The organism is Bordetella bronchialis (assembly GCF_001676705.1).
Classification (GTDB): Bacteria; Pseudomonadota; Gammaproteobacteria; order Burkholderiales; family Burkholderiaceae_B; genus Bordetella_C; species Bordetella_C bronchialis.
The window spans coordinates 341676-457018 of sequence record NZ_CP016170.1 but is presented as its reverse complement, the minus strand read 5'-3'; the positions used below and the strand labels follow the sequence as shown (position 1 = coordinate 457018).

98 protein-coding genes, 1 tRNA gene and 2 pseudogenes (2 of these 101 cut by a window edge) are annotated in these 115343 nt (G+C 67.9%); 63 read left to right on the top strand and 38 right to left on the bottom strand.

Annotated elements, in window-relative coordinates:
- Both BAU06_RS02010 and BAU06_RS02005 read left to right on the top strand, forming a co-directional pair.
- Window positions 1-778 carry the end of a cbb3-type cytochrome c oxidase subunit I gene (locus tag BAU06_RS02010; RefSeq protein WP_066343753.1) on the top strand. Its footprint begins 1763 nt before the window's first position, so only the last 778 of its 2541 coding nucleotides appear in the window; its start codon lies beyond the left edge, outside the window; its stop codon occupies window positions 776-778.
- Between the two features lies 1 nt (window position 779).
- Window positions 780-1133 (top strand): hypothetical protein, encoded by a 354-nt coding sequence (locus BAU06_RS02005; RefSeq protein ID WP_066343752.1) that lies wholly within the window; start codon window positions 780-782, stop codon window positions 1131-1133.
- Here the strand turns inward: BAU06_RS02005 and BAU06_RS02000 are convergent.
- From BAU06_RS02000 to BAU06_RS01970, 7 genes are all read right to left on the bottom strand, one after another.
- Window positions 1130-1864 (bottom strand): trimeric intracellular cation channel family protein, encoded by a 735-nt coding sequence (locus tag BAU06_RS02000; RefSeq protein ID WP_231933971.1) that lies wholly within the window; start codon window positions 1862-1864, stop codon window positions 1130-1132. The two genes, BAU06_RS02005 and BAU06_RS02000, sit on opposite strands and share 4 nt — an antisense overlap.
- A 51-nt stretch (window positions 1865-1915) precedes the next feature.
- Window positions 1916-2407, bottom strand: coding sequence for a hypothetical protein (locus BAU06_RS01995; RefSeq protein WP_066343748.1), 492 nt, complete (start codon window positions 2405-2407; stop codon window positions 1916-1918).
- 67 nt (window positions 2408-2474) lie between these two features.
- On the bottom strand, window positions 2475-3347 hold the full coding sequence (locus BAU06_RS01990) for a phosphonopyruvate hydrolase (RefSeq protein ID WP_066343745.1): 873 nt from the start codon (window positions 3345-3347) through the stop codon (window positions 2475-2477).
- Between the two features lie 43 nt (window positions 3348-3390).
- On the bottom strand, window positions 3391-4617 hold the full coding sequence (locus tag BAU06_RS01985; protein WP_066343743.1) for a pyridoxal phosphate-dependent aminotransferase: 1227 nt from the start codon (window positions 4615-4617) through the stop codon (window positions 3391-3393).
- Complete coding sequence (locus BAU06_RS01980) at window positions 4614-6275, bottom strand: ABC transporter permease (protein ID WP_066343741.1); 1662 nt, start codon at window positions 6273-6275, stop codon at window positions 4614-4616. The genes BAU06_RS01985 and BAU06_RS01980 overlap by 4 nt, the downstream gene beginning before the upstream one ends.
- Window positions 6263-7333 (bottom strand): ABC transporter ATP-binding protein, encoded by a 1071-nt coding sequence (locus BAU06_RS01975; protein ID WP_066343739.1) that lies wholly within the window; start codon window positions 7331-7333, stop codon window positions 6263-6265. The genes BAU06_RS01980 and BAU06_RS01975 overlap by 13 nt, the downstream gene beginning before the upstream one ends.
- A gap of 26 nt (window positions 7334-7359) precedes the next feature.
- A complete protein-coding gene (locus BAU06_RS01970) occupies window positions 7360-8307 on the bottom strand; it encodes an ABC transporter substrate-binding protein (protein ID WP_231933970.1) in 948 nt (315 codons plus the stop codon).
- A gap of 163 nt (window positions 8308-8470) precedes the next feature.
- Between BAU06_RS01970 and BAU06_RS01965 the strand changes: the two genes are divergently transcribed.
- Complete coding sequence (locus tag BAU06_RS01965) at window positions 8471-9370, top strand: LysR family transcriptional regulator (protein ID WP_066343737.1); 900 nt, start codon at window positions 8471-8473, stop codon at window positions 9368-9370.
- 170 nt (window positions 9371-9540) lie between these two features.
- Entirely contained in the window at window positions 9541-10479 is a 939-nt protein-coding gene (locus BAU06_RS01960; RefSeq protein WP_066343734.1) for a ketopantoate reductase family protein, read from the top strand.
- A gap of 76 nt (window positions 10480-10555) precedes the next feature.
- On the opposite strand, the gene BAU06_RS01955 is transcribed toward BAU06_RS01960, so the two are convergent.
- The gene (locus tag BAU06_RS01955; protein WP_066343732.1) at window positions 10556-11695 is read right to left on the bottom strand and encodes an alpha-hydroxy acid oxidase; all 1140 of its coding nucleotides are present in this window, start codon (window positions 11693-11695) and stop codon (window positions 10556-10558) included.
- Window positions 11696-11988: 293 nt separating this feature from the next.
- Between BAU06_RS01955 and BAU06_RS01950 the strand changes: the two genes are divergently transcribed.
- Window positions 11989-12915, top strand: a complete 927-nt coding sequence (locus tag BAU06_RS01950) for a LysR family transcriptional regulator (RefSeq protein WP_066343730.1) — start codon at window positions 11989-11991, stop codon at window positions 12913-12915.
- Between the two features lie 41 nt (window positions 12916-12956).
- Here BAU06_RS01950 and BAU06_RS01945 read toward each other — a convergent pair whose 3' ends face one another.
- The 7 genes from BAU06_RS01945 to BAU06_RS01915 form a co-directional block, all read right to left on the bottom strand.
- Window positions 12957-14003, bottom strand: coding sequence for a hypothetical protein (locus BAU06_RS01945; RefSeq protein WP_066343727.1), 1047 nt, complete (start codon window positions 14001-14003; stop codon window positions 12957-12959).
- Between the two features lie 187 nt (window positions 14004-14190).
- On the bottom strand, window positions 14191-15486 hold the full coding sequence (locus BAU06_RS01940) for an O-antigen ligase family protein (RefSeq protein WP_066343724.1): 1296 nt from the start codon (window positions 15484-15486) through the stop codon (window positions 14191-14193).
- Between the two features lie 125 nt (window positions 15487-15611).
- Window positions 15612-16589, bottom strand: coding sequence for a glycosyltransferase family 9 protein (locus BAU06_RS01935; RefSeq protein ID WP_066343723.1), 978 nt, complete (start codon window positions 16587-16589; stop codon window positions 15612-15614).
- Between the two features lie 354 nt (window positions 16590-16943).
- Window positions 16944-19589, bottom strand: coding sequence for an ATP-binding protein (locus BAU06_RS01930; protein ID WP_066343722.1), 2646 nt, complete (start codon window positions 19587-19589; stop codon window positions 16944-16946).
- Window positions 19586-20725 (bottom strand): metallophosphoesterase family protein, encoded by a 1140-nt coding sequence (locus tag BAU06_RS01925; RefSeq protein WP_066343721.1) that lies wholly within the window; start codon window positions 20723-20725, stop codon window positions 19586-19588. Before BAU06_RS01925 ends, BAU06_RS01930 begins: the two co-directional genes overlap by 4 nt.
- Before the next feature lie 60 nt (window positions 20726-20785).
- Window positions 20786-21982: a hypothetical protein gene (locus BAU06_RS01920; protein WP_156770126.1), complete on the bottom strand. Its 1197-nt coding sequence runs from the start codon at window positions 21980-21982 to the stop codon at window positions 20786-20788.
- A 162-nt stretch (window positions 21983-22144) separates the two neighbouring features.
- Complete coding sequence (locus BAU06_RS01915) at window positions 22145-25144, bottom strand: hypothetical protein (protein WP_066343718.1); 3000 nt, start codon at window positions 25142-25144, stop codon at window positions 22145-22147.
- Between the two features lie 312 nt (window positions 25145-25456).
- Between BAU06_RS01915 and BAU06_RS01910 the strand changes: the two genes are divergently transcribed.
- Both BAU06_RS01910 and BAU06_RS01905 read left to right on the top strand, forming a co-directional pair.
- A complete protein-coding gene (locus BAU06_RS01910) occupies window positions 25457-27943 on the top strand; it encodes a glycogen/starch/alpha-glucan phosphorylase (protein WP_066343717.1) in 2487 nt (828 codons plus the stop codon).
- Between the two features lie 146 nt (window positions 27944-28089).
- Window positions 28090-28665, top strand: a complete 576-nt coding sequence (locus BAU06_RS01905; protein ID WP_156770125.1) for a BPSL1445 family SYLF domain-containing lipoprotein — start codon at window positions 28090-28092, stop codon at window positions 28663-28665.
- Window positions 28666-29151: 486 nt separating this feature from the next.
- Here the strand turns inward: BAU06_RS01905 and BAU06_RS01895 are convergent, their stop codons facing one another.
- The 4 genes from BAU06_RS01895 to BAU06_RS01880 form a co-directional block, all read right to left on the bottom strand.
- Window positions 29152-30426 (bottom strand): M28 family peptidase, encoded by a 1275-nt coding sequence (locus tag BAU06_RS01895; protein ID WP_066343713.1) that lies wholly within the window; start codon window positions 30424-30426, stop codon window positions 29152-29154.
- A 12-nt stretch (window positions 30427-30438) separates the two neighbouring features.
- Window positions 30439-31407 carry a Bug family tripartite tricarboxylate transporter substrate binding protein gene (locus BAU06_RS01890; protein WP_066343711.1) on the bottom strand — a complete coding sequence of 323 codons (969 nt, stop codon included), beginning with the start codon at window positions 31405-31407 and terminating at the stop codon, window positions 30439-30441.
- Window positions 31408-31540: 133 nt separating this feature from the next.
- On the bottom strand, window positions 31541-32455 hold the full coding sequence (locus BAU06_RS01885) for a LysR substrate-binding domain-containing protein (RefSeq protein WP_066343709.1): 915 nt from the start codon (window positions 32453-32455) through the stop codon (window positions 31541-31543).
- A 70-nt stretch (window positions 32456-32525) separates the two neighbouring features.
- Window positions 32526-33575: a LysR family transcriptional regulator gene (locus tag BAU06_RS01880; protein WP_066343708.1), complete on the bottom strand. Its 1050-nt coding sequence runs from the start codon at window positions 33573-33575 to the stop codon at window positions 32526-32528.
- Window positions 33576-33975: 400 nt separating this feature from the next.
- Between BAU06_RS01880 and BAU06_RS01875 the strand changes: the two genes are divergently transcribed.
- The 7 genes from BAU06_RS01875 (at window position 33976) to BAU06_RS01845 (ending at window position 44020) form a co-directional block, all read left to right on the top strand.
- Entirely contained in the window at window positions 33976-35181 is a 1206-nt protein-coding gene (locus BAU06_RS01875; RefSeq protein WP_066343706.1) for an efflux RND transporter periplasmic adaptor subunit, read from the top strand.
- A gap of 23 nt (window positions 35182-35204) precedes the next feature.
- On the top strand, window positions 35205-38423 hold the full coding sequence (locus tag BAU06_RS01870) for an efflux RND transporter permease subunit (RefSeq protein WP_066343697.1): 3219 nt from the start codon (window positions 35205-35207) through the stop codon (window positions 38421-38423).
- A 19-nt stretch (window positions 38424-38442) separates the two neighbouring features.
- A complete protein-coding gene (locus BAU06_RS01865) occupies window positions 38443-39990 on the top strand; it encodes an efflux transporter outer membrane subunit (protein WP_156770124.1) in 1548 nt (515 codons plus the stop codon).
- Between the two features lie 83 nt (window positions 39991-40073).
- On the top strand, window positions 40074-40655 hold the full coding sequence (gene thpR / locus BAU06_RS01860; RefSeq protein WP_066343695.1) for an RNA 2',3'-cyclic phosphodiesterase: 582 nt from the start codon (window positions 40074-40076) through the stop codon (window positions 40653-40655).
- A 45-nt stretch (window positions 40656-40700) separates the two neighbouring features.
- Entirely contained in the window at window positions 40701-41261 is a 561-nt protein-coding gene (locus tag BAU06_RS01855; protein WP_066357678.1) for a 5'-3'-deoxyribonucleotidase, read from the top strand.
- 119 nt (window positions 41262-41380) lie between these two features.
- Window positions 41381-42718: an NAD(P)H-dependent oxidoreductase gene (locus BAU06_RS01850; protein ID WP_066343693.1), complete on the top strand. Its 1338-nt coding sequence runs from the start codon at window positions 41381-41383 to the stop codon at window positions 42716-42718.
- A 117-nt stretch (window positions 42719-42835) separates the two neighbouring features.
- Window positions 42836-44020: an MFS transporter gene (locus tag BAU06_RS01845; protein ID WP_066343691.1), complete on the top strand. Its 1185-nt coding sequence runs from the start codon at window positions 42836-42838 to the stop codon at window positions 44018-44020.
- A 3-nt stretch (window positions 44021-44023) separates the two neighbouring features.
- Here the strand turns inward: BAU06_RS01845 and ilvD are convergent, their stop codons facing one another.
- Entirely contained in the window at window positions 44024-45886 is a 1863-nt protein-coding gene (ilvD, locus tag BAU06_RS01840; protein ID WP_066343688.1) for a dihydroxy-acid dehydratase, read from the bottom strand.
- 296 nt (window positions 45887-46182) lie between these two features.
- Here ilvD and BAU06_RS01835 point away from each other — a divergent pair, with 296 nt between their 5' ends.
- Window positions 46183-46737: a GNAT family N-acetyltransferase gene (locus BAU06_RS01835; RefSeq protein WP_066343685.1), complete on the top strand. Its 555-nt coding sequence runs from the start codon at window positions 46183-46185 to the stop codon at window positions 46735-46737.
- Window positions 46738-46789: 52 nt separating this feature from the next.
- Here BAU06_RS01835 and queC read toward each other — a convergent pair whose 3' ends face one another.
- Complete coding sequence (gene queC / locus BAU06_RS01830; protein WP_066343682.1) at window positions 46790-47518, bottom strand: 7-cyano-7-deazaguanine synthase QueC; 729 nt, start codon at window positions 47516-47518, stop codon at window positions 46790-46792.
- Window positions 47519-47821: 303 nt separating this feature from the next.
- Between queC and BAU06_RS01825 the strand changes: the two genes are divergently transcribed.
- From BAU06_RS01825 to BAU06_RS01815, 3 genes are read left to right on the top strand one after another with little or no spacing between them, the layout of a single operon-like run.
- Complete coding sequence (locus BAU06_RS01825) at window positions 47822-48508, top strand: 3-oxoacid CoA-transferase subunit A (RefSeq protein ID WP_066343679.1); 687 nt, start codon at window positions 47822-47824, stop codon at window positions 48506-48508.
- Window positions 48505-49161 (top strand): 3-oxoacid CoA-transferase subunit B, encoded by a 657-nt coding sequence (locus BAU06_RS01820; RefSeq protein WP_066343676.1) that lies wholly within the window; start codon window positions 48505-48507, stop codon window positions 49159-49161. The genes BAU06_RS01825 and BAU06_RS01820 overlap by 4 nt, the downstream gene beginning before the upstream one ends.
- A 36-nt stretch (window positions 49162-49197) precedes the next feature.
- Window positions 49198-49530 carry an FxLYD domain-containing protein gene (locus BAU06_RS01815; protein ID WP_066343673.1) on the top strand — a complete coding sequence of 111 codons (333 nt, stop codon included), beginning with the start codon at window positions 49198-49200 and terminating at the stop codon, window positions 49528-49530.
- Between the two features lie 66 nt (window positions 49531-49596).
- On the opposite strand, the gene BAU06_RS01810 is transcribed toward BAU06_RS01815, so the two are convergent.
- Complete coding sequence (locus BAU06_RS01810) at window positions 49597-52074, bottom strand: penicillin acylase family protein (protein WP_066343671.1); 2478 nt, start codon at window positions 52072-52074, stop codon at window positions 49597-49599.
- Window position 52075: 1 nt separating this feature from the next.
- Window positions 52076-52951, bottom strand: a complete 876-nt coding sequence (locus BAU06_RS01805) for an endonuclease/exonuclease/phosphatase family protein (protein ID WP_066343668.1) — start codon at window positions 52949-52951, stop codon at window positions 52076-52078.
- Between the two features lie 278 nt (window positions 52952-53229).
- On the opposite strand from BAU06_RS01805, the gene BAU06_RS01800 reads away from it, so the two are divergent.
- Window positions 53230-55644 carry an NEL-type E3 ubiquitin ligase domain-containing protein gene (locus tag BAU06_RS01800; protein WP_066343667.1) on the top strand — a complete coding sequence of 805 codons (2415 nt, stop codon included), beginning with the start codon at window positions 53230-53232 and terminating at the stop codon, window positions 55642-55644.
- Here the strand turns inward: BAU06_RS01800 and BAU06_RS01795 are convergent.
- On the bottom strand, window positions 55564-56526 hold the full coding sequence (locus tag BAU06_RS01795) for a GlxA family transcriptional regulator (RefSeq protein ID WP_066343665.1): 963 nt from the start codon (window positions 56524-56526) through the stop codon (window positions 55564-55566). The two genes, BAU06_RS01800 and BAU06_RS01795, sit on opposite strands and share 81 nt — an antisense overlap.
- A gap of 302 nt (window positions 56527-56828) precedes the next feature.
- Here BAU06_RS01795 and BAU06_RS01790 point away from each other — a divergent pair, with 302 nt between their 5' ends.
- From BAU06_RS01790 to BAU06_RS01775, 4 genes are all read left to right on the top strand, one after another.
- Entirely contained in the window at window positions 56829-57455 is a 627-nt protein-coding gene (locus tag BAU06_RS01790) for a hypothetical protein (RefSeq protein ID WP_082987917.1), read from the top strand.
- Window positions 57452-58747, top strand: a complete 1296-nt coding sequence (locus tag BAU06_RS01785; protein ID WP_066343661.1) for an MFS transporter — start codon at window positions 57452-57454, stop codon at window positions 58745-58747. Before BAU06_RS01790 ends, BAU06_RS01785 begins: the two co-directional genes overlap by 4 nt.
- A 91-nt stretch (window positions 58748-58838) precedes the next feature.
- Window positions 58839-59573, top strand: coding sequence for a YqcI/YcgG family protein (locus BAU06_RS01780; protein ID WP_066343659.1), 735 nt, complete (start codon window positions 58839-58841; stop codon window positions 59571-59573).
- A gap of 17 nt (window positions 59574-59590) precedes the next feature.
- A complete protein-coding gene (locus BAU06_RS01775) occupies window positions 59591-59935 on the top strand; it encodes a cupin domain-containing protein (protein ID WP_066357676.1) in 345 nt (114 codons plus the stop codon).
- 99 nt (window positions 59936-60034) lie between these two features.
- Here BAU06_RS01775 and tam read toward each other — a convergent pair whose 3' ends face one another.
- Complete coding sequence (gene tam / locus BAU06_RS01770; protein WP_066343657.1) at window positions 60035-60814, bottom strand: trans-aconitate 2-methyltransferase; 780 nt, start codon at window positions 60812-60814, stop codon at window positions 60035-60037.
- Between the two features lie 203 nt (window positions 60815-61017).
- Here tam and BAU06_RS01765 point away from each other — a divergent pair, with 203 nt between their 5' ends.
- On the top strand, window positions 61018-62523 hold the full coding sequence (locus BAU06_RS01765) for an MmgE/PrpD family protein (protein ID WP_156770123.1): 1506 nt from the start codon (window positions 61018-61020) through the stop codon (window positions 62521-62523).
- A 10-nt stretch (window positions 62524-62533) separates the two neighbouring features.
- Here BAU06_RS01765 and BAU06_RS01760 read toward each other — a convergent pair whose 3' ends face one another.
- A complete protein-coding gene (locus BAU06_RS01760; protein ID WP_231933969.1) occupies window positions 62534-63280 on the bottom strand; it encodes an IclR family transcriptional regulator in 747 nt (248 codons plus the stop codon).
- Window positions 63281-63491: 211 nt separating this feature from the next.
- On the opposite strand from BAU06_RS01760, the gene BAU06_RS01755 reads away from it, so the two are divergent.
- The 9 genes and pseudogenes from BAU06_RS01755 to BAU06_RS27250 all read left to right on the top strand — a co-directional run bounded on the left by BAU06_RS01755 (window position 63492) and on the right by BAU06_RS27250 (window position 73848).
- Complete coding sequence (locus BAU06_RS01755) at window positions 63492-64925, top strand: FAD-binding oxidoreductase (protein WP_066343646.1); 1434 nt, start codon at window positions 63492-63494, stop codon at window positions 64923-64925.
- A gap of 44 nt (window positions 64926-64969) precedes the next feature.
- Window positions 64970-66337, top strand: coding sequence for an adenylosuccinate lyase (purB, locus tag BAU06_RS01750; protein WP_066343644.1), 1368 nt, complete (start codon window positions 64970-64972; stop codon window positions 66335-66337).
- A 104-nt stretch (window positions 66338-66441) separates the two neighbouring features.
- Window positions 66442-67464: a Bug family tripartite tricarboxylate transporter substrate binding protein gene (locus tag BAU06_RS01745; protein WP_066343642.1), complete on the top strand. Its 1023-nt coding sequence runs from the start codon at window positions 66442-66444 to the stop codon at window positions 67462-67464.
- A 20-nt stretch (window positions 67465-67484) separates the two neighbouring features.
- Window positions 67485-67826 (top strand): carboxymuconolactone decarboxylase family protein, encoded by a 342-nt coding sequence (locus tag BAU06_RS01740; protein ID WP_066343639.1) that lies wholly within the window; start codon window positions 67485-67487, stop codon window positions 67824-67826.
- Between the two features lie 4 nt (window positions 67827-67830).
- A complete protein-coding gene (locus BAU06_RS01735) occupies window positions 67831-68691 on the top strand; it encodes a sulfurtransferase (RefSeq protein ID WP_066343636.1) in 861 nt (286 codons plus the stop codon).
- A gap of 120 nt (window positions 68692-68811) precedes the next feature.
- Window positions 68812-71130, top strand: a complete 2319-nt coding sequence (locus BAU06_RS01730; protein WP_066343633.1) for a molybdopterin guanine dinucleotide-containing S/N-oxide reductase — start codon at window positions 68812-68814, stop codon at window positions 71128-71130.
- A gap of 268 nt (window positions 71131-71398) precedes the next feature.
- Complete coding sequence (locus tag BAU06_RS01725; protein ID WP_066343628.1) at window positions 71399-71995, top strand: TetR/AcrR family transcriptional regulator; 597 nt, start codon at window positions 71399-71401, stop codon at window positions 71993-71995.
- 53 nt (window positions 71996-72048) lie between these two features.
- A pseudogene (locus tag BAU06_RS01720) lies at window positions 72049-73512 on the top strand (MFS transporter); the annotation flags it as partial.
- A 21-nt stretch (window positions 73513-73533) separates the two neighbouring features.
- Entirely contained in the window at window positions 73534-73848 is a 315-nt protein-coding gene (locus BAU06_RS27250; protein ID WP_335617501.1) for an EthD family reductase, read from the top strand.
- 177 nt (window positions 73849-74025) lie between these two features.
- Here the strand turns inward: BAU06_RS27250 and BAU06_RS01715 are convergent.
- A tRNA-Pro gene (locus BAU06_RS01715) sits at window positions 74026-74102 on the bottom strand.
- A 70-nt stretch (window positions 74103-74172) separates the two neighbouring features.
- Window positions 74173-75138 (bottom strand): octaprenyl diphosphate synthase, encoded by a 966-nt coding sequence (gene ispB, locus BAU06_RS01710; protein WP_066343624.1) that lies wholly within the window; start codon window positions 75136-75138, stop codon window positions 74173-74175.
- Window positions 75139-75642: 504 nt separating this feature from the next.
- Here ispB and rplU point away from each other — a divergent pair.
- The 4 genes from rplU to proB all read left to right on the top strand — a co-directional run bounded on the left by rplU (window position 75643) and on the right by proB (window position 78775).
- Window positions 75643-75954 (top strand): 50S ribosomal protein L21, encoded by a 312-nt coding sequence (gene rplU / locus BAU06_RS01705; protein WP_066343621.1) that lies wholly within the window; start codon window positions 75643-75645, stop codon window positions 75952-75954.
- A gap of 33 nt (window positions 75955-75987) precedes the next feature.
- Window positions 75988-76248: a 50S ribosomal protein L27 gene (gene rpmA, locus BAU06_RS01700; protein ID WP_066343613.1), complete on the top strand. Its 261-nt coding sequence runs from the start codon at window positions 75988-75990 to the stop codon at window positions 76246-76248.
- Between the two features lie 120 nt (window positions 76249-76368).
- Window positions 76369-77559, top strand: a complete 1191-nt coding sequence (gene obgE / locus BAU06_RS01695) for a GTPase ObgE (RefSeq protein ID WP_066343611.1) — start codon at window positions 76369-76371, stop codon at window positions 77557-77559.
- Window positions 77560-77638: 79 nt separating this feature from the next.
- Window positions 77639-78775: a glutamate 5-kinase gene (gene proB, locus BAU06_RS01690; RefSeq protein ID WP_066343609.1), complete on the top strand. Its 1137-nt coding sequence runs from the start codon at window positions 77639-77641 to the stop codon at window positions 78773-78775.
- Between the two features lie 143 nt (window positions 78776-78918).
- On the opposite strand, the gene BAU06_RS01685 is transcribed toward proB, so the two are convergent.
- Entirely contained in the window at window positions 78919-80436 is a 1518-nt protein-coding gene (locus tag BAU06_RS01685) for a 3-hydroxyacyl-CoA dehydrogenase (protein ID WP_066343606.1), read from the bottom strand.
- A gap of 140 nt (window positions 80437-80576) precedes the next feature.
- On the bottom strand, window positions 80577-81806 hold the full coding sequence (locus BAU06_RS01680) for a CaiB/BaiF CoA transferase family protein (protein WP_066343604.1): 1230 nt from the start codon (window positions 81804-81806) through the stop codon (window positions 80577-80579).
- Between the two features lie 441 nt (window positions 81807-82247).
- Here BAU06_RS01680 and BAU06_RS01675 point away from each other — a divergent pair, with 441 nt between their 5' ends.
- Together BAU06_RS01675 and BAU06_RS01670 are read left to right on the top strand one after the other, a co-directional pair.
- Window positions 82248-82481, top strand: coding sequence for a hypothetical protein (locus BAU06_RS01675; RefSeq protein ID WP_066343602.1), 234 nt, complete (start codon window positions 82248-82250; stop codon window positions 82479-82481).
- Between the two features lie 961 nt (window positions 82482-83442).
- Window positions 83443-85068: an ABC transporter substrate-binding protein gene (locus BAU06_RS01670; protein WP_066343593.1), complete on the top strand. Its 1626-nt coding sequence runs from the start codon at window positions 83443-83445 to the stop codon at window positions 85066-85068.
- 72 nt (window positions 85069-85140) lie between these two features.
- Here BAU06_RS01670 and purT read toward each other — a convergent pair whose 3' ends face one another.
- Window positions 85141-86367 (bottom strand): formate-dependent phosphoribosylglycinamide formyltransferase, encoded by a 1227-nt coding sequence (gene purT, locus BAU06_RS01665; protein ID WP_066343586.1) that lies wholly within the window; start codon window positions 86365-86367, stop codon window positions 85141-85143.
- Window positions 86368-86527: 160 nt separating this feature from the next.
- On the opposite strand from purT, the gene BAU06_RS01660 reads away from it, so the two are divergent.
- From BAU06_RS01660 to hprK, 8 genes and pseudogenes are all read left to right on the top strand, one after another.
- Window positions 86528-87517 carry a KpsF/GutQ family sugar-phosphate isomerase gene (locus tag BAU06_RS01660; protein ID WP_066343579.1) on the top strand — a complete coding sequence of 330 codons (990 nt, stop codon included), beginning with the start codon at window positions 86528-86530 and terminating at the stop codon, window positions 87515-87517.
- 2 nt (window positions 87518-87519) lie between these two features.
- Entirely contained in the window at window positions 87520-88125 is a 606-nt protein-coding gene (locus tag BAU06_RS01655) for a KdsC family phosphatase (protein ID WP_415834887.1), read from the top strand.
- 76 nt (window positions 88126-88201) lie between these two features.
- Window positions 88202-88828: pseudogene (gene lptC, locus BAU06_RS01650) on the top strand (LPS export ABC transporter periplasmic protein LptC); the annotation flags it as partial.
- Window positions 88829-88941: 113 nt separating this feature from the next.
- On the top strand, window positions 88942-89742 hold the full coding sequence (gene lptA, locus BAU06_RS25915; protein ID WP_082993472.1) for a lipopolysaccharide transport periplasmic protein LptA: 801 nt from the start codon (window positions 88942-88944) through the stop codon (window positions 89740-89742).
- An 80-nt stretch (window positions 89743-89822) separates the two neighbouring features.
- Window positions 89823-90605 (top strand): LPS export ABC transporter ATP-binding protein, encoded by a 783-nt coding sequence (gene lptB / locus BAU06_RS01640; protein ID WP_066343573.1) that lies wholly within the window; start codon window positions 89823-89825, stop codon window positions 90603-90605.
- 247 nt (window positions 90606-90852) lie between these two features.
- Window positions 90853-91176 carry a ribosome hibernation-promoting factor, HPF/YfiA family gene (gene hpf, locus BAU06_RS01635; RefSeq protein WP_066343570.1) on the top strand — a complete coding sequence of 108 codons (324 nt, stop codon included), beginning with the start codon at window positions 90853-90855 and terminating at the stop codon, window positions 91174-91176.
- 272 nt (window positions 91177-91448) lie between these two features.
- Window positions 91449-91904, top strand: coding sequence for a PTS sugar transporter subunit IIA (locus BAU06_RS01630; protein WP_066343564.1), 456 nt, complete (start codon window positions 91449-91451; stop codon window positions 91902-91904).
- A gap of 13 nt (window positions 91905-91917) precedes the next feature.
- Window positions 91918-92844 (top strand): HPr(Ser) kinase/phosphatase, encoded by a 927-nt coding sequence (gene hprK / locus BAU06_RS01625; protein WP_066343558.1) that lies wholly within the window; start codon window positions 91918-91920, stop codon window positions 92842-92844.
- A gap of 151 nt (window positions 92845-92995) precedes the next feature.
- Here the strand turns inward: hprK and BAU06_RS01620 are convergent, their stop codons facing one another.
- Both BAU06_RS01620 and BAU06_RS01615 read right to left on the bottom strand, forming a co-directional pair.
- The gene (locus BAU06_RS01620; protein ID WP_066357674.1) at window positions 92996-94261 is read right to left on the bottom strand and encodes a c-type cytochrome; all 1266 of its coding nucleotides are present in this window, start codon (window positions 94259-94261) and stop codon (window positions 92996-92998) included.
- A gap of 223 nt (window positions 94262-94484) precedes the next feature.
- Entirely contained in the window at window positions 94485-95159 is a 675-nt protein-coding gene (locus BAU06_RS01615; RefSeq protein ID WP_156770350.1) for a c-type cytochrome, read from the bottom strand.
- Window positions 95160-95536: 377 nt separating this feature from the next.
- On the opposite strand from BAU06_RS01615, the gene rapZ reads away from it, so the two are divergent.
- Both rapZ and BAU06_RS01605 read left to right on the top strand, forming a co-directional pair.
- Complete coding sequence (gene rapZ / locus BAU06_RS01610) at window positions 95537-96409, top strand: RNase adapter RapZ (RefSeq protein WP_066357672.1); 873 nt, start codon at window positions 95537-95539, stop codon at window positions 96407-96409.
- Window positions 96406-97491, top strand: a complete 1086-nt coding sequence (locus BAU06_RS01605; protein WP_066343555.1) for a septal ring lytic transglycosylase RlpA family protein — start codon at window positions 96406-96408, stop codon at window positions 97489-97491. Before rapZ ends, BAU06_RS01605 begins: the two co-directional genes overlap by 4 nt.
- 135 nt (window positions 97492-97626) lie before the next feature.
- Here BAU06_RS01605 and BAU06_RS26810 read toward each other — a convergent pair whose 3' ends face one another.
- Together BAU06_RS26810 and rsmI are read right to left on the bottom strand one after the other, a co-directional pair.
- Window positions 97627-98388 (bottom strand): methylated-DNA--[protein]-cysteine S-methyltransferase, encoded by a 762-nt coding sequence (locus BAU06_RS26810; protein ID WP_066667797.1) that lies wholly within the window; start codon window positions 98386-98388, stop codon window positions 97627-97629.
- Window positions 98385-99401, bottom strand: coding sequence for a 16S rRNA (cytidine(1402)-2'-O)-methyltransferase (rsmI, locus tag BAU06_RS01595; RefSeq protein WP_082987909.1), 1017 nt, complete (start codon window positions 99399-99401; stop codon window positions 98385-98387). Before rsmI ends, BAU06_RS26810 begins: the two co-directional genes overlap by 4 nt.
- A gap of 42 nt (window positions 99402-99443) precedes the next feature.
- Here rsmI and BAU06_RS01590 point away from each other — a divergent pair, with 42 nt between their 5' ends.
- The 8 genes from BAU06_RS01590 to cysW all read left to right on the top strand — a co-directional run bounded on the left by BAU06_RS01590 (window position 99444) and on the right by cysW (window position 105996).
- A complete protein-coding gene (locus tag BAU06_RS01590) occupies window positions 99444-99941 on the top strand; it encodes a YraN family protein (protein WP_082987908.1) in 498 nt (165 codons plus the stop codon).
- An 11-nt stretch (window positions 99942-99952) separates the two neighbouring features.
- On the top strand, window positions 99953-100546 hold the full coding sequence (locus tag BAU06_RS01585) for a phosphoheptose isomerase (protein ID WP_066357668.1): 594 nt from the start codon (window positions 99953-99955) through the stop codon (window positions 100544-100546).
- On the top strand, window positions 100543-101301 hold the full coding sequence (locus BAU06_RS01580) for a BON domain-containing protein (protein ID WP_066343547.1): 759 nt from the start codon (window positions 100543-100545) through the stop codon (window positions 101299-101301). Before BAU06_RS01585 ends, BAU06_RS01580 begins: the two co-directional genes overlap by 4 nt.
- Before the next feature lie 65 nt (window positions 101302-101366).
- Window positions 101367-101861 carry a peroxiredoxin family protein gene (locus tag BAU06_RS01575; RefSeq protein WP_066343542.1) on the top strand — a complete coding sequence of 165 codons (495 nt, stop codon included), beginning with the start codon at window positions 101367-101369 and terminating at the stop codon, window positions 101859-101861.
- A gap of 49 nt (window positions 101862-101910) precedes the next feature.
- The gene (nudC, locus tag BAU06_RS01570) at window positions 101911-102750 is read left to right on the top strand and encodes an NAD(+) diphosphatase (protein WP_082993830.1); all 840 of its coding nucleotides are present in this window, start codon (window positions 101911-101913) and stop codon (window positions 102748-102750) included.
- 108 nt (window positions 102751-102858) lie between these two features.
- On the top strand, window positions 102859-103866 hold the full coding sequence (gene cysP, locus BAU06_RS01565) for a thiosulfate ABC transporter substrate-binding protein CysP (protein WP_066343538.1): 1008 nt from the start codon (window positions 102859-102861) through the stop codon (window positions 103864-103866).
- A gap of 416 nt (window positions 103867-104282) precedes the next feature.
- The gene (cysT, locus tag BAU06_RS01560) at window positions 104283-105122 is read left to right on the top strand and encodes a sulfate ABC transporter permease subunit CysT (protein WP_066343533.1); all 840 of its coding nucleotides are present in this window, start codon (window positions 104283-104285) and stop codon (window positions 105120-105122) included.
- A gap of 43 nt (window positions 105123-105165) precedes the next feature.
- Window positions 105166-105996 (top strand): sulfate ABC transporter permease subunit CysW, encoded by an 831-nt coding sequence (gene cysW, locus BAU06_RS01555; RefSeq protein WP_066343520.1) that lies wholly within the window; start codon window positions 105166-105168, stop codon window positions 105994-105996.
- A 132-nt stretch (window positions 105997-106128) separates the two neighbouring features.
- On the opposite strand, the gene BAU06_RS01550 is transcribed toward cysW, so the two are convergent.
- Both BAU06_RS01550 and BAU06_RS01545 read right to left on the bottom strand, forming a co-directional pair.
- Entirely contained in the window at window positions 106129-106653 is a 525-nt protein-coding gene (locus tag BAU06_RS01550) for a DUF2127 domain-containing protein (protein ID WP_082993471.1), read from the bottom strand.
- Window positions 106654-106738: 85 nt separating this feature from the next.
- The gene (locus BAU06_RS01545; RefSeq protein ID WP_066343518.1) at window positions 106739-107443 is read right to left on the bottom strand and encodes a glutathione S-transferase family protein; all 705 of its coding nucleotides are present in this window, start codon (window positions 107441-107443) and stop codon (window positions 106739-106741) included.
- Between the two features lie 209 nt (window positions 107444-107652).
- Between BAU06_RS01545 and BAU06_RS01540 the strand changes: the two genes are divergently transcribed.
- From BAU06_RS01540 to BAU06_RS01515, 6 genes are all read left to right on the top strand, one after another.
- A complete protein-coding gene (locus tag BAU06_RS01540) occupies window positions 107653-108135 on the top strand; it encodes a YajQ family cyclic di-GMP-binding protein (protein ID WP_066343515.1) in 483 nt (160 codons plus the stop codon).
- A 204-nt stretch (window positions 108136-108339) separates the two neighbouring features.
- Window positions 108340-108948 (top strand): winged helix-turn-helix transcriptional regulator, encoded by a 609-nt coding sequence (locus tag BAU06_RS01535; protein ID WP_066343511.1) that lies wholly within the window; start codon window positions 108340-108342, stop codon window positions 108946-108948.
- 49 nt (window positions 108949-108997) lie between these two features.
- Window positions 108998-110098, top strand: coding sequence for an HlyD family secretion protein (locus BAU06_RS01530; protein ID WP_066343505.1), 1101 nt, complete (start codon window positions 108998-109000; stop codon window positions 110096-110098).
- Window positions 110099-110127: 29 nt separating this feature from the next.
- Window positions 110128-111702: a DHA2 family efflux MFS transporter permease subunit gene (locus tag BAU06_RS01525; protein ID WP_066343502.1), complete on the top strand. Its 1575-nt coding sequence runs from the start codon at window positions 110128-110130 to the stop codon at window positions 111700-111702.
- 195 nt (window positions 111703-111897) lie between these two features.
- Entirely contained in the window at window positions 111898-114807 is a 2910-nt protein-coding gene (locus tag BAU06_RS01520) for a hypothetical protein (RefSeq protein WP_066343498.1), read from the top strand.
- Window positions 114808-114842: 35 nt separating this feature from the next.
- Window positions 114843-115172, top strand: a complete 330-nt coding sequence (locus BAU06_RS01515) for a DHCW motif cupin fold protein (RefSeq protein WP_066357664.1) — start codon at window positions 114843-114845, stop codon at window positions 115170-115172.
- 110 nt (window positions 115173-115282) lie between these two features.
- Here BAU06_RS01515 and BAU06_RS01510 read toward each other — a convergent pair whose 3' ends face one another.
- Window positions 115283-115343, bottom strand: the final stretch of a protein-coding gene (locus BAU06_RS01510; RefSeq protein ID WP_066343492.1) for an oxidoreductase. 791 nt of this gene lie beyond the right edge of the window; only the last 61 of its 852 coding nucleotides appear in the window; its start codon lies off the right edge, out of view; its stop codon occupies window positions 115283-115285.

Below are 115343 nucleotides of genomic sequence, written 5' to 3'. Positions count from 1 at the left end.
GCTGGAGCTGCCCGGGCCCGGCTGGTCGCCGCTGATCGCGGCGCTGGGTACGGCGGGATTCTTTCTGCTGCTTACCGCCAAGATGACGCTGCTGGCCTCGGCCTGCGGCATCCTGGCGATAGGCATGATCCTGCGCTGGCTGTGGGACAGCGAAGCGCCGGGGGCGCCCGACGTGGCGGATGTCGGAGGCGGTTTGCGGCTGCCCACGTATTGCAACGGACCGCGGTCGCACTCGTGGTGGGCGATGGCGATACTGGTGTTGGTCTGCGCGAGCATTTTCGGCGCGCTGGTGTTCGCCTACCTGTTTCTTTGGACCACCTCGCCGGAAGGCTGGCGGCCGGCACAGGGGCTGCCGGCCTGGGGATGGCCGCTGGCCTCGGCCACGCTTCTGGTCGGCAGCAGCGCCCTTGTCTGGCATGCCGGCCGCCAGTTGCGGCGCGAGCGCCATGGCCCGCTACGATGGGCGCTACCCGCGGGACTCCTGATGCTGGTTGGGGCCATCGCGCTGGAAGGCCTGGCCCATTGGCAGACCGGCCTGCGCCCGCGGCACAGCGGCTATGCCGCCGCGGTATACGGCTTGGCGGGATACCAGGCTCTGCTGACGGTGATCCTGTGCTTCATGGGCGCGTTCACCCTGGCGCGATCGCTGGCCGGGCGCCTCGGGCCGCGCCAGCTTGGCAGCTTCAACAATACATCGCTGCTGTGGCACTACGCCGTGGGCCAGGGCCTGGCGGCGCTTTTGGTCCTGCACGGCCTGGCCCGAGAGGCGGGAGGCTAGCGTGGCCACCCGCTTTTTCTCCGCGTTCTTCGCCACGCTGGCCGGTCCGCTCTTCTGGTCGGCGCATTTCCTGCTGGCATACGGCTACAACGGCGTCGTCTGCGCGCGGCCCGCGTTGCAAGCCGAGTGGCTGGGCGTGCCGGCATCGTCCTGGGTCGTCTGCGCCAGCGGCTGCCTGGCGCTGGCGGGCATGGCGCTGGTCTACCGGCGCATCCGCAAGCGCCTGCCTTCCCTGGGCGACCCGCGCTTCCTGCCCGGCCTGGCCGCCGCCCTGACGCTATTGTCGGCATTGGCCGTCATCTGGCAGACCCTGCCGGCGCTGATGCTGGCGCCCTGCGGCCAGGGCGCGCCCTAACGCCCTTCCCCCGGCTTCCTTGCCCGCGTTCTTTTATGCGCCGAGAGGTTCGCCACCGGCAGGCGCCAGCCATAGCCGATCGCCATGAAGCGAAGGAAAAGGCATAACGCGCCGCCCACAAGTGCCGAGGCTTCATAAGGAAAGCCGAGCGTATGCCCGATGACCACGGAACAGGAAGCCGCCAAAGCGGCGACGGCATACAAGTCGGATCGAAGCACTTGGGGGATGTCATTGAGCAGCACATCGCGGACCATGCCGCCGCCGATGCCCGTCAGCATGCCCAGCAGCGCCGACATCACAGGGCTCATCCCGAACTGGATCGCTTTCTGCGCCCCGGCGACCGCGAAGAATGCCAGCCCCACCGCATCGAAAATAAGAACCGGGATGCGCAGCCTTTCGATGCCGGCATACAGGAAGAAGGTGGTCAATCCGGCCACGATGGAAACCAGCAGATAGCGCCAATCGCTCATGGCCGCCGGCGGCACGGCCCCGATGACCAGATCCCGGCTGATGCCGCCGAAATTGCCGGCGACGAAGGCCAGCACCAATATCCCGAACAGATCCGCCCTGCGGTTTACCGCCGCGACGGCCCCGCTGATTGCAAAGACAAAGGTGCCGCCCAGGTCCAGGGCGCGCAGGAGCGCTTCTAGCGTGATCATCGCGATGGGGTTTCGGATTCTGGAGGCCGCTCTATCGGACGCCGATACTGCAAAGCCGCGGCGCGAAGGCATATTAACCCGTCGTCCGGCCCCATGTAGCGAGCGGCTACTGTCCGCGCGCCGCTATATGGCGTAGCGCCGCAGCAGTTGCCCTATGCGGTCCGATATGGCCTTCTGTTCATCCTGGGATAATGGCGAAAACCGCTGGGCCCATGCCTTCTTGTGCGCGAACGCGGGGAACCCGGGCGCCTCGCCCCACCGCCAGTCCGGGTCCCGGGCATGGCGGCTCCGGCCAAAGATATGATGGTGCACGCGCCGGCACTCCTGCACGTTCTTCGGCCCCGGCGGCAGGGCGTCATCGTTCAACGACCAGTTCCCGGCCTCCCAGTAATTGACGCACCCGCCTTCCAGCTGGGGCAGTACGTCCAGCATCGCGCGGCCGGTCGCGGCCACCAGATACGACCAGTGGATAAGCTCCAGCGGCGAAAGCTCGCTGCGCTCCCAGACGGGACGAGCGGGATAGACGATAAGGTGGCCGCCATCCGCGCGATCGCACAGCGTCGTGGTCGGACTGCTGACGCTGCCGCCATGGAATGAGAACACTTCGACTGCCATTGTGGCTCCTCGACCAGGTAAATGCCGGGACGCCGGTCCCTGTGCGGGCCGGGGTCCCGGGCGGGTTTCAGCGCAGGTAGGCCGCTTCGACGCGGCGCATATGGTCGTCGCCTTGCAGGCGGATGATCTCCTTGACCGTCGGCAGCGCCTTGTCCACCCCGCGGATGCCGCCCTCTTTGCGGATCTGCGCGAACACGGCGCGCATGGCGCCGACGGCCGCCCGGATGGCATGGTTGCCGTATATCACCAGGCCGACCTTGCCGAGCTGCTGTATGTCCGCCTCGGTAAGTTCCGGGTACGCGGTGGGCACCAGGACCAGCGGTGCGCTGCCTGCCCAGGCCTGGATGAAAGAGAGCACTTCAGCCGGCGTGGTCTGTTTGGAATGGATGAGAATGGCGTCGGCGCCGGCTTCTTCATAGGCCCGCGCGCGCTTCAAGGCCTCGTCCTGGCCCAGTCCCGCGATCAGGGCTTCCGTGCGGGCGATCACAAGAAAGTCCTTATCCCGCCGGGCCGCGGCCGCCGCGGCGATCTTCCCCTGGAATTCCTCCACGCGCACGAGCTCCTGGCGGCCATCCGCGCGCAGGCTGGTGTCCTTGGGGAAAGTCTTGTCTTCCATGACGACCGCCGAAGCGCCAGCCGCCTCATACTGCGGCACGACATAGCTGACGTTGACCGCATTGCCAAAGCCCGTGTCGATGTCGGCGATAAGAGGAATGGACACCGCCGACGCAATGGCGCGCATCATGTCCAGATGCGTGCCCGCCGACAGGATATTGGCGTCCGGCACGGCATGGCTGGCGGAAAGCTCGAAGCCGCTTCCCCATATCGCGCCGAAACCGGCCTCCTCGGCCAGCTTGGCCGACAGGGGATTGTGCGCCGACATGGCGGTAAGAAGCTTGCCTGACGCGATGGCCTGGCGCAGCACCTGGTTTTTACTCATGGGTATCTCCGGTTCGGATCGATGGGATGGGGTGGGCGGCCGCTCAACGCAGTTTTGCGCAGGCCGCGGCGATGCGCGCCATCGCCAGGCCGAGTTCCTCGTCGGAAGCGGCATAGGAGACGCGAAAGTGCCCCGGTAGTTCGAAGGCGGTACCTGGAACGACCGCCACGCCCGCGTGGCGCAACAGATACATGGCAAGGTCGACATCCGACGCGATCAGGCCGCCCGAGGGGTCGCGCCGCCCGAGCAAGCCTTGGCACCCGGGGAAGGCATAGAAGGCGCCTGGGGGCAAATCGCAATCCACCCCTTCGATCGCCCGCAAGGCCGCGACGACGCTGTCGCGACGCCGGCGAAAGCTTTCCAGAAACCCTTGCAGGAAGTCCATGGGACCGTCCAGCGCCGCGATGGAAGCGGCCTGGCTGATGGAACTGGTGTGCGAGGTCGACTGCGACTGGACCAGATTCATTGCCTTGATCAAGGCCGCCGGCCCGGCCGCGAAGCCGACTCTCCATCCCGTCATCGCATAGGCCTTGGACACGCCATTAACGGTCAGCGTGCGACGGGCCAATTCCGGCTCGACGGCGGCGGGCGTGGCGAACGGCGTGTCGTCATAGCGGATTTTTTCGTAGATATCGTCCGCCATCACCCATACATGCGGATGCCGCAGCAGCACCTCCGCCAGCGCGGCAAGTTCATCGCCGGTGTAGACAGCGCCGCTAGGATTGGAAGGCGAGTTGAGCATCAGCCATTTTGTCCTGGGCGTGATCGCGTCCTCCAGCTGCGCGGGCGTGAGCTTGAAGCCGGAGGACGCACCGCAACGCACGATGACCGGTTTGCCGCCCGCCAGCAGCACCATGTCCGGATAGGAAACCCAGGCCGGCGTCGGGATCACCACTTCGTCCCCCGCATCGATGGTGGCTTGAAGCGCGTTGTAAAGCAGTTGCTTGGCGCCGCATCCCACCTGCACCTGGTCGGGCGTGAACCGCAGTCCGTTATCGCGGTGGAATTTCCGCGTGACCGCTTCGCGCAAGGCGAGCGTACCGGCCACCTCGGTATAGCGCGACTCGTTGCGGTCGATGGCGGCTTTGGCCGCGACGCGTATGTGCTCCGGCGTGGGAAAGTCGGGCTCACCCTGGCTCAGGGCGATGATGTCCTGCCCTTCGCGTTTCAGTTCGTTGGCGAGGCGGGTCATCTCCTTGGTGGCGGAAGGTTTCGCACCCAGGACGCGATTCGCGAGGAAGCCATCGCCGAGGCCTGTATTGCTCTTCATTCAATTGCTCCTACCTTGAGACCCATCTTCCATCTGGCCAGGGCCAGCGGGATGAAGATGGTGAGAATCAGCAGCACGCTGTAGGCGCATGCCAACGCCAGCCGGTCGCTGTCGACCTGCTGGAAAATCTCGATCGGCATGGTGCTCATACCGCCGAAATAGAGCACCACGGTCGCCGAAAGCTCGGACAGCGTCGTGACCCACATCAGCACGGCGGCCGCGGCGGCCGCAGGCCAGATGGTGGGCAGCACGACCTTGAAGAAACTCCGGATCGGGTTCACACCCAGGCTCATGGACGCTTCCTCGAGCGAGTCCTTGAGGTTGTGCAGCGGCCCGATCGCCGCACGCACGCTGGTGGGCACGCGCCGCAGGAAGTAAGCCAGCGCCATGATGGTCCAGTTGCCTGTCAAGATCAGCCAGCCGCTGCCGAAGGTATTGATCAATGCGATGCCCAGCACCGTTCCGGCGATAGTCAAGGGCAAGGCGACCAGGATATCCAGCACATGCGTCAGACCGGAGCGCCGTTTGACTATCAGGTATGCGGTGACGATGGCGAACAGGGATCCCGCCAGCGTTGCCACCGTAGCCAGGAACAGCGAGTGGTACAAGGGATCCGGCGCCCGCAGCGCGGCATGCAGCAGATGGTCCAGCGTGAACCCGCCATAGCGAAGCACGGGGCCGACGGCGGGCGTGAAGGCGGTTATCACGGCCACGACGGCGGGCGCCAGCGACAGGGCGACAATGCCCAGCACGCCCGCGGTGGCGGCGCCGGCGCGCCAACCCGTCAAGGTAACGGCCAGCGGCGCGCGTCCGGCTTCCATCTGGTACTGCCGGCGCTCCACCACCAGCTTCTGGAACAAAAGGGCGGCGGCACCCAGCAGAACCAGCATGGATGCCATGGTGGTTTGCATCTGGGCGCTGCCGCCCATCTCATTGACGAACTCGTGATAAGCCTTCACGGCCAGTACCGGCGTGCGGGCCCCGATGATGGCTGGCACGCCGAAGCTGCCGATGACGTGGGTGAACACAATCATCGCGCCCCCGAAGATGGACGGCAGCAGCATGGGCAGCGTCACGCCGAATACCACGGGCCCGGGCGGCCGTCCCAGGCTTTGCGCGGCCTCTTCCAGGTTGCGGTCCATCGATCTCAAGCCGACCAGCACGGCCACGAAGGCGTACACGTAGTTGTTCAGCGTCATCACCAGCACCAGCCCCCACCAGGAATAGAGGGATGGCAGTTCGATGCCCAGCGGCCGGAGGAAGGAATTGACCAGGCCCTGCTTGCCCAGCAACACCACCCAGGAGGCCGCGACAACGACGTCCGGAATGACCAGCGTGACCAGCGGCAGAATGGCCACAAGGGTGGCAAGCGGAAACTTGCACCGGGCCACCGCCACGGCCAGGCCGCCTCCAACGGCGAGCGAACATAGCGTGACCGCCGCTCCCAATATGAGGGTGTTGAAGAAGGCCTGCCGGTACGATCGTTCCGCGAAGAAGCGCCCGTAGCCACCGAAGTCGATGCCGCCATCGCCGCTGGCCAGCGACTTCCCGAACATCGTCGCGAGCGGCCACAGCAGGAACAGGCCGAGCGATACGAGCGAGACGGCGGCCAGCGCCAGCCAGACGGGATCCCTGCGCAGTGTGCCTAACACGACCATCCCTCCACGACGCGCGCCGACCTTGGTATCTTCAGCACCACCGCATCGCCGGGATGGCGCATGGCATCGTCGTGCGCCTGCGCGGCCTGTACCTTGATCGGGCCCGCCTGGGTTTCGACGATGTAGGCCGTTGTGCTGCCGCAGTATTCGACATGGCGAATCTCGCCACGAAGCTGGCCTTCGCGGACGTCGTGTCCGGCATCCATGGATATCGCGGTGCTCCGTACCGCCAGCAGGGCGCCCGGGGCCAGCGGCCGGTCGCAGGACGTCAGCAAGGTACCGGCGGGCGTTTCCATGCGCCGTACGCCGGGCTCCTGGCCGGGCAGCTCGCCCACGATGGGAATCAGGTTGGCGCTGCCGACGAAATCCGCGACGAAAGCGGTGCGCGGCTGGCCATAGATCTGTTGCGGCGAGCCTGTCTGGACAATGCGTCCGCGATCCATGACCGCGATCAGGTCGGACAAGGCCAGGGCCTCTTCCTGGTCATGCGTGACGAACACCGCGGTGATACCGGCCTCGCGCTGCAACGCCCTGACCATCTCGCGCAGTTCGAGACGCAATTTGGCATCGAGCGCCGAAAGGGGCTCGTCCAGCAGCAACAGCCTGGGCTCGATCACCAATGCGCGCGCCATGGCGACACGTTGGCGCTGCCCGCCCGACAGGGCTGGCGGCGGCCGGTCCAGGAAGCCGCCCAGGCCCACGCGCTCGAGCATCGCCGCCGCACGGCCGTATGCGTCTTTTTTCGGCACTTTTCGCGCGAGCAGGCCGTATGCCACGTTGGCCAGCGCCGACCGGTCGGGAAACAGCGCATAGTCCTGGAACACCACCCCGACGCCGCGGCGATGCACGGGCACCCCGGTGACGTCGCTGTCGCCGAACAGTACACGTCCTTTATCCGGACGGATGAAACCGGCTAGCATGCGCAGCAGCGTGGTTTTGCCACATCCCGAGGGCCCCAGCAAGGTAAAGAACCTGCCCGAGGGGATGACCAGATCGAGCTGTTGGAACAGGGCCTGCCCACCATAGCCTTGGGCGATACCTTCGAACGAAACCTGCATATTGGCGTCCCTCCGTCGCGTCCGGATCAGTTCGAGGACACCAACTGGCGCCATTGCGCCAGAAACTGCGCGCGGTCGGCCTCCATCCGGCTGTCGTCGAGATCGATGGTCTTTATCCCAGCCAGAGGCGGCAGGGCCGATAAGGCGGCCACGTCGATGTCGGGGCGCAGGGGACGGCGGAAAGCGCGTTCGAAGATCAGCGCCTGCGTGGGCTTGGAAGCCAGGAAGTCATACAGCCGGCGTGCCTCGGCGGGATGCTTGGCGTTCTTGATCAATGCCATGCCCTCCGGGGAGAGGAAGGTCCCCTCGGCGGGATACACCACCTTGATTTCCTTGAGGCCGCCGGCAACGTATTGGTAGGCGGCATATTCCATGGTCACCGCCGCCGCGAACTCGCCATTGGCCACGCCCTGGTAGGCGGCGGACGTCGTACCGACGACCACGGCATTGCGCACGATGCGCGCATAGATGGATTCGCCCAGCAAACTCCTGATGCCGTATAGCGCCACATAAGAGGCACTGCTGAACTGCGGATCCGGAATGGCAATCTTGCCTTTCCACCGCGGATCGGCAAGATCGGCCCAGGTGCTCGGCGGCGTTCCGTTCGGCACTTGGCGAACGTTGACCATCAGCACGCTCACATGCGTATTGGTTCCCAGCCAAAGGCCGTCCGGACCCCGATAACGGGCGGCGACGGCATCCGCCTGCGGGGAACGATAGGCTTCGAATACTTCCTGGAACGCGCCTATGGTGGATAGGCCGCCCGACCAGAAAATGTCGCCCAGCGGATTGGCCGCCTCGGCCTTGATGCGTTGCATCAGCGCGCCCGTCCCGGCCCGAACGACGGCGACCTTCACGTCCGGGTTCTGCCGTTCGAACTGCTCCACCACGCTGCTGACGGTCTGGACATCGTTGGACGAATAGAGCACGACCTGTCCCGCCTGCGCGTCGGCGCCGATCGAGGCACCGAGCATTGTCTGTATGATTAATACGCATGATGCCAAACGCATTCTGAACATTGGATTTTCCCCTTGATGACGGCAACGAGGTCTCCAATCTATGCGTCCTGTGCCGTTGCGAACAGAGGGGACCGGCGGGCGGCATCGGTTTTACGCGTGGCTTTCATGAGTATTTGTTATGGATAAAAAACCGCATATCCCGCTGGTCGCCGTCCGCGCCTTCACCGCCGTCGGGCGCTATGGGAGCTTCACGCGGGCGGCCGCCGCACTGGGGATTACGCAAAGCGCGGTGAGCCGGCATATCTCGACGCTGGAGACCCTGGCGGCCGAGCCCCTGTTCACCCGCCGCGGCCCGCAAATCGCAATGACGCCCGCCGGCTCGCAGTTCTACGATGCGGTGTGCGATGCAATGTCCACCATAGAGCTCGCAACGATCCAGCTGGCGCAAGGCCAGCGCGCGCACGGCCGGCTGGTCGTGCGTACGTCGATGCCGAGTTTCGCGATGACAGTGGTGATCCCGGCCCTGGGCGACTTCACCGCGCGGCACGCTATGGAGGTGGACCTCGTCACCTCGCTTTCCTCTCCGCAGCCCAGGGACGAGTTCGACGTACTGATTACCCGTGACCTCAGCCTGCCCGGCGCGGAAAGCTGGGAGCTGTTCCAGGAGGAGCTGGTATGCGTGGGGGCGCCAGCCATGGCGCAAAAATACCGCACGGATTCGCCCGCGCAGTGGCCGCTGATCGCTTCACGTTCCAGGCCGGACGCCATCCCGATCTGGGCGGTCGCGAAGGGACTCTCCGTGGATGCCCTGCACGTGTGCGCGGTGTACGACCATCTTTTCCTGGCGGTGGCCGCGGCGATAGGGGGCACCGGCCTGCTGGTCGTCCCGCGCATCGTGATACAGGATCAACTCGACAGCGGCACGCTCGTGATGGCCGACGAGGAAGCCGTCGCATCGGGCGCGACCTACGTGGCTTATGTCAGCGCGTACAGCCGCCATGTGCAAATGGGACGTGAGTTTTGCCGCTGGCTGAAGCGGATGCTGCGCGATCGCGGGCGCGCGCGCACGGCCCCATAGCCCGGCACCCAGCCGCCCCGGGGCATGTTGACGAATACTGGCATATTCAAGTAGATTGAACCAACTGCTTGCATATGCCATCAAATCCGGCGGGCTTAGGCACCGCGTATCCGCCGTCATGGCGGGCTTTCGGGCATCGTCCCACACCACCTTCGAACTGGGAAACGGTCATGAAGATTCTGATTCTAGGGGCCGGCGCGATCGGCGGCTACTACGGGGCCCGGCTGCTGCAGGCCGGTGCCGACGTGACTTTCCTGGTCCGGCCCAGGCGCGCCGCGGCCCTGGCGTCGCAAGGCCTGCGTATCCGCAGCGAATCGGGCGACTTCGACGCGCCGGTGCGAACCGTGACGAGCGCAAACTTGCGGCCGGAGTACGACCTGATCCTGCTCAGCTGCAAGGCCTACGATCTGCAGGGCGCGCTGGATGACATCGCGCCGGCCGTGGGCTCGGCCACCGGCATCCTGCCCCTGCTCAATGGCCTGTCGGTCTATGACGAATTGGACGCCCGCTTCGGCCGCGACAAGGTACTCGGCGGCGTGGCGTATATCGCCACCATGCTGGATGGCGATGGGACCATTCTTCATTTCGGCACGCTGGACAATCTGATCGTCGGGCCGCGATCCGAAGCCACGGCCCCTCTGGCCCGCGACTTCCATGCGCTGATCGCCGGCACGCCTGGCAATCGGGTCCTGTCCCCGGCCATTACGCAAGCGCTCTGGAACAAGTGGGTCTCGCTGGCGGCCGGCGCCATGATGAACTGCCTTATGCGCGGTACGGTCGGCGACATCCTGGCGACACGCGACGGCCGGCGCCTGATGGAACAAGCCATGGCGGAATGCCGATCGGTCGCGGCGGCCGCCGGATACCCGATGCCCAGCGAGGACATCCAACGGCTGGAATCGCGCTTGCTGGACGTGAACTCGACGTGGGCCGCGTCCATGGCGCGAGACATCTCGCAGGGCGCGCAGCGCCTGGAAGCGGACGCGATCGTCGGCGACATGCTCGCCCGGGGCGAATCGTACGGGCTCGACCTGCCGTTGGCGCGCGCCGCCTATTGCCACCTGCAAGTCTACGAACACCAGCACGCCGCGCCCGCGAGCGCCCGGTAGTGTGCCCGCCCGGTAGTGTGCCCGCGCGGCGGTGTACTCGCGCCGTGGCGGCCCGACACGCCACGATCGCATGGGGTCAACGCTTGCGCAGCAACGCTTTCGGTCCCAGTTCGGCCCACTCCTTGACCCCGAGCATGACCATGTTGCGGTCGACCTCGGCCTGCAGCAAGGCGATGGCATGGCGCACCCCGGCCTCGCCAGCCACGGCGGCGGCGTAGTTGAAGGGCCTGCCCACGAACACCATGCGCGCACCCAGGGCCAGCGCCTTGAGCACGTCCGATCCGCGGCGAAAGCCGCCATCGATCATGACGGGATAGTCCGGTCCCAGAGCATCCACGACGGGACGCAGGACACGCATCGGCGAGGCCGCGCCGTCCAACTGGCGGCCACCGTGATTGGACAGGATCACGCCGTCGGCCCCGATGTCGCGCGCGATGCGCGCGTCCTCCACGCTGAGGATGCCCTTGATGACCAGCGGCCCTTTCCAGCGGCGGCGGATCGCCGCCATATGTTCCCAGCTCAGGTTGTCCCGCGCTGAGAAGTCACGCAGTACGGTGGACGACATGATGGGCGCCCCCCGCGTGGCGAAAGAGTTTTCGAAATGCGGCATGCCATGCCGCAGCAAGGTCCGGAGAAAGGTCTGCAGTACCCAGCGCGGACGCACCATGCCGTCCCACGCCAGCCTCGGGCCGGGCCGCAAGGGGGTGGAAAAGCCGGTTCGCACGTTGTTCTCGCGGTTGGCGGAAATCGGGATATCGACCGTCACCACCAAGGTGCGGAAGCCCGCGCGCGCAACCCGGTCGACCAGCGCGTCGATGCGCGCCTGGTCACCCGGCAGGTAGGCCTGGAACCAGGTTCCGGGACAGGCCCGCGCGACGTCCTCCATGGGAATGAGCGACGTGGCGCTCATGATCGCCGGGACGCCCGTGCCCTGCGCGGCGCGCGCCAGGGCCAGGTCGCCTCGATACGTGGAAAGCGCCGCGATACCCATAGGCGCGATGCCGAAAGGCGACGCGTAGCGTTCGCCGAAGAGCGTCACGGCCTGGGATCGCTTCGACACGTCGCGCAGTACGCGCGTGACGAAGGCATACTCGTCGAATACCGCCCGATTGTCGGCGAGCGCGGCGTTCTCCTCTGCAGCGCCGGCGATGTAGCCGAATATGGGGCGAGGCAAGCGTCGCCGCGCGGCATGCTCGAAGTCGTGCAGCGATAGCATCCGCGCCAGGATGCCCCGCTTGGCCGGCGCGGGACGGGAGACACCGGCTGATTCATGGTCGGCGGGGCCATGGCGAGGACTGGAACTACCCGTCCGGGTGTCCGGGGAAGCGTCAACGTTATGCGGAGACATGGCGACAAGGATGGAGCGGTTTCAAGAGCGGGCGGCGAAACGGGCGATTTCCGGGGGCAGTCCGATGCAGACGTCCCCGTCAGCGCCACTGTAGGCGCGTTTTATCTTCCCAAAAAGCGATATATTTCGAAGCTGTTATTTCGCTTTTTTCGAAATCGATCGTGGCGCTGCCTTCTGTCAAGCAGCTCGAAGCGTTCTGGTGGGCGGCGCATTGCGCCAACTTCTCGACCGCGGCCGAGCGCATTCATCTGTCCGTTTCCGCGCTGTCCAAGCGGCTGAGTGAACTGGAAGCGGCCATCGGCCAGCCCTTGTTCGACCGCAGCGGGCAGAAAGCGGTGCTGACCGAGACCGGCCGGCGTCTACTCCCCGCGGCCTTGCAGGTGCTGGACGCCGCGGCCGAGTTCGAGCGCAGCACCGCGGACGCCCCCGCCTTGCGTGGTCATTGCCGCTTCGGCGTGGGGGATCTCTCCGCGCTGACGTGGCTGCCGGCCCTGGTATCCCGGGTGCGGAAGACCCATCCGGAATTGACTCTGGAGCCCTACGTCAACGTCGGCGGCGTGCTGGAGCAGCGCCTGGCCGACGGCGAGCTGGACTTCGCGGTGATCGCGGGCCTGTCGCCCCGCAGCGAGCTGGTGTCGCGCTCGGTCGGCAGCGCGCGCTTCGAATGGGCCGCCGCAGCGGAATTGGCACCGCCGTCGCGCAAGACCGGGATCCCGGAATTGCTGCGCCGCCATCCCCTGGTCACGCTTCCGCCGGATGCCGGCACCACCCGCTTGCTGGACGACTGGCTGCTTGCGCATCAAGCGCCGATCACGCAACGCATTTTCTGCAACAGCTGGGTGGCGGTGGCCGGCATGATAGGCGCCGGCGTGGGCGTGGGGTTCCTGCCTGCCTGCTGGCCGGCGCGCTTGAAACTGCGCCGTGTCGGAGAACGGTCCCCGCTCCGGCCGCTGCAGTACGCGTTCCAGTGGCGGCGTGGCGACGCGCGCGGCCTGGTGGCGAGCATGCAGGCGCTGGTTGCCTCGGTTATCGATTTCACATATGCGCCGTGCATCGGCGCGGCCGCCACGGACGAGGAGCGGCCATAGCCTTGGCGGCGCGGCATCCGTGCCGCGCGCCAGGCACGACATCACTGCACGCGCACGGCATCCCCGTAGCGTTCCAGCCATTCCCGCATCATGATGTCATTCATGCCGTATACCTTGCGGTGGTAGACGGCCTCCCATTCGGGGCAGGCATGAGGCTGCCGTGCCAGCTGGATTTCCAGGGCCGCGCAGGCCGCTTCGCGGCAGGCGTGCCCGCTGACCCGGCTTAGCGGGTTGACAGCCGCCGCGATCACGTCATCGACGAAATCCAGGCAGCCGATGACGAAACGGCGGCTTTCTTCGTCGCAGGACGACTCGCGGTCCACCATGATGCGCACCAGCTTTGCGACCAGCGATTCCGGCACGCCGCGATGCCGCGCGTAGGGCAGGATCCATACCGGGTGATAGTGCGTATTGCCGAGCAGATGCGTGTAGGCCTGGAAATGCGCGACCGCGATTTCGTGCGCCATCGCGGCACACTGCCGCCAGGCGCCCTGGCTCCAGGCATGCAGCAGGTTGCCCAGCAAGGACTGGCTGCAGGCCTTGCGGCGGTACAGCAGGTAGAGGAAGCGGTAGAGGCCGATTTCCTGCCGTATCCGGACGAGGCGATCCGTACCCTGGATATCGTGCGAGGTATAAAGGCGGTGCAGGAAAAGCAGGTCGCGCAGCGGGAGCGGCTCGGCCAGCGCCAGGGGGTTGCGATGGCCGGCCTCGTGAAGCAGGTGTATGGCGATGGTCAGGCCGTTCATCTCGTCCCAGGTACGGTAATGCACGTCCATCTTGATGGAGGTACCGGGTACCAGGGTGTGGATGCGGCAGATTTCGGCCTCGCGATCCCGCGCGGTGAGCCGCACGCCGCCCCGGCCGACGACCCGCTCATAGCGGCTCGCATCGATCTGCGCCATTGTCAGGTGGGACTCCCGGATGGCGTAGATGTCCACGTCGGCGTCGTCGCTTCCCAGCCCTTCGACGAAACCGCCGCCCGCGAAGGCGGCGTCCTTGTCCGTAAGGTAAGTGTTTCCAAGCACGAAACTGCGCTCCAAGGCGAGCGAACTTGCGAGCTGCAGCTGTTGTTCAGTGAACTTGCCCATAGCGTCTCCGACAGGTAAGGCGCGCGGGACGCGCGCCTATCGGGTACCGAGGCATAGCGCGGACATGCGTACCAGCCATGCGGCCACGATCGCCTACGGAAAACCTGCGGCAAGTTTGCAGAAACGTTACGCCATTGTTCCGGGTTCCAAGCAGAATCAGACCAGACCGGAAGGCATGCGGCGAGACCTAGGACGCGCTCTCGAGCGTTGCGGTTCGCGGGGGCACCATGGCGGGCCGCGCCTGGCGCATCGAGGTCAGCGCGAACAGGACGACCACCGTCACGGAGTAGATCGGCACGCTGCGCATATTGCGGAACATCATTTCGGTCAGGCTGAAGGCGGTATAGCCCAGGCAGAAGAGCAGGCCGATCTGCGCGCCCACCTGGACGACCGGATCCGGGGAAAACAGCCGCCGATAGAAAACGACCGCCGGTATCAGGTACAGGCTCAGCATGGCCAGCAGGCCTATCGCGCCGTAGCCGGCCATGGCGGCGATCAGGTCGTTGTGGGGCTCGCCATAATCGCGAGCCACCAGCGGCGTGACGACGCCACGGTCGCGCAATTCGGCCAGGTTGGCGCGGAAATGGCGTGCTCCGGTGCCGATGACGGGATGGTCCAGGAACATCAGCCATGAGGCATGCCAGAGCTGCATCCGTATGCCGACCGAGGTATCGCGATCGGCATCCTGCACGTAGGCTTCGACATCCGATGCCACCTGCCGCATGCGGCTGCCATGCGATTCCCAGAGCGCGAAAGAGCCGGCCGCCAGGACGACCGCCAGGCCGCAGACGAACAGGCCCTTGGTCCGGCGCGACCAGTGGGCGCGCGACAACAGCACGACCAGGCCAAAGACGGGCAGCAGCATCCAGCTGCTGCGCGTCTGCGAGAGCCAGGTGGCATACAGCGCCAACACGACGGCCAGGATTTTCAGCGCGCGCTCCAGGCGCGGCCATGGGCTGAGCGTCCAGGGCAGCGTCAGCAAGGATGCGAAGCCGAAGAACAAGGTCAGGTCGGCGAAGGCCACGGCGTTGTACCGCCCACCGAAATCGCTGACCGTGCCGCGCCCCAGGTCCGCGCTATGCATGACGACGATCAGCATGATGGAGCCGGCGAAGGCGCTGAACAGCAGGCTCCATTGCACCTGCTGCAGCCAGCGCGGGGGCGCCCGCAACAGCAGCCAACAGATCGGACAGGCCAGCGCGAAGCGCAAGAACTTCTCGAACTCCGAGGCGCTCCAGGCGTCGTCGACCAGGGCCGCGGTCAGCAATACGGACGCCAGGGGCGCGCACAAGGCCACGATGATGGGCCGCAAGTCGCGCCAGTGGGCGGGCTCGTTGCCGCGCATGCCGTGGTGGACCACCGCGACGATGGAGAGCAAGCCGGAGACATACAGCAGGGCTGGACCCGCGCTGGCGCTGGTCAGGGCGCAAGCGGGCACAAGAAGGGCGAATATCGCCGCCAGGCGAGGATATAGCGAAGGCATGGACTCAAATCAGGGCTGGGGCATGTACCGATACACACGCCCGTGCATGGTTTGGGCTGCTTCGATAGCGCGGCGCGAGCTGGCCGCTTGCCGATGGAGAGGGGGCCCACCGTAGGGCGGGAGCGTCACGCGGCGGTCCACGGTGGCGCGACGGGATTGCGGCGGTCGTCCTGCTGCAGACGCCGGAAGGCCCACATGACGCTGCGCGGCAACAGCCAATGGCGCCAGAGCCGATCGCGCCAGCGCCCGCCGGGAATGTAGGCCGGGTAGACGATGCGGGACGTCGCCCAGGCCGGCCGCCAGGCCTTGGTCCGGGTGGGGCGGCCGGTAACGGAAAGGGTGGGCACGCCCAGGTTGGAGGCCAGGTGACCCAGGCCCGACTCGTTGCCGATGAACCATCCGGACGCATGGATCAGGGAGGCGACTTCCGAAAGCGAGCTCAACTCGGGCACCTTCAGGCCGGCTTCCCGCAGGAACGCCCAGTCCGCGCGTTCGTGCGGCGCCACGACGAAATTGGGTTCGTAGCCGTCCTTCAGCAGGCGCACGCCCAGGGCTTCGAAGTGATGCGGCGCCCAACAGCGCAATGCTTCTGTCGAAGTGGGGTGCAGGACAATGCGTCCGGGCCGCGAGCGATGCTCCTGCCGGTTGAGCGGTTGCAGGGCGTTGTCGATCGTCGCCCCCGGCATGCCGAGCTCATCCCTACAGAAATCGCGGATCTGGAACAGCTTGACGAAGCCGCGGCCGGTGACGACCACATGGGCGTCGTAATAGAAATAGTGTTCGTGGCAATCGTGCAGGGTGTACGGCCAGCCGATGTGCATCTGGCCGACACAGTCGTAGTCGGCCAGGGTGGCCCGGGCTTCCGCCTGGGGCAGCGAGGGGCGCACATCCATGGTGGGAAACCATTCCCGCAGGGCATGGACGTAGTCGCCGAACACGGTGACCTGGCGGCCATGCAGGGCCAGGTTCTGCGCCAGCGTCATCATGAGCAGCGTATCGCCGAGCCGGGGCGCCATGAGCAGCGCGACGCGGCCGGCGTTGCGCAAGCCGCTCAGCGCTCGGGCCTTGTCGTACGGGGGCATGTCGCCGGAGGGTTTGGCCATAGTCCTACTATTCCAAAGGGAGCCGCAGTTCCATGATGAACGATTATAGGAGTTTGCCAGGAAAACTGTATCTAACTGTGACGGATTAAATCGCTTTCTGTCGCCATACAGCGACACTCACGACATTACACGACCGCGCCGCCGCCAGCATGGGGAAGAAATGAGGGGAAACCCGGATGCCGACCGAACGGCTCAGGCGACCCTAATATACGAAGCCGCAAGAAGTTTACCGCGAACGCGTACGCCTTCCGGTAACGCCAACGCGTAGATAAGTAACTTCATACAAGACAGTTCCACAGCGCCCAAGCGGTCCTCCACCGCTCGCCGATGTTGGCGCTTTCAAAGCGTCACGCGTCAGCCGGGAGACGGGGCGAGCGCACGCGGCGCGACGCCCAGGTCGCGCCAATCGGAGGGGTGGCAGGTGAAGAGCAGGATCTGGTGGCGCGTTCCCGCGTCGAACAGCACCCGCTTCATTTGCGCGAGCCGCTCGTCATCGCTGTGAACCAGCACGTCGTCCAGGATGATGAGGGTGGGCCGGCCCGCTTCCCGCAGCAGATCCGCATACGCCAGGCGGGCGATGACGCCCAATTGCTCGCGCGCGCCGAAGCTCAGGGCTTCGAAGGCGCTGCGCTCCGGCCCTTGCTGGCCGCCACGGGTAAGCGATCCCAGCATCAGGTCCTCGTCGATATCGATGCGGGCCTGGGGGAAAAGCAGGTCGACATAATGCTGCAGGCGCAGGCGCAGCGGCGCCTGCAAACGCCGCGTGAGGGTATCGCGCTTGTCGCGCAGCAGGGCGAGCAGGTAATCCAGCGCCCGCGCCTGCTTCGCCAGTTCGGCCGCCTGCCGCCGCGCCTGCGCCAGGTCGCGCGCGATTTCAGCCTGCCTTTCGTCCAGGCCCTGCGCACCGGCCACATGCAGTTCGGCCTCCAGCCTGAAGATGGCATCGCGGCGCTCGGCGTGCCGCTTTTCATGCTGCTCCGCGCTGCGGCGCAAACGCTCGATGTCCTGGCGCAGGATATCGGGCCGCGATTGCGCCACCTGGCGTTCCAGCGCTTCGGCGCGCGCCAGCGCGGCGTGCCGCTGTTCGCCGGCGTGCGCCAGTTCACGTTCGGCGTCCGCCCGCTTGTCCGCCCGGCCCTCGGCCTGCAAGGTGGCTCGCGCGGCATCGCACTCGCGCCGGGCGGCCTCTGCCCGCGCCCTGGCATGGCTCTCGGCCAATTGCGCCGCATGCCGCCCTTCGGTGGCCTGCCGCAGGGCGTCTTCGGCGGCGGCGGCCTGGGCTTCCGCGTCCCGCACGGACACATCGGCCATGGCGGCCTCGTCGGGCGGGGCCGCGGCGCCCGCCGCATCGACATCCTGGATACGTTGGCGGACATCCGCCAGCTGGGCCCGCAGGGCCTCGATGCCAGCGGGCGCAAGGCCTTTCAAGGTGGCCTCCGCGTTGCGGGCTTCGGCCTCGTGCGCCGCCTGGTCGCGGCGCCGGGCCTCCGCTTCCTCCAGGCTACTTACCCCGGCGGCCTCCAGCGCCGCCTGCCGCCGCGCCATCCAGTCGTCCTGCTCGCGCCGCAAGGCCGCCAGGTCCGCGCCGCCCGGGACGATTTCCAGCTCTCCCAGGCCGGGCAGCCGCAGCGTGGTGGGGGCGATCAGCTGGCGTTCGCCCTCGCCCCGCAGCATCTCGCCGCCGGCCTCGATACCCGCGGCATCCTGCAGGCGATAGCGCAGGCGGGTGGCCACGCCGGCGCGGCGCAGTTCCAGTTCGCGCAGGGCGAGTTCCGCCTCGCGCAGGCGCTTGACGATTCCTTCATCGATCCGGCTGGCCGAAGCCTGGCGCCGGTGCTCGATCAGGCGGGCTTGTTCCGCCTGGGCCTGCGCCAGGGCTTGCGCGATCGCATCGGCCCTGGCCTGTGCGGTGGCACGTTCGCGCGCCAGTTGCTGGCGGGCCTCTACCTGCCGGGCAAGGTGGAGCCGCCGCCGCGCGTCGGCCAGCGCCTGCTCCGCCTGTTCCAATCTGCCGAGCCACGGCTGCATCGCCGCGGAAGCCGCCGCGTGGGCCTCCGTGGCGCGGTCCAGCGCTTCCTGCCGGGCCGCTACGGCCCGCTCCTCGGCGGCGTAGGCGTCCAGCCTGCTGCGCGCCAGCTCCGCCCTGCTCTCCCAGCGCCCCGCCTGCGTCCTTTCCATGGACAGCGCATCCTGCAGGCCCTGGATTTCGACCAGCCGCTCGGCAGCCGCCTTCTCCTGCGCGCGAAACGCCGCCCACGGCTGTTCCGCCGCGTCGTCGTGGTGCTCCCGCCGCAGCGCGGCCAGTCGATCGACCTTGTGGCGGTACTCGCCGATCTCGGCCTGCAGCCCGGCCAGGGCCGCCTCCAGTTCGGCCGCCTTTTCCAAGGCGGCGGCATAGGCGCCCTTGGGCTTGCCGGCCGATGGCGTCAGCAAGGCGTCCCGGGCGGACTGGACCTCGGCGATGACATCGTCGCCCTGGGAACTGGCGACTTCTCCCAGCGAAACATCCAGCGCGGTCCGCAAGTGCCCGGTTGCGTGCGAGACCGGATCGCGTATGTCCTGCCCGCTGCCTTGCTGTATCCACAGCAGGCCCGGGATGCCCCAGTGTTCCGCCTTGCTGGCGCCCTTGCCGGCGTGCTGGAAGCCCATCAGCGCGGCGAGTTCGTCCTCGGCCTCGGCGCCGTCCAGCATGCGTTCGCCGATGCGCAGCTCGCAGCGCTTGCGCCCGAGAAAGCGCTTGGTCAGCTGATAGTGCTGTCCATCGTGATCGAAGGCCAGGGTGACGGCGGGCGATGCCGATGGATCGTCCCAGGGACGGAAGTCTTCCGCGGCGCTGGAGCGGAAACGCTCGAAAAAGGCGGCGCGGATGGCCGCGACGACCGTGCTTTTGCCGGCCTCGTTGGGACCGGCGAACAGGTTGATGCCGTCCTCCAGGCCCTCGATTTCAAGCGCCGTGCGAAATTGCCTGAATTGCTCGATGCGTACGCGGGTAAGCTTCAAGGCGCGTCCCCGCCCGGCGCGGCGGCCGGCGCCGCGCGCCGGTCCAGTATGCCGGCCAGCACGGCCAGGGCATCGCGCGCGATCTCTCCGTCCGGACCGTCCTGAGCGCCTCGCAGGGCCGCGATGACCTCGCCCACATAGCCGTCGGCGCGCAGGTTTTCCATATCGTGCTCGGTCGGCTGCAAGGTCAATGCGGACAGATCGGCGAGCAATGCACGGGTCACGCCGCGCGCCTGCCCGATTGCCTGCTCCAGCCGCCGGTAGCCTTCCAGGTCGACCTGGCCGGCGCAGGCAAGCTGCATGACATCCTTGGCGCCCAGCGCCGCCAGGTGCTGCAGGGCATGGTCGACATCGCTGGCGACCCGGAACTGGAGCGTTTCATCGCGCCAGCGGTAGGCGCCGCAGGCGAACGGCGTGACGACGGGCGCCGCGCCCGGGCCGTCCAACTGCACCCGCAGCGCCTGGCCCGAGGTATTGCCTCGGAACCGGTCGGTTTCCGGCGTGCCGCTATACCAGGTTCTATCGTCGATCCGCCGGCATCCGTGCCAATCCCCCAGCGCCAGGTAATCCAGGCGCGCCCGCGCGGCGCGGTCGGCGGCGATGGGATTGGGCGAGTCGATGTCCTCCGCCAGGATGCCCTGCACGCTGCCATGGGCCATGCCGATGCGCAGCAGGCCTGGAGCGGTCTGCGCGTCCGCGAACCACTCGGTGAGGTCGATGTAGGTGTTGCGCTGGGTCAGCGGCGCCGGCAGGATGGCCACGCCCTGCTCGCGAAGTTCCAGGGGCTCGGGCGACAGGCAGACATGCACGTGCGGGGGAATCGCCCCCAGCCGCGCGGCGCGGGTCCAGACCGACTCGCTGAGCGCGGCGTCGTGATTGCCCGGTATGAGCACCCAGGGCCCGCGGTAGGCGCCCATTGCGTTGAAGAGCCGATGCACGGTGCGGTCGCTGACGGTCTGCGCGTCGAAGACGTCGCCCGCGACCAGGACCATATCCATGCGGTGCGCGTTGGCCGCATCGGCAAGCCGCTCCACAACCTGGAAACGCGCATCCGCCAGGATGGCGGCGTCGTCCGGGTCGAACTGGCCGAACAGCTTGCCGATCTGCCAATCGGAGGTGTGAAGGAATCGAACCAAGGCGCGCTCGCTGAAAACTGCGGGGAGTTTAGCAGCCGCCTTGGACGGGACCAGGGGGGGTCAGGACTCTTGCATGCCGATCCCGGCAGCCTGCGCGGGGGACCCCGTCGCCCCCGGCTCACGCTGCCGGCGCCGATATTCGGCACGGCAGTCGGCCAGGTCCAGTCCCTGCAGGAACCCGGCCAGGTCCGGCATGCATTTTTGCAGGCGCAGCACGTCGTCGCGCAGTTGCCTGCCGGTAATGGGATAGGGATTCCCGGGGTTGAGGATGTTGTCCTGGATGTAGGCATCGGCGTCGAACACATCCCCGTTGGCCTCGCTGGCGGCGCGCCGGGACTCCACCAGGGCTTTCATTTCCTCCAGCGGCCGCAAATCGGAAAACTGCTGCATGCGGCGGTGGATGGCGTCGAAGTCCGGATAGTGCGCGTCCCGATAGGCAAGATACCGTTCCCGGGCGATGGCAAGCTCGGGGCAGGTATCTTGAAGCCCGGCGTGCCCGCGCAGGATACGCCACGGGTCATCGCTGTTTTGCAGGCTGGATACCAGGCGCCGCGTCAGCGAATCGCTGGTCGTCCCCAAGGGGGCGTCGAAACCGCGTCCGGCGGCGTCCTCCGCGATGCGGAAACCGCGTTGCTCGGCCATGTAGCGCAGCTTCTGGTACGTCATCCCGGGCTGCGCGATGCGGCCCAGCGCATCCAGGACTTCCTGGTTGCGCATCAGGCGCGCGACGTCGGCGATCAGCAGCGCGACCGGCGTGTCGGACGACTTGCGTCCCACGGACGTGCACTTGTCGTGGATGAACCGATAGACATCCCTGCATTTTCGTCCCGCGGCGTTGACACCTTGGTAGACCGCGTCGCACGCCAGCCCGATCGCGCCGACCAGGCTGGCAACGCCGCGCCGCAACGGCGCCGCGCAGCCGCCCGTATCCGGGACCGGCGCCGGCATCGGCGCCATGTCGTCCTGGCGGACGGCGCGTTCCGGAAGCGTGCCGGGCCGGATATCGCCGACGGCGGATTCCAGCAAAGCCGGCGCGGACTGGGGACGCGGATGCACGACATCGACGCCGGGGCGCAGGGCGACGGGCGCCCCGAGCGCGGGCGCCGGCGGATGCATCGGTTTCAGGCCCTGGAGAAGGTCCCGCATCGGACGCGTCAGCATGGCGCCGTTGGCCGCGGCATGGCGCAGGCCCGCGCCGGCGTTGCCATCCATGACCTGCCGGGCCGCGCCGCCCCTGCGCGCGGGAGCGAACCGCAACGTCGCTTTGCGGTCGCCAGCCTGTATCCCATATTGGCGCGGCGGCACCGATGGAAGCAGACCGGTGGTTATCGGTTCTGGATGGGGGGCGATAAAGGTTGGAGCAAGGTCCGGCGGCTGCACATTCATGGGTCGATTCCGCGACAGGATGAAAACAGTCCATCAGGCGCCAGCGGCCGCGGGCAGCGGACTCACGCGCGATGGGGCGATACGGGCATATTCCGTCGCGGCCGTAGTAACCGGCCGGACCGTACCGTTGCCGGACAGCGGCGTACCGGCGGGCAACACGCGCGCCTGCGGAGCGACTATCAGACCCGTTACGCGACCCGCGCTGGCATTCACCCGGACCGAGAATGCCAACTGGACCTCCATATCGGGACGAGCGGTTTCCAGGCAGGCCGACACATCCACCCGATAGCCGCCCAGCGGCAACTCGCCGATCTCGAAGTGCACATGCCGCACGGACTCGGGCTCCGGAATGTGCGACCAGCGCCACATTTCCGGCATGTCGCGCGCGGCAAGCACGAAGTCGGCCACCCCCTGCGACATGGCCGACATCAACCGTGTCCAGGCGACGTCCATGCGGTCGCCGCGCGCCGCCAGCAGGGCCACCATGCGGTTCAGCGCGACGTCGGACTGCCGCGTCAGGTCGCCGCCGGCCGCCACGGCCCTGGCGGCGCTTGCAGGGGGCGCGGCCACCGCATCCACGGAGAGCGATAACTCGCCACGTCGATACGCCGCGTCATGGAAGTGCTTGTCGACCTGCAGCGTGCGCGGCCCACCCATACCCCAGACAGGACCCGCGGCAGCCTGGGCGTCGGAAGCCACGATGCCGGAAGCCCCGACGCCGGGCGCCCCGATGCCGGGCGCCGCGATGCTGCATGGCTGGGACCGCTCCGGTTGGGCCATCCGCAGGCCGAGCGCCGCCAGCAGGCGGGCCTGGTGCATGGCCCCGCACAAGGGCAAGGCCATGCGCAGGCCGGCCTCGTAGCGCAAGCCGAAGAACGGCGCGATCTCGGCAAGGCTGGCTTCGTTCCAGTAGGGGTCGGTGCCGCCGGATGCCGCATGCGGGCGTTGAGGGGCGGTGGTCCCGTCCGCGTGAACGCCGAAATGCCGGCCCAAGGCATCGAGCAGGGCTATCGCCGCATCCACGGTTGCAAGCCTGGCCGCGGGACCCTGGGCGTCGTACGGACGGGCATGTCCGGCTGCCATGCGCAGGCGCGCAAGCACGCCCGACAGGCCCGCGATATGGCGCCGTGCCTCCATCCACTGGACCGGCATCGCGCCATCCTTGCGATAGAGCATCATGGCGACTTCCCGGTTGAAGGACGACGCCGACGTATCCGCGGCCGGACCCGCCGGGCCGCCGCGAAACGCCGAGCGGGTTTCGCGCCGCCACACATCGGCCAGGGCGATGGATGCCACGATACCCATGAAGGAGCGCGGCGACAGCGCGGGATTGCGCAGCACGTCGGACAACCGCGCCAGCCGATCGGCGACGAGGGCCTCGTGCTTCGCGGTCCGGCGCGCGATTTCCGCGGCCACGGCCTCCGGATCCAGGGCCACGCCGCGGGCGACCTGGACGTCGTCGCACTGGCGAAGAGCCGCGAAGCCACCGTCGGCCAGTTCGCGCAAGGAGCCGGCACCCAGCACATGGCCGGGCTCGCCGGGCATGCGCAGGGTCTCGGCGGCACGCCGGATGGCGGCGTCCACCAGCGGATCATCGCGCCAGTTGGCGGGCCCCGCCGCTCGCGACGCGAATCTTTCGCAGGCCGACAGTGCGTCGCTCAAGGCCAGCAGGCCGCGCGCGGTGGCGATCCGCCGGTCTTGTCGCAGGATCGTGTCGAGCTCCGCGCGCGCCGCCTGCACGGCGCCAAGCAGGCCGGCGAACCGCGCGTCGCACGCGGCACCGACCAGTCCGGCCAGGTGGGCATATTCCTGACCATCCCACTGTGGCAGGTGCGCGTGCATGGTGAGCAGGCGCTCCGTGTCCACGCGGTCCAGGCAGGCCGCGGCCGTCCGTGGATGCATGTGCAGGACCGCGCGGGCGAATTGCCGTTCTGTCTCCGCGTCGATGGCGGCCTTCTCCTGCCAGGCGTGGTCCAGCCCGGTTTCCAGGTAGACCCATCCCAGGCTCTCCAGGGTGTATCGGATGTCGTGCCAAAGGCGGTTGGCGACTTCCGCCGTCCGCACGCCCGGCCGGGCGGCGTTTTCGAGGCGGGGCGCGGTATCGGCCACCCTGGCATCGACGCGGGCCAGGACGTGCGAGCGTACGGCCTCGTGCATCATGTAGATATCGAGCGCATCCAGCCCGCCTTCCAGCGGAACGTCACGCAGGGTGTCATGCAGCACGGTATCCAACAGGTATCGCGCCATGCGGGCGTGGCCGGGGACGTGCGGCGCCAGCACGGCCGCCAGGATCCGCGTCGATCCGGCAGGCAGGCGTTCCAACCCCGCTTGAAGGTATTCCAGGGGCGGCAGGCCTTCCTTGCATGCCTGGCCCAGGCCTTGCTCGATCGCGAACCAGGCCTTGCCGATCCGGCGGGCGTCGGGCTCGGCTGCGCTCAGCGAACCGGCCAGCATGCCCAAATGCACGCCTATGCCGCGCTCCGCCAGTTCCTGCATGGCGGAGCGCTTCAGCACCGCCATCACACCTTGCACGTCCTGCCGGTTGGTATCGTTCATCGCGGCGAACAGCGAGACCGCGCCGGCCAGCTCGTTCAGGCGGTTGTGGACCCACAGGAGTTCTTCGCGCGTGGCATTGCGCATGTACGCGTCGACGAAGGGCTGCGCCAGGCGCTCCCACGACGTGTCGAACTTCATGACCGCGACGATGCCCAGGAACACGTGGAAGGCGCGCTGCAATTGCGGCAGATCGTGATCGCGGCCGGCCGCCAGCTTGTCGAGCAGCGAATCGACGATCTTGCGCAGCTTGTAGGCCATCTTGCGCGTGTCGGACCCGGCACGCGGCGCACTCTGGTCGGGCACGCCATGGAAGGACATGGCGATGCTTTCCAGCGCCGCCGCGATGACCGTGCCCAGGCGTTTGCGCGTGCGGGCACGAATCGTGAACGGTCGCTTCACGCCCGCATCGCGCGGGCGCTCGGTGGCGCTGTCGCCCTGGATGGATATGGAGACGGAGGGGCCTTGTATGGCAGCCATCGCTGATCACCCTGTAAATACACCGCCACACGGGCGGAAACAAACATAAGAAAGCGGCATGCTTGCCGCCGGGCCGGCGGGATGCCAGCCTGTCGGAACCCAGGGTCGGCGCGTTGGTGACGAGGCAAGACCGGACGGACGCGAGCCGCCCGGCGGGAACGCAATCAAGTTAGAAACTTGTTGCCGATTGTTCAGCCGGTAACCTTCAAAAGCCAATTCTTTTGGATTAGGATTTTTGTTGCCCCTAGCGACGCCAAGGACGCCATCTTGAACGATCACGCTAACGCCACCATAGCCGCCGGCGAGGACGCGATGCACGCAGTGCGGGTTCGCCCGGACGACGACCGCTCCGCACTGTCGCGGGAATCCCTGAAACGCGCTTTTTTGGACCATCTTCTGTATACGCAAGGCAAGTCGCTGGATATCGCGTCGAAGAACGACCTGTATCAGTCGCTTGCCCATACCGTACGGGACCGCCTGGTGCCGTCATGGTTCGATACCGCCGCTACCTATCAGAAAAGAAACGCTCGTACAGTGGCGTATCTCTCGGCGGAGTTCCTGATGGGGCCCTACCTGGGCCATAACCTGTTGAGCCTGGGCATTTCCCACGAAATCCGCCTGGCCATGAGCGAACTGGGCCTGGACCTGGACGAATTGCTGCGCCAGGAAGAAGAACCGGGCCTGGGCAACGGCGGCCTGGGACGCCTGGCCGCCTGTTTCATCGAATCGCTTGCCACGCTGGAAGTGCCGGCGATCGGCTACGGCATCCGGTACGAGTACGGCATCTTCTACCAGACCATCATGGACGGCTGGCAGGTGGAGAACACCGACGCCTGGCTGCGCTACGGCAACCCCTGGGAGATCCAGCACGCCGAATGGGCCGTCCAGGTCAAACTGGGCGGACACACCGAACAGTACACCGACGACCACGGGCGTTTCCGCGTGCGCTGGGTGCCGGAGAAAACCGTCGCCGGCGTACCCTTCGACACGCCCATCCCCGGATACCGCGTGGGCACCACCAACACCCTGCGCCTTTGGCGCGCGGAAGCCACCGAGGCCTTCGACTTCCACGTTTTCAACCGCGGCGATTACCTGGGCGCGGTCAGCAAAAAGGTCACGTCGGAAAACCTGACCAAGGTGCTCTATCCGAATGACGAAAGCCGCCAGGGCAAGGAATTGCGCCTGGAACAACAATATTTCTTTGTGTCCTGCTCGCTGCAGGACATGTTGCGGCTGCAGCGGCAGCGCGGCCAGTCGGTGACGTCCTTCCACAAGTCTTTCGCCATCCAGCTCAACGACACGCACCCCGCCATCGGCGTCGCCGAGCTGATGCGCCTGTTGGTGGACGAACACCTGGTGCCCTGGGAGCGGGCGTGGGACATCACCCGCCAGACCTTCGCCTATACGAACCACACCCTGCTGCCGGAGGCGCTGGAGCGCTGGCCCCTGGAACTGTTCCGCCGCGTCCTGCCGCGGCACCTGGAAATCATCTACGAAATCAACGCGCGGTTCCTGAACGAGGCGCGCATCCACTTCTTCGGCGACGAAACCCGCATCGCGCGCTTGTCGCTGATCGACGAATCGGGCGAGCGATATGTCCGCATGGCGCACCTGGCCTGCGTCGGCAGCCATGCGATCAATGGCGTGGCCAACCTGCACTCCGAACTGCTGAAACGGGACTTGCTGAAGGATTTCTACGCCATGTGGCCGGAAAAATTCGACAGCATGACCAACGGCGTAACGCCGCGGCGCTGGGTGGCCTTGAGCAACCCCCGCCTGTCCAAACTGGTGACGCGCTGCATCGGCGACGACTGGGTCAAGGACTGGTCGCGCATCGCGCAGATCGAGCCCTACGCCGATGACGCGGCCTTCGGCAGCGAATGGCGCGCCATCAAGCGCGCCAACAAGGTCGACCTGGCGGCGGTCATCCTGCGCAAGACCGGCATCCGCGTCGATCCCGATTCGATGTTCGACGTCCAGGTCAAGCGGATACACGAATACAAGCGGCAGCATTTGTCCGCGATCCATATCGCCGCTCTGTACCACCGGCTGAAATCGCAGCGCAACCTGGACATTACCCCGCGCACCTTTATCTTCGGGGGCAAGGCCGCGCCCGGCTACGCCCGCGCCAAGCTGATGATCAAGCTGATCACCGCGATCGGCGACGTCATCAACAACGATCCCGACGTGCGCGACCGCCTGAAGGTGGTTTTCCTGCCGAATTACAGCGTGTCGCTGGGCCAGTGGGTGTATCCCGCGGCCGAATTGTCGGAACAGATCTCGCTGGCCGGCAAAGAGGCATCGGGCACCGGCAATATGAAATTCGCGATGAACGGCGCCCTGACCATCGGAACCATGGACGGGGCGAATATCGAAATCCGCGAGGAGGTGGGCGAAGACCAGTTCTTCCTGTTCGGCTTGACGGCGGAAGAGGTTTACGCCTTGCGGCGGGAAGGCTACCGGCCCCAGGATTACCTGGCGCGCGACCCGGAACTCGGATCCGTGCTGGATCTCATCCGTTCGGGCTTCTTCTCGCGGGGCGATACGGAGCTGTTCAAGCCCCTGCTGGACGATCTGGTCAACAACGACCCGTACATGCTGCTGGCCGACTACAGCTCTTATGCGGCCTGCCAGGCAGGCGTGGACGAGGCCTATCGGGATACCGAGTCCTGGACCCGCATGTCCATATTGAACACGGCGCGCACCGGCAAGTTTTCCTCGGACCGGGCGATCCGCGAGTACTGCGAGCGCATCTGGAAGGCGCATGCGGTCCCGGTGGAAAAGCTCTACGCGCGCTGAGTTGCAATCGGTAGGCGAATGTCGCCGTTGTTTGGATTGTTGTGGCGAATAATGGGTTCGCAGTGTGCGGTAGAGCTGCCGCGCCGCCGCTACGCACCCATCGCGGGCCAGGCCCGTGGATCCATACAACGCTGGGAGAACAAGCAATGAAACGTCGAAACTTCGTCACCCTGCCCGCCGCCCTGATGCTGGCCACGGCACTGGCCGCATGCAGCACCACCGGCCCCGGATCCTCGGGTTCCTCCACCACCAAGCGCCAGGAAATCAATAGCGCCGTCGACTCCACGCTGAGCCGCCTGTACAGCACGGTCAAGGGCTCCCGCGAGATGGCCAACAATGCCAGGGGCATTCTGGTCTTCCCGAACGTGCTGCAGGCCGGCTTCGTGGTGGGCGGGCAGTACGGCGAAGGCGCGCTGCGCGTGGGCAATGCCACCGATGGGTACTACAGCATGACCTCCGGCTCGATCGGCTGGCAGGCCGGCGCGCAATCGCGGGCCATCGTCATCATGTTCATGACGCAGGAAGAGCTGAACAAATTCCGCAACAGCAAGGGCTGGAGTGCGGGCGCCGACGCGTCGGTGGCCGTGGCCAAGATCGGCGCGAACGGCGCGGTGGATACCAACACCGCCAAGCAGTCCGTCGTGGCCTTCTTCCTGACGAACGCCGGCTTGATGGCGGATCTGTCCATCCAGGGCACGAAGGTTACCAAGCTGGACCTTTGAACCGGTGGCATCGCGACCGCCGCGGCTAGCGGGCAGCCACCAGGCTGTTCCTCGCCGCGGTTCGGAAGACCATGGTAGCGGGCTCGGTCTCGGTCCTCCCGGGATCGACGCATTCGACGCTATCGACCGGCAACGCATCGCCTTCCGGCACTTCCGTTCCAGCCGTCCCGCGCTTGCGCCGCGGACCTTGCGCGCTTTCGAAGGCGGCGATGGAAGCTTCGCATGCGCAGGACACGCCGGACGCGCCTGCCGATCCGCCGCCCGGCCGGGTGCGGGCCGACGGATCCCCGCCCCGTCCTTCAGCGAACGAAGACATCGGGGCGTATCCGCGGGATGCGGCGGTAGGCGGCACATTCATTTCGACTTCCCTCCTGGTTGCCGCCGGGCGGCAAAAAAGGCGGGAGTCTAGCGATCGCGGCCGACGTTACCGGGAATCCGACTGGATATCAGCCGGATTCCCATGCCTTTATCGGCGGATTCCTGGGATCAGCGCCGCGCCAGCGCGTTGAGCGCGTCGGACGGCAGGGTCAGGCCGCGCCAGGCCATCGCGCACGTCGCGCGCAGGGCGGTCCGCAGCTCGCTTTCCTGTACCACGGCCTGGGTGTCCCCGGGCGACAGGATATTGTTGACCGCGGACTCGGGCCGGTCGAAGCCCGCCACCAGCCGCAGCGCCGGGATGCCGTGCGCCGCGAAGTTGGCATGATCGGAATTGGACATGAAGGGCAGATAGGTCGACAGCGGCACGCCGGCGTCGGCACCGGCATCGGAGACGAAACCGGTCAAAGCGGGAAAGTCGCTGATCAGGGCCGTCAGATGGGTGTCGCCCGCGACCGTATCCAGGTTGATGTTCAGCTTCAACGATTGGCGCTCGGCATCGTCCATATCGGCCAGGTAGCGGCGCGAGCCGGCCAGGGCCCATTCCTCCGCGGTGAACAGGCAGACGCGCAGCCCATGCGTATTCAGGGATATGCGCGGCGCGAGCGCGCGGGCGGCGGCCAGCGCCACGGCGACGCCGCTGGCGTTGTCCAGGGCGCTGGTGCCCAGGTCGTGCCCATCCATATGGGCGCTGATAACGATGCGGTTTCCGGTGCCCCCGGGGATATCCAGGATGGCCAGGTCGGCCATCGCGCCCTCGTCCTCCTGGCCTTCCACGTGCAGGCGCACCCGCGCGCCGCCCGCGGCGGCGGCCCGCGCCAGCGCCTGTCCGGTGGCATGGTCCACATAGGCGGCCGGAATACCCGCCGCGCCCCGCGGCCGGCCGGAAGAACCGGACAGCAGGCCGCCGCCCGGCCGGGGATTGGCGATCAGGAAAGCCACGGCGCCCCGTTCGACGGCCAGGTCGTATTTGCGCCGGCGGTGCATATGGCGGGGCGAGAAGGGATATTCATGCTGGACCAGGACGATCCGGCCGCGCACGGCATCGCCGGCGCGGTCGAAGTCCTCCGTGCGGCCTTCCCCGAGGTCCAGCAGCTCGCCTTCCAGGCCGCCCGCCGGCGTCGAAGCCGACCGCAGCAGCGCGCGGCACGCCAAGGCTTGCGTATCGCCGGCCAGGGCCAGGCTGGCGGGCCCGGCGCGCCAGCCGTCGTACGGCACCTGTAGCCGCTGCGCGTCGCCGCCGACCTGGCGCATGCGGCTCAGGGCCCAGGCGATGGCGGCGCTGTCCTGTCCGCTACCGGACAGACGGCCGCCAAAGGCGCAGATCGCGTGGAAATCGTTCATCAGGGCGGCGTCGGCCGCCACGTCATCCAGCCAGGAACTCATGGCAGCGCGTCCTTATTCGAACGTGATGTTCGCGCGCTTGATGACGTCCTGCCAACGCGCGAAGTCCGCGTTCAGCAGGGTTTGCAAGGCAGCGGCGCTGGTGTCCGGCGGCAGGTTCACCCCCACGCTGTTCAGGCGCTGCTGCACCTTGGACGACTGCATTACCTTGGTCATGGCGGCGCCCAGCTTTTCCAGTACGGGCGCCGGCGTGCGGGCCGGCGCTACTAGGCCCCACCAGCTTTGCACGCCCATATTGGGCACGCCCGCTTCGTCGAAGGTCGGAACGTCGGGCGTCTCTTTTTGCCGCTGCGGGGCGGAGACCGCGATGGGGCGGATCTTGCCGGCCTGGAACAGCGCGGTCGCCGTGGGCATGGTCGTGAAGCTGGCATCGATCTGGCCGCCGGCCAGGTCGTTCACCGACGCCGATGCGCCCTTGTAGGGAATGTGCACCAGCTTGGTATCGGTGTTCAGCATCAGGAGCGCGGCCATCAGATGGGTCAGCGAGCCGTTGCCGCCGGAACCGATGGATATCGTGCCCGGCTTGGCGCGCGCGGCTTCCACCAGTTCCTTCACCGTCTTGGCCGGGAAGGAAGGATTGACGAACAGGTACATGGGCGACAGCCCCAGCAGCGACACCGGTGCGAAGTCGGTCTTGGCGTCGTACTTGATGCGATCCCCGTACAGGGCCGGGACAATGGTGAAGGGCACGTCGGCCAGCAGCAGGGTGTAGCCGTCGGGTTTCTCGTTGGCGACGTAGGCGGTTCCTATCATCGAGCCGGCCCCGGCCCTATTCTCGACGATCACGGATTGGCCCAGCTCGGCGCTGAGTTCGTCACTGATGGCGCGCGCGATGACGTCGGAGCTGCCGCCGGCCGTATAGGGCACGACGACCTTGATCGGCTGCTCGGGATAGGCGGCATGGGCCGGCGACGTGGCGGCGGCCAGCGCGGCGGCCGCCAGGAATGCGTTCCAATATTTCATTTTGATGCCCCGCGGCAAAGAAAAGTTACTTGCCGATTTTGGCGTCGGCCGGCCGGGACGGCAAAGGAAGTATGGGCATGCGGTATTCCATATTGGAATATCTCTCGACTGCGCCGGAGCGGTGCGAAGGGCGTCAGTCCAGCTTGCCGACGGTCTCGTTCAGGGCGGCCGCCCGGCCGGCGATCCATTCGCACCAGGCATCCAGGTACGGCCCGCCCACATCGGGGCGCGGGCGCATGAGGTAATAGGCATAGCGACCCTCGACGGACTCGCCGAAGGGCCGCTGCAGCTGGCCGGACCGCAGCGCATCGGCCACCATGCACAGCGGCACGATCGCCACGCCCAAGCCGTTCAGCACCGCCGGCATCAGGACGGAAAAGCCCTCGTATTCCGGGGCCGTGGCGGCCGGGCCCGGCCAGGAGGGCGCCATATCGGCCTTCCATTCGTCCCAGCCATAGCCGCGCTGGGCGCGTTTCAGCAGGGGAACCTGGGCCAGGTCTTCCAGGCTGCGCACGGGGCTGCGCGCGAACAGCGAGGGCGCGCCGACCAGGGCCATTTCGCGGCCGCACAGGTACTGCGTGGTCATGCCGGTCATGTGGCCCGTGTGCAGCTGGATTTCGGCGTCGAAGCGTTCGGCCTTGTCGCGCCCGTAAAGCAGGCGCGGCCGCAGATTGATACGGATTTCGGGGTGGGCGTCGAAGAACTCGCGCAGGCCGGGAATCAGGCAGAACTGCGCGAAGGAAGGCGATACGGCGATGTTCAGGGCGACGCGCGCGTCGGGTCGCGCGACGACCGCATCGGCCTCGTCCAGCAGGCGCATGGCGGCGCTGACCCGTTCCAGGTACAGCGCCCCGGCATGCGTCAGCCGCAGGCCGGTGGCGGTACGCTTGAAGAGGCTGGCGCCCAGGCGGGTTTCCAGCGCCTGGATATGCTTGCTGACGGCGCTTTGCGTCAGGTGCAGCTGTTCGGCCGCGCGGCTGAAGTTGAGATGGCGCGCGGCGGCCAGGAAGATCCGCAGCGAGGTCAGGGAAAGACGCGAGCCTTTCACTTCTTGAACGGCGACCGGTGCATCGCGGCGGCCCCGGGGCTGCGGGCGGCGGCGTGCCGGTGGGCCGCGGTCACGACGCCACCGGCGCCGGCAGGGGCGCGGGAACCGACAGGCCGCGTGCCGGGGCGGCGCGCTCGGCCGGGCTCGCGGCGGCATGCCCGCCCGCGGGATTCTGCCCTGCCCAGGTGCACTCGCTGTCCACGGCGTCGGCCCGGCCGCTGAGCAGCGGGCAGCGGCTGAATATTTCGGCAGCCCAGTCGGTGAAGGCGCGGACCTTGGGCGACAAGTGCCTATTGTGCGGATACACGACCGAAATCGGCATGGGCTTGGGCTTCCAGGCCGGCAGGACTTCCTTCAGGGCGCCGCTTTGCAGATAAGGCAAGGCCATGTAGCGGGGCGGCTGGATCAGCCCGAAACCCTGCAGGCCGCAGGCCATATAGGCATCCGCGTCGTTGACGGAAACAACGCCGCGCATTTTGACCTCCACGGCCTCGCCGTCCACCATGAAGTCCCAGTCGATGACGCGGCCGGTACGGCTGGAGAAATAATGCACGGCGACATGGTCGGCCAGGTCTTCCAGCGTTTGCGGTTCGCCGTGGGATTCGATATAGTCCGGCGCCCCGCAGGTAATGCCTTCGAACATGCCGATACGGCGGGCCACCATGCTGGAATCCTTGAGTTCGCCCACCCGGATCACGCAGTCGACCGCTTCCTGCACCAGGTCCACCGGACGGTCGCCCATGCCGATGACCAGCTCGATGTCGGGGTAGCGCTGGTGGAATTCGCAGAGCGATGGAATCAGGATCAGCCGGCCGATGGCCGCGGGCGTGTCGATGCGCAGCTTGCCGCGGGGGCGCCGCGAGGCGTCCATGAACGCGGCCTCGGCTTCCTCCACGTCGGCCAGGATCCGTACGCAGCGCTCGTAGTAGGCGGCGCCGTCCGGCGTCAGGCTGAGCCGCCGCGTGGTGCGGTTCAACAGGCGCACATTGAGCAGCTTTTCCAGGTTCTGGATGATGGTGGTGACGGTGGTACGGGGCAGCGCCAGGTGATCCGCGGCGCGGGTGAAGCTGTTCGCGTCGACGACCCTGACGAATACCTGCATGGCTTGAAAACGATCCATGGGGACCTCGCGGGGATTTTGTGTGACGGCATTATGAACAAATAATTGTTCGAGCTCGCCGAATAGAGTTGTTCGAGTATAGATATTTATTCGGTCAGGCAAAACAGCCAGAATGCCGCCATTCCGATTAATTCGGTGGAAATGGACTGGCCGGCCGCCCGTACGCGGGATGCCTGCTCCCCTCAGCCCTCCGTCACGGACGCGCGCCGCGCCACGCCGGTTTTCGCCAAGGACCGGCCGGCCGGCAACCCACGCCAGGCGTGGATAACCATAAGACCCAGCGCCAAGGCGGCCCAGCCGCCACCGGGCGTCCCCGTCCGGTATCCGTGACCCGCGCCGCCGTTGCGCGCCGGGGGATTGTTCGCCACGACCGCCGTTATCCCTAAGAAAGAGGATCCACATGTCTGTGTTGCGCAGTCGCTACGCATTGGCGGCCACGTTTGCCGTCGCCCTCGCCGTCGCCGGCGGCATCATCCTGGTCCGCGGCCAAGGCCCCAGCACCGCCACGGCGGCCGGGGCGCCCCCCGCCGCCCCGGTCGACGTCGCTGAAGTCGTGGAACGCTCCATCACGGATTGGCAAAGCTATTCCGGCCGCCTGGAAGCCGTGGATCGCGTGGAAATCCGTCCGCGCGTGTCCGGCACCCTGGTGGCGGTCCATTTCAAGGACGGCAGCCTGGTCCGCAAGGGCGACGAGCTGTTCACCATCGACCCCCTGCCCTACCAGGCCGAAGTCGACCGGGCCGAAGCCAACCTGGCCGGCGCCAAGGCCCGCGTGGCCTACACGGCGTCCGAACTGGCCCGGGCGCAGCGGCTGATCACCGACAACGCCATCGCCCGGCGCGATTTCGAGCAAAAGCAGAACGATGCGCGGGAAGCCGCCGCCAGCCTGAAGGCGGCCCAGGCCGCACTGGAAATCGCCCGGCTGAACCTGGGCTACACGCATATCGTCGCGCCCGTGTCGGGCCGCGTGTCGCGCGCCGAAGTGACCGTGGGCAACCTGGTTGCCGCCGGCGCGGCCTCCACGCCGCTGACCACCCTGGTTTCCGTGGATCCGATGTACGCGTCCTTCGACGTCGACGAACAGAGCTTCCTGAAATACGTCAATCCCGCGCGCACCGGCAAGGGCGCCCAGGTGCCCGTCTACATGGGCCTGGCCAACGAGGACGGCTATTCACGCGAAGGCAAGGTGCAGTACGTGGACAACCGGCTGGATACCAGCTCGGGCACGATCCGCGTGCGGGCCACGTTCGACAACCCCGACGGCACGCTGGTGCCGGGCCTGTACGCCCGCATCCGGCTGGGCGGCGGCAACCCGCACAACGCCATCCTGATCGATGAACGCGCCCTGGGCACCGACCAGAACAAGCGCTTCGTGATGGTGGTGGACAGCCAGAACCACGCCCAGTACCGCGAAGTGCAGCTGGGCTCGGCCCAGGACGGCCTGCGCGTCATCACGGCCGGCCTGAAACCGGGCGAACGCATCGTCGTCAACGGTTTGCAGCGCGTGCGTCCGGGCGACGCGGTGGCGCCGACCGTGGTGCCGATGGCCGAGCTGCAATCGCCGATACGCACCGGCCAGGCAAAGACGCCCGCCGACCCCGCCTGACCTGATTCGCCTTCGAGAGCGTCATGAACATATCCAAATTCTTCATCGACCGCCCGATTTTCGCGGGCGTATTGTCGGTGCTAATACTGCTGGCCGGGATACTGGCCATGTTCCAGCTGCCGATTTCGGAGTATCCCGAAGTCGTGCCGCCCTCCGTCGTGGTGCACGCCCAATATCCGGGCGCGAACCCGAAGGTGATCGCCGAGACCGTCGCCGCGCCGCTGGAAGAACAGATCAACGGCGTCGAGAACATGCTGTACATGCAGGCGCAGGCCAACAGCGACGGCAACATGACGCTGACGGTCTACTTCAAGCTGGGCGTGGATCCGGACAAGGCGCAGCAGCTGGTGCAGAACCGCGTCTCGCAGGCCCTGCCCCGCCTGCCCGATGACGTGCAGCGCCTGGGCGTGACCACCGCCAAGAGCTCTCCCACGCTGACGCTGGTGGTGCACCTGATCTCGCCCGACAACCGGTACGACATGACGTACCTGCGCAACTACGCGGTGCTCAACGTCAAGGACCGGCTGGCCCGTATCAACGGCGTGGGCGACGTGCAGCTGTGGGGCTCCGGCGACTATTCCATGCGCATCTGGCTGGACCCGCAGAAGGTCTCGCAGCTGGGCATGACGGCCACCGATGTCGTCACGGCGATCCGCGAGCAGAACGTACAGGTGGCGGCCGGCGTGATCGGCCAGTCGCCGACGCTGTCCAACGTGCCGCTGCAACTGAACGTCAACACGCAAGGCCGCCTGGCCAGCGAAGACGAATTCCGCAACATCATCCTGAAGACTTCGCCGGACGGCGGCGTGGTGCGCCTGGCGGACGTGGCCCGCGTGGAACTGGACGCGGCCGAATACGGCCTGCGCTCGCTGCTGGACAACAAGCCCGCCGTCGCGCTGGGCATCATGCAGGCCCCGGGCGCCAATGCCCTGGACGTCTCCAAGCAGGTGCGCGAGGCGATGAAGGAGCTGTCGGCGGATTTCCCGCCGTCGGTCAAGTACGACGTGGTGTACGACCCCACGCAATTCGTCCGCGCCAGTATCGAGGCGGTCGTGCACACCCTGCTGGAAGCCATCGCGCTGGTCGTGATCGTGGTGATCGTCTTCCTGCAGACCTGGCGCGCCTCGCTGATCCCGCTGCTGGCGGTGCCGGTGTCCATCATCGGTACGTTTTCCCTGCTGCTGGCGTTCGGCTACTCCATCAATGCCTTGTCGCTGTTCGGCATGGTGCTGGCCATCGGTATCGTGGTGGACGACGCCATCGTGGTGGTGGAAAACGTCGAGCGGAATATCTCCGCCGGCCTGACGCCGCGGGAAGCGACCTATCGCGCCATGCGCGAAGTCAGCGGCCCCATCATCGCCATCGCGGCGACGCTGGCGGCGGTGTTCGTTCCCCTGGCCTTCATGACGGGCCTGACGGGCCAGTTCTACAAGCAGTTCGCCATGACGATCACGATCTCCACCGTGATCTCGGCCTTCAACTCGCTGACGCTGTCGCCCGCGCTCGCCGCCTTGCTGCTGAAGAGCCATGACGCCGAGCCCGACCGCCTGACGCGCATCATGAACCGCGTGCTGGGCCGGTTCTTCGCCTGGTTCAACCGCGTCTTCAACCGCGCGTCGGAAAGCTATTCGACCAACGTCGGCGGCGTGATCAGGCGCAAGTCCGCCAGCCTGCTGGTGTACGCGCTGCTGCTGGCGGCCACCGTGGGCATTTCCTACATCGTGCCCGGCGGCTTCGTGCCGGCGCAGGACAAGCAGTACCTGGTGGGCTTCGCGCAGCTGCCCAATGGCGCCTCGCTGGACCGCACGGAGGACGTGATCCGCCGCATGGGCGACATCGCCATGAAGGAACCCGGCGTGGACCATGCGGTGTCCTTTCCCGGACTGTCCATCAACGGCTTCACCAATAGCTCCAGCGCGGGCATCGTGTTCGTGACCCTCAAGCCCTTCGACGAACGCGTCCGCGACGGCCTGCCGGCCGACAAGATCGCCGCGTCGCTGAACCAGAAGTTCGGCGCCGTCAAGGACGCCTTCATCGCGGTGTTCCCGCCGCCGCCGGTGATGGGCCTGGGCACGCTGGGCGGCTTCAAGCTGCAGATCGAGGACCGCGCGGCGCTGGGCTACGAGGCCCTGGACCGCGCCACCAAGGCCTTCGTCACGGCGGCCGCCAAGGCGCCCGAACTGGGTCCGTCGTTCTCCAACTACCAGATCAACGTACCGCAGCTGGACGTGGACCTGGATCGCGTCAAGGCCAAGCAGCTGGGCGTGAAGGTCACCGACGTCTTCGACACCATGCAGATCTACCTGGGGTCGCTGTACGTGAACGACTTCAACCGCTTCGGCCGCGTGTTCCAGGTGCGCGCGCAGGCGGATGCGCCCTTCCGCGCCCGGGCCGAGGACATCGGCCTGCTGAAGACGCGCAACGCCGCGGGCGAGATGGTGCCGCTGTCCTCGCTGGTGCGGGTGTCGCAGACCTACGGCCCCGAGATGGTCGTCCGCTATAACGGCTATACGGCCGCCGACATCAATGGCGGACCGGCGCCGGGCTATTCGTCCGACCAGGCCAAGGAAGCCGCGGAACGCATCGCGGCGGAAACCCTGCCGCGCGGCATCAAGTTCGAATGGACGGACCTGACCTACCAGCAGATCCTGGCGGGCAACGCGGGCATCTGGGTGTTCCCCATCAGCGTGCTGCTGGTGTTCCTGGTGCTGGCCGCCATGTACGAAAGCCTGACCCTGCCGCTGGCGGTCATTCTGATCGTACCCATGAGCATCCTGGCGGCGTTGGCCGGGGTGTGGCTGACACGCGGCGATAACAACATCTTCACGCAGATCGGCTTGATGGTGCTGGTGGGGCTGGCGTGCAAGAACGCCATCCTGATCGTCGAGTTCGCCCGCGAGCTGGAAATGCAAGGCCGCAGCGCCTTCGATGCCGCGGTGGAGGCCTGCCGCCTGCGCCTGCGTCCCATCCTGATGACGTCCATCGCCTTCATCATGGGCGTGGTGCCGCTGGTGTACTCCACGGGCGCCGGCTCCGAAATGCGCCACGCCATGGGCATCGCGGTGTTCTTCGGCATGCTGGGCGTGACGCTGTTCGGCCTGTTCCTGACGCCGGTGTTCTACGTGACGCTGCGCACGCTCTTCCCGGGCAAGCTGCACTCCGCGGGCAAGCATGAAGCGCCGACCCCCGCGCCGCATGCCCCGGTCGCGTCCCATGGCCAGCCCGCGCACGGCGCCGAATAATTCGAACTGGATAACAGACATGAAGTCCCGCATGAAAACCCTGAATCGCTTCGCGCTGTCGGCACTGCTGGCCACGATCCTGGCGGGCTGCTCGCTGACACCGGACTATCAGCGGCCGGCCACGCCGATGACGGCGGCCTTCAAGGAAGCGCTGCCGCCGGAGCAGGCCGGCCAATGGAAGGCCGCCCAGCCGTCCGAGGCCGTGCTGCGCGGCGAATGGTGGAAGGTGTTCGGCGATGACACGCTGAACGCCCTGGAAAGCCAGGCCGCCGACGCCAACCAGAACCTGAAGGCCGCCGCCGCGCGGCTGGCCCAGGCCCGCGCGCTGCAACGCCAGACCCGCTCCGGCCTGTTCCCGGAAGTCACGGGCAGCTTCGGCCCCACCCGCCAGCGCGCGTCGCCGGCCTCGCAAGGCTTTGCCGACGACGGCCCCGCCACCACCGGCACGCTGTGGCGCGCCCAGCTGGGCGTGTCGTACGAGGCGGACCTGTTCGGCCGCGTGTCGGCCACTGTCGACGCGGCCACCGCCGACGCCCAGCAAAGCGAGGCGCTGCTGCGCTCCGTGCAGCTGGCCCTGCAGGCCGACGTGGCGGAAAACTATTTCATCGTCCGCGAACTGGACGCCGAACGGCGCATCTACGACCGTACGCTGGAACTGCGCAAGCAGACCCTGGACCTGGTGGAACGCCGCTACAACGCGGGCGACATCAGCGAACTGGACGTCGCCCGTGCCCGGTCCGAACTGGCGTCCGCCCAGTCCGAGGCCCTGGGCATCGATCGCCGCCGCGCGCAGTCGGAACACGCGCTGGCCGTGCTGCTGGGCAAGGCGCCGGCGGAATTCTCGCTGCCGCCCAACCCGCTGGCCCGCATCGCCATCAACGTGCCGGCCGGGCTGCCGTCTTCGCTGCTGGAGCGCCGGCCCGACATCGCCGCGGCCGAGCGCGCCATGGCGGCGGCCAACGACCGCATCGGCGCGGCGCGCGCGGCCTTCTTCCCGCAGCTGAACATCACCGGCTATGCGGGCTACGAGTCCTCGGAACTGGGCAACCTGTTCGAGTGGTCCAGCCGTACCTTCCTGCTGGGGCCCCTGACCGGCGCCATGCTGAGCCTGCCGATCTTCGATGCGGGACGCCGGCAGGCCGGGCTGGACCGGGCCCGCGCGGTCTACGAGGAAGACGTGGCCAATTACCGGCAGACGGTGCTGGGCGCCTTCCGCGAGGTCGAGGACAACCTGGCCAACCTGCGCATCCTGGACGAACAGACGCAGGCCCAGGACCGGGCCGTGCAGTCTTCCGCCCGCGCCGCGCAGCTGTCGCATACCCAGTACAAGGAAGGTTCGATCAGCTACCTGGACGTGATCGACTCGGATCGCACCGTGCTGACGCAGCAGCGGGTGTCGGTGCAGCTGGACGGCGAGCGCGCGCGCTCCACCGTCAACCTGATCCGCGCGCTGGGTGGCGGCTGGGGGCCCGACAGCCAGCAGGCGCAACAGGTGGCGGCGCAGCAGACGCCGCAAGGGCAGCAGGCCGCCGCCGCCCCGGCCGCCCAGCCCGTGGCGCAGCGCTGAACCGCCCGGGGCTGGGGGGCCGCCTGGCCTCCCGGCGTCCGGTGTACGCTCATGCCACCTGACGCCATTCCTTACGCCGCCCCATGCCAGACACCCCACCCGCATCCCAGCCTGTTCCCGCCGAAGGGCCGATACGGCTCTTCTTCGCGCTGTGGCCCGACGCCGCGACAGTACGGGCCCTGGGAGACTGGGCCGAACGCGCCCGCGCCGTATGCGGCGGGCGCATCATGCGGCCCGATACGCTGCATCTGACGCTGGGTTTCCTGGGCGATACGGCGCCCCATCTGCTGCCCGCGCTGGCGAAAGAGACCGCGGCCCGGCGCATCGAACCGGGCACAGTCATCTTGAGCCGCTATGGCGCGTTCCCGCGGCCGCGCATCGTATGGGCGGGTCCCGCCGACGATGGCGAGGGCCAGCCCGACGAAGGCACCGCGCGCCTGGCCGCGGAACACCGCGGGCTGTGGGATTGGGTGCGCGGCTTGCACCCGGCCCGCCCGGAAGCGCGCTTCCGCCCGCACGTCACGCTATTGCGCAACGCGGACACGCGGGTGTTGCCGGAGCAGGTCCCGCCCGCTATCGCATGGCGGTACGACCGCTACGTGCTGGTGGCGTCCATGCAGGACGGATCGGCGCGCTATCGTATCGTCGCTTCCACCCAGGCGTAGATGCCGCCTGGCCGCGGCCATCCCATCCTTCGCTCCGCTTCCGACATGCTCATCCTGATAGACCAAGACGGCGTGCTCGCCGACTTCGAAAATGCCTTCATCGAGGCCTGGCGCACCGCCCATCCCGGCATCCCGCCGGTGGAATTCGCGGACCGAAAATCCTTCCACATCCTGGAGGACTATCCCGCCGATCTGCGCGGGCGGGCGGAAGCGCTGTACACCGCCCCGGGCTTCATCCGGGACCTGCCGCCGGTGCCCGGCGCGCTGGATGCCGTGCGCGAGCTGGTGGAACTGGGCATGGACGTGCGCATCTGCAGCTCGCCCTTGCGCCAGTACGAGAACTGCGTCGCCGAGAAATACCGGTGGGTGGAAAAGCACCTGGGCCGGGCCTGGACCGAGCGCCTGATCCTGACACGCGACAAGACGCTGGTGCAGGGGGACATCCTGATCGACGACCGGCCCGCCATCGACGGCGCGGCCCGCCCGCGCTGGCGGCATATCGTGTACGACGCCCCCTATAACCGGCATGTGGCCGACAAGCCGCGCCTGTCATGGTCCAACTGGCGCAACGTGCTGGGCGGCGAGCTTTATCGCGCGGACGGCTAACGGCGTAACAAATCGGCCAAACGCCGTAACCCCGGTACATGCGTGGCACGGACATGCCGTCACCGCGCCAGCCTGCGGTAAGCTGGCCCCAGCGCCGACGGGGGCGCCAGGAGACAGGGATGAATCTCTACCGCATGCTCAAGCAACGGGATGCCGACGGCAAGCCCATACGCATCGCGCTGATCGGCGCGGGCAAGTTCGGCTCCATGTTTCTCAGCCAGGTACACCGCACCCCCGGCATGCGGCTGGTGGCGGTGGCGGACCTGAAGCCCGCGTCGGCCCGGGCCGCGCTGACCAAGGTCGGCTGGCCCGCGGCGGCCCTGCAGGCGGCTTCCATCGGCGATGCCTGCCGCAGCGGCGGCGTGTATTGCGCGGAAGACGCCAAGGCCATCATCGCCCACCCGGAAATCGACGTGGTCATCGACGCCTGCGGCAACGCCGCCGCCGGCATCCGCCACGCACTGGCCTGCTGCGAGCACGGCAAGCACATCGTGATGGTCAATGTAGAGGCCGATGCGCTGGCCGGTCCGCTACTGGCCCGCCGCGCGCGCGAGGCAGGCATCGTGTATTCGCTCGCCTACGGCGACCAGCCCGCGCTGATCTGCGAAATGGTGGACTGGGCGCGCGCCAGCGGCTTCGAGGTCATCGCCGCCGGCAAGGGCACGAAGTACCTGCCCGCCTTCCACACGTCCACGCCGGATACCGTATGGCCCTACTACGGTTTCACGCCGGAGATGGTGGCGGCCGGCGACTTCAATGCCCAGATGTTCAACAGCTTCCTGGACGGCACCAAAAGCGCCATCGAAATGGCGGCCGTGTCCAATTCCACCGGCCTGCTGCCCGCGCCGTCCGGGCTGCACTTTCCGCCATGCGGCGTGGACGACCTGGCCCGGGTGCTAAGGCCGCGCGACGATGGCGGCACGCTGCACCACCGCGGGCAGGTCGAGGTCGTGTCCTCGCTGGAGCGCGACGGCCGCCCGGTGTATCGGGACCTGCGCTGGGGCGTGTACGTCGTCATCGCGGCGGACAGCGATTATGTGCGCCGCTGCTTCAAGGAATACGGCGTGGTCACCGATCCCACCGGCAACTATTCCGCCATGTACAAGCCCTACCACCTGATGGGCATGGAGCTGGGCATCAGCGTGGCGAATGTCGCGCTGCGCCGCGAGCCCACGGGCGCCCCGACGGGCTGGCACGGCGACGTAGTGGCCACGGCCAAGCGCGACATGCAGCCGGGCCAGGTGCTGGATGGCGAGGGCGGCTATACCGTCTATGGCCGGCTGATGCCGGCGCGCGATTCCGTCGAAGGCGGCTACCTGCCCCTGGGACTGGCGCACGACGTCAAGCTGAAGAACCCGGTACGCGCCACCCAGGCCCTGAAGTGGTCGGACGTCGACTATGACGACGGCAACGATGCCCTGCAATTCCGCCGCGAAATGGAACAAGGCTATCTGTAATCCCGGCGGCGCCGGATTTTTGCGCCACGCGTACAAGTCCTTTGCCGTGGACGGGCTGTTTCCCCGCGAGGGCGGCGCGCAGAATACGCGCTTCCAACCTTTATCGCGGGTAAACAAATGCCTATCGCTTTATGGGCGCTCGCCGCGGGCGCCTTCGGTATCGGGACCACCGAGTTCGTCATCATGGGCCTGCTGCCCGAGTTGTCGGCCGACCTGGGTGTCGGCCTGTCCACCGCGGGGCTGCTGGTCACCGGCTATGCCCTGGGCGTCTTCGTCGGCGCGCCCATCGTCACGCCGATGATGTCCCGGCTGCAGCGCAAGACCGTGCTGCTCGGGCTGATGCTGCTCTTCACCGTGGGCAACCTGGCGTGCGCGCTGGCTCCCAGCTACGGCATGCTGATGGCGGCGCGGGTGCTGACGTCCTTCGCGCACGGCGCGTTCTTCGGCATCGGCTCCGTGGTCGCCACGGGCCTGGTGGCCGCGGACAAGAAGGCCTCGGCCATCGCCCTGATGTTCACGGGCCTGACGCTGGCCAATGTCATGGGCGTGCCGCTGGGCACCTGGCTGGGCCAGCACTTCGGCTGGCGCAGCACGTTCTGGGCCGTGACCGCTGTCGGTATCGTGGCCATGGCGGCCATCGCGCTGCTGGTGCCGCGCAGCCGCGACGACCAGCAGGCGCGGTTCGGCCAGGAGCTGCGCACGCTGGTGCGGCCGCAAGTGCTGCTGGGCTTCCTGATGACCGTGCTGGGTTTCGGCGGCGTGTTCGCGGCCTTTACGTATATCGCGCCCATCCTGACGCAGCTGGCCGGTTTTTCGGATGCGGCCGTGTCGCCCATCCTGCTGTTGTTCGGCGTCGGCCTGGTCATCGGCAACACGCTGGGCGGCAAGTTCGCCGACCGCCGGCTCATGCCCACGCTGGTCGCGACGCTGGTGATCCTGGCGCTGCTGCAGGCGGTGTTCACCTTTACCGTCCATGCGCAGATCGCCGCCGCCATCACGGTAGGCCTGCTGGGCGCGGCAGGGTTCGCCACCGTGCCGCCCTTGCAAATGCGCGTCCTGGAAAAGGCGTCCGCGGCGCCGAACCTGGCCTCGGCCTTCAATATCGCCGCGTTCAACCTGGGCAATGCGGCGGGCGCCTGGGTGGGCGGCATCACGATCGACCATGGCCCCGGCCTGGCGGCCCTGCCCTGGGTGGCCAGCCTGATGACGGCGGCCGGCCTGCTGGTGGCCTTGTACAGCTGGCGCCTGGACCGGCGCGAACGGCCGGCCATGGCGCCCAGGACGGCAACGGAATGCGCGTGAAGCCTAGCGGCGCGTCAGCTGGCTGACGTCCCGCACGGCGCCGCGGTCGGCCGAGGTGGCCAGCGCGGCATAGGCCTGCAGCGCCTGCGAAACCACGCGCTGCCGGTCGCCCGGCTTCCACGCCTTGTCGCCGCGGCTTTCCATTTCCTGGCGGCGGGCGGCCAGATCGGCCTCGCTCACTTCCAGGTTGATGCGGCGGTTCGGGATATCGATGTGGATGCCGTCGCCGTCACGCACCAGGCCGATGGCGCCGCGCTCGGCGGCTTCCGGCGAAGCGTGGCCGATGACCAGGCCCGAGGACCCGCCGGAGAAGCGCCCGTCCGTGAACAGGGCGCAGGATTTGCCCAGGCCCTTGGACTTCAGGTAGGACGTGGGATAGAGCATTTCCTGCATGCCGGGGCCGCCCTTCGGCCCTTCGTAGCGGATCACCACCACGTCACCCGCCACGACCTTGTCGCCCAGGATGGCTTCGACGGCGGCGTCCTGGCTTTCGAAGACCCGGGCACGGCCCTTGAAGACGAGCTGGCTTTCGTCCACGCCGGCCGTCTTCACGATGCAGCCCTTCTCGGCCAGGTTGCCGTACAGCACGGCCAGGCCGCCGTCCTTGGAATAGGCGTGGGCCATGTCGCGGATACCGCCATTGCTGCGGTCCAGGTCCAGCGTCAGGTAAGTCGCGTCCTGGCTGAAGGCCACCTGCGTCGGGACGCCGCCCGGCGCGGCGCGGTAGAACTTCCGCGCCTGTTCGCCGGCGCCACCGGCGATATCCCATTTTTCCAGCGCCTTGCCCAGGGTGCCGCTATGCACGTTGCCCACGGACAGGTCCAGCAGGCCGCCGCGCGCCAGCTCGCCCAGGATGCCGATCACGCCGCCGGCGCGATGCACGTCCTCGATGTGGTATTTGTCGGTGGCCGGCGCGGCCTTGCACAGGCACGGCGTGCGGCGCGAGATGCGGTCGATGTCGGCCATGGTGAAATCCACGCCCGCTTCCTGCACGGCCGCCAGCAAGTGCAGCACGGTATTGGTGGAGCCGCCCATGGCGACGTCCAGCGTCATGGCGTTTTCGAAGGCGGCCTTGGTGGCGATATTGCGCGGCAGCACGGAAGCGTCGTCCTGCTCGTAGTAGCGGCGGCACAGCTCGACGACCAGCCGGCCGGCTTCCTCGAACAGGCCCTTGCGCCAGGCGTGGGTGGCCACGATGGTGCCGTTGCCCGGCAGGGCCAGGCCCAGGGCCTCGGTCAGGCAGTTCATGGAGTTGGCCGTGAACATGCCGGAACAGGAACCGCAGGTGGGGCAGGCGCTGCGTTCATACTCGGCCACGTCCGCGTCCGACATCTTGGGGTCCGCCGCCTTGATCATGGCGTCGATCAGGTCGATCTTGGCCAGCACCTTGCCGTCGGTGGGCGATTTGATCTTGCCCGCTTCCATCGGCCCGCCCGAGACGAATACCACGGGAATGTTCAGCCGCATCGCGGCCATCAGCATGCCCGGGGTGATCTTGTCGCAATTGGAGATGCAGACCATGGCGTCGGCGCAGTGCGCGTTGACCATGTATTCCACCGAGTCGGCGATCAATTCCCGCGACGGCAGCGAATACAGCATGCCATCGTGTCCCATGGCAATGCCGTCGTCCACCGCGATGGTGTTGAACTCCTTGGCGATGGCGCCGGCGGCCTCGATTTCGCGGGCCACCAGCGCGCCCAGGTCGCGCAGGTGCACGTGGCCGGGCACGAACTGGGTGAAGGAGTTGACCACCGCGACGATGGGCTTGCCGAAGTCGCCGTCCTTCATGCCGGTGGCGCGCCACAGGGCGCGGGCGCCGGCCATGTTGCGGCCGTGGGTGGATGTGCGGGAACGGTATTGCGGCATGGCTTTGTCTCGAAAGAGCGGGGATGTTATGAGGACGGCCCGCATCGCAACCATGGCGCGAGTGCCGGCGCGGACCGGGGCAAAAGGTCCTCATCATAACGCCTGGACGACGGACGTTCCGCCCGGCGCCCTTGCCGTCGGGCGCATCGTCCCCGAAATTGGCGGGGCCGGCGCATAATTCCGGAGCGGTCCGCGCGGCCCGCGCCCCACGGCGTTCCGGCGCCGGCTCGAGCGCTTGCCGGACGCCTGCCCCGCCGCACGGACGCCTCTTCCCTTTCCATCCGCCTTCCGAAGCCATGCCCGCCACGCCGCCCTCTCCGCTCCTGATCCGCGATGCCACCGCCGACGATATGGCCGCCATCCAGGCCATCTACAGCCATCACGTCCTGCATGGCACGGCTTCGTTCGAGCTGACTCCACCCACCCTCGAAGAAATGCTGCAACGGCGTGCCGCCGTACTGCAAAACCGGCTGCCCTACCTGGCGGCGGAGCTCGAGGGCCGTGTCGTCGGCTATGCCTACGCCACGCTGTACCGGCCGCGGCCCGCGTACCGCTACACCTGCGAGGACTCGGTCTACGTCCGACCCGGCATGGGCGGCCACGGCATAGGGGGCCGACTGCTGACGGAACTGATCCAGCGCTGCACGGCGCTGGGATGGCGCCAGATGCTGGCCGTGGTGGGCGACAGCGCCAACGCGGCATCCCTGGCGCTGCATGCGCGCCGTGGCTTCCATCCGGTGGGCACGCTGCGTTCCGTGGGGCACAAGTTCGGGGAATGGCGCGACACCGTCCTGATGCAGCGCGCGCTGGGCGAAGGGGACACGACGGCCCCTGCGGACCGCGGATATTGACCTCGCCACCGCGCTATCGCGGGCAGGCGGACAGGCTCCCGGACCGCCGCCCCTATACCGGCGGCAGCGGCGCCGCCTGGCCGGCCGCCCAGCGTTCCCACCCCGCCTTGCGCAGCGCGCAAGCGGGACAGGTGCCGCAGCCGTAGCCCCAGTCATGGCGGGCGCCGCGCTCGCCCAGATAGCAGGTATGGCTGTCTTCCACGATGATGCCGACGAGTTCGTCGCCGCCCAGCCGATGCGCCAAGGCCCAGGTCTGGGCTTTGTCCAGCCACATCAATGGGGTCTCGATGGTAACGCGCGTGCCCAGGCCCAGCGCCAGCGCGATCTGCTGCGCCTTCATCGTGTCGTCCCGGCAGTCCGGGTAGCCGGAGAAATCCGTTTCGCACATGCCGCCGACCAGCACGTCCAATTGGCGCCGGTAGCCCAGCGCCGCCGCCAGCGTCAGAAACAGCAGGTTGCGGCCCGGCACGAAGGTATTGGGCAGGCCGTTGGCCTGCATTTCGATACGCCGCTCGCTGGTCAAGGCGGTGTCGCCCACCTGTCCCAGCACGGACAGGTCCAGCAGATGGTCCTCTCCCAGGCGCGACGACCAGTCCGGCCGGCGGGCGCGCAATTCACGCAGCACATCGCGGCGGGCATCCAGTTCGATGCGATGGCGCTGGCCGTAATCGAAGGCCACCGTTTCGACGTGGGCATAGCGCTCCAGGGCCCAGGCCAGGCAGGTCGTCGAATCCTGCCCGCCCGAAAACAGCACCAGGGCACGGCGCTCGTGGTTTTGCATGGAAACTCCAGGTCTAGACCGCTAGGATAACCGGCGGCGCACGGCGATACGCCAGACGGTACCCGGCAGGGGCGCGGACGATGTGGCCGGGGATGCGCCTGGGGATATGCCCGAGGATGGCCCCAGACGGGCGTCCCGCGACGCCCGGCAAGATGGCGCCGAGGGCCCGGTCTGCCAGGGCAAGACCGGACGGCAACAAGCCAGGACAAAAGTGTTCACTCTGAGGACACCTTGCCTTGACGGTGGCCGGCGGGCCGTGAAAGCATCCCGGGTTACAGATTCCCCTTTGTTCTCGGACCGCCGATGATTTCAAAACTCGTAGAAAGCGCCGCGCAGGCGCTGGCCGACGTACCGGATGGCGCCACCATCCTGATCGGCGGCTTCGGCCCCGCGGGCCAACCCGTCGAACTGATCGACGCGCTGCTGGCCCAGGGCGCGAAAGACCTGGTCATCGTCAACAACAACGCGGGCAACGGCACCACGGGCCTGGCCGCCCTGCTGGGCGCGGGCCGCGTCCGCAAGATCATTTGCTCGTTTCCGCGCCAGGTGGATTCGCAGATCTTCGACGGGCTGTACCGCAGCGGCAAGATCGAACTCGAACTTGTGCCGCAGGGCACCCTGGCCGAGCGCATCCGCGCCGCCGGCGCCGGCATCGGCGGGTTCTACACCCCCACGGCCTACGGCACCCCGCTGGCAGAGGGCAAGGAAACCCGCGAGCTCAACGGCAAGCACTACGTGTTCGAACTCCCCCTGCATGCCGACTACGCGCTGATCAAGGCCGAGCGCGCCGACCGCTGGGGCAACCTGACCTACCGCAAGACGGCGCGCAACTTCGGGCCCATCATGGCCAGCGCCGCCAAGGTGGCGGTCGCCCAGGTGCGCGAGATCGTCGAACTGGGCGAGCTCGATCCGGAAGCCATCGTCACCCCGGGTATCTTCGTCAAGCGCGTGGTGCGCATCGACCCGGCCGCCCCCAAGGAGCAAGCATGAGCGCCAGACTGACCCGCGACCAGATGGCCGCCCGCGTCGCCCGCGACATCCCGGAGGGCGCCTATGTGAACCTGGGCATCGGCCTGCCCACGCTGGTGGGAAACCACCTGCCGGCGGACCGCGAGATCGTCCTGCACACCGAAAACGGCATGCTGGGCATGGGCCCCGCGCCCGCCAAGGGCCGGGAAGACTACGACCTGATCAATGCCGGCAAGCAGCCCGTCACGCAAGTGCCGGGCACCTCGTTCTTCCACCATGCCGACTCGTTCGCGATGATGCGCGGGGGCCACCTGGACATCTGCGTGCTGGGCGCCTTTCAGGTATCGGCCCAGGGGGACCTGGCCAACTGGCACACCGGGGGCGCGGACGCCATTCCGGCCGTGGGCGGCGCCATGGACCTGGCCAGCGGCGCCAAGCAGGTCTTCGTCATGATGGAACTGACGACGCGCGAAGGCCAGAGCAAGCTCGTGCCGCAATGCACCTATCCGCTGACCGGCGTGCGCTGCGTTTCCCGCGTGTACACCGACCTTGCGGTGTTCGATATCCGCCCGGACGGCGTCTATGTCATCGACGCCTTCGGCGATACCGGGCCGGGCGAGCTCGAACGCATTACCGGACTTCCGCTACGATTCGAATTACCGGTCGCTCGCTGATATCCGGCGGGCGACGCCATTCGCGGGAGAACAACCATGAAACGCCTGCTCGCCACCGCCCTTCTGGCCGCCGCGGCCTTCAGCGCCGCGGCGCAATCGCTGCCCCACGGCGTCACGATCGATAGCCTGCAAGCCGTCAAGGACACAGGCACCGGCGCCACCGTGATACGGGGTACCGTGCATAACGACACGGGCCGGACGCTGAACAATGTCACGGTGGTGTTCCAGCTGCAGGACGCGCAGGGCAACGTCATCGGCACGACATCGGCCCAGACCTTCAACCTTCCCGACAAGCAAAGCTGGGACCTGACGGCCACCACCCCCATGCCCTTCGCGCGTTTCTCGGCCTACGAGGTCAAGGCGCAGTAGCGCGCCGGGCGCCCGGCATACCCGCGGCCCGGGGCGCGGCCGATGCCAGGCGCGCCGCGGACGGCGTCAAGGCCGCAGCGTCAGGGTGTGCACGGCCGGTCCCGGCATGAAGGGCGACGTCGCGCCCTCCACCCAGTCCCGATGCCCGGCCAGGAAGAAGGGCGACATCGGATGGCCCGACGCGCCGCCGGGCATTTCCAATATGCCTTGCGCCTCCTTGCCGGGCGCGACGACGAAGCGTTCCGACGCACCGAAGGACGGTCGCTGCACCCGCGGCATATTGGTGTCGCCCGGCACCGGTTGCGCGGGCGCCGAAAACCATGGCCGCATCGGTTCCGGCAACAGGCCGGCGAACGGATGGCCGATGAGCAGCGTATTGCGCTCTCCCCAGGTGGCCTGCTCCAGCGGCGCGCCGCGCGGCCGGTTGCGCGCGATGGCCTGGTCGATGGCATCCAGCATGAAGGCACGCCAATCGGCATAGCGCGCCGGCACCCAGGCACGCTCGGCCACCAGGGCGCGCATGACGGGCTCCAGCCGGCTGGAGGCGCGGCCCACCGAAATCGCGGGCGCCAGTTCGGGCGCCCGCGCGGACAGGCGCTCGTCCAGCCCCGAAAACCACGCCCCATAGAGGACTTCGCGAAAATCCCGCACCAGCGTATAGCCGGCCTGGTCCACACCGGCACGGCCGTTCCACTGCAGCAGGATGCGCCGGAAGGCGGCACGGTCGGGATGCCGCGCCAGCGCGGCCCCATCCAGGTTCTCCAGGGCGAGCTGGCGCCAGAAGGACAGCCACAGGCCGCGGTCGTCCAACTGGATGGCAAGCAGCGCGGCCTCGTCGTATTTGCCGCCCGGCGACAGGGCATCCCGGATCTGCGTACCGCGCAGGCCGACGTCCGCGCCGCCATCGCCTATCGCGCGCTGGCGCGCGGCGTCGCCCAGCTGGGTACTGTTCGCGGCCCACAGGCGGCCCCCGGGCGGGTCGATGACACTGGGATACTGCCCGGGCGGCAGCCGTCCCGCCGGCGCCAGCGCCTGGGCCGCCTCCACGGGATAACCGTCGGGATCGCGCACGGACAGGGGCAGGGGACCGGCCAGCGTCCAGCCGATATGGCCGCCGCGATCCGCCACCACGATATTCTGCGTCGGCACGCCGGACGTCTGCGCCACGCGCAGGGCCTCGCCCACGTCGCGCGCGCCTTCCATGCGCAGCAGGCCCAGGTCGGCGGCATCGGGGCGATAGGCGATCCATTCCATCGCGTAGGCGTCGTCACCCACGACCAGCTCCGGTCCCCAGCGCGTCTCCAGGACCGGGCGGCGCACCGGCGCGCCGCCTTTCACCTGTATCCACTCGTCGTGCTCGACGGCGGTCTCCCATTCGCCCGACGGCCCGCGATAGCGGCGCGGATCGCCGGGATCCCGCTGCAGGCGCACCAGGTCGATGAAATGGCCGTAGCTGTTGCTGAACCCCCATGCCACGTCGCCATTGCTGCCGGCCACGACCACGGGCGCGCCCGGCAGGCTGACGCCGCTGATGCGGCGCGGTTCGTCGCCCCGCAATACCAGCGTCAGGCGATACCAGATATTGGGCAGCCGCAGGCCCAGGTGCATATCGTTGGCCACGCGCGCCGTGCCGTCCACGCCGTGCGAACCGGCCACGGCGTAGACATTGCTGCCCACCTCCGCCCCGTCGAGCGCGGCGATGGCCGGTTGTTCGACGGAGGCGAACAGGGGATCGCGGGGCGCCGCGGCCCGCGGCGTGCCGGATATCGCGCCGGACCGCGTGCGGCTGGGGCTGTCGAGCCAGTCGGGGCGGGCACGCGGCACGCGCAAGCGCGGCACGGCGATATCGACGCCATCCAGCGGCGCGTCCATGGCGCTGGCGCGAGGTGTCAGGAATGCCAGCATCCCGGCCGACACGGCGTCACGCAGGAAGCCGCGCGACAGCACCCGGTTCAGCTCGCCGGCCTGCAGGTCCAGATACATGGCGTCGATCACCAGCAGGGTGTCCTCCGGCCGCCACGGCTGGGGCCGCACGCCCAGCACGCCATATTCGAAGGGCCAGACCGGCAAGGCCGCCTGCGCCGCGTTCACGCCGTCGGCATACCGCTGCAAAAGCTGCCGCTGCGCGGGCGCGAACGCGGCGTATGCGGCTTGCGCGCGGGCGCGGAAACGATGCATGCGGTTGCGCTGGTCCAGGGGGATGGCGTCCGCGCCCACCAGCGCAGCGACCTCGCCCGCGGCGACGCGCCGCAGCAGGTCCATCTGGAAGTAGCGGTCCTGGCCGTGCGCGTAGCCCGTGGCATAGGCCAGGTCCAGGCGATCGTCCGCGCTGACCGTCACATTTCCCTGGGCGTCCCGCTCGATGGTGGCGGGTGCCGACAGTCCGCCGCCGGCAAGGGTGCCGTCCAGGGTGGGCAGGCTGGCGCGCATGGCCCACCACGCCCCCACCCCGATGACCGCGATCGCGCCCAGCACGCCCAGGGCAAGGAAGCCCAGGGCGCGCGCGGCACGCCGCCCGCGGCTGGCTGGTGGCCGCGCTGCCATGTCAGCGGAATTCCACGACGATGGGCTGATGGTCGGATGCCGCGCTTTGCAGGTCGACGTCGCAGCGGACCAGCCGGCCGGCGAGTTCCGGCGTGACAAAAACGAAGTCGCAGGCGAACGGGCCCTGCGGCCACTGGACATGGTCGTGCACGCCCACCGTCGGCGCGCGAGGCCCCTCGCCGTGCGCGACCCGCCATGCATCGACGAAAGACGGCACACCGGCAGGCATCGGGTCCAGCATGCAACGGTACGCCGCGTCGGTGACCGCGCTATTGAAATCGCCGCAGACCAGCGCCGCGGCGGGACGCTCGACCGCCGCGAAGGGTCCGTTGGGATTGCCGTGCGGGCTCGGCCGCCCCGCATGTCCGCACGCTTCCACGTGCAAGTCCCGCAGCGCATGCGCCTGAGCCAGGCGTTGGTCCGCCGAATAGAACTCCAGGTGGGTGGTGACCACGCGCAGCGGTCCCACGTCGGTGGACAGCACGGCCTCCAGCGCGACGCGGGGCATGGACATCACGGCCGGATCGGCGGGCCACGGAAGGCTGTGGCGGAATACCGGCCCGACGGGACAGCGCGTCACGATGGCATTGCCGTTCTGGCGGCGTGGCGCGCCCGCGCGCGCGGGCGGCAAGTCCGCGCCGATCGCGCATAGCACGGTGTAGCCGGGCAGCAGCGCGCCCAGCTCGGCGAACTGATCGGCATCCGGGCCGCCCGGCAGTCCGCCCGCATCGGCATCGCCATGGAAGCCGCGCGTGACCTCCTGCAGGCACAGGACGTCGAAGTCGGCCAGACGCCGGGCATGATCGACGATGCGGCGCAGGTCTACGCTGCCGTCCACGCCGCGGCCCCATTGGATGTTCCAGTTCACCAGTCGCATGTGCCCTGTTTTACCAGCCGGCCTGTTACGCGTCCACCCGGGGCCACGCGGCGGGCGACGGAAAAAACGCCCGGGGCGGACGGCGGCGCCCGACGCCCCGATGCGCCACGTTCCCATTCCAGCGGGCAAGTTCCGCCACCAGCGGAACATGCGGAAAGCCGGCAGGCACTCAACGCGCCTTGAAGGGAGGACACCACCATGACACACATTCCAGGCCGGCGCCCGGCGCCCGGGCACACGCGCGGCGTCCGGACGCGTGGATCCAAGGAGGGACGGCCATGACGACACCCATCGGATTCATGGCGCCCCGTCCGGACGGCCTTATGCCCGCGCCGCCCGCGACGGGCGGGGCACCGGCCCTGCGCAACATCTGCGGCCTGCTGACCATCCAGGCGGACGCCCTGCCGGATGAGCATGCCAGCGCGCAGCTGGAAGCCGCCCTGCGCACGATCGACGGCACCGAACTCGGCGCGGCCTTGCTACGGGCCATCGCGGCATGCCCGATGGCGGCGGATGAGCGCCCCATCGTCGTCTTCGAAGACAGGGATGAAGAAATCGACAGCATTACGGCGATCGAGGAATCGGCCGCACGCGGCGACCACGTCATCTATTTCCAGGTCGACCCGCCCGGCGTCTCCACGGCCCGGACATCCGTGGACGGCGAATGTCCGCTCACGCACGATACGCAGCCCGGGCCCGGTCCCGGCGCGGCCTCCGGCATGCATCCCTGGGCGGACCGCCCGCGGGATGCCCCCGCGCCCGCCCTGTCCGCCGATGCCGGGCACGGGGCCGCCGACGCGGCGCATCCGATGGAACAGGCCATCGAACTGTTCTCGGATCTCGCCGCCTTCTACGCGAGCTGCATCGGGCAGCAGCGCCTGGCGCCCAATCTGGGCTTCGGCGAGTTCTCCACGCTGACCTTCCGCGAACAGCTGGGCGACCCCATCCCGCAATGGCAGCGGGACCTGGACGCCCACATCCGACAGGCGGCCGAGCGTGGCGAAGACCTGGCCGGCGTCTGGGAGCTGGTCAACCTGTGGAACTACGCCGGCGATACGGAATTGCCGCTGTACCTGAACTCCATGGAGCTGCGCGAGTGCCCGCCGCTGCGCAACCTGCCGGGGCTGAAGTGGCTGATCATGATCGACAACCTGCTGCAGGAATTTCCGCCCGGCGACCGCCTGCCCGCATCCCTGACCACGCTCGACCTGGCCGGCAATCCCATCCAGACCGTGGCCGACCGCTACGGCCCCAACCTGCGCCGCGTGATCCTGGACCGCGCGATGTGCGAGGCCCATGGCCTGCGCGATGCGCTGCCACCGGAAATCGAACTGGTCGCGGTAGAGGCCGACTACGTCGCCGATGCCTTCAAGGCCGTCGAATACATCCGGGCGTTTCCGGAATCGCTGGTCGACATCGTCCGCGTGGAGGACATGGAGCGGGCCGGCTGGTCGAACGATCTCATGGCCCGCCTGTACCCGGCCGACATGCTGGGAAAAGCCGCCGCCGCGTGGCTGGCCGCGCCCGCCGCCGACCCGGCATCGCGGGCCGCGGCGAGCGAGCCGGCGCCGGCGCCGGCATTCGATGCCCAGGCATGGCGTGCCGGACAGCGGGCGGATCCGAACGGCGCCGCTGCCCTCAAGGCCTTGATGAACCGGCTGCATCACACGTGGGTCCAGCGGCCCGACCCGGAACTGCGCGATAGCCTGGTCGCCCTGCTGACCCGGATGCAGGCCGAGAAACGCTTCATGCTGGAATGCCTGGACATCGCGCGCGATGGCGCCTCGTCCTGCTCGGACAATATCCTTCACACGCTCAACAGCCTGCATATCGCCTTGCTCAACTTCTCGGTGGAAGCCGGCGACTACGACGACCGCCTGGTGGAGCTGATGTACCTGGCCGAGGACATGATGAACATGCATACGCTGGCCCAGTACTTCGCCGCGCTGCGGCCGGAACTGCAAGCCCGCGCGTCGCGCGGCAACATGCCGTTCGATGAGGTCGAACAATGGCTCAGCCTGCGCACGAAGCTGCGCGGCCAGGTCCACATGCCCGCCATGCAGTTCAACATGCAGTTCGATGGACTGTCCCTGGTGGAAGACGCCGACGCGGAGCGCGCCAAGGCGGCGGTGGCCCAGGCCCGCGACGGCGGCTTCATCGATTTCCTGGCGTCATGGCGGCCCTTGCAATCGGTGATCCGCCGCATCGCGCCGGAGTTGGCCGGGCGCGCGGACAACTGGCGCGACCATGTCTACAACGACCGCGGCCGGGTCTACCGGTTTCTCGACACGCTGCTGCATACCGACGGCCGCCTGTTCGCCTCCGCGTCGCGCTACGACATGGAGGTCTTCAACGTGCGGCCCTGGATATTCTGGACGCGCTACGAGCGCCTGGTCGACAAATACCTGGCGACGCGCAAGCTGCGCCGCTACACGGCTGACGTCCTGCCGGATGCCTGCAGCGCCGTCACCATGGATATCCATGCGCTCATCCAGAAAGCCACGGTGCGCGACTTCCTGGCCTTGCACGGCCTGAAGCTGCAGCAGGCCATCCAGGACAGCAGCCAGCCGACCTGGTTCCAGCGGCTGTACCGGGACAGGCGTCACACGCCGTCAGGCCTGGCGCTTGAACTGTCTGCGGTACGCCGACGGCGCGGTCTGGAAAGCACGGGAGAAATGCTGGCGAAACGATGAGCCGCTGCCCAGGCCGGAACGCGTGGCGATGACCTCCAGGGGAAGGTCGGTGCTTTCCAGCAGCTTCTGCGCCAGACGCAGCCGCTCGGCCAGCAGCCATTCGCTCAGGCTGCACCCGGTCAAGGACAGGAAGCGGCGGTTGAAGGTGCGCCGGCTCATGGCCAGCCGTTCCGCCAGGCTGTCTGCCGTGTGCTTTTCCACGATGGTTCCACGCAGCCAGTCCAGCAGTTCGGCCAGGCGCATGCCATTCCCTTCCGTCGAAAACGGCTGGGGGGGCAGCTGCGCCTGCGCGCCATGGCGGTGCGGCGGCACCACCAAGCGGCGCGCGGCGAAATCGGCCATCTTGGCGCCATACATCGAGCGCACGATATGCAGGCAGCAGTCTATGCCCGCCGCCGTGCCCGCCGACGTGGTGACATTGCCATCGTCCACATACAGGACGGAGGGCTCCACCTTGACCTTGGGAAACCGGTTGGCGAAATGGTCGGCCCAGGCGAAATGCGTGGTGGCGCGGCGCCCGTCCAGGATGCCCGCGGCGGCCAGCACATAGGCCCCCAGGCACAGGCCGACGATACGCGCCCCGCGCGCGCTGGCCGCGGCCACGGCGTCGACCAGTTCGGCGGGGGGCGTTTCGCGCGGATCGCGCCAGCTGGGCACGACCACGACGTCGGCGGTACGGGTGATGTCCAGCGAGGGCGTCATCGACACCGAGAATCCGGACGTGGTGGTGGCCAGCGTTTCCCCTTCGGCCGAGCACACTTTCAGGGAGAACTTCGGCGCGCCTGCCACCCCGCCATACGTGCCGAACACGGCGCAAGGCACCGACAGGTGGAATGCGCTGATCCTATCGAAGGCAACGACGGCGACAACGGGCGCTTGCATGAAGGGGTACTGCGAAAGGGGACGGGCTCAACTGTTGACCCAATTCTAGCGAAAATTGACCCAAAACCGGCGAACCATTTAATGCGGATGGCTGAGAATTCAGCTGCCATGGGGGAAGAACCCGCCCGTGACCAGGGCGCGAAACGCGCGGGGCATACGGAACGGGTTCCAGAGTTGTTCAAAAAAGATATAGAAGGCAGGGTTGCGCGATGCCGATCAAGCTCCTCTCGAACGGTAGGACGATCACTCTCAGGTCGTTTCCACGGGCCGAGGAATTTCCGGCTGGCGAGCGTGACGCCACCATGGACGCCTTCAATCGCCTTATCGGCATGAATTGGGATGTCACCGAACCGCATTGGACGCCGACCCATAGTCCTTTCCGCAGCGGTTACGGGCTGGTCCTGGTTTTTGCCGACAAGGAGCTCGTCGGGTTCTCGATCTACCAGTACTTCGATATGAACGGCGATCTTTGCCTGTACCGGTCGGGTACCGAGCTGGCGCCGTCTTACCAGGGCCTTGGCGTGTACAGCGATGTCACGGACCTGATCTTCGCGGAGGCCTTCCGCCAGCGGCCGCATCAATCGCGGCTGCTGTATTGCTGGCGGACCCGCAACGCCATCGTGGCACTTGCCAACGCGCGTCGCTGCGCCGAGGTCGTGCCCGACCTGCAGGCCGACCCGCCCAAGGAAAACGGCGGCCGGGCCGGCCTGCTGGCGTTGGCGGTCCTGGCCGCCAAACGGCTCTATCCCGATCGCGTCCTGGAGCTGCCCGCCCTGGTCATGCGGGACGTCTACGGACATATCAAGCACCGCAAGCCGCCGTATCGCGGCGCCGCCGTGCATGTGGGCAAGCGTATCGGTACGCTGGCGCCCAATTCCTGCGACGCGTTGTTCTCGCTGGGCATCGTCCGCCGACCCACCCTCTCATGAGCAAGGCCGCGTCATTGACACCGCCGTCGGTCCAGCTGGACACCGACCGGCCTTCCTCGCGCGCCTACGCGTCATGGGCGCTGATCGCGCTGGCCTATGCCATCGCCTTCATGCAGAGGCTGGCGCCGCAGTCCATGCTGAACGAACTGTCCGCGTCGTTCTCCATCGATGCCGGCGGCCTGGGCGTGCTGGCGTCCGGCTATTTCTATGGCTACCTGGCCATGCAGATCCCCGCCGGCATTCTGGTGGACACGCTGGGCGTGCGGCGGGTCCTGCTGGGCAGCCTGGTCGTTTCGCTGGCGGGCACCGCGTGCTTCGCCATGGCGCCCACCGTCGCCGCCGCCTTCGCCGCCCGCGTCATCGTCGCCTGTGGCGATGCGCTGGTATTCACCGCCATGCTGAAACTGGTGGCGCTGAAGTTCCGGCAAAGCCGATTCGGTTTGATGTCCGGCTTATCCCAGGTATCCGGCTACCTGGGCGGGGTCATCGCCACCACCCCTTTGGCCTACGCCGTTTCCGACCTGGGATGGCGCGAATGCTTCGCGCTCGTGGCCGGCGTCATCGCCTTGAACCTGGCGGCCTCCATCCTGGTATTCCCCCGAAAGGACCAGGCGCCGATGGCGCTGAAGGAACTAGGCCCCCGCCTGGGACGCACGCTGGGCCTATTCCGCGGGCGGCTGCGTAATGCGAGCAGCTGGGGATGCGCCATCGTTTTCGCCTCGCACTTCGCCTCAGTCACTACGCTATCTGGTGTATGGGGCCTGCCTATGGTCCGGGATACGCTCTCGATCAGCAAGGACCAGGCTAGCACGTGCATCCTGGCATTCCTCGTCAGCAATGTGGCCGGCTCCATCCTGCTGGGCCACCTTTCGGATCGCGTCCTGAACGTGCGGCGCGCGCTGCTGTGGAATTGCCTGCTGCGCGCCGCGATCCTGCTTACCTTGCTTCCGGCATTGCTGGCATCGCTGGGGTATGTATACGCCATCGCCTGCTTCAGTGTCCTGGGCTTTGTGGCCGGCGGCACCGTACCGCTGGTATTGAAAGCGGTAAGAAAGCTCTACACCGCCGAGATGATCGGAATCGGTGCTTCGTTCAACACCACGCTGGCCGGCATCACGGCGGCATTGGTGCAGCCGCTTATCGGATCCCTGCTGGCCACCTCGGCCACCGGCAGCCCCGGCCACTTGTCCTACACCGCGCAGGGCTACACCGGATTCGTTCTCTTCATGGCGGCCGTCTCGGCCCTGGGCTGTATCGGCGCGGCGGCAATGCGCATGGCGCAACAAGCTTAGCCCATCTTCTTCACGCCGATGCGGCGCCACGCCGCGCGCGCGTCATGGCAAGTCGATTCATTTCCCTCCACCTGAATGGGTAGACAAAGCCGTGAAAGACTATCTCAGCCGTACGCAGATCCACCAACGCTATCCCGATGGCACCTGGCAAGCCGTGCTTTTCCAGGAACTCGCCAGCACCCTGAACAGCGACACCCGGGCGTTTCCCTGCATCTTCGGCGTCGCGGGATACCGCGCCGACCAGTTGCGCTATCTTTTCCTGGACGACGATGACGCCGAGGCACTGGCGCGCAACCTGCGCGCCTACGTCGCCGAAGCGCGCGCCTGCGGGCCCAACACGTCGCTCATCGTGTTCTTTCGTCCGCGGCCGCTGCTGCCGCTGGAAGCCTACCGGGCCAAATTCTGGGCGCTGCTGGGCCAACTGGCGGCGCTGGACGACGCCGAATGGCCGGCCGACATCCCGGCCGAGCTGGATTCTCCCCACTGGGAATTCTGCTTCGCGGGCGAACCCATCTTCGTCGTCTGCAACACGCCGGCGCACATACAGCGGCAAAGCCGCCGGTCCAGCTCTTTCATGATGACCTTCCAGCCCCGCTGGGTGTTCGACAACATCCTGGGCACCAAGCGGGCACGCGACGCCAGCGTGGCAAAGGTACGCGAACGGCTGGCGACCTATGACATGATCCCGGCCTCGCAGGATCTGGGCGCCTACGGCGATCCCTCGAACCGCGAATACAAGCAGTACTTCCTGAACGACGACAACCGTTCGGTCACCGGCTGCCCGTTCCACGCCATGCGGGCCCTGGCTTCCGAGACCGAAGCGTGAAAGAGAGGATGGACACCATGGAAGTGATCAAGGGACTGCTGGGCGATATCGACCTGGCCGAGGGCCTGCGGGCCCTGCTGCCGCGGCAGGGCTGCATCGAAGTGCAGCGCGACGCACCGGGCAAGGAACACCGCACGCACAGCCATCCGACCGACGAAACGCTGATCATCGTCGACGGCGAACTGACGGTCTATGCCGACGGCGTCAAGCACGTATGCAGGAAGGGGGACGTCATCGATCTGCCGGGCGGGACGGTGCATGGGTCCATCGCCTCGGCGGAAGGCGCGATCTACCTGATCGCCTTCGAACGGCTGGCCCCGTCCATCAAGGCACGCGCGGAGCAGTACTGCGGCGCGTGGTAGGCGGCAGATGATGGGCGCGGGCCGGGCCGATCCTTCGTGGCCCGGCCTTTCGCATCGGCCGTCGTCATGCCGCGGCCGGCGCTGCCGCACCGCGGCCGTTCAGCGTGTCGCCACCATGAACAGGCGCGGAAAGGGCAGCAGCACGGAGCCGTCCGCCTGCGCCCGGTGCGTCTGCTCGATCAACGACGTGTAGCGGGCCAGGTAGGCCTGCTTTTCTTCCTCGTCCAGCGGGTCCAGGAAAGGCCTGAGCGCGCTGCCCTTGAACCATTCCACGATGGCCGCGGGACCATCCTTGAGCACGTGGTAGTAGGTCGTGCGCCATATATCCACGCGGCTGCAATGCGGCGACAGCAGCTCGTAATACCACTGCGCGGAATTCAGCGCGGTGCGGGACTGGCTGGCGTCCTTCAGCTTGTCCGCCCACGGACCGTCCTGCGCCAGCTCGCGCATCATGCGGTGCGGCGGTTCGTCCATGGTGTCGGGCATCTGGATCGCCAGGCTGCCGCCTTCCGCCAGTTTGGCGGCCAGTGCGGGAAACAGCGTCTCATGGCCAGGCACCCATTGGAACACCGCGTTCGACAGGATGACGTCATACGCCGTGGACGTTTGCCAGGTGTGGATGTCCGCCACCTCGAATTCCACGTCCGGCATGCGCTTGCGGGCCGCGGCGATCATGTCGGCGGAACTGTCCAGGCCCGCCACCTTGGCCGAGGGAAAGCGCCGCGCGAGTACCTCCGTGGAATTACCGGGACCGCAACCCAGGTCGATGACTTCGCGGGCCGCTTCGAGCGGTACGGCGGACAGCAGATCGCGCACGGGACGGGTGCGCTCGTTTTCGAAGATCAGATACTGCCTGGAAGACCATTTGTCCTGCGCCATCGCATGCTCCACCGGTTGCCGGAATCGTCCCGATGATAGCGCCGTGCGGCTTGCATGTGCTTGACATCATGACCGCCCGGCTTCGTGCGCGACATGCTGCCGCGTGTCGCGGTGGAACCTGTCCGAACCGCCGGCGCGATATCGACACGGGCACCCGGATTTCTTACAATGAAATTCATTTCATTCGATGAAATAAGCGATCCATGTCCATGCTGCCGGAAGACCGACTCGTCCAACACGTGATTGGCCTGCAATCGCGACCCATCCCGCAAGCGACCCGCGAACGCCTGGCCCAGGCGCTGCTGGACTGGTTCACGGCGGGGTGGTCCGCGATGCAGCTGGACGCCGCGGCGCGGCTGCGCCATCTGGCCGTTCTATGCCATCCCGGCGGCGGGGATAGCCCCGTCTTCGGGGACGCACGCACCGGCGCGATGGCGGCGGCCTTCGCCAATGCCGGCATCGCGCACGTGCGGGAAATCGACGACGCCCACCGCAGCGCCATGCTGCATCCCGGCATCATCGCGGTCTCCCCGGTGCTCGCGCTGGCACGGCGGCACGCCCTGACGCAGCGGCGCGCGGCCGACGCCATCATCGCGGGATACGAGGTCGCGCTGCGGGCCGGAGAAGCCCTGGGGACGCGGCATGCGGCCAACTTCCACGCCACCGCCACCGCGGGCGCGCTAGGCGCGGCGGCGGCCGCGGCCGTCGCACTGGGCCTGCCGGCGGAACAGCTCCATCACGCCTTGGGCATCGCCGCGACCCAGGCCGCCGGCCTGTGGCAGCTGGTCGACGACAACGCGCACGAATCGAAATCGCTGCACCCGGCCATGGCGGTGCGCAACGGGATGACGGCCGCCTATGCGGCACAAGCCGGCCTGCCCGGCGCCCGCGCCTTCTTTACCGGCAAGCGCGGCATGTATGCATTGCTCGCGGGCGACGGGCCCCTGGCCGCGCTCGATGGCGACCTGGATGCGCCGGAGCGGATCAACACCGCCACCATCAAGGCCTGGCCCTGCTGCGCGCAACTGTTCACGCCGCTGGACGCGGCCCGCGCGCTGCTCGACGAACACGCAATCCGTCCCGGGGATATCGCGTCGGTGGAAGTGGCGATTTTCCCGCACGCGCTGAAGATCGCCGGCGTGCATTGGCCCTCCCGGCCGGCCGAGGCGGCGTTCTGCCTGCGCTACGTCATGGCCCGGCTGCTGCTTGCCGGCGGGCTGGGGATCGAGGACATGGAAGCGCCGGATCTGGCTTGTCCCGCGCTGCGAGACCTGGCGCAGCGTATCGCCGTCGTACCCGACGAGTCCTTCCAGCAGGCCTTTCCGCGCAAGCGTCCCAGCCGGGTCACGCTGCGCTTGCGCGACGGCCGCACGCTGAGCGCGCTGCGTGAACTGCGGCGCGGCGATCCGGAAGAACCTTACGACTGGGACGGCATGCTGGCCCGCATGCGCGCCTATGCGCCCGCCATGGACGACGCCGCCGCGGCGGGCATCGCCGCGTGGTGCGGCCGCCATGCCGATGCGGCCCATGACAAAGCGCCCTGCGCGCCCGATACGGCGCTATTCGGCGCACGCGCCGGCCTGGGGACAGACGCCGGCACGGGCACGGACCCAACCATGGGACTGGGCATGGACACGGGCACGGACACGGACATGGCCACGGACATGATCGCGGATACGGACACGGGTACGGACGCCCGCGGCCGCTGAGCGCATTCCATCAGCGCCGCGCGCCCTTCGCCGCATCGGCGGACAAGGGGCTGTCCGCGGGCGGACTCGCGGAAAACCCTTGCGCGGCCAGTTCGCGCCGCACGATGTCGGCCGCCTTCAGCTGCGCCTGCTGGTTATGGCGTGACGCCAGCCCCAGCACCACCATCGCGCCGATGAACGTGCCATCGGCCTCGAACACCGGCAAGGCGACGGAGGCCATTTCCGCCACGCGCTCGGCCCGCGTCATCGCATAGCCCTTCTCGCGGATGGTTTTGGCGTGGGGCGTCGTGCCGCCCGTATAGGCCAGCAGGATGTGGGCGGAGGAACCGCCGGCGCTCAGGGGCAGGCGGGTGCCGACCTCCACGTGATGCCGCACCTCCTGCAGCGTGTTTTCGCGGTACAGGCAGATCCGCTCGTCGCCGCTGCGCACGTACAGGGCCACCGTCTCGCCGGTCTGCTGCATGACGTTCTGCAGCACGGGCTGTATGCGGGCCCCCAGGTCGAAGGTCTGGCGATAAAGCATCCCCATGTGCAGCGTCGCCGGACCCATCGCGTAATTGCCGTTATCGAAGCGATGGACCAGGCGCGCGCGCACCAGCACGCCCAGCAGCCGCAGCAGCGTGGCCTTGTCCAGGCCCGTTCGTTCGGCCAGGTCGGCCAGCGACAGCCGCAAGGCGTCGTCGCTGAAGCTCTCCAGGATGCTAATGCCGCGTTCCAGCACGCCGACGGGCGGCGTGGGGGGTGTTTTGCTTGACACGTTGACTCCCAGCTCCTATATTTTCGTTCAATAAAACGTATTTTATTCAATGAAATGACGGCGGGCCACCCCGTGCGGGGCCGCCTGTGCGGGCGCGCTTATGCGGCCACCTGCGCGGGCATCCCGATGCGGTCACCCGCATGCACCGTCCAAGGAGACAAGTATCGCTTGCACCGCGGCTCGCCGCGGCGGGGAGCGAGAAATTTTCATCATGGCCGATTCCCCTTCCCTGCTTGCCGCGCTGGCGGCCATCGTCGGCGACGCCCATGTGCTGACACGCCCCGACGACACCGCGCCGTACGTGGCGGACTGGCGCGGGCACTATCCCGGCATCGCGCGCGCCGTCGTGCGGCCGGCCGATACCGGCCAGGTCGCGCGCGTCGTCCGCCTGTGCGCGGAGGCCGGCGTGCCGCTGGTGCCGCAGGGCGGCAATACCGGCCTGGTGGGCGGCTCCACGCCCGACGACTCCGGCCGCGAGGTCGTCGTCAGCCTGGGCCGCATGACGGCGGTGCGCCGCGTCGATCCGCTGGGCAACAGCATGACGCTGGAAGCCGGCTGCACGGTGCTGGCGGCACAGGCGGCGGCACGCGAATGCGGCAAGCTGTTCCCCTTGTCCCTGGCCTCGGAAGGCAGCGCGACCATCGGCGGCGTGGTGTCGACCAATGCCGGCGGCGAACAGGTGCTGCGCTATGGCAATACGCGTGAACTGACGCTGGGCCTGGAGGTCGTGCTGGCCGACGGCCGGGTCCTGGACGCGCTGACGACCCTGCGCAAGGACAACACCGGCTACGACCTTAAGCAATTGTTCATCGGCAGCGAAGGCACCCTGGGCATCGTTACCGCCGCGGCGTTCAAGCTTTTCCCGCAACCGCGCCGCACCGTAACCGGCTGGGTCGCGCTGACCGATCCCCAGGCGGCCGTCGATCTGCTGGCCATGCTGACGGATGCCGTCGGCGAACGCGTGACGGCCTTCGAACTGCTCGGCCGCGAGGCGCTGGACCAGGTGCTGGCGCACCCGCTGGAGGGCATGCGCGACCCGCTGGCCGGCGGCTATCCATGGGCCGTCCTCTTCGACGTATCCGAAACATCGGCCCGCATGGATCCCGCGGAAGCCGTCGAAGAAGTCCTGGGCATGGCGCTGGAACGCGGCCTGGCCATCGATGCGGCGCTGGCGGCGTCGGGCCGCCAGGCGCAGGAGTTCTGGGCCCTGCGCGAGCACGTGCCCGAGGCGCAACGCCTGCATGGTCCGTCGCTGAAGCACGATATCTCCGTGCCCATCGCGTCCATCCCCGCCTTCATCGAAACCGCGGGCGCGGCGCTGGCCCGCGCATTGCCCGGCATACGCATCGTCTGCTTCGGCCATGTCGGCGACGGCAACCTGCACTACAACCAGAGCAAGCCGCCCGGCATGGACGACAAGGCCTTCCGTGCCCGCGCACCCGAAATACACGACATCGTGCACGGCATCGCGGCCGACATGCACGGGTCCATATCCGCCGAGCACGGCATCGGGCGCCTGAAGCAGGATGCGTTCCTGCGCCACAAGGCCCCCCTCGCCCTGGACCTGATGGCCAGCCTGAAAGCGGCGTTCGATCCGCGCGGTGTCTTCAACCCCGGACGCATCCTGCCGCCATCCCGGCCCTAGCGCCTTCCATCCCTTTCCGCTTTCCCTTTCCTGCGAGGATCCCGATGCCAGTTTCCGTATTCGACATGCAATCGCTTCAGCACCTATGGAGCACCGACGAACTGCGGGCGATTTTCTCCGAGGAAAATCGCGTGCAGAAATGGCTGGACTTCGAGGCGGCGCTGGCCGCCTCGCAGGCCGAGCTGGGCATCATCCCCGCTGCCGCGGCCGAGGAAATCGCGGCCAAGGCCAAGGTATCGAATATCGACATCGGCAAGATGTCGGCGGAGGTCCGCCGCATCAAGCATTCGCTGGTGCCCGCGCTCAAGCAGCTGCAAGCCTGCTGCAGCGCGGAGAACGGCGAATGGGTCCATTACGGCGCCACCACGCAGGACGTGGTCGACACCGGCGTGGCGCTGCAGCTGAAGGAGGCGCATGCCGTCATCCTGCGCGACACGCAGGCCGTCGGCCGCGAGCTGGCCCGCCTGGCGCAGGCGCACCGCGACACCCCAATGGTCGGCCGCACGCATGGCGTGCAGGCGCTGCCCATCACCTTCGGCCACAAATGCGCCGTCTGGCTGGACGAGATGGGCCGCCACTACCAGCGCCTGAAAGAGTGCGAGCCTCGCGTGCTGGTGGGCATGATCGTGGGCGCGGTGGGCAGCCAGGCGTCCCTGGGCGAGCAGGCCGCCGAGGTCGAAGCGCGCACGCTGCGTCGCCTGGGGCTGGCAACACCTTCCATCAGCTGGGCCTCCGCGCGCGACCGCTTCACCGAGTACGGCGCGCTGCTGGCGATGATAGGCGCGACGCTCTCGAAGATCGGCAACGAGCTGTTCAATATGCAGCGCAACGAGATCGCCGAAGTGGAAGAGGCGTTCTCCGATGGCAAGCTGGGGTCATCGACCATGCCGCACAAGCGCAACCCGACCTCGGCGGAGAACCTGGCCGCCCTGTCGCGCCCCCTGCGCTACAACGCCGCGCTGATGATGGAAGGCATGGTGCAGGAAGGCGAGCGCGACGGCATCGCCTGGAAGATGGAATGGAAAGCCCTGCCCGAATGCTGCGTGATCGCGGGCGCGATGCTGTTCCAGGCCAGGAACCTGTTGGCCGGCCTGCGCGTCGACGAAGGCGGCATGGCCAGGAACCTGGACCTGATGCGCGGATACCTGCTTTCCGAACGCGTCATGCTGGAACTGAGCGGCCGCGTTGGCAAGCAGACCGCGCACGAGTGGATCTACGAGGCCTCCATGCATGGCATCACGCACAAGCTCGACTTCGCCGAGGCGATGCGCCAGCACAAGGAACTGGCGGGCCTGCTGGGCGAGGATGAAATCCGCCGGCTGACCGATCCTGCCGGCTATCTGGGGCAATGCGGCCCCTCGGTGGACCGCCTGCTGGCCCGCCAGAAAGAAGCGGGCTGGCTGCAGGCCTGACCGCCGACAGGATCGATGTTACGCATGCGGGGCGCGCGCGGCCGCCGTTGACCGGAGCGCGCACGCCTACGCCACCCCGCACAAAAAAAAGAGGAGACAAGACCATGGAGCACGATCATCGAACGACATCGCCGGGCCGACGGCGCCTGCTGCTGACCGGCGCGCTGGGCGCGGCGGGCATGCTGGCCGGCGGTATCCCGGTGTCCCGCGCCTATGCATCGGCGGCCGCGTTTCCCGAGCGCCCCATCACATTGGTGGTGGGCTTTCCGCCGGGCGGCGGCGGCGACCTGTATGGCCGGCTCATCGCCACGGCGCTGGGCCGTACCCTCAAGCAGACCGTGGTCGTGGAAAACAAGACCGGTGCCGGCGGCAACATCGCCGCGGCGCTCGTGGCCAAAGCGCCGCCGGACGGCTACACGATGCTGCTGGCCATGAGCGGCAACCTGGCGGTGTCGCCCGCGCTGAAACCGGCCACCCTGCCCTACAAGGTGCCGCAGGACTTCACGTCCATCGGCCTGATCCTGGAAGCGCCGCACGGGCTGTTCGTGGCGCCCAACTCGCGCTTCAAGACCGCGGCGGAGCTCATTGCCGCCGCCCGGACCAAGGAGATGAGCTTTGCTTCCACCGGCGCCGGCGGCGCCGCGCATATCGGCATGGAGCGCATCAAGGAGCTGGGCAAGCTCAAGCTGCTGCACATTCCCTACCGCGGCTCGGGGCCGGCCATCACCGACCTGCTGGGCGGGCAGGTCGACATGTTCTTCGCCACCGCATCGCCGCTGATGCCGCAAGTGCGGCAAGGGGCGTTGCGCCTGTTGGCGGTGTCGGGGGAGAACCGCAATCCCGGCCTGCCCGACGTGCCCACCTTCAAGGAGCTGGGCATAGACATGACCCTGACCCAGTGGTACGGCCTGGTGGCGCCGGCCGGTACGCCGCAGGAGATCCAGCGCCTGCTGTCCGGCCACCTGAGCCAGGCGCTGAAGGACCCGCAGGTCCGCGAAGTCATACGCCGCGATGCAGCGGTCGAACACGATCTGCCCATGGACCGCTTTACGGCCTACATCGAGCGCGACATCGCGCAATACCGTACGGTCGCCACCCCCGAATTGCTGAAACAGATCGGCGCATAGCGCCGCGCAAGGAGTATTGCATGCTGAACGACTGGACCCAGACCCTGGCGAACAATCGCCAGGCCGCCGGCACGCTCGCCAGGAACCACCCGCAGCTGCTGACGGCATTCCGCGGCCTGAACGAGGCCCAGGGAGCGACCGGCACCCTGGACGCCAAGACCCGCGAGCTGATCGCGCTGGCCGTCGCCGTGACCACCCGCTGCGATGGCTGCATCGCCGCGCACGCCGCCGCCGCGCGCCAGGCCGGCGTGACGGAGACCGAGCTCAGCGAAGCCCTGGCCACCGCCATCGCCCTGAACGCCGGCGCCGCGTACGTGTACTCGCTGCGCGCCATGGACGCCCTTATCGAACCCAAAGGCTGAGACCATGCCCTTCGATACCTTGATCTCCGCGCAGGCGCTGGCCGGCCTGATGGCGGGACAGCATCCGCCCCTGGTCGTCGATTGCGGCTTCGACCTGATGGACACGCAGGCGGGCCTGCTGGCCTACCGGCGCGCGCATCTGCCCGGCGCGCACTACCTGCATCTGGAAGAAGACCTGAGCGGCGCCGTCACCGGACGCAACGGGCGCCATCCCTTGCCCGATCGGGAAGCCTTTGCCGCCCGCATGGCGGCGCTGGGCGCGGACGACGATACCCAGATCGTGGCCTATGACAACGCGGGCGGGGTGTATGCCGCCCGCTTGTGGTGGCTGATGCGCTGGATCGGCCATCGTGCCGTTGCCGTCCTGGATGGCGGCGCCGCCGCATGGACGGCCGCGGGGTACGCCATGACCGGCGAACCGGCCGCCGTGGCGCGCCCGGGTCGCCTGACGGCGCGCGAGCCGCTCGCGCGCACGGTGTCGCACCAGGACGTGCGCGACAACCTGGCCACGCGGAAGCGGCTGGTGGTCGACGCGCGCGCGCCTGACCGCTTCCGCGGCGAGAACGAAACCATCGATCCCGTGGGCGGACACATCCCCGGTGCGCGCAACCGGCTTTTCCGCGAGAATCTCGATTCCCTGGGGCAATTCCGGTCGCCGGAGGCGCTGCGCGCGGGCTTCCAGGCCCTGCTGGCGGGCTACCCGCCGGAACAGCTCATCAGCCAGTGCGGATCCGGCGTCACCGCCTGCCATAATCTGCTGGCGCTGGAAATCGCCGGCCTGCCAGGCGCGGCCCTGTATCCCGGCTCGTGGAGCGAGTGGTGCGTCCAAGCGGGCGCACCGGTAGCCACGGGCGCGGCCGATTGAGTGCCCGCCCGCGGCCGCGCCCGGCCACGGCGGCGTCGCCGGATCCGGGCGTATGAGCGCCCGCTGGCGACGCCATCGCGATCCGTTCCGCCGATCCACCTGTTTCATCCTTGAACGCGCATGAAAACTGAATCCCCGGTTCCCGCATCCACCGCCGCCATGCGGCCGCACAGCGCGCATTGGGGCGTATTCCGGGCGGCCTGGCGCGACGGATCCTTGAGTGTCCAGCCGCACCCCGGCGACCCGGATCCCAATCCCCTCATACAGAACTTCACCAACGCCCTGGACCATCCGGTACGCGTCACCACGCCGATGGTGCGGCGCGGATGGCTGGAACGCGGGCCCGGTCCTGACGATCGCCGCGGACACGATGGCTACGTGCCCATGTCCTGGGACGAGGTCCTGGATCGCCTGGCCGCCGAGCTGTCGCGGGTGCGCGACCTGCATGGCCCGCAGGCGGTGTTCGGCGGATCCTATGGCTGGTCCAGCGCGGGGCGTTTCCATCATGCGCAAAGCCAGGTGCATCGCTTCCTGAACACGGCGCTGGGCGGTTATGTGCGGTCGGTCAACAGCTACAGCGCGGGGGCCTCGGCGGTGATCCTGCCGCATATCCTGGGCAGCATGGACGACGTCGCCCGGCGCAACGTCACGTGGGAACAGATCGTCGAGCATTCCGACGTGGTGCTGTCCTTCGGCGGCATGGCGCTGAAGAACTCCCGCGTGGCCAGCGGCGGCATCAGCCGCCATATCGAGCGCGAGTCCATGGCGCGCGCGGCGGCGCGCGGCTGCCGCTTCGTGTCGATCAGCCCGCTGCGCAGCGATATGCCGGCGGAGTCGCGCGCCGAATGGCTGGCGATCGTGCCGGGCACGGACACCGCCTTGATGCTGGGCCTGGCGCACGTGCTCGCGACGGAAGGCCTGCACGACCAGGCCTTTCTGCGCGACTACTGCGACGGCTGGGACGCGTTCGAAGCCTACCTGCTGGGCCGCGCCGACGGCGTGCCCAAGACGGCGGCCTGGGCCGCCGCGCGATGCGGCCTGCCGGCGTCGTCCATCCACGCCCTGGCGCGGTCGCTGGCCGGCAAGCGCGTGCTGGTGACGGTGGCGCACGCCCTGCAGCGCGCCGAACACGGCGAACAGCCGGTATGGATGGGCGCGGTACTGGCCGCCATGCTGGGCCAGATCGGCCTGCCCGGCGGCGGCTACGCCTATGCCCTGGGCACGCTGGCGCACTACGGCAAGCGCATGAACGCCGTACCGGTCGCGGCACTGCCGCAGGGCACCAACGGCATCCGCGATTTCATTCCGGTCGCCCGCATCGCCGACATGCTGCTGCATCCCGGCACGGCCTTCGACTACAACGGCAAGCGGCATGTCTATCCGCACATCCGGCTGGCCTACTGGGCCGGCGGCAACCCTTTCCATCACCACCAGGACCTGGGGCGCCTGGCGCGGGCCTTCCGCACGCTGGACACCTTCGTCGTCCACGAGATCGGCTGGACCGCCACGGCGCGCCACGCCGATATCGTCCTGCCCTGCACGATGACGCTGGAGCGCGAGGACATCGGCGCGGCGCCGACCGACCCCTTGATGGTGGCCATGCATCGCATCGCCCCGCCGCACGGACAGGCGCGCGACGACTACGACATCTTCGCCGACCTGTCCGAACGCCTGGGCACGCGCCAGGCCTACACGGAAGGCCGCACCAGCGCGCAGTGGCTGCGGCACCTGTATGAGCGCACGCGGGCCGCGCTGGCCGAGCGCGGCCTGGACGCGCCGGATTTCGACACCTTCTGGGCGCGGGGCGAACTGCTGCTGCCGCAGCAGGCCGACGACGGCGGCATCCTGCGCGCCTTTCGCGACGATCCGGCGGGCAAGCCGCTGCCCACGCCCAGTGGGCGGATACAGATTTCCTCTCCGGTCGTGGCCGGCTTCGGCTACGCGGATTGCCCGGGCCACCCGGCCTGGTTGCCCCCGCGGGATGCGCCCACGGAAGATCACCCGCTTTATCTGGTCGCGAACCAGCCGGCCACGCGTCTGCACAGCCAGCTGGATTTTGGCGCGCACAGCGTGGCCAGCAAGCTGGCGGGGCGCGAAGTGTGCACCATGCACCCGAACGACGCCACCGAGCGTGGCATTGCGGATGGCGACATCGTGGAGCTGTACAACGCGCGCGGCCGATGCCTGGCCGGTGTGGCGCTGAGCGACGGCATCCGTCCGGGCGTGGTGCAGTTGCCGACGGGGGCGTGGTTCGATCCCGCGCCGGATAGCGATCCGGCGGACCCGCCGTTCTGCGTGCACGGCAATCCCAACGTGCTGACGCGGGACGTCGGGACGTCGTCGCTGGCGCAGGGTTGTACCGGGCAACTCACCGCCGTGCAGGTGCGGCGCTACCAGGGCAAGGTCCCCCCGGTGCGGGCGTTCGATCCGCCGGTATGAGCCTCACGCGCGCCGTGTCGCGATCGACTGTTGTCTTGCTGGCCGGTGGCGACGAATCGACCCAGGACCCAGACATCGAGCGCGCTTACCAGCTCGTCGCCGGGCTGCAACGCCCACATGACCGGGGATGCGCTCGCGCTCCCGTGCGAAAGCCTCTCCCCAAAGCTTGGGACAAGGGAGCAGACTCCCACGATTTGCCGTGTGCCAAGGACCGGTGCTAATATCGGAACCGATCAGTTCATATATGACGGCGTGGGCGAGGGAAACCATGGCAAACCAGGCGGGACTAGGACGGCCTCGCGAATTCGACCTGGACGAGGCCGCGCGCGATGCGATGGATGTTTTCTGGGACCGCGGCTATGAAGGCGCGTCCCTGCCCGACCTGATCGAGGGAACGGGCCTGTCGCGGGGCAGCCTGTACAAGGCATTCGGCGACAAGAAAGGCCTGTTGCTGGCGGCGCTGGACCAGTACATGGCCGCGGGCCTGAAGGCGACCGCGGACCTCCTGTCGCAGCCGGGCAGCGCCAAGGCGGCAATTCGCGCGTCGCTGATGCGCTACGCGGCGCTTTCCGCCGGCGATGCGGGGCGGCGCGGCTGTCTCGTCGTGGCCATGGCAGCCGAAATGGCCGCCCATGACGCCGAGATCGCGGAACGTACCGGCCGCATGTTCCGGCGCCTGCAGCAGCTGTACGCCGGCGCCATCGTGCGCGGCCAGGCAAGCGGCGAGATTCCCGAAGGGGACGAGCAGGCCATGGCGCGCGTCCTCGTCTGCCAGATACAAGGGATGCGCGTGCTGGGAAAAACCGGTGTCCCGGAAGCGGACATGATCGCCGTAGTGGATAACACGATGCGCATTCTGGACTGAGCGCTATTTTTTTGGCTTATTAGGAACTGATTGGTTCCTTATTTAGGACTCCTATGCCCCTGCACAAGACGCCCCCGCACCATCCGGCCCCGCCCGATCCACGCCGCTGGGCCATGTTCACCGTTCTGCTGGTCGGGTCGTTCTTGCCGCCGCTGGATTTCTTCATCGTCAACGTGACGCTTCCCTCGATCAAGCAAGAATTGGGCGCCTCGTCCTCCGCCGAACAGCTGGTCATTTCTTCCTATGCCGCGCTGTATGCGGTAAGCCTGATTACCGGCGGCAGGCTGGGCGACCTATACGGCCGTGGCCGCGTGTTCTTCCTGGGGCTTATGGGATTCACCACCGCATCCCTGCTGTGCGGCCTGGCCTGGTCTCCCTGGTCGCTCATCGCCGGACGCGCCTTGCAGGGGCTGACAGCGGCGGTCATGGCGCCGCAGGCGCTGGCGTCCGTCCAGGCCATCTTCCCGGAATCGGAGAAACCCCTGGCGCTCAGCCTGTATGGCGCGGTGTTCGGCCTGGCCGCCGTGATCGGGCAGGCCCTGGGCGGCATACTGATTTCGCTGGACGTGTTGGGCCTGGGGTGGCGCGCGGTATTCCTTATCAATCTGCCCGTGGCCATCCTGGTGATGCTGTTCGGCATCCCTCTATTGAAAGGAAGGAGCGAGCCGCGCACTGGCAAGCTGGACCCTGGCGGCGTGGGATTGTCGATGCTTACCCTGGCCTTGCTGGTCGTGCCGCTGATAGAAGGCCGCGAGGCCGGCTGGCCCTGGTGGTCCTGGTTGTCGCTCGCCGCCGTGCCCATGCTGGCATGGGCGTTCTGGCGCCATGAAGGCAAGCTTGCCCGCGCCGGCGGCGCTCCGCTGCTCGACCCCGCGGCCCTGCGCGCACCGGGGCTGGGCCGCGCGCTTTTGATCGCCTTGTTGTTCTATGCGATCGCTTCCTTTTTCCTGCTGCTCTCGGTCTATCTGCAGAACGCTCTGCGCGTCAGCGCCCTGGACGCGGGCCTGGTCTTCCTGCCGTTCGGTATCGGCTACCTGCTCGGCCCGCTCGCCATGCCATTGTGCCGGCGCCTTGTGGGGGGCTGGGTCGCGCCGGTCGGCATGGGATTGGAGACCATCGGTTTCCTGGCCCTGGCGTGGCTGGTCGCCGCAGCGCCCACCGGTGACGAACCGGCGTCCGTCCCGCTTGCCGTCATGCTTTTCGCCATTGGTTTCGGCCAAGGGCTGGCGCTGCCGATGCTGATGCGGATGATAACGGGCCGCGTCGTGCCGGCCTTCTCCGGCATGATCGCCGGCATTGCGAGTTCGACCTTGCAGGTCGGCACCGCCCTCAGCGTGGCCCTGATCGGCGGCGTTTTCTACAGCCAGCTCGGCGCGCACGACGATGCGGCGACGATCACGCACGCCTTCATCGTCGCCATCCTTTGCATCGCTTTCTGCCTGGCCACCGGCGCGTGCCTGGGTGTGACCTTGGTCCGGCAAACGGAAGCACCGCCTTCCGCGCAGCCTGCATGGCGCCACGCCAGGAGTGACACCGGAATGACTGCAAGTAAATCGCAAGCCGTCGTGTACGTTTACTACCAGGGCACGCCGCAAACCCGCTTCGATCGGGATTATTACGTCAAGCGCCACCTGCCCCTGGTCATGCAGGCTTGGGAGAAGCATGGCCTGCAGAGCGTGGCCGCGTTCTTTCCCGCCCTGGAACACAACACGCTGGCCATTTGCGAATGCGTCTTCCGCGACGAAGCGGCGATCGAGGCCGCGTTTACTTCCGCGGAAGCGCCGACGGTGATGGCGGATGTTCCGCGCTATACCGGGGCCACGCCGATGCGAGTACGTGCCGTCGATCTGTAAAGGTGGAAGCGGGGTCGCCGAGCCGCAGCATTCGCCGCCCGGGCGGTGTGGCACGCGACCTGTATCCAGCGCGAGGGCTACATGCGGCGCATATCGATGCAGCGGCCACGCCACGCCCAATAGAAAAGAGCCAGATCAGCGAATCACTGATCTGGCTCCGGAATTTGACCACTTGAGTGGTCGGGGCGAGAGGATTCGAACCTCCGACTCCTGCGTCCCGAACGCAGTACTCTACCAGGCTGAGCTACGCCCCGTTTTCGCTGCCGTCCCGCCTTGCATCCGCGCCGTGGGTAGATCCCGTGGCACATCGCTGCGGCGTTACGATCATCGATCGCGGTTTACCGCGAAAGCGCAGAATTCTAGCAGGGATTGCTGATAAACGGAAATCGGGACACCCGCCAGCGCCTGCCGGGCCAGTTCGGCTTCCGCGCGGGCGGCCTGCATGGCATGGCCCAGCGCGTCGGTGTCGTGGATGGCAGCGGCCACGGCCTCGAAATCGGCGTCGCCGGTCTGGATGGCATTGCGCACCAGTTCCTGCTGCGCGGGCGTGCCGACTTCCATGACGCGGATCAGCGGCAAGGTAGGCTTGCCTTCGCGCAGGTCATCGCCGACGTTCTTGCCCAGCGCCGCGGCGTCGCCATCGTAATCGAGCACGTCGTCCACCAGCTGGAAGGCCGTGCCGATATGGCGGCCATAGGCCGCGGCGGCCTGTTCCTGTTCGGGCGTGGCGCCCGCCAGGACGGCCCCCACCTGGGCGGCGGCCTCGAACAGCTTGGCGGTCTTGTAGCGCACCACCTGCAGATAGCGCTCTTGCGACACGTCGGGATCGTGCACGTTCAACAACTGCAGCACTTCGCCTTCCGCGATGACGGTGGTGGCCTGCGACAGGATGGCCATGACGCGCATCGAGTCCACGTCGACCATCATCTCGAAGGAGCGGGAATACAGATAGTCGCCGACCAGCACGCTGGCGGCGTTGCCGAACACCGCGTTGGCGGTCTGGCGGCCGCGCCGCAGGTCGGACTCGTCCACGACATCGTCATGAAGCAGGGTGGCGGTGTGGATGAATTCCACCACCGCCGCCAGCGTATGGTGGGCCGAGCCCTCATACCCCAGGGCGCGCGCCATCATGAGCAGCAGCGCCGGACGCATGCGCTTGCCGCCGGCGCCGACGATGTAATCGCCGATGGTGCGGATGAGCACGACGTCGGAATTCAGCCGGGCACGGATGACGGCGTCGACCGCCTTCATATCGTCGGCAACAGGGGCAATAAGCTCGGGGAGATTCAAGACGTGTCCGGGTGCTAGAAAGACGAGCGGAAAGGCTCATGTCGCGGGCCCGCGCCCGCCATGCAAGCCGGCCGGGGGTCGTGCGAATTATACGGTGTCACCTTGGCGGGACCGTGCCACGACGCGCCCGGGCGTCCGCGCGGCAGGCGCCCTGCGCGGCCATGGAAGCAAACGGCGGGCCGCCCGCCGGCCGGCACCCTGGGCGCAACGCGTAACTCCTTGGTCCGGCTGTACTTTTTGACATCGCCGTCTGGCCAGGATAGAATCCCAAGTTCAGCGTTTTGTCCGCTGGGGAAACCCGGCGCGCTGCGGGGGGGCTCATTGGCCCATTGGCCCATGGCCCCGCTTCGGTAAGAGTCGAAGGGATCGAAAGATCCACAGAAGACCCTCGGAAGACCCAGGGATCAAAGACCCGCCGCCCGCCGAAAGTCGAGCATAAAGACTTTCGACAGACCGGCAAGCGCAAGCAGACGCTGAAGATAAACCCCTTATAGGAATTTACCCATGTACGCGGTCATAAAAACCGGCGGCAAGCAGTATCGTGTCGCAGCCGGCGAAAAACTCAAGGTAGAACAGATACCTGCTGACATTGGGCAAGAAATCACCCTGGACCAGGTTCTGTCCGTGGGCGAAGGCGACCAGCTGAAAGTTGGCACGCCCATCGTCTCCGGCGCCGTGGTCAAGGCGACCGTTCTTGCGCATGGCAGGCACGACAAGGTCAAGATCTTCAAGATGCGCCGTCGCAAGCACTATCAGAAGCATCAGGGCCACCGTCAGAACTACACCGAAATCCGCATCGAGGCCATTACGGCCTGACGCGCATCCGGTATCCATAGCAGGAGCTAAAACATGGCACAGAAAAAGGGCGGCGGCTCTACGCGGAACGGTCGCGATTCGGAATCGAAGCGACTGGGCGTCAAGGCCTACGGCGGTCAACTGATCCCGGCCGGTTCCATCATCGTGCGTCAGCGCGGTACCCGCGTCCACGCCGGTGTGAACGTCGGCATGGGCAAGGACCACACGCTGTACGCGCTGGTCGACGGCAAGGTGCAGTTCGCCACCAAGGGCGCGCTGAACAAGAAGACGGTATCGATCGTCGCCGCTGAATAAGCGCGCGATTGCCGATCCGTACCGCGAAAAGCCCTGTCGCTTGCGGCAGGGCTTTTTGTTTTACTCTTTCAATCGAAACCATCCGCAAGGAGCCCGCGCCCCGGCGCGCGCATCGCCATCATGAAATTCGTCGACGAAGCCACCATTGAAGTCATTGCCGGCAAGGGCGGCAACGGCGTGGCGAGCTTTCGCCGCGAAAAATTCATTCCCAAGGGCGGGCCGGACGGCGGCGACGGCGGGCGCGGCGGCAGCATCATCGCCATTGCGGACCGCAATATCAACACGCTGATCGATTTCCGCTACGCCCGCCTGCACCGCGCGCGCAACGGCGAAAACGGCCGCGGCTCGGATCAATACGGCGCCGCGGCGCCCGATATCGTGCTGCGCGTTCCCGTGGGCACCATCGTGCATGACGCGGATACCGGCGAACAGCTGTTCGACCTGAGCCGCCATGGCCAGGAAGTCGTGCTGGCCGCGGGCGGACAAGGCGGACTGGGCAACCTGCACTTCAAGTCCAGTACCAACCGGGCCCCGCGCCAGTGGACGCCGGGCAAGGAAGGCGAGCAGCGCCGCCTGCGCCTGGAATTGAAGGTGCTGGCCGATGTCGGCCTGCTGGGCCTGCCGAACGCCGGCAAATCCACGCTCATCAGCAAGATCTCGAACGCCCGGCCCAAGATCGCCGATTATCCGTTCACGACCCTGCATCCCAATCTGGGTGTGGTGCGCACGTCGGCATCGCGCAGCTTCGTGGTCGCCGACATCCCGGGCCTGATCGAAGGCGCCTCCGAGGGCGCCGGGCTGGGCCATCTGTTCCTGCGCCACCTGGCGCGTACCCGTGTGCTGCTGCACCTGGTGGATGTCTCGTCGCCGGACCCGGAAGCCGATCCCATTCCGCAGGCGGTGGCCAATGCCCGCGCCATCGTCGAGGAACTGCGCCGCTATGACGCCGCGCTGGCCGCCAAGCCGCGCTGGCTGGTCCTGAACAAGCTGGACATGATCCCCGCCGAAGATGCGGAAGACCTGAAGGCCCGTTTCTGCCGGGAATTCGAATGGACCGGTCCGGTCCATACCGTTTCCGCCCTGACGGGCGAGGGCACGCAGGAACTGATCTGGGCGCTCCAGGATTACCTGGACGCGGAGAACCGCAAGGACCAGATCGCCCAGGACCAGGCGGAAGGCACCTACGTCGCCGAGGACCCGCGCTTCGACGACACGCGGTCCAACGCGGAACCGCGCGAGGCCGGCGCACGGGGTGACGATCCCCGCGGCATTGACCCCCGCGGAATCGATCCGCGTGGCGGTGACGAATAAGCCATAATCGCATTCTGCGGCCGCGCGCATTGCGTGCGGCGCGCCCGACGCCTTCACCCGTTCACGCTCCGGCTTTGTCATGTCCGCCGACACCCATGCCGTCTCCGTCATCGCCGCCGCCAGCCGGCTGGTCGCCAAAGTAGGATCCACGCTCGTCACCAACGAGGGCCGCGGCTTGGACCGCATCGCGGTCGCGCACTGGGCGCAGCAGATCGCCGCGCTGCGGCAACAGGGCAAGCAACTGGTCCTGGTGTCCAGCGGCGCCATCGCGGAGGGCATGGCCCGCCTGGGATGGCGCAAGCGTCCCTCCGCCATGCACGAGCTGCAGGCGGCGGCCGCCGTCGGACAGATGGGCCTGGCGCAGGCCTATGAAGCCGCCTTCGCGGAACATGGCCTGCGCACGGCGCAAATCCTGTTGACGCACGAAGACCTGGCCGACCGGCGCCGGTACCTGAACGCGCGGTCCACGCTTTTCGCGCTGCTGCGCATGGGCGTGGTGCCCATCGTCAACGAGAACGACACGGTGGTTACCGACGAGATCCGTTTCGGCGACAACGACACGCTGGGCGCGCTGGTGACCAACCTGATCGAAGCGGACGCGCTGATCATCCTGACCGACCAGCGCGGCCTGTACGAGGCCGACCCCCGCAAGCATCCCGATGCCCGCTTCGTCTCGCACGCCCAGGCCGGCGATCCGGCGCTGGAAGCGATGGCCGGTGGCGCGGGCAGCGGCATCGGCACCGGCGGCATGCTGACCAAGGTGCTGGCCGCCAAGCGCGCCGCGCACAGCGGCGCGCACACCGTGATCGCGTCCGGCCGCGAACGCGACGTGCTGGTGCGCCTGTCGCAAGGCGAGTGCATCGGCAGCGAGCTGCGCGCGGTATTGCCGGTGTGGTCGGCCCGCAAGCAATGGCTGGCGGACCACCTGCGCCTGCGCGGCCGCGTGGTCCTGGACGAAGGCGCCGTCCGCGCGCTCAAGCAGGAAGGCAAAAGCCTGCTGCCCATCGGGGTCATCGATGTACAAGGCGACTTCGATCGCGGCGATGTCGTCGCCTGCGTGGACACGGACGGCCATGAATGCGCGCGCGGGCTGGTGAACTATTCCGCGGCGGACACACGGCGCATCATGCGCCAGCCCTCTTCCCGCATCGAGACGCTACTCGGCAGCATGACCGAACCGGAACTCGTGCACCGGGACAATCTGGTCGTGCTCTGAAATCCAGGCGGTGCGCCGGAGGTCTCCCGGTGTGCCGGGCGCCTCACGAAAGTCGCGGCCGGTGCGCCTTCCTTGCTCGCGTCTTCGTATTTCCCTGGTCTAGGGCGGGCAGCCAGCAACCCCTGCCCGGATCCCCCGCCAGGCTAGCCTTCCAGCAACGACATCTTCAGCTGCACGCGCCGCTGCAGCCACAGGCTGGGGCGGTAACGGGGATCGCCGGTCACGCGCTGCATATTGCGCAGGATCTCCAGGATGCGCGCCGCACCCAGGACGTCGCCCATGGCCAAGGGCCCCATGGGGTAGCCCAGGCCCAGCGTGACGGCCTTGTCGATATCCTCCGCCGTGGCGATACGCTGCTGCGCGATGTCGCAGGCGATGTTGACGATGGTGGCGACGATGCGCTGCGCGACGAAGCCGGGCGAGTCCTCGATCACGCTGACCGGCGCGCCGTCGGCCGCGAAGAGCGCATGCGCCGCGTCGCGCCACTGGGGCAGCGTCGCCGGCGAGACCATGACCGTACGCCGGCGCTTGGAATCGAAGCCGTGCAAGGCGTCGATGGCCACCGTGCGCGCCGGGTCCAGGTCCTGGGTGAATACCGCCGTGGATACATCCTCGCCAAAGGGCGTGACGACGATGAGCGCGTCGTCCGGCGCGCGGCTATCCGGCGCGCGCGCCACGCCAAGCTCGTCCAGCAGCGCGCACACCGCGGCATGGCCCTGCGGGTGGATGCCGCTGACCCATACCTTCAAACCCGCCGTCGCGGGCGGCACGGGCGGCTCCGGCGGGACCTGCTTCTGGCCGTCCGCATAGCGGTAGAAACCTTCGCCGGCCTTGCGCCCCACCAGCCCGCCGGCCAGCCGCACCGTGGTGATGGGCGAGGGGCGAAAGCGCGGCTCGTCGAAGAACTGGCGGTAGATGGACTCCATCACGGGATGCGAAACGTCCAGCGCGGTCAGGTCCAGGAGCTCGAACGGCCCCATCCGGAAGCCGGCCTGCTCGCGCATGATGGCGTCGACCTGGGCGAACGTCGCGACCGACTCCTGCGCCACGCGCAGGCCTTCGGTGTTCATCCCGCGGCCGGCATGGTTGACGATGAAGCCCGGCATATCGCGCGCCCGCACGGGGGTGTGGCCCATGCGGCGGGTCAGTTCGACCAGCGCATCCCCGACGGCCGGGTCGCTGCGCAGGCCGTCGATGATCTCCACGACCTTCATCAGCGGCACGGGGTTGAAGAAGTGATAGCCCACCACGCGCGAAGGCAACCGGCAGGCGGCGGCAATGGCCGTGATCGATAGCGAGGACGTGTTGGAAGCCAGGATGCAGGTCTCGGCGACGACTTCCTCCAGCTGCTTGAAGACTTCGCGCTTGATGTCCAGGCGTTCGACGATGGCTTCGACCACCAGCTGGCAATCCTTCAGGTCGGCCAGCGCGCCGCAGGGCACGATGCGCGAGAGCGCCTGCCCCGCGTCGTCCGCGCTCAGCTTGCCCTTCTCCGCCAGCTTGGCCCATGTCTGCTGCAGGCTGGTCCGCGCGGCGGCCACGGCGTCGGCGCTCGTGTCGTACAGCCGCACGGTCAGGCCGGCCTGGGCGGCGATCTGGGCAATGCCCCGTCCCATGGCGCCCGCGCCCACGATGCCGATGATGTCGATGGTCCCTGTCATGATGTCGGTCTCCTGCCTGTGATTCGTTGCGGGCGCGCGCCCACCCCTTCGGCGGACGGCGCGTCACGGTGTCCCGCCATGCCCGCCCCGGCGGATGCCGCCACCGGCGGCCGTTCAGCGGGCGGCGGTTCCTTGGTCGTTCAAACGGTTCCGGCGGCCAGCGCCTGGATGTCGCCGTCGGTCAAGCCCAGCCGTTCGCGCAGCACCTGTTCGGTGTGCTGCCCCAGCAGGGGCGGCGCGCGCCGGTATTCCACCGGGCTGCCGGAAAACCGCAGCGGGCTGGCCCCGATAGGCACGGTGCCGGCCACCGGGTGCGGCAATTCGCGGCGCATCTGGCGGAATTGCACCTGCGGGTCCTCATAGACCTGGTCCAGCGTATTGATGGGCCCCGCCGGCACGCCCACCCGTTCCAGCTCGGCCAGCCAGTGGTCGCGCTCGCCCTGGGCCATGCGCTCGGCCAGGATGGGTACCAGCACCTCGCGGTTCACGACCCGCTTGGGATTGGTGGCGAAGCGGGGATCGTCGGCCAGTTCGGGCAGCCCTATGACGCCGCAGTAGGCGCGGAACTGGCTGTCGTTGCCCACGGCGACGATCATGTGCCCGTCGCTGACGGCGAACACCTGGTACGGCACCAGGTTCTGGTGCGCGTTGCCCGCGCGCCGAGGCGCCTTGCCCGACGTCATGTAGTTCAGGTTCTGGTTGGCCATCATCGCGACCTGGCAATCCAGCAGGGCCATATCCAGGTGCTGGCCCAGCCCGCTGCGTTCACGCTCGAACAGCGCCGCCAGGATACCGGTGACGGAGTACATGCCGGTCATCAGGTCCGCCACCGCGACGCCGGCCTTCTGCGGCCCGCCGCCCGGCGCGTCGTCGCGTTCGCCGGTAATGCTCATCAGGCCGCCCATCCCCTGGATCATGAAATCGTAGCCGGGCCGGCTGGCGTAGGGGCCCGTCTGGCCGAAGCCGGTGATGGAGCAATAGATCAGCCGCGGATTGGCCTGGCTCAGGCTTTCGTAGTCCAGGCCGTACTTGCGCAGGCCGCCGACCTTGAAATTCTCGACCAGGATGTCGCTTTGCATGGCCAGCTCGCGCACCAGCTCGGCGCCGCGCGGCGTGGCGATGTCCAGGGCCACGGAGAGCTTGTTGCGGTTGGCCGAGAGATAGTAGGCGGCCTCTGTCGTGTCGTTGCCCTCGGCGTCCTTCAAGTAAGGAGGGCCCCAGCCGCGCGTGTCGTCGCCGCTGCCCGGCCGTTCGATCTTGATGACTTCGGCCCCCAGGTCGGCCAGGTTCTGGGTGCACCAGGGGCCGGCGAGTACGCGGGTCAGGTCGAGGACGCGGATGCCGGTAAGGGGAGCGGGACGAGTGGACATGGACGCGGGTCGCGAAGGGTTACGAGGCAAAAAAGAGCAGTTGGCTATTGTGCCTGACATCTCGCCCGCGCCGCCGGCCGCCATGGCCGCGCGCGCATCGCCCGCCGCCCTCGCTGTCTCATGCAGTGGAAATTCGCCACGGGACGGGCGGGACGGGGAGCGCCTGGGGAAACGCGCGGAAGGTGGCCCGGCGCGGGCGGTCCCCCTGCCCGCCACCTGCCGCGAGAGGCGCCAGCCCGGCCGCAGAAGGGCGCACCTGCCGGCCGACAGGCCAGTCTAAGCCTTTGATTTCCCTGGGGTTCGGATCGTTTCCAGGCGGCCGTCGTGTTTCATTACAACAAACCTAGGGTTTACCCTGAAATTCTTGTTGCGCTGCACTAGGGGTTTTCCCTATAATGGTTTTCACTAAGCAGGCAGCAAGAAGCACCACCGGAGAAAGCCATGACCAACCTAGCCCTGAACCAGAATCTTCGTCTTACCGACGCCCTCGAACGCGACATCCTGGAGACCACCTTGAACACTCAACCCGCCGCCCATCCCGTCCACGCCGTCAAGCGTGCCGCCCGCGCTGTTGCCCACGGTGTCGGCGCCTTCTTCAACTTCATCGAAGAAGTGCAGGACACGATGACCCGCGCGCAACAACAGTCCGGCCGTATCCACGGTTCGCACTGGTAAGACCCGCTTCGGCAAGGCGCCCGGATGGGCTGGCTGAGCGCTGCTCGCCGCCCGCCGCGCCTCTTCCGCAGTCGCGCCGCGTCCGGCCGGCCATAGCCGTCGAGTCATTCCGGCCAAACGGCCAGTGACGCGAAGACCGCCACGGAAATCGGCGCCCCCGGGTGCCTTGCCGAGCAACGATGCGCTTGCCACCCCGCGTGGCAGTGCACCGCAGCAACACCAGCAGTGCATAGCGAAGCAGAGTAGACGCAGCAGTAGAGCAGTACCCGCTTGTAGCAGTAGAGCAGTGTGTCGTGAAGCAGTGTGAAGTAGTAGTACCCGCAGACGTGGTAGCGGTAGCAATACCGGCATCACCTGGCAGCACAGCAGTACGCGGTTGTAGTACGTGCATTACCCCGCAGCACAGCAGTACGCAGTTGTAGTACTCGCATTACCCCGCAGCACAGCAGTGCGCCGTTGTAGTACCTGCATTACCGCAGCACAGCAGTACGCGTTGGAAGTAGCAGTAGAAGTCTCTGCATCACCTGGCAACACAGCCGTAGCAGTAGCGCCCGATAGTGGTGGCCCGCCCGCATGCCGCAGCAGTACCGTGGATGCGAGCCGGCCACCACTGGCTTTTTGGCGGCCTTGATCTTCCGGCCTTGCCGCGGCTGCTGCTCTTGTCGTGGCTAGGCCCTCCCCGTAGCCCGCATCCCTCGCGCCGGCGCGCTGGCCCCGGCGGCATCGCCGGCTCCTTCCGCCGTCCATGACGGGTAAACCGTTCTCTCAGCGCTAACGCGCATTGACAGGCTTTTGCCAGCCTCGGGATAATCGGCCGCTTCGGCGATACGTCTGATAACGAGCTGGTTACGGTTGCAAATGCTGGCCGCCCTATCGCGGGGGGGACCACGGCCGGGACGCGGCGCGGTCGCTGCCGAGCGTCCGCGGTTATCGGGACGCGCCTCTTCCCGGAGTCCTCTCGATGCTGTTTTCCCGCCATACGCTGGCGCTGCTCTGCGCCAGCGCCGGTATCGCCGCCGCCATTCCGGCCCAGGCCCAGACCCTGAAAATCGCCCTGTCGGCCGAGCCCACATCCGCCGATCCCCACTATCACAAGATGTCCGCGAACGATGCGTTCTCGGCGCATGTGTACAGCTCGCTGATCGGGCGCGACGCCGATATGAACCTGGTCCCCGCCCTGGCGACGTCGTGGAAAAACCTGGACGACCTGACCTGGGAGTTCAAGCTGCGCCGTGATGTGACGTTCTCGAACGGCAAGCCCTTCACGTCGCAGGACGTGCTGTTCACGATCTGCCGCACGCTGAACAACGAGACCAATATCTCGAATTCCTACGCCACGCTGACGCAGCTCTTCGCCGACGTCCAGACGCCGGATGACTATACGGTCATCATCAAGACACGCCAGCCGCTGCCCGTCATGCCCGCCGAGGTCGCGCGCTCGCTTCCCATCATCTGGAACGGCATCGTCCCGCACGGCAAGCTGACGTTCGCGCCCAAGGAAGGCTGCGGCGTCACGGGACCGTGGCCTACCGTGGTGGACTTCAACAACGGCAAGGACACCATTGGCACCGGACCCTACATCCTGAAGTCCTATGTGAAGGGGACGGGCATCGAGCTGGTACGCAACGAGCACTATTGGGGTCCCAAGCCGTACTGGAAGGAAGTAAAGATGGTGCCGGTGCCCAATGCCGGCCCCCGCATGACGGGCCTGCTGTCGGGCGATTTCGATTTGATCGAAAATCCCGCCGCGCGCGACCTGCAGCGCTTGAAAGAAAACCCGAAGTTCGGCTATGTCGCCACGCCCTCGACCCGCCTGGTGTTCTTCCAGCCCGACGTGGGCCGTGCGCCCAGCCCCCTGGTCAAGGCGCCGGACGGCAAGAATCCCCTGCAGGATCTGCGGGTGCGCCAGGCCATCAATATGGCCATCGATCGCAAGGCCATCACGCAACGCATCATGGACGGCATGGCCACCCCGGCCTACCAATACATGCCGGACGGCATGTTCGGCGGCCTGGCCCATGCGCCGGAAATCAAGTACGACCCGGCCGCCGCCAAGAAGCTGCTGGCCGAGGCCGGCTACCCCGACGGCTTCGAATTGACCCTGTCCACGACCAACGACCGCTATATCAATGACGGGCAGGTCGCCCAGGCCGTCGCGCAATACCTGTCGCGTATCGGCATCAAGGCGAACGTGGACGCGATGACGGCGTCGATCTATTTCCCCAAGCGGGCCAAGCGTGAATTCAGTTTCGCGATCGGCGGCTGGCCGTCCGAGGTGGGCGAGGCCTCCGCGCTGTTCCAGCTGTGGGTGACCTCGCTGGACGCAGCCAAGTCGCTGGGCACCAGCAACTACGGCGGCTATTCCAACCCGGCCTTCGACAAGGTGTACCGCGAAGCGGCCATCACCGTCGACGCCGACAAGCGCCGCAAGCTGCTGGAAGAATCCACGAAGATCGCCCTGGCGGACGTGCCGCTGATTCCGCTGCACTTCGAAAGCACGCTGTGGGCTTACCGCAAAGGCATCCACTACGAAGGACGGCGGGACCAGTTCACGCTGGCGACGTCCGCGACGCCCGACGGTAAATAAGCCGCATCGGCACATTGAACGCCCGGCACCGCCGGGCGTTTTTTTATCCGCGGCCGCGGACCCGGGACGGGCTCAGGCGCCGGACGCCGGCTTGACCGTGACCGCGCCGGATACGCGCAGCGCCTTTTCGCGGGCCACATCCACGGTGTCCGCCGTGGCCAGGGCCACGCCCATCCTGCGCTTGACGAAGGATTCCGGCTTGCCGAACAGGCGGATATCGGTGCCGGGCTCGGCCAGCGCCTGGGCCACGCCGTCGAACGTGACCGCGCGGGCATCCACCCCGCCGTAGATGACGCTGCTGGCGCCCGGCTGGCGCAGCGTCACGTCCACCGGCAAACCCAGCAGCGCGCGGGCGTGCAGTTCGAATTCGTTCTGCGCCTGCGTGATCATGGTGACCATGCCGGTATCGTGGGGACGCGGGCTGACCTCGGAAAACCATACCTGGTCGCCGGCGACGAACAACTCCACGCCGAACAGGCCCAGGCCGCCCAGGTTGCCGGTGACGGCCAGGGCGATGGCCTGCGCGCGTTCCAGCGCGACCGGGGACATGGGATGCGGTTGCCAGCTTTCCACGTAGTCGCCATCCACCTGCTTGTGCCCGATGGGCGCGCAGAAGCCGGTTTCCACCTGCCCGGAAGCGCCGCGGGCACGTACGGTCAGCAGGGTGATCTCGTAGTCGAAGCGGATGAATCCTTCCACAATGGCGCGGCCGGCACCCGTCCGGCCGCCTTCTTGCGCATAGCGCCAGGCGGCGGCTACGTCGTCCGGGCCCTTGATGACCGATTGCCCTTTGCCGGACGATGACATGACGGGCTTGAGCACGCAGGGGTAGCCGATCCCGCCGTCGATGGCCTCGCGCAGCTGGGCCTCGGTATCGACGAACCGGTAGGGCGAGGTCGGCAGGCCCAGGGTTTCCGCGGCCAGCCGCCGGATACCCTCGCGGTTCATGGTGAGCTGGGCGGCGCGCGCCGTGGGCGTGACCCGCACGGTGCCGGCGGCCTCCAGTTCGACCAGCAGGTCGGTGGCGATGGCCTCGATTTCGGGGACAATCACATGGGGCTGTTCGCGTTCGATGACGGCGCGCAGGGCGTCGCGGTCCGTCATGGACACCACATGGGCGCGGTGGGCCACCTGCTGCCCGGGCGCGTCGGCATAGCGGTCCACGGCGATGACTTCCACGCCCAGGCGCTGCAGCGCGATGACGACTTCCTTGCCCAATTCCCCGGCCCCCAGCAGCATGACGCGGGTGGCGGCGGGAGAAAGCGGCGTGCCGAATCGGGGAGCGGGGATCGTGGACATGGGAAACCTGCGTGGGAAGACGGGCGCGAGGCGCGCGCGGGAAGCCCGCCAGCATGCCATAGCGGCCGTGCAGGGGCAACCGGCGCCCCCCGGGCCAGCGTGACCGAAGCATCCACCTCGAACGGGCGGCAATCCCCCGCTCTGCGATTAAAATCCATCCATGAATGCTATCCCCGCTACTTCCCCGGAAGCGGCGCTGGCCTCGGCCCGGCGCACGCTACGCATCGAAGCGCAAGCCTTGCACGAACTGGAAACCCGCCTGGACGACAGTTTTTCCCAGGCGGTGGACATGCTGCTGCATTGCCGCGGGCGGGTGGTCGTCAGCGGAATCGGTAAAACCGGCCACATCGCGCGCAAGGTCGCGGCCACGCTGGCGTCCACGGGTACACCCTCGTTTTTCCTGCACGCGGCCGAAGCCGTGCATGGCGACCTGGGCATGATCACCGCGGACGACGTGCTCATCGCCATTTCGTATTCCGGTTCCGGCGGCGAATTGCTGACCATTCTGCCGGCGGCGCGCCGCCTGGGTACGCGGGTGGTGGCGATGACGGGCAACCCCGGCTCCGAACTGGCCAGGCAGGCCGATATCCACCTGGACGTCAGCGTCACGCAGGAAGCATGTCCGATGAATCTGGCCCCGACCGCCAGCACGACCGCGGCGCTGGCCCTGGGCGATGCGCTGGCGGTGGCCTGCCTGGAGGCCCGGGGATTCGGCCCGGAGGACTTCGCCCGCTCGCATCCCGGCGGCACCCTGGGACGGCGCTTGCTGACCCATGTGCGCGACGTCATGCGCCAGGGCGACGCCCTGCCCCGGGTTGCCGCCGATGCGCCGCTGTCCCGCGCCCTGGAAGAGATGTCTGCCAAGCGCATGGGCATGACGGTGATCGTGGACGGCCAGCAGCGCCCGCTGGGCATCTTCACGGACGGCGACCTGCGCCGCCTGATTGAACGCCACGGCGATGTACGCGGTCTGAAGATCACGGACGGCATGACGCGGTCGCCGCACACCGTGCCGGCCGACGCGCTGGCCGTGGTCGCGGCAAGGCAAATGGACGAACTGCGCGTCAGCCAGATGCTCGTCCTGGACGATAACGGCGTACTCATCGGCGCCGTCCACATGCATGACCTGATGGCGGCGAAGGTGGTATGAACATGATTGCAACCGCGCGCTCCGCGACGCATCCGGCGGAAGCCCTGATCCTGGCACGCATCCCGCCCATCGTGAAAGAACGGGCGGCCGCCGTGCGCCTGATGGTTTTCGACGTGGACGGCGTGCTCACCGATGGCAGCCTGTACTACGGCGAACACGGGGAACTTTTCAAGCGCTTCAACGCGCTGGACGGCCACGGGCTGCGCCTGCTGGCCGAAGGCGGCATCGCCGTCGCGCTCATCACCGGCCGCTCCGGCCCCATTGTCGACCGGCGCGCGGCCGAGCTGGGCATCGCTGAAGTCATGCAGGGTGTCCGCGACAAGGGCGGCGCACTGGCCGCGCTTGCCCAGCGCAATGGCGTCACGCTGGACCAGACGGGCTACATGGGCGACGACATCATCGACCTGCCCGCCATGCAGCGCGCCGGCTTCGCGGCGTCGGTGCCCAATGCGCCGGCCTATGTGGCGCAAGGCGCGCACTGGGTCGCCAGCCATCCCGGCGGCAGCGGCGCCGTGCGCGAATGCTGCGATCTGCTGCTGGCCTGCCAGGGCCGCCTGGGCACCTTGCTGGCATCGCCCGGCCTGCTCGGCCCGGGCGCCATCCAATGACAATGACGCGCGCCCGCACGATGCATGCATCCCCCGCCCACGGAACCGCGCGGTATCGAATCACACATCCCATCGCATGAAAGAACGTTTCCCGTCGTTGATCGCGCTGTTTCTGCTCCTGGCCCTTGTGGTGGGGACCTGGTGGGCGGCCGACTATACCCAGCGCGCCGTGCCGACCGATCCGCCCCGCCGGCTGACGCACGAAATGGACGCCTGGTCGCGCAATTTCATCATGGTGCGCACCGGCGAGGACGGCAAGCCCATCAATCGCCTGGAAGGCATCTACGGCGAACACTATCCCGACGACGATTCCTATGTCGTGACCGACCCGCGCGCCGTCGGCCTGCGGCCGAACACCCCCATTACCGTGGCCACCTCGGACACGGCCACCATGTACGAGGGCGGCAAGCGCATCGTCATGGACAAGAACGCCCACATGCACCGCCAGCCCGACGCGGACACGCCGCCGCTGGACGTGCGCAGCGAACAACTGGTCATCCTGCCGGACGACGACACGATCACCACCACGCTGCCGGCGCTGGTCACGCGCGGGCAATCCCGCATGAACGGCACCGGCATGAAGTACAACAACAAGACCCGCCAGTTGGAAGTATTCTCGTCCACCAACGTGGAAATCGCGCCGTCGGACACCCAGCGCGCCGGCTCCAAGGACACGCCCAAGGAACGGCCCCAGGGTTCGCCCGGCGATCCCTCCAAACCCGCGGACGGCTCGCCGCGGACGCCTACCCAACCGCCTGCCGGCGCGGCCCCCGCGTCCGGGAAGGCCCCCGCCCACGCACCAGTAGAAAAACAATCATGATCGAACTCCGCACCCGCCTGTCGTCCGTCTGGTTGGCAGGCATCATCCTGGCCGCTGCCGCCGCCGGTGCGCACGCGCAAGGCGCGTCCCCGGCGCCGCAACAGGCGCCGGCCGCCAATGGCCAGGGCGCCACGGGCGCCAAGCCCGCGGCCAAAGGCAAGCCGCAGACGCCCGAGGAAGAACCCAATACGGTGATCCTGTCGGAGCAGCTGCACTACGATGACGTCAAGAAGACCAGCGTATTCACCGGCAACGTCATCATGACGCGCGGCCTGATGACGCTGCATTCCGACGAGCTTCAGATGCGCGAAGACGCCCAGGGCAACCAGTACGGCACGGCCCTGGCCAGTCCCGGCAAGATGGTGACCGTGCGGCAGGAACGCCCGGAAAACTTCGAAGTCATCGAAGGCGTCGGCCGGCGCGCCGAATACGATGGCACGAAGAGCACCTTCGACCTGATCGGGCAGGCCGTCGTGACGCGCTTCATCTGCGGCAAGCCCTTCGACACCATCCGCGGGCAGCGGGTGCGCTACAACGACAAGGCCGGTACCTACGAAGCAGTCGGCGGCCCCGAATCCGCGGCCGCGGCGGGACGGGTGCGTTCCGTCATGGAACCCCGCGCCCGTACCGATGCCGCCATCGCGGAATGCCGTGCCCAACAGGGCGGCAAGTCCGGCGCCGGCAAGAGCCCGTCGTCGTCCGCGCCGGGCGCCTCGGGCCAGGCCGCCGACCGCAATGGCCAGTCCGGCGGCGGCAGCGGCAAGTCGTCTTCCGGCAAATCCACCGTCAAACCCTGATCCGCCCGGCGTGCGCTGCCCGCTTGGCGCGGGCCGGCGCGCGCCGCCGTCGTTCCTGTTACCGATTCCACTCCGATTCAATGATCACGCAAGCGACACCCGAGACCCAGGCATCCGCGCGAACCAGCAGCCTGCGCGCCGTGGGGCTGCGCAAGACCTATCATGGCCGCACCGTCGTGCAGGACGTGTCGCTCTCCGTCGATAGCGGCGAAGTCGTGGGCCTGCTGGGCCCGAACGGCGCCGGCAAAACGACCAGCTTCTACATGATCGTGGGGCTGGTCCCCGCCGAGGCCGGCCGTATCGAGATCGACGACCAGAACATCACCGGGCTGCCGATCCACAAACGCGCGCGCCTGGGCGTTTCCTACCTGCCCCAGGATGCTTCCGTCTTCCGCCGCCTGACCGTCGAACAGAATATCCGCGCGGTGCTGGAGCTGCAGGTGGACGACCGGGGCCGGCAGATTTCCGCCACGGCCATCAAGGAAAACCTGGAACTGCTGCTGGACGAACTGCAGATCGGGCACATCCGCGGCAATACCGCGATCTCGCTGTCCGGGGGCGAACGCCGCCGGGTGGAAATCGCCCGCGCGCTGGCCACCAGCCCGCGCTTTATCCTGCTGGACGAGCCCTTTGCCGGCGTGGATCCGATCGCGGTGATCGAGATCCAGCGCATCGTGCGCTTCCTGAAAAGCCGCGGCATCGGCGTGCTGATCACCGACCATAACGTGCGCGAAACCCTGGGCATCTGCGACCGCGCGTACATCATCAGCGAAGGCAAGGTGCTGACCGACGGGCATCCCGAAGACATCGTGGGCGACCCGGCGGTACGGCGCGTCTACCTGGGCGAGCACTTCCGTATGTAACAGCACCCCTGTCGCTTCCGGGGGGCTTACAAGACTTCTTTCAGGGACGGATTGAATTGCCCAACGGAGTCTTTACACTAGGATTACAGGGCTTCGTCATCCCGAAGGAGCCCACTTTCGGAGGGGTTGCGCGGCACCGCCGTGCGTCCCCGCGATCTTGCAAACCGTCACTTCAGGAAGGAGAAAAGTCACGCTGATTCCGCGCTTCGTGCGCACAAACCTTTTCTTGGCAGAAGGAGATTGCACTATGAATCTAAGCATCTGCGGTCGTCATCTCGACGTCACCCCGGCGATCCGGGAGTATGTTGTGAACAAACTGGCGCGAGCTCTGCGGCATTTCGATCACATTATCGATGTGCAAGTCATGCTGGTGGTTGAACCGTTGCGGCATAGCGCCGAGATCAACATGCGATTGCGAGGCAAGGACCTCCATTGCGAAGCCCAGGACGAGAACCTGTATGCCGCCATCGACTTGCTTGCCGACAAAATCGACCGTCAGGTCATCCGACACAAGGATAAGGTACAGAGCCACGCCACCGAGTCCGTGAAGCGACTACCCGCAGCGGCCTGACCCGCACCGCGCCTCACGAATGCTCGATGACGAGCACTAAGTCAGCGCCTTAGCGCGACCTTCACCACCCAGCGCCGATGTCCCGCGGATCCGAAATCGCCGGGGCATCGGTCAAGCTGTCCAGCCCCCTTCCCCCTGCACCGTCCCCCCCAAGCGCCCTTCTGGAACGCCATGGCGCCCTGTGCCGCTCCCGTCCGCGAACCCTGGACCACCCCCTTGCCCGCGCGCCGGCTGTTTTTTTGCGTTGCGGCATATGAACATATAATCCAATCATGAATCATTTGCCGCGCATCCTGCCTGCCGGGAATGTCGTGCTAGATCTGCTGGCCACCAGTAAGAAGCGGGCATTCGAACAGGCCGGACTGCTTTTCGAAAATCACCACGGCCTGGCGCGTTCCGCCGTATTCGACAGCCTCTTCGCCAGGGAGCGGCTGGGTTCGACCGCGCTGGGCCAGGGAGTGGCCGTGCCGCATGGCCGGGTAAAGAACCTGACCGAGGCCGTTGCCGCGTTTTTCCGGCTATCGCGTCCCGTGCCCTTCGATTCGCCGGACAATCAGCCGGTCAGCATGCTGCTGTTCCTGCTGGTGCCCGAAAACGCCACGCAGCAGCACCTGGATATACTCGCCGAGCTCGCGCAATTGATGTCCAATAAGCCCCTGCGCGAAGCCCTGGCCACGGAAACCGATCCAGTGGCCGTGCATCGCATGCTGACGACCGGCACACTTTGATCTTTTCATCCCCATGCTTACCGTCCAGGAACTGGTCGACGACAACGCCGACAAAATCCCCTTCAATTGGATCGCGGGACAGGGCGCGGCAGACCGGGTGATACCGGACGACGGCATGGCCGCCGCCGACCTGGTGGGTCACCTCAACCTGATCCACCCTTCCCGCATACAGGTGTTCGGGCAAGAGGAACTGGCCTACTACACGCGCTTCGACCTGCGCCGCCGCATGCACCACATGGACGAGCTGCTGATCGGGGGCGTCCCGGCCATTCTGCTGGCCGACGGGCTCACGGCGCCGGAAGACCTGATCGACCAGTGCGACCAGCACCAGGTGCCGCTGCTCAGCACGCCGGTCGCCGCCGCGCAGTTGATCGACCTGCTGCGCATCTACCTGGGCAAGAAGCTGGCGCCCACCACCACCGTCCATGGCGTCTTCCTGGATGTGCTGGGCCTGGGCGTGCTCATCACGGGCGAATCCGGCCTTGGCAAGAGCGAGCTGGCGCTGGAGCTGATTTCGCGAGGCCACGGGCTGGTGGCGGACGACGCGGTGGAATTGTCGCGCACGGCGCCCAATATGATCGAAGGCCATTGCCCTTCGCTGCTGCAGAACCTGCTGGAAGTCCGCGGCCTGGGGCTGCTGGACATCCGCACCATCTTCGGCGAGACCTCCGTGCGCCGCAAGATGCGCCTGAAGCTGATCGTCCACCTGGTACGCGCCACGGCCCAGGACAAGTTCGAAAGGCTGCCGCTGCAGGACATCACCCAGGACATGCTGGGCCTGCCCATCCGCAAAGTGATGCTGCAAGTGGCCGCCGGACGCAACCTGGCGGTGCTGGTGGAAGCCGCGGTTCGCAACACCATCCTGAAGCTGCGCGGCATCGATACCCTGGGCGAATTCATGGAACGCCAGGCCATGGCGATCCTGCAGAACAGCAAGTAATCCTTCACAGCCTTGCTGGCGGCCGGCACGCACCCTTGCGCCGGGGCCGCCTGTGGACCGCGTGGACGGGCGCGTTCATGGCCGGCCGGCTGTCTCGCCGGCATCCATGGCGGCCAGCCCGGTGGCGAGCAGGCACCGTCCGCAAGCCGGACTATCCGCCCGCCGCGCGGGCCTGCTTGACCTGCAGGGATGTGACCGCTCCCGCGGCGTTGCCCCAGCTGTTGCGCACATAAGTCGCGACGGCGGCGACGTCTTCGTCGCTGAGCACCTGGCCGAACGGCGGCATGCCATGCGGCCGCGGGTTGCCCTGGGTGGCAGGCGCGTAGCCCCCTTCCAGCACCATGTGTATGACGTTGCCCGGATACGGGGCGGTGACGCTGATGTTGCCGGCAAGCGCCGGCCAGTCACGGCCCTTGCCGCGCCCGTCGGCGGCATGGCATTGGGCGCAGTGCTGTTCATACAGGGCGGCGCCGCGTCGCATGCCGGCGGCCTCGCGCACGCTGGCGACGGCCGGGGCCGGACCCGCCGGCAGGGATTTCAGATAGGCCGCGATGGCGCGCGCATCGCCATCGGCCAGGAACTGCGTGCTGCCCGCCACGACCTCGCCCATGGGGCCTGCCGCCACGCCATGCGCGCTGACGCCGGTCTTCAGCAGGTCCACGATATCGTCGCGGGACCAGCGGCCCAGGCCTTGTGCCGGGTCGCCATCCAATGGCGGCGCATACCAGCCCAGGCCTTCGATGGCGCCGCCCACGAAACCCGAACCGACCGGCGTAGCGCCCAGCGCATTGCGCGGCGCGTGGCAGGCGATGCAATGGCCCAGCCCGTCGACCAGATAGCGGCCCCGCGCCAGTTCCCCATCGACGCCGGCCTGCGCGGCGACGCCCGGACGGAAATACAGGCCGCGCCAGAAGGCCAGCAAGGGCCGCCAGCCGTAAGGGAAGTCCAGCTGGTGGGGCTTGCTGGGCTGCGCGACGGGCGCCACGGTGCGCAGATAGGCGTAGAGCGCGTCGGCGTCGGCCCGGCTGATGCGGGTGTACTCGGTGTAGGGAAAGGCGGGATAAAGCAGGTCGCCGGAGGGCGATTTGCCCTGGTGCAGCGCACGCCAGAAGTCGTCGGCTGTCCAGGACCCGATACCCGTGGCCGCGTCCGGGGTGATGTTCGGCCCGTAGAAGGTGCCGAAGGCGGTGGGAATGGCGGCGCCGCCGGCATAAGGCTGTCCGCCGGGCACGGTGTGGCAGGCCATGCAGTCGCCGACTTTCGCCAGGTAGGCGCCGTAGGCGACACGCTGGGCCGGATCGGCGATCGCCTGGACCGGTCCGGTCGACGCGTCGTCGCGGTAGCCGCGCCACGCCAGCACGGCAACGCCTAGGATAAGAATGAGCAGCAGGCCGGCGAGGATGCGCCCGGCGAGGATGCGCCCGGCGAGGAAGCGCCCGGCGAGGACACGCCCGGCAAGACGATGCGCACGCCTGCCGCGCTGGCCGCTATTGCCGCTATTGCCGCTATTGCCGCCGTTGCCGCCGTTGCCGCCGTTGCCGCCGTTGCCGCCGTTGCCGCCGTTGTGGCCGTTGTGGCCGTTGTGGCTGTTACGGCTATCGCGGTCATCATTCCTGGAAGATCGGGATTCGGCCACGGCGCTACTCCCCTGCCTGGCTGCCGCAGGTCGTCGGCAGCGAGATCGAGCCGGCTGGCGCGGGCTGGTAATTGGAAGGGACGGGCTGCGAGGACAGCCAGGCCGCGACGGCGGCGACATCCGCGGGGTCGAGCTGGCGCGCGACGTGGGCCATGCAGTCGGGCTCGGCCGCGCGGCGGGTGCCGCTGCGCCAGCTGCCGATCTGCGCAAGCAGATAATCGCGCGGCAAGCCCAGCAGGCCCGGGATAGCGGGCGCCAGGCCGCCCAGGGCCGCGCCATGGCAGGCGGCGCAAGCCGGGACAGCGCGGGACGGGTCCCCCGCCGTGGTCAGGACACGGCCACGCTCCAGCATGGCGGGGCTGGCGTCGCTGCGCGACGGCGCCGGGTAGTCCACATGCTGGTCCGCGAAATAGGCCGCGATATCGCGCAGATACTCGTCGGGCAGGTTGCGCAGCAAGTGCGCCATGGGCGCGTACTGGCGCCGGCCGTCGCGGAAGTTCTGCAACTGGTGATAAAGGTAGTCGCGCGGCTTGCCGGCCAGGCGCGGATAGTAGCCGTCCGGGCCGGCACGGCCTTGTTCGCCATGGCAGGCCGTACAGGCGGCGACGCGCGCCCGCATGGTGCCGGGCTCCAAGGGCACCGGCGCCTGCGCCTGCGCACGCGCCGCCGAGCCTGCCATCAGCAGCGCCGCCAGCAGCAGGACATGGAAGAGCCCGCCTGGCGGTGCGTTGAAGAAAGCACCTGGCCGCGCGCTGAAGAACGCACGCAACCATGCGTGGAAGACCGCCCGTGGCGCGGCGTTGTGGCGCGCGCCCGGCAACGCCGCGCGGGGCTTTGCCGCCCCCGCGGAGAACCGTGCCCGGAACCGCGCCGCCCGCCGGGCGGCATGGCATAGCCTGAATACTCCCATCGATTGCGCCTTGTCGTATCAATGCCGGATTAAGCCGGATTCCGCGAAAATGGAACAGGGGCAGTCGTGCAGTTTACGGGCATATCAGTTACATGGCCGACCCGCTGACGCCGCCCCGCAATACAAATCGTGCCACAATCATGCCCATGTTCAGCGTCGTTCTCATCACCGGCATATCCGGCTCCGGCAAATCGGTCGCCCTGCGGCTGCTGGAGGACTCTGGCTATACCTGCGTCGATAACCTGCCGGTACGCTTCCTGTCCGACTTCGTCGCCACCGCGCGCAATGACGCCATGGCGCGCGTGGCCGTGGCCATCGACGTGCGTTCGCCGGGCGAGCTCGCCGAACTGCCGGCCGCCATCGCCACGCTGCGCGCCGTGGGCACGCGGATACGGGTGGTGTTCCTGGATGCCGATACCAATACGCTGGTCCAGCGCTATTCCGAGTCGCGGCGCCGCCATCCGCTGACCGACCGGCTGCAGCGCAGCGGCAAGCCTGCTTCGCTGCTGGATTGCATCCGGGTCGAGCGCGAAATGCTCGCCCCGCTGCGCGACCAGGAACACGTCATCGACACCTCGGAGCTCACGCCGGGGCAGTTGCGGGCGTGGATACGCGACCTGGTGCAGGCCGACCGCCAGGCGGTCGTGCTGACCTTCGAATCCTTCGCCTTCAAGCGCGGCGTCCCGCGCGACGCCGACCTGGTGTTCGATGTACGCTGCCTGCCCAACCCCTACTACGATCCGGTACTGCGTCCGCTGACGGGACGCGACGCTCCCGTGGCCGCCTACCTGGCCAGTTTCGACGCGGTGCGCCAACTGATCGACGACATCACCGACTTCATCCGCAAATGGCTGCCGCGCTATATGGAAGACACGCGCAGCTATCTGACGGTGGCCATCGGCTGCACCGGCGGCCAGCACCGGTCGGTCTATGTCGTCGAACAACTGGCGCAGCGCTTCGCCGATCACAAACCCTTGCTGGTCCGACACCGCACCCAACTCCCCGAAGAACACGCATGACTTTCCGGCGCCTGCGCAATCTCCTTCTCATCGCCTTGCTGATCGCGGTGGTAGCGGGGTGTTCCAGTACCGGAGGCCGCAAACGCGGCGGCTACTACAAGGACGACGGTCCCGGCGCGAATCCGCCGAGCAACCTGGACGCCGTGCCGGACGCCGAGCCGCGCATCGAACCCCTGGCCAGCGGCGCCAACCGGCCCTATGTGGTCTTCGGCAAGCGCTACGTCCCGATGACGGGCGACCAGGCCTACACGCAACGCGGCATCGCATCCTGGTACGGGCGGAAATTCCACGGCAACTCGACCTCCATCGGCGAGCCCTACGATATGTACGCGATGACGGCGGCGCATCCCACGCTGCCGATTCCCAGCTATGCGCGCGTCACCAGCGCGATCAACGGCAAGACCATCATCGTGCGCGTCAACGATCGCGGCCCCTTCCATGACAATCGCATCATGGACCTGTCCTATGTGGCGGCCTACAAACTGGGCATCATCGGCCCGGGCAGCGGCGAGGTCACCGTGCAGCGCATCCTTCCGGACGAGATCCGCCGCATGGTCGCGCAACGCGAAAGCGGCGCACGGAGCGCCGCCGCCGCGCCCGCCGCGGCGCCGGGCGGCACCGCCGGCGTTTCCACTGCCGTGCCTGTCGTGCTGTCCGCCGGCGAAACGCCCGCGGCCGTGCCGATGGCGCCGGCCTCCGGGGCGGCATCCGGCGGTACCGCGCTGAACAGCCTGCCGGCGCCAGCCAACGCTGGCGCGGCGTCCGGCCCCACGCCCTTGCCGCCTCCCGCCACCGCCGCCGCGCCGGTGCTGGCCGCCCCCGCCGCCGCCCAGGCGCCCGCGGCCGCCGGTTCGGTCTATCTGCAGCTGGGAGCCTTCAGCCAGGCGGCCAATGCGCAATCCCTGGCCGCGCGCGTGAACAGCCAATTGACGGCGGCCGGCCTGCCGCCGGCCATGGTGGAACAGGCGGGACAGCTCTATCGCGTGCGCGTCGGCCCCTACGCCGACCGCGACACGGCGATGTCGGCGGTCCATACGGTCGCCAACAGCACGGGCATACTGCCCACCATCGCCACGCGCTGAGCGCAGGGAGCACGACGCGCCTGCACGGACGGGACCGTCTTGGACGCCCCGGCTTGCATTGCGAACGGCATGGCGCAATGTGCATCTCGAGGAGGCAATGAGACCTGACGCGCCGGGGTGTTTGCTTGCCGTCGCCTACCAGAGGCTGCCTTGCCGCGGATCCATGTCGCGCTTTTTCGCGTCCGCCGAGGCGCTCGCATAGGCATGGCCTTCCAGCGCCAGCAAGGCCTGCTTGCGCGGCAGCCCCCCACCGAACCCGGTCAGGGATCCGTCGCTGCCGACGATGCGGTGGCATGGAATGAAAATGGAAATCGGATTGCGGCCGACGGCCTGGGCGACCGCGCGCACCGCGGCGCTTTGCGCGCAGCATTGCGACAAGGCGCCATAGCTTTGCAATTCCCCGAAGGGGATGTCGCGCAGCGCATCCCACACGCGGCGCTGGAACGGCGTGCCTGGCGGCGCCATGGGCAAGGAAAACGCCCGCCGCTTACCCGCGAAGTATTCCGCCAGCTCCAGTTCGGCGCGATCCAGGATGGGGTCTTCGGGATGTCCGTCGAGCGTAAGGCCGGCGGCGAGGCGCGGCGTGCCCGTGGCCGCTACGGGTGCAGCGGGGGCCGGCAATGGTGTCGCCGAGCCTGAAAGCGGTGCGGCGGCAGGCTGGGATGAGGCGGCCGCAAGCGGCGATGACGCGGTGGCGGCCACGATGGACGCCCTGGCCTTCGCCTTGATCCGGGCCCCGGCCGTGGACGCCGCGGCCTCGTCACCGGCCGGGCAGTCCCCCTGGTCCAGGAACCAGGCGCCGGTCAAGGCGCCGCCTTGCGCGTGCAGCCGCATAGGCCCGAGCGGGGTCTCGACGATGCGCAGGCGCGGCGGTGGCGCGGCGGATGCCGGTTTCATGAAGGCTTGCGCGCCAGGGCGCGCGCATAAAGCACGTCGCGCGGCAGCCCGCTGATACGCGCCGCGATCCGCGCGGCGTCGCGCACGGAAACGGATTCGAGCAGGGCGTCGAGCAGCGTGTCGGTAGCGGCATCCACGCCGGTGTCTTCGGCGTCCTTCGCGGGGGCGGCATGCGCGATCAGCACGAATTCGCCCTGGCCCCGGTGGGGCTGCGCCCCCAGCCAATCGGCCGCCTGCTCCAGCGGCATGGTGGCGACCTCCTCGAAGCGCTTGGTCAACTCGCGCGCGATGGTGACTTCGCGCTGGCCGCCCAGTACATGACGCATATCGGCCAGCGTGGCGGCCAGCCGATGCGGCGATTCGAACATCACGACCGGCGCCGGAACGCCGCACCACTGCGCCAGCCAGCGCTGCCGCGCGGCGGACTTCGGCGGCGGGAAGCCGGCGAACACATAGGCGGGGTTCTCGTCGGTGGTGACCCCGCTGGCCATCAAGGCGGCGATGACCGCGCTCGGCCCCGGAACCGGCACGACGGCGTGCCCGGCCTGGCGGACGGCGCGGACGATACGGGCGCCGGGATCGCTGACGGCCGGCGCGCCGGCATCGGACACGAGGGCCACGCGCTGCCCCTGCGCCAGGCGCTCGCGGATGGCCTGGGCGGCGGCGGCTTCGTTGTGGCGATGCGCCGCCATCAGCGGCGTGGCGATGCCCCACGCATCCAGCAGGGTACGGCTTTCGCGGGTGTCCTCGGCGGCGATGACATCGGCGCGCGAGAGGGCCTGCCATGCGCGCAGGCTGAGGTCGCCCAGATTGCCGATGGGCGTGGCCACGACGTACAGCGTGGCCGGCGGCCATTGCTGCGCGGCCACGCGCTCGGCGACCCGGCGCCAGGCGTGGTTGCCATCAACCAGGGCGGGGCTGGGACCCGGGTCGGAACCCGAACCCGGATCCGAACCGGCAGCGGAACCGGAACCACGGCCCGAACCGGCGGACGGTGCGACGTTTTCGTTCATTGCGCGAGAAATGGAAAGCGAACCCTGCCAGTGTAGAGGCTTATGGCAAACGATATTTCGGCGCTGCTCATCGAAGCGGCTCGCCGGGCCCAGGCGGCACGCGTGCGCCAGCGGCGGCGCGCGGCGACCCGGAAGACCGCCGGCCCGGCCGCGCAGGACCCGCCGCGGCTCTCGCCCCGGCAGCGGGAAGGCGGCCGCTACGAAGACCGCGCCCTGGCCCTGCTGGCCCGGGCGGGCCTGCGGCCCCTGGCGCGCAACCTGCGTTGCCGCGGCGGCGAAATCGACCTGGCCTTGCGCGACGGCGACACGCTGGTGCTGGTGGAAGTGCGCGCTCGCCGCGACCGCCGCTACGGCGGCGCCGCCGCCAGCGTGGGCTGGACCAAGCAAGCGCGCCTGATCCGGGCGGCGGCCCGCCTGCTGCCCGGCCTGGCGGCGCGCCACTGGGCGGGACACCCGCCGCGGGTGCGTTTCGACGTGGTGGCTTTCGAGGGCGAAGAGCCGCTGTGGCTGCGTCACGCCTTCGATGTGCCCGTGAGATAATCCGCGGCATGATCGATATGACGACTCGCATGGTGTCGCACTTCAATAATGCGATCGCCACCCTTCAGGCCAGCCGCGATGCGCTGGCCGACCCGCTGGCCGTGGCCGTGGACGTGCTGTTCGGCGCGCTGGCCAACAATGCCAAGATTCTTGCCTGCGGCAACGGCGGCTCGGCCGCCGACGCCCAGCATTTCGTCGCCGAGCTGGTGGGCCGCTTCGAGCGCGAGCGGCTGCCGCTGGCCGCGATCGCCCTGAATACCGATACCTCCATCCTGACCGCGGTGGGCAACGACTACGGTTTCGACGAAGTCTTCGACCGCCAGGTCAACGCGCTGGGCCAGCCGGGTGACGTCCTGGTGGCGATTTCCACCAGCGGCAATTCGCCCAACGTGGTGCGCGCCGTCCAGGCCGCGCAACAGCGCGAGATGCACGTCATCGCGCTGACCGGCAAGGGCGGCGGCGTGATCGGGGAACTCATGACGGCGCACGACGTCCATTTGTGCGTGCCGAACGACCGCACCATGCGCATCCAGGAAACGCACATCGTCCTGCTGCACGCGCTGTGCGATGGCATCGACGCCTTACTGCTGGGAGACACCGAATGACATTGAAACCCCGATTCCACACCATCCCCCTGGCCGCCGCGCTGACCGCCTGCGTCCTGGCGCTGTCGGCCTGCGCGCCGGTGGTCGTGGGCGGCGCCGCCGCCGGCGCGGCCGTGGTGGCCACCGACCGCCGCACCTCGGGCACCCAGCTGGACGACCAGAACATCAGCTTCAAGGTCGAACACGCCATCGCGCAGAAGCTGGGCGATGCCGCCCACGTCAGCGCCAATACCTATGAAGGCGTGGTGCTGCTGACCGGCGAAGTCCCCAACGACGCCGCCAAGGCGCAGGCGACCTCGCTGGCCCAGGGCGTGGAGAAAGTGAAGAAAGTCGTCAACCAGCTGACCATCGGCCCGGCGTCCAGCTTCAGCGTGCGCTCCAACGACACCTGGCTCAGCTCCAAGGTGCGCACGGAGCTCCTCAACACCAAGTTCGTGCCATCCGGCTCCATTTCCGTCACCACCGACAAAAGCGTGGTCTACCTTCAGGGGAAAGTAACCCAGGCCGAAGGAGAATACGCGGCGAACGCGGCGGCCGGCGTAAGCGGGGTGGCCAAGGTGGTTAAACTGTTCGATATCATCAGCCGCGAGGAAGCGGTGCGGCTGTCCGGCGGCTCCAGCGGCTCCGCCACGGCGCCCGCGCAATCGGGCTCCCAGCGCGCGCCCATCGAGACAGGCCCCGGGATGTCGAACGCCGCGGCCCCCGAGGGCGCCGCCCCCGCCGGCGGCGGGGCCCAGGCCATACCGATCAAGTAAGCCGGCGGCGCAGGGACAATGCAGGATCGACGTTTCCGCGGGAAACGCAAAGGAACGGTGCTGGAATGAAAAAGCTCGTTGTCGCGGTCATGGTGGCGGTCGTCGCGGGAATCGCCGGCTGGTTCATCTGGCGTCCGGTGCAGGCGGCGCCGGACGTTACGTTCGCCTCCATCGATGGCAAGCAAGTATCGCTGCAGGACCTGCGCGGCAAAGTGGTGCTGGTCAAGTTCTGGGCCACCGATTGCGTCACCTGCATCAAGCAGATGCCCGATACCATCGCGGATTACAACCGCTACGCGCCCCAGGGCTTCCAGACCGTGGCGGTCGCCATGCAGTACGACCCGCCCAATTACGTCCTGAACTACGCCCAGACGCGCAAGCTGCCGTTCACCGTGGCGCTGGACACCCAGGGCAAGGCGGCGCAGGCCTTCGGCGACGTCCGCCTGACGCCGACCGCTTTCCTGATCGATAAGCAGGGCCGCATCATCAAGCGCTACCTGGGCGAATACGACCCCAAGGAATTCCACGCGCAGATCGAAAAGGCCCTGGCCGCCGGCTGATTCCCCATCCCGCCCCGCCGGCCGCGGGGCAACTATGCGCCGTCCGCACATGGCAACCCCACCCGCATCCCCCCTATCCCCTGCCGCCGGCACGCCGGCCGGCTCGTCCGCGCGCGTCTTCGTCTTTCGCGGCAGCGAACTGCTGGTGCGGGCCGACGACCTGGCGCTGCCGGACGAGGCCGTGCGCGGCCATGACTGGGCGGCCGACATCCAATGGCAGGCGCTGGGCGAATACCTGGGACAGGCCTGTATGAGCGCCGCGCTGTCGCGCGATGCCGCGGCGCCGGCCGGCTTCGTCTTCAAGCGGCTGCGGGAGATGTTCCCCCTGCTGGGCGAGGAAGCCTCTGCGGTGGCCGGCCGCGCCTTCCAGATCGCGGAATGGGCGCGCACGCACCGGTATTGCGGCCACTGCGGCACGGCCACCGTGCGCGTGCCGCACGAATTCTGCATGAAGTGCCCGAACTGCGGCCTGTCGGCCTATCCGCGCATTTCACCCGCCATGATGGTCCTGATCCGCAAGGGCGACAGCATCCTGCTGGCCCGCAACGCCAATTTTGTCGCCGGGCGCTATAGCGCCCTGGCCGGTTTCGTCGAGGCCGGCGAATCGCTGGAAGCCACGGTGCACCGCGAAGTGGAAGAGGAAGTCGGCCTGCGCGTGCGGGACCTGAAGTATTTCAAGAGCCAGTCCTGGCCCTTCCCGCACTCCCTGATGCTGGCCTTTACCGCCGAATACGATGGCGGCGATATCCGCGTGGACGGGGTGGAGATCGTCGATGCCCAATGGTATGGCCCCGGAGACCGCTTGCCGGACATCCCGCCCACGGATTCCATCGCCGGCTCGCTGATCCGGGCCAATCTGCCACCGGGCGTACGTTTTCATAACCAGTAGAAATATACAAAACAAAATTTATTAGTTTGAGTTACTAAGCGGCGGCGGCATGATGCCTCGGCCGTTTTCCGTTGAACGGCGCCGATTTTTCTTCATGGAGCCGTTCCCTTGATCAAGCGCCTGCTCGCCACGTCTCTCGCCGCCGCCCTGCTGTTTGGCGCGGGTACCGCGTCGGCCCAGCAAACCCTGCTGAATTCCTCGTACGACGTCGCGCGTGAACTCTTCACCGCCATCAATCCCAAGTTCATCGCGTACTGGAAAGAGAAGACCGGCGAGACCGTCACGGTGGAACAATCCTTCGGCGGCACCTCGCGCCAGGCGCAGGCCATCCTGCAGGGGCTGAAGGCGGACACGGTCACCTTCAACCAGGTGCCGGACGTGGACATCCTGGCCAAGCGCGGCCTGGTCGCGAAGGACTGGCAGAAGAAATTCCCCGGGAATGCCTCGCCCTACTACAGCACGATCGCTTTCCTGGTGCGCAAGGGCAATCCCAAACACATCCAGAGCTGGGACGATCTCGTCCGCGACGACGTGAAGGTGGTCTTCCCCAATCCGAAGACCTCCGGCAACGCCCGCTATACCTATCTGGCCGCCTGGCTGTACGCGCAGCAGAAGTTCAATGGCGACGAGGCGAAGACGCGCGCCTTCGTCGGCAAGCTGCTGCACAACGTGGAAAGCTTCCCCACCGGCGGCCGCGGCGCCACGGTGGCATTCGCCCAGAACAACCAGGGCGACGCGGTGCTGACCTTCGAATCCGAGGTGCGCAATATCGCCGCCAGCGATGAATTCAAGCCGCTGGGACTGGAGGTGGTCGTGCCGCCGGTAAGCGTGCTGGCCGAGTTCCCCGTGGCCGTGGTCGACAAGGTGGCGGATGCCAAGGGCACGCGCAAGCTGGCCGAGGCCTATCTGCAATACCAGTATTCGCCCGAAATCCAGGCCCTGCTGGCCAGCTTCAACTACCGGGTCCGCGACCCGGAGGTGGTCAAGGCCAACGCCAGCCGCTTCCCCAAGGTGGAGCTGCTGGACCCGCAGAAGCTGGGTACCTGGGACCAGATCCAGGACACCCACTTCAAGAGCGGTGGCGTGCTGGATCAACTGCTCGCCGGCAAGTCCTGATCGGCGGCGGCTGTTCCGCGCGGGCGGCGCGCGTGCGCCGCGGTGTGAAGGAATGCGGCGCCGGCGGGCGCCGCATGTGTTTGAAAAGGCCCGCCGTGCGGCGATGCGGCCGGGGGGCGGACATGCCGGCGATGCATCCGCCGGACGGCCGGACGGCCAGCGGCATCCACGCCACGGCGCGAGCGGTATCGCGAGCGCGGCGGCAGGCGGCAGGCGGCAGGCGGCTCAGGATCCCGCCGGCCGGCCCAGCGCGCCAGCCGTGGCCAGTGCCGGGGCAACTTGGCGTAGACTGGCGCCTTTCTAGTGGCCGGCCGGGCGGCCGGGCGACGCGACGAACGATGCGCCACCGCCTTCGCCGGACCAGCTGCGTGCCGGCGGGCCGCGATCGCGCACCGCCCGGTTTTCATCGAACAAGTATGGCGAGATTCTTCAGGCAACACCCGACCCTGCCGGGGTTCGGACTCAGTTTTGGCGTCAGCAGCTTGTTCATCTCGCTGGTGATCCTGTTCCCCATCGCCGCGCTGCTGGCCTACACCAGCGAGATGACGGCCGGGCAGTACTGGCAGGCGATCACCGATCCACGCGTGCTGGCCAGCTATCGCGTGACGCTGCTCGGGGCCCTGCTGTCCACCATCGTGGTCGTGCTGTTCGGCCTGCTGCTGGCTTGGATCCTGGTGCGCTATCGCTTCCCGGGCCGGCTATTCCTGGATTCGCTGGTCGACCTGCCCTTCGCGCTGCCCACCGCCGTGGCCGGCCTGACGCTGTCGGTGCTGCTGGGGCCGAACGGCTGGATCGGCCAGTGGCTCGCCCTGGCGGACATCAAGATCTCTTATGCCTTTCCCGGCCTGGTGTCGGCCATGATCTTCACCAGCCTGCCCTTTGTCGTGCGCTCGGTGCAGCCCGTGCTGGAGGAAATCGGCCCGGAGTATGAAGAAGCGGCGCATACGCTGGGCGCGACCGATCGCCAGACCGTATGGCGGGTGCTGCTGCCGGCGCTGACGCCCGCGCTGTTCACCGGCGCTTCGCAGGCATTCATCCGCAGCCTGGGCGAGTTCGGGGCGGTGGTGATGATCGCCGGCAACATCCCTTTCAAGACCGAGATCACCTCGCTGATGATCTTCGTGCGCGTCTCCGAATTCGACTACCCGGCGGCTTCGGCCATCGCCACGGTGGTGCTGGCCGCCTCGCTGCTGCTGCTGTTCGCGCTGCACGTGCTGCAGGGACGCCTGCTGCCGTGGCAACGGCCGGGCCGTTGAAAGGGCAAACCGAGAAGGCGGATCCAGGATGGACAGGACATCGATGCCCAAACGACCGAAGAACTGGCGCCAGTGGGCGCTGATCGCCATCGGCATCATCGGCGCCTTCATGCTGCTGGTGCTGCCGATGGCATTGATCTTCCAGCAGGCGCTGTCCGCCGGTTGGCAGGCGCTGCTGGACAATCTGCGCGACGAAGAGATGCGGCACGCGATCTGGCTGACGCTGCTGGCCGCGGTCCTGACGGTACCGATCAATGTGGCGTTCGGCATCCTGCTGGCCTGGTGCGTCACGCGCTACGATTTCCGCGGCAAGCAGATCCTGACCACCCTGGTCGATATCCCGTACGCGACCTCGCCGGTGGTGGCGGGCCTGTGCTATCTGGTGGTGTACGGCATGGAAAGCGTGGTGGGCGGCTGGCTCAGCCAGCACGATATCCAGCTGATGTTCGCCTGGCCCGGCATCGTGATGGTCACGGTGTTCGTGACCTCGCCCTTCGTGGCGCGCATCCTGATCCCGCTGATGCAGGCGCAGGGTTCGGACGAGGAATACGCCGCCCTGACCCTGGGGGCGAACGGCTGGCAGATTTTTCGCCGCATCACCTTGCCCAACATCAAATGGGCGCTGCTGTACGGCACCATCATCACCAACGCCCGCGCGGTGGGCGAGTTCGGCGCGGTCTCGGTGGTGTCGGGGGCCATCCGCGGCAAGACGGTGACGCTGCCCCTGCTGATCGAGCAATTGAACGACGATTACAAGACCGTGGGCGCGTTTACCGCCGCGGCCTTGCTGGCCTGCATGGCGCTGCTGACCCTGGTGGTGAAGACGGCGATGGAATGGAGCCAGCGCGTGACCGTGCGCGGGCCGGCGCACTGAAGGCCGCCTTGCCGCACTGATGGCCGGCCTTGCCGCACTGATGGCCGCCTTGGGGCACGGAAGGCCATCTTGCCGCGCGGATGGCCGCCTTGCCGCGTTGTAGGCCGCCTTGCCGCGCCGCGCGGCCCCGGCTCAACCCCCCCGCCGGGCGGGAAGCCTGCGCTTGCGCCACAGCTGCAGGCCCAGGAAGGCGACGATGGCTACGTTGAACAGCACCACCGCCGCCGCCAGCAGGCCGGGCCGGTGCAACAGATGGCGCAGCTCGAAAGGAATGTAGATGGCGCCCGACAAGGCGCCCAGCCATTCCCCCCAGGCACGGTCCCACCACAGGCCATAGGCCTCTATCAAACGCAGCGCGACATAGGCCAGGGCCAGCGCCACCAGCGCCCGCACGCTGGTGTCCTGCAGCACGGTGGCGTAGTGCAGGATCTCTTCCGGATAATGCGCGCCCGGATTCAGCCCGAAATGGCCGATCAGCACGGTCACGATGTGGCGCAGGTCGTGGTGCAGCAAGCTCAGCAACCCGATGCTGGCCGCCAATGCGCCGATACCCTTGGCGGCTTCCACCAGGGCGATCAGGCGCTGCGCGCGCTGATGCGGCGCCAGATGGCCCCGCGGGGCGGAGCTGGAAGCGAAACGCGGATCGTGGACGCTCATGGCGGGGTGGTATCCGTAGCGGAGTTCGAATGCATGGCGAAGCGAAGACACACGGCGGCGGCGCCGGCCGCCGTGCCGGCCCCGATCAGGCGGCGCCGGCCTGCAGGCGCGCCAGCTGGGGGAACATCTGCCGGCGCGCGTCCTCGTCCATCTCCTTCTTGAAGGTGTAGCGCGTCTTCAGGGCCTCGGCCGCCACGCCGGCGGGACGCGCGCCGATCTCGTCCAGCAGCCGCTTGACGTTGGGGAAGCGCGACCAGGCCGCCTCGCCGCCGAAGATGGTGGGGATCATGCGCGCCCAGCCCCACATTGCCATATCGGCGATGGTGTAGGTGTCGCCCAGCAGGTAGGGACGCCCGGCCAGGCGCTGGTCCAGGATGCGCCAGTGGCGTTCGGCCTCGAAATCGTAGCGGTTCAGCGCGGCGGCATTGGGTTCCGGCGTAAAGACGCGGAAGTACACCGCTTGCCCGGAATACGGGCCCACGCCGGTGGCGATGAACATCAGCCAGGACAGCAACTGCGCGCGGTCCGCCGAGCCGGCCGCGCCCGGCGGCAGGAAGCGCCCGGTCTTTTCCGCCAGGTAAATCAGGATGGCGTTGCTGTCGAAGATGGTGGCGTCGCCGTCCACCAGCGCCGGCACCTTGGCGTTGGGATTGATGGCGACGTAGTCGGGACGATGCTGGTCGCCCTTGCGCATGTCCACGGGCACGGTTTCGTAGGCCAGCCCCAGCTCTTCCAGCAGCAGGGCGACCTTCATGGGATTGGGACCGGGATTGAAATAGAACTTGATCATGCCTGGGATGTCCTCGATGGAGCCGGCGGCGCATCGCCGGCGGCGCGGCGCGATGCCGCGACGTCCGGGTCCGCCGGGGAATGGCCGCGCCGCCGTCCCCGCCATACTGGCAAGGGACCGGGCCGGGAAGGCACACTAGCATAGCGGCTTTCCGCGCCCCCGTCGGCCATGGGAAAATCGCCCCCGGGGTATTTATAGAGGACCGCACCATGCCTTCTTTCGACGTCGTTTCCGAAGTGGACAAGCACGAACTGAGCAATGCCGTCGACCAGGCCAATCGCGAACTGGCGACGCGTTTCGACTTCAAGGGCACCGATGCCAAGTTCGAGCTGGAGGAGTTCATCGTCACGCAGTCCGCGCCGTCGGCCTTCCAGTTGAAGCAGATGCTGGACATCCTGCGCGGCCGCCTGACCGCGCGCGGCATAGACCCGCGCAGCATGGATCCGGCCGATCCGGTGGTGAACCTGGGCGGCGCGCGCCAGAAGGTCACCATCAAACAGGGCATAGAACAGCCCGTTGCCAAGAAACTGGTGGCGGCCATCAAGGACGCCAAGCTCAAGGTGGAAACGCAGATCAACGGCGACAAGCTGCGCGTCACGGGCAAGAAGCGCGACGACCTGCAAACCGTGATCGCCTTGCTGCGCAAGACCGACGTGGACCTGCCGCTGCAATTCCAGAACTTCCGCGACTAGCCGCGCGCGGCGCCCGCGCGCCGCAAGCCCGCCTGCCTGGCCCGGCCGCAAGCAGCGGGACGGTCGGAGCCAGGCAGCCCAGGCCTGGGCCCGGTCCTGCACCGGCCCCAGGCCTTTCTTTTTTGGGGCCGGTCTGGTCCGTAGTTACTTGCAATCCGATAGTTACGTGGCTAGAATCACTTTCACTTCGAAAGTGACTATGCCATGGCCCCTACCGATTTCGCCGACATGCCCTGTCCCATCGCCCGCGCCCTTGCGCGCGTGGGCGAACGCTGGAGCATGCTGATCCTGCGGGACGCCTTCCAGGGCCTGACGCGCTTCGACGAGTTCCGCAAGAGCCTGGATATCGCGCCCAACATCCTGACGCGCCGCCTGGCGGAACTGGTGCGCGACGGCATGCTGGAGAAGCGGGTGTACTCGCGCCGTCCCACGCGCCACGAGTACATCCTGACGGCCGCGGCGCACGACTTCCGTCCGGTGATGCTGGCCATGATCGCCTGGGGCAACCGCCAGTTTTCGCCGGAAGGCCCGGCCATGATGCTGGTCGCGCGCGACACCGGCGCGCCCATCGAACAGCGCTGGGTGGACACCTCGACGGGCCGCGCCCTGGGCCCGGGCGAATACACCGTGGTCGCCGGACCGGGCGCGACGCCACGCGCCCGCTACCGCATGGCCTACGCGGCGCGCAAGCGGCAGGGCCAGGGCGATGGCGAGCGCTTCGACCCCGACGGATACCGCGACGAAATCCCCGACGCACACGCGGCCGCCACGCGGACGCGCCCCGCCGCCCGCAAAGCCCGCACCGCGCGCTGACACGCCCCGCGGCCCCATCCACCCTTCCCCCGACCGAACCGAGACCGACATGCCTCCCCCCACCGCCGACGCGGCAGCGCCGCCCCTTGCACCCGCCTCCAGCGCGCCGCGCGTCCGCAACGGGCGCCGCCGGCTCTACCTGGCGGCGGGCATCGTCGCCGTCCTGGCCGCGGCCTGGTACGGGCATTACTGGTGGACGGAAGCGCGCTTCATCGAGGACACCGACGACGCCTATGTCGGCGGCGACATCACCGTGCTGGGCACCAAAGTGCCGGGCTACATCGCGCAGGTCGCCGCCGGCGACAACCAATCCGTGCGCGCGGGCGACCTGGTGGTCAAGCTGGACGACCGCGACTATCGCGCCGCGCTGGAGAAGGCAGAGGGCACGGTGGCCGCGCAGCAGGCGTTGCTGGCCAACCTGGACGCCAACCGCCGGCTGCAGGAGGCGATGATCCTGCAGGCGCGCGCCGGCGTGGCGGCGGCCGAAGCGGAAACCGTGCGCACGCGGCAGGACCAGGCACGCTACAAATCGCTGTCGGCGAATGCCGCGGTATCCGTGCAAAGCTGGCAGAAAGCCGACTCCGACTACAAGCAGGCGGTGGCCAGCCAGCAAAAGGCGGAAGCGGCCCTGGTGGCGGCGCAGCGCGAGCTGGACGTGATCGACACGCGGAAAGGCCAGGCCCGCGCTGCGCTGGCCCAGGCGCTGGCGGAGCGCGAGCAGGCCCGCCTGAATCTTTCCTATACCGAGGTGCGCGCGCCCATGGACGGCACCGTGGGCAACCGGCGCGCGCGCCAGGGCGCCTACGCGCCGGCCGGCACGCAGTTGCTGTCCCTGGTGCCTGCCGCCGGCCTGTGGGTGGACGCCAACTTCAAGGAAAGCCAGCTGGCCCGCATGGCCCCCGGCCAGCGCGCCACCATCGTCGCCGACATCATGCCGGATCGCGTCTTCCATGGCCGCGTCGCCAGCCTGGCGCCGGCGACCGGGGCGCAATTCAGCGTCCTGCCGCCGGAGAACGCCACCGGCAACTTCACCAAGATCGTGCAGCGCGTGCCGGTGCGCATCGTGCTGGACGAAGAAGACGCGCGCCTGGGCCTGCTGCGCCCCGGTTTGTCCGTGCGCGCGGAAGTCGACGAACGGACGCATCCATGAGAGGCATCGCGGGCGGCGCCCGGCCGCCGATGCCGTCGCGCGGCGGCGGGCTGCGCGTGCCCGCCGACATGTCGGTCGGCGAGAAAGTCTTTGCCTTCTCCACGATGTGCATGGGCATGTTCATCGCGCTGCTGGACATCCAGATCGTCTCGGCATCGCTGAAGGACATCGGCGGCGGCCTGTCGGCCGGCGTGGACGAAACCGTGTGGGTGCAGACCGCCTACCTGATCGCGGAAATCATCGTCATCCCGCTGTCCGGCTGGCTGGCGCGGGTCATGTCCACCCGCTGGCTGTTCGCCGCGTCGGCGGCCGGCTTTACGGTGGCCAGCCTGCTGTGCGGCTGGGCGTGGAACATCCAGAGCATGATCGCCTTTCGCGCGCTGCAGGGCTTCCTGGGCGGCTCGATGATCCCGCTGGTCTTTACCACCGCCTTCGCCTTCTTTGCCGGGCCGCAGCGCGTGCTGGCGGCGGCGACGGTGGGCGGCCTGGCGTCGCTGGCGCCCACGCTGGGGCCGACGGTGGGCGGCTGGATCACCGATCACTATTCCTGGCACTGGCTGTTCTTCGTGAATCTGGTGCCGGGGCTGTTCGTAACCATCATGGTGCCCTTGTTCGTGCGGATCGACAGCCCCGAGCCGTCGCTGTTGCGCGGCGCGGACTATCCCGGCATCGCCTTGCTGGCCGTTTTCCTGGGCTGCCTGGAATACACGCTGGAAGAGGGCCCGCGCTGGGACTGGCTGAACGATCCCACCATCCTGGCCACCGCCTGGGTGTCCGGCCTGGCCGGCGTCGGCTTCATATGGCGAACCCTGACCTATGCGCAGCCCATCGTGGACCTGCGCGCGCTGAAAGACCGCAATTTCGCACTGGGCTGCCTGTTCTCGTTCGTCAGCGGGGTAGGGATATTCGCCACCATCTACCTGACGCCGCTGTTCCTGGGCCACGTGCGGGGCTATAGCGCGCTGCAGATCGGCACGGCGATATTTTCCACGGGGGCATTCCAGATCCTGTCCATCCCGCTGTACACCATGCTGGCCAACCGCGTGGACCTGCGCTGGCTGTTGATGGCGGGGCTGGCCTGCTTCGCATTCTCGATGTGGAACTTCGTACCGATCACGCACGATTGGGGCAGCGCCGAACTGCTGCTGCCGCAGGCCTTCCGCGGCATGGCGCAACAGTTCGCGGTGGCGCCCACGGTGACGTTGACCCTGGGCAGCCTGCCGCCCGCGCGCCTGAAGCTGGCGTCGGGCCTGTTCAACCTGATGCGCAACCTGGGCGGCGCCATCGGCATCGCCTTGTGCGCGACCATCCTGAACGACCGCACCAACCTGCACTTCTACCGCATGGCCGAGCACCTGAATACCAGCAACGAAGCCATGAACGAGGCGCTGGCGCGCATGACGGCGCAGGCCGCCGGCTGGTCGGCCGAACCGGCCACGGCGGGGCTGGCGCGCCTGTGGGGCCTGGCCTACCGGGAGGCCCAGACGCTGGCCTATTCGGATGCCTTCCTGGCCATCATGGCGGGCTTTGTCGTGGCCACGGCGCTGGTGCCGCTGATGCGCAAGGTACAGCCGCCCAAGGCGCCTTCGGCCGACGCGCACTAGCGCGTTGCCGCGGGGACGGCAGGCGCGCGCGGCATGGCGCGGGCCGCGCCGGGCCCGGGGAAGCCGCGCGACGCAGGAACATGCTTATCGACGCTGACACCCACGCACGTCGTTCGCGGTACCTCGTGCTTTCCCATCCCAGCGCCTGCCGGCGCCGCCCTGGTGCCGGCCCCCGATCCCGGAGCAGGCACCCCCATGCCCATCGATGGATACGGCAGCAGCACGCCGCCCCTTGGCCTTGCCGACGCAACCCCTTCGCGGCGCGGCGCCGCCAGCACCTTGCCCATGACGGCCAGGGCGGGCGACAGCCGCCGCGCATCCGCCGCCGGCCAGCGCCCCCCGGCCGGCGGCGGACTGGGGTACTCGATCCGCTATTTCCTGGCCGGCAAGACGCAGCGGGCCGCCATGCGCGCCGCAAGATCCGAAAGCTGCCTGGCCGAAGCCGTGCGGACCTTCGCCGTCCAATGGGGCCGGCGCCGGATCGACGATGTGCCGGCGCGCGAAGGCGCGCGCTTGCTGCGTGCCGTCTGCAACCATGCGCTGTCCTGTGCCGCCGACGCGCGGGAACAGGACGTGGGGGGAATCGCCCGGCGCAGCCTGGCCCAGCTCAAAGACCCGGACGGGCTCTCGCTGCTGTACAACGACCTGGCCGCGCGCGGCGCGGATACCCGCGCGCTGGCCGAAAGCCAGCCCGCCGGCCTGCGGCAGACGGCCCACGCCGTGCTCGATACGCTGGAACAGGCGCTGGCCGACACCCTGGCGGAATGGATAGGCACTCCTTTGTTCGGGCGCCTGCTCAGGATCGGCGGCCGCGACGGGTCGGCGGCCGCCCAGGTGCGCGCCACGCTGGAACAGCTGCAGGGCGTGGGGCTTTGGCTGTCCTCGCCGCGGCGTCCCGCCGCGCAGGTGCTGGCGCGCATGCTGGATATCCTGACCGATAGCGAACTGGGACAGTTGACGGCCCAGGCCTGGCCGGAACTGGCATCGCAGGCGGAAGCCGGCGGCATCGCGCCGGCCGGACTCGATGCCGCCATGGCCTTTCTGCAAGCCTGCGATGGCGAAGCCCTGCAACTCTGGCGTGACGCGCTGCAACGGCAGCTGGACGACCGCGAGCGCGTGACCGCGGGACAGGCCACGCGGGCATTCGGCCGGGTCGGCAATCTGCAGCGGCTGGGCGAGTGCATGCGCGCCGCATACCGCGAGCTCAACCTGCAGGCGTTGACGCTCAGCGGCTTCCTGCCCAACCCGACCCTGCTGCAAGCGCGCATACGCGCCGAGACGCTGGCCCTGGTCATGCAGAACCTGCCGGAAAGCTGGCGCCTGGCCGGCCTCCGCGCCTTGTCCGCGCAGGACCTGTCCGCGATCAAATCCACGCTGACCAGGCCGGCGCACCGGCCATCCAGCGACGCGTCGGTGGATGCCACGCTGGAAGCGGCCCAGGCCGATATGCTGGCGGCGCACCGCCGCGCGGTAGAGGGCGCCCTGGCCGACCTGCACGAATCGATCGCCAGACGGGACCGGACGGTGGCGGCGACGCGCCTGGGCGCACTGGGTGTGGCGGTGACCGAACTCGACGTGGCGCGGCGCGCCTTCCGCATGGCCATGCCGGCGGACCTGGCCGAGTCGCTGCGCCACGTGGTGTCATGCATGCGAAGCCTGCTGCCGCGGCAGTCTCGCGCCCGCCGGGATGACGCCCTTGGCCTGGCGGAACCGGCGGATACCCCCCATGCCCTGCATCGACTTTCGGATGCGGAGCTGGGCGCGCTGCGCGCCGCACGGCAGCCGCTGGCGCCGTTCGGCATGCTGGTGGACAAAACCGCCTTGAAGCAGGAGATCCAGGCCCGCCGCGGCATCCCCCCGGCCGTGCACGCGGCCATGGACGGTTTGCTGGACACACTGATGGACGCCGATGCCGACGCCGCGGAGACCCACGCCGGCCTGCGCGACGTGGCCGGCCTGCTGGTCGGCCTGAACGCGCGCCGGGCGGCCATGGGCGAGGACATTTCCGCCGAGAACAATGCCGAGCTGGCCGCCGAGGCCGTGCGGCAGGCGCTGGATCGCGCCATGGGCCGCGACCCTGCTCCCACGCAGGATCGCTGGGCGCACCTGCTGGCGCGCCGCGATCTGACGGGGCAGGCCATGGACGCGGTCGTGGAAGGCCTGGCGCAATGGAGCGCCAGGCAGCCCGGGGATGAAGCCGCGCGCCTGGACGCCTGCACGTCGCGCGTCATCATGGCGTGGCGCGTGGAGCGGTATCTGTACGGCGCCGTGCACGAGGCAGGGCTTGCGCCGGATGCCGGCCCGAACCGCGCCCACGGCGACGCCGCGGACGATGGCCTGGACGATGCCCGGCGTGCGGCGCTGGCGGGCCAGTTCGGCATGGATTGCGATGCCGCGGGGCGCACCGTCCGTCCCTGCATGACACGCGCGCTGCACCGCCTGTTCGAGCAGCATCTGGCCGCGCCGTCCGTCGCGGACACGGCGCAACCGCGCGCCGTCAGGCTGTACGCCGGCGATGGCGCGCCGTCCTGGTTTTCCGTCGGCGAGCGCTTTCGCCGCGACATGCTGGAACGGCCCGGCATGTCCCTGCGCGTGGAAGGCATCAGCGCGCAAGGCGCGGGCGTGCGCAGCGCCGTCTTTCCCGCCGGCCTGGAGGGCACGGCGCGCCTGGAAGCGATGGGCCTTGCCCTGCATGCGCTGCGCGAGCTGGCCGGCGCGGCATTGCCGGCCATGACCCGATGGCTGCACGGCGGCATCGCGCAGGCCTTCGCCGCCGCGCTTGACGCGACGCCTGGCGGCTACCTGCTGCGCTTGCCGGATGGGTCGCTCGCGACCATGCCGCCCATCGCCCCGGACACCGCGCATATGCGGGTGCGGCGCGAGGCCGACGGGCGGTTCAGCCTGGAAACCGTACTGGCCTGGATGGAGATCGGCCGGCTGCCCCTGGTCCCGGGCCAATGGACGCCACGCGCCTTCATGGCAAGGCTGGATGCCGGGCGCAGCCACGTCACCGCCCGCTTCGTGCTGGCGATGGATGCGGGCGGCGCGGTGACGGGCCTGGGCGAGACCGTGGACATCCGCTATAGGCTGGTCCCCCTACAATGATGCGCGACACCATCACGCGACACAGGGAGCCCGCGGTGAAACTATCGGACATTCCTTTCGGCACGACCGACTGGGCAACCATCGAGCCCACCGAACATCCCGGTACGACCGGCAAGGCCCTGTGGCGCACGCGCCAGTTCGGCGACGTCCGCGTGCGCATGGTCGAATACACGCCCGGCTACCTGGCGGATCACTGGTGCAGCAAGGGGCATATCCTGCTGTGCATGGCGGGGTCGCTGGATACGGAACTGGAAGACGGCCGCAGCTTTACCCTGCGGCCCGGCATGAGCTACCAGGTGGCCGATGCCGCCGAGGCGCACCGGTCCTCCACGGCCACCGGCGCGACCTTGTTCATCGTCGACTAAGGCCATCCCGCCGCGCTGGGCCGGGCTGCCCCGGCGGCGCCGCGCACCCGGGCACGAAACCGGGACCTGGACTGGAACCGGGCGCGCCGCCGGCTGCGGCCGCCATGCGCCTAGCCGGGAAAATCCGTCCCCACGCCCACGTCGCGCCAGGACTCGATCTGCGCCAGCCGC

Excerpts from the sequence above, each read along its gene's own strand:
- BAU06_RS01740 (WP_066343639.1), top strand. The coding sequence starts at position 67,485 with ATGCTGAACGACTGGACCCAGACCCTGGCGAACAATCGCCAGGCCGCC.
- BAU06_RS01545 (WP_066343518.1), bottom strand. The coding sequence starts at position 107,443 with ATGATCAAGTTCTATTTCAATCCCGGTCCCAATCCCATGAAGGTCGCC.
- BAU06_RS01765 (WP_156770123.1), top strand. The coding sequence starts at position 61,018 with ATGTCCATGCTGCCGGAAGACCGACTCGTCCAACACGTGATTGGCCTG.
- BAU06_RS01990 (WP_066343745.1), bottom strand. The coding sequence starts at position 3,347 with ATGAGTAAAAACCAGGTGCTGCGCCAGGCCATCGCGTCAGGCAAGCTT.
- BAU06_RS01655 (WP_415834887.1), top strand. The coding sequence starts at position 87,520 with ATGATTGCAACCGCGCGCTCCGCGACGCATCCGGCGGAAGCCCTGATC.
- rsmI (WP_082987909.1), bottom strand. The coding sequence starts at position 99,401 with ATGAACGAAAACGTCGCACCGTCCGCCGGTTCGGGCCGTGGTTCCGGT.
- BAU06_RS01680 (WP_066343604.1), bottom strand. The coding sequence starts at position 81,806 with ATGTCCACTCGTCCCGCTCCCCTTACCGGCATCCGCGTCCTCGACCTG.
- BAU06_RS01540 (WP_066343515.1), top strand. The coding sequence starts at position 107,653 with ATGCCTTCTTTCGACGTCGTTTCCGAAGTGGACAAGCACGAACTGAGC.
- nudC (WP_082993830.1), top strand. The coding sequence starts at position 101,911 with ATGGCAACCCCACCCGCATCCCCCCTATCCCCTGCCGCCGGCACGCCG.
- lptB (WP_066343573.1), top strand. The coding sequence starts at position 89,823 with ATGATCACGCAAGCGACACCCGAGACCCAGGCATCCGCGCGAACCAGC.
- BAU06_RS01730 (WP_066343633.1), top strand. The coding sequence starts at position 68,812 with ATGAAAACTGAATCCCCGGTTCCCGCATCCACCGCCGCCATGCGGCCG.
- BAU06_RS01535 (WP_066343511.1), top strand. The coding sequence starts at position 108,340 with ATGGCCCCTACCGATTTCGCCGACATGCCCTGTCCCATCGCCCGCGCC.
- BAU06_RS01630 (WP_066343564.1), top strand. The coding sequence starts at position 91,449 with ATGAATCATTTGCCGCGCATCCTGCCTGCCGGGAATGTCGTGCTAGAT.
- rpmA (WP_066343613.1), top strand. The coding sequence starts at position 75,988 with ATGGCACAGAAAAAGGGCGGCGGCTCTACGCGGAACGGTCGCGATTCG.
- BAU06_RS01775 (WP_066357676.1), top strand. The coding sequence starts at position 59,591 with ATGGAAGTGATCAAGGGACTGCTGGGCGATATCGACCTGGCCGAGGGC.
- BAU06_RS01850 (WP_066343693.1), top strand. The coding sequence starts at position 41,381 with ATGAATCTCTACCGCATGCTCAAGCAACGGGATGCCGACGGCAAGCCC.
- BAU06_RS01890 (WP_066343711.1), bottom strand. The coding sequence starts at position 31,407 with ATGAAATATTGGAACGCATTCCTGGCGGCCGCCGCGCTGGCCGCCGCC.
- BAU06_RS01825 (WP_066343679.1), top strand. The coding sequence starts at position 47,822 with ATGATTTCAAAACTCGTAGAAAGCGCCGCGCAGGCGCTGGCCGACGTA.
- queC (WP_066343682.1), bottom strand. The coding sequence starts at position 47,518 with ATGCAAAACCACGAGCGCCGTGCCCTGGTGCTGTTTTCGGGCGGGCAG.
- BAU06_RS01675 (WP_066343602.1), top strand. The coding sequence starts at position 82,248 with ATGACCAACCTAGCCCTGAACCAGAATCTTCGTCTTACCGACGCCCTC.
- BAU06_RS26810 (WP_066667797.1), bottom strand. The coding sequence starts at position 98,388 with ATGAAACCGGCATCCGCCGCGCCACCGCCGCGCCTGCGCATCGTCGAG.
- BAU06_RS01785 (WP_066343661.1), top strand. The coding sequence starts at position 57,452 with ATGAGCAAGGCCGCGTCATTGACACCGCCGTCGGTCCAGCTGGACACC.
- BAU06_RS01755 (WP_066343646.1), top strand. The coding sequence starts at position 63,492 with ATGGCCGATTCCCCTTCCCTGCTTGCCGCGCTGGCGGCCATCGTCGGC.
- BAU06_RS01660 (WP_066343579.1), top strand. The coding sequence starts at position 86,528 with ATGAATGCTATCCCCGCTACTTCCCCGGAAGCGGCGCTGGCCTCGGCC.
- BAU06_RS01525 (WP_066343502.1), top strand. The coding sequence starts at position 110,128 with ATGCCGTCGCGCGGCGGCGGGCTGCGCGTGCCCGCCGACATGTCGGTC.
- BAU06_RS01670 (WP_066343593.1), top strand. The coding sequence starts at position 83,443 with ATGCTGTTTTCCCGCCATACGCTGGCGCTGCTCTGCGCCAGCGCCGGT.
- BAU06_RS01895 (WP_066343713.1), bottom strand. The coding sequence starts at position 30,426 with ATGAGTTCCTGGCTGGATGACGTGGCGGCCGACGCCGCCCTGATGAAC.
- BAU06_RS01590 (WP_082987908.1), top strand. The coding sequence starts at position 99,444 with ATGGCAAACGATATTTCGGCGCTGCTCATCGAAGCGGCTCGCCGGGCC.
- proB (WP_066343609.1), top strand. The coding sequence starts at position 77,639 with ATGTCCGCCGACACCCATGCCGTCTCCGTCATCGCCGCCGCCAGCCGG.
- BAU06_RS27250 (WP_335617501.1), top strand. The coding sequence starts at position 73,534 with ATGACTGCAAGTAAATCGCAAGCCGTCGTGTACGTTTACTACCAGGGC.
- BAU06_RS01970 (WP_231933970.1), bottom strand. The coding sequence starts at position 8,307 with ATGCTCGGTGCCTCGATCGGCGCCGACGCGCAGGCGGGACAGGTCGTG.
- BAU06_RS01725 (WP_066343628.1), top strand. The coding sequence starts at position 71,399 with ATGGCAAACCAGGCGGGACTAGGACGGCCTCGCGAATTCGACCTGGAC.
- BAU06_RS01880 (WP_066343708.1), bottom strand. The coding sequence starts at position 33,575 with ATGGATCGTTTTCAAGCCATGCAGGTATTCGTCAGGGTCGTCGACGCG.
- thpR (WP_066343695.1), top strand. The coding sequence starts at position 40,074 with ATGCCAGACACCCCACCCGCATCCCAGCCTGTTCCCGCCGAAGGGCCG.
- BAU06_RS01995 (WP_066343748.1), bottom strand. The coding sequence starts at position 2,407 with ATGGCAGTCGAAGTGTTCTCATTCCATGGCGGCAGCGTCAGCAGTCCG.
- BAU06_RS01870 (WP_066343697.1), top strand. The coding sequence starts at position 35,205 with ATGAACATATCCAAATTCTTCATCGACCGCCCGATTTTCGCGGGCGTA.
- BAU06_RS01735 (WP_066343636.1), top strand. The coding sequence starts at position 67,831 with ATGCCCTTCGATACCTTGATCTCCGCGCAGGCGCTGGCCGGCCTGATG.
- BAU06_RS01945 (WP_066343727.1), bottom strand. The coding sequence starts at position 14,003 with ATGGGCAAGTTCACTGAACAACAGCTGCAGCTCGCAAGTTCGCTCGCC.
- BAU06_RS01530 (WP_066343505.1), top strand. The coding sequence starts at position 108,998 with ATGCCTCCCCCCACCGCCGACGCGGCAGCGCCGCCCCTTGCACCCGCC.
- hpf (WP_066343570.1), top strand. The coding sequence starts at position 90,853 with ATGAATCTAAGCATCTGCGGTCGTCATCTCGACGTCACCCCGGCGATC.
- BAU06_RS01550 (WP_082993471.1), bottom strand. The coding sequence starts at position 106,653 with ATGAGCGTCCACGATCCGCGTTTCGCTTCCAGCTCCGCCCCGCGGGGC.
- BAU06_RS01615 (WP_156770350.1), bottom strand. The coding sequence starts at position 95,159 with ATGGCAGGCTCGGCGGCGCGTGCGCAGGCGCAGGCGCCGGTGCCCTTG.
- cysT (WP_066343533.1), top strand. The coding sequence starts at position 104,283 with ATGGCGAGATTCTTCAGGCAACACCCGACCCTGCCGGGGTTCGGACTC.
- BAU06_RS01745 (WP_066343642.1), top strand. The coding sequence starts at position 66,442 with ATGGAGCACGATCATCGAACGACATCGCCGGGCCGACGGCGCCTGCTG.
- BAU06_RS01935 (WP_066343723.1), bottom strand. The coding sequence starts at position 16,589 with ATGGCCAAACCCTCCGGCGACATGCCCCCGTACGACAAGGCCCGAGCG.
- rplU (WP_066343621.1), top strand. The coding sequence starts at position 75,643 with ATGTACGCGGTCATAAAAACCGGCGGCAAGCAGTATCGTGTCGCAGCC.
- BAU06_RS01580 (WP_066343547.1), top strand. The coding sequence starts at position 100,543 with ATGACATTGAAACCCCGATTCCACACCATCCCCCTGGCCGCCGCGCTG.
- rapZ (WP_066357672.1), top strand. The coding sequence starts at position 95,537 with ATGTTCAGCGTCGTTCTCATCACCGGCATATCCGGCTCCGGCAAATCG.
- BAU06_RS01975 (WP_066343739.1), bottom strand. The coding sequence starts at position 7,333 with ATGCAGGTTTCGTTCGAAGGTATCGCCCAAGGCTATGGTGGGCAGGCC.
- BAU06_RS01955 (WP_066343732.1), bottom strand. The coding sequence starts at position 11,695 with ATGCTATCGCTGCACGACTTCGAGCATGCCGCGCGGCGACGCTTGCCT.
- BAU06_RS01915 (WP_066343718.1), bottom strand. The coding sequence starts at position 25,144 with ATGGCTGCCATACAAGGCCCCTCCGTCTCCATATCCATCCAGGGCGAC.
- BAU06_RS01800 (WP_066343667.1), top strand. The coding sequence starts at position 53,230 with ATGACGACACCCATCGGATTCATGGCGCCCCGTCCGGACGGCCTTATG.
- obgE (WP_066343611.1), top strand. The coding sequence starts at position 76,369 with ATGAAATTCGTCGACGAAGCCACCATTGAAGTCATTGCCGGCAAGGGC.
- BAU06_RS01905 (WP_156770125.1), top strand. The coding sequence starts at position 28,090 with ATGAAACGTCGAAACTTCGTCACCCTGCCCGCCGCCCTGATGCTGGCC.
- BAU06_RS01855 (WP_066357678.1), top strand. The coding sequence starts at position 40,701 with ATGCTCATCCTGATAGACCAAGACGGCGTGCTCGCCGACTTCGAAAAT.
- ilvD (WP_066343688.1), bottom strand. The coding sequence starts at position 45,886 with ATGCCGCAATACCGTTCCCGCACATCCACCCACGGCCGCAACATGGCC.
- BAU06_RS01965 (WP_066343737.1), top strand. The coding sequence starts at position 8,471 with ATGGATAAAAAACCGCATATCCCGCTGGTCGCCGTCCGCGCCTTCACC.
- BAU06_RS02000 (WP_231933971.1), bottom strand. The coding sequence starts at position 1,864 with ATGCCTTCGCGCCGCGGCTTTGCAGTATCGGCGTCCGATAGAGCGGCC.
- cysW (WP_066343520.1), top strand. The coding sequence starts at position 105,166 with ATGCCCAAACGACCGAAGAACTGGCGCCAGTGGGCGCTGATCGCCATC.
- BAU06_RS01985 (WP_066343743.1), bottom strand. The coding sequence starts at position 4,617 with ATGAAGAGCAATACAGGCCTCGGCGATGGCTTCCTCGCGAATCGCGTC.
- BAU06_RS01875 (WP_066343706.1), top strand. The coding sequence starts at position 33,976 with ATGTCTGTGTTGCGCAGTCGCTACGCATTGGCGGCCACGTTTGCCGTC.
- BAU06_RS01910 (WP_066343717.1), top strand. The coding sequence starts at position 25,457 with ATGCACGCAGTGCGGGTTCGCCCGGACGACGACCGCTCCGCACTGTCG.
- purT (WP_066343586.1), bottom strand. The coding sequence starts at position 86,367 with ATGTCCACGATCCCCGCTCCCCGATTCGGCACGCCGCTTTCTCCCGCC.
- BAU06_RS01835 (WP_066343685.1), top strand. The coding sequence starts at position 46,183 with ATGCCCGCCACGCCGCCCTCTCCGCTCCTGATCCGCGATGCCACCGCC.
- hprK (WP_066343558.1), top strand. The coding sequence starts at position 91,918 with ATGCTTACCGTCCAGGAACTGGTCGACGACAACGCCGACAAAATCCCC.
- BAU06_RS01845 (WP_066343691.1), top strand. The coding sequence starts at position 42,836 with ATGCCTATCGCTTTATGGGCGCTCGCCGCGGGCGCCTTCGGTATCGGG.
- tam (WP_066343657.1), bottom strand. The coding sequence starts at position 60,814 with ATGGCGCAGGACAAATGGTCTTCCAGGCAGTATCTGATCTTCGAAAAC.
- lptA (WP_082993472.1), top strand. The coding sequence starts at position 88,942 with ATGATCGAACTCCGCACCCGCCTGTCGTCCGTCTGGTTGGCAGGCATC.
- BAU06_RS01865 (WP_156770124.1), top strand. The coding sequence starts at position 38,443 with ATGAAGTCCCGCATGAAAACCCTGAATCGCTTCGCGCTGTCGGCACTG.
- BAU06_RS01795 (WP_066343665.1), bottom strand. The coding sequence starts at position 56,526 with ATGCAAGCGCCCGTTGTCGCCGTCGTTGCCTTCGATAGGATCAGCGCA.
- BAU06_RS01940 (WP_066343724.1), bottom strand. The coding sequence starts at position 15,486 with ATGCCTTCGCTATATCCTCGCCTGGCGGCGATATTCGCCCTTCTTGTG.
- BAU06_RS01810 (WP_066343671.1), bottom strand. The coding sequence starts at position 52,074 with ATGGCAGCGCGGCCACCAGCCAGCCGCGGGCGGCGTGCCGCGCGCGCC.
- BAU06_RS01960 (WP_066343734.1), top strand. The coding sequence starts at position 9,541 with ATGAAGATTCTGATTCTAGGGGCCGGCGCGATCGGCGGCTACTACGGG.
- BAU06_RS01805 (WP_066343668.1), bottom strand. The coding sequence starts at position 52,951 with ATGCGACTGGTGAACTGGAACATCCAATGGGGCCGCGGCGTGGACGGC.
- BAU06_RS01790 (WP_082987917.1), top strand. The coding sequence starts at position 56,829 with ATGGACGCCTTCAATCGCCTTATCGGCATGAATTGGGATGTCACCGAA.
- BAU06_RS01815 (WP_066343673.1), top strand. The coding sequence starts at position 49,198 with ATGAAACGCCTGCTCGCCACCGCCCTTCTGGCCGCCGCGGCCTTCAGC.
- BAU06_RS01980 (WP_066343741.1), bottom strand. The coding sequence starts at position 6,275 with ATGGTCGTGTTAGGCACACTGCGCAGGGATCCCGTCTGGCTGGCGCTG.
- BAU06_RS01520 (WP_066343498.1), top strand. The coding sequence starts at position 111,898 with ATGCCCATCGATGGATACGGCAGCAGCACGCCGCCCCTTGGCCTTGCC.
- BAU06_RS01820 (WP_066343676.1), top strand. The coding sequence starts at position 48,505 with ATGAGCGCCAGACTGACCCGCGACCAGATGGCCGCCCGCGTCGCCCGC.
- BAU06_RS01685 (WP_066343606.1), bottom strand. The coding sequence starts at position 80,436 with ATGACAGGGACCATCGACATCATCGGCATCGTGGGCGCGGGCGCCATG.
- BAU06_RS01605 (WP_066343555.1), top strand. The coding sequence starts at position 96,406 with ATGACTTTCCGGCGCCTGCGCAATCTCCTTCTCATCGCCTTGCTGATC.
- BAU06_RS01575 (WP_066343542.1), top strand. The coding sequence starts at position 101,367 with ATGAAAAAGCTCGTTGTCGCGGTCATGGTGGCGGTCGTCGCGGGAATC.
- purB (WP_066343644.1), top strand. The coding sequence starts at position 64,970 with ATGCCAGTTTCCGTATTCGACATGCAATCGCTTCAGCACCTATGGAGC.